Annotated in this window: 90 protein-coding genes and 2 pseudogenes (1 of these 92 running past the window's edge); 59 read left to right on the forward strand and 33 right to left on the reverse strand. The window is 53.3% G+C overall.

The features are described from left to right. Positions 1 to 292: the 3' end of a phosphodiesterase gene (locus tag INT32_RS14690; RefSeq protein WP_226817088.1), read on the forward strand. 533 nt of this gene lie to the left of the window's left edge; only the last 292 of its 825 coding nucleotides appear in the window; its start codon lies beyond the left edge, outside the window; the stop codon is at positions 290 to 292. A gap of 149 nt (positions 293 to 441) precedes the next feature. Here INT32_RS14690 and INT32_RS14695 read toward each other — a convergent pair whose 3' ends face one another. Both INT32_RS14695 and INT32_RS14700 read right to left on the reverse strand, forming a co-directional pair. Further along, positions 442 to 948 (reverse strand): ClbS/DfsB family four-helix bundle protein, encoded by a 507-nt coding sequence (locus tag INT32_RS14695; RefSeq protein WP_193089494.1) that lies wholly within the window; start codon positions 946 to 948, stop codon positions 442 to 444. 26 nt (positions 949 to 974) lie between these two features. Beyond that, positions 975 to 1151: pseudogene (locus tag INT32_RS14700) on the reverse strand (hypothetical protein); the annotation flags it as partial. A 334-nt stretch (positions 1152 to 1485) separates the two neighbouring features. On the opposite strand from INT32_RS14700, the gene INT32_RS14705 reads away from it, so the two are divergent. Next, positions 1486 to 2466 (forward strand): 5'-nucleotidase, encoded by a 981-nt coding sequence (locus INT32_RS14705; RefSeq protein ID WP_193089495.1) that lies wholly within the window; start codon positions 1486 to 1488, stop codon positions 2464 to 2466. Between the two features lie 161 nt (positions 2467 to 2627). On the opposite strand, the gene INT32_RS14710 is transcribed toward INT32_RS14705, so the two are convergent. Continuing rightward, positions 2628 to 3407 carry an IclR family transcriptional regulator gene (locus tag INT32_RS14710; protein ID WP_193089496.1) on the reverse strand — a complete coding sequence of 260 codons (780 nt, stop codon included), beginning with the start codon at positions 3405 to 3407 and terminating at the stop codon, positions 2628 to 2630. Between the two features lie 209 nt (positions 3408 to 3616). Between INT32_RS14710 and INT32_RS14715 the strand changes: the two genes are divergently transcribed. From INT32_RS14715 to INT32_RS14740, 6 genes are all read left to right on the forward strand, one after another. Next, positions 3617 to 4801 carry an ABC transporter substrate-binding protein gene (locus tag INT32_RS14715; RefSeq protein ID WP_370540240.1) on the forward strand — a complete coding sequence of 395 codons (1185 nt, stop codon included), beginning with the start codon at positions 3617 to 3619 and terminating at the stop codon, positions 4799 to 4801. 108 nt (positions 4802 to 4909) lie between these two features. Next, a complete protein-coding gene (locus INT32_RS14720) occupies positions 4910 to 5794 on the forward strand; it encodes a branched-chain amino acid ABC transporter permease (RefSeq protein WP_193089497.1) in 885 nt (294 codons plus the stop codon). Continuing rightward, positions 5791 to 6738 carry a branched-chain amino acid ABC transporter permease gene (locus INT32_RS14725; protein WP_193089498.1) on the forward strand — a complete coding sequence of 316 codons (948 nt, stop codon included), beginning with the start codon at positions 5791 to 5793 and terminating at the stop codon, positions 6736 to 6738. The genes INT32_RS14720 and INT32_RS14725 overlap by 4 nt, the downstream gene beginning before the upstream one ends. Further along, entirely contained in the window at positions 6722 to 7438 is a 717-nt protein-coding gene (locus INT32_RS14730; protein WP_193089499.1) for an ABC transporter ATP-binding protein, read from the forward strand. The genes INT32_RS14725 and INT32_RS14730 overlap by 17 nt, the downstream gene beginning before the upstream one ends. After that, positions 7438 to 8169, forward strand: a complete 732-nt coding sequence (locus tag INT32_RS14735; protein WP_193089500.1) for an ABC transporter ATP-binding protein — start codon at positions 7438 to 7440, stop codon at positions 8167 to 8169. The genes INT32_RS14730 and INT32_RS14735 overlap by 1 nt, the downstream gene beginning before the upstream one ends. A gap of 43 nt (positions 8170 to 8212) precedes the next feature. Next, a complete protein-coding gene (locus tag INT32_RS14740) occupies positions 8213 to 9598 on the forward strand; it encodes an amidase (RefSeq protein ID WP_193089501.1) in 1386 nt (461 codons plus the stop codon). Between the two features lie 285 nt (positions 9599 to 9883). On the opposite strand, the gene INT32_RS14745 is transcribed toward INT32_RS14740, so the two are convergent. Further along, positions 9884 to 11401 carry a M81 family metallopeptidase gene (locus INT32_RS14745; RefSeq protein ID WP_193089502.1) on the reverse strand — a complete coding sequence of 506 codons (1518 nt, stop codon included), beginning with the start codon at positions 11399 to 11401 and terminating at the stop codon, positions 9884 to 9886. A 25-nt stretch (positions 11402 to 11426) separates the two neighbouring features. Continuing rightward, positions 11427 to 12410, reverse strand: coding sequence for a tripartite tricarboxylate transporter substrate binding protein (locus tag INT32_RS14750; protein ID WP_193089503.1), 984 nt, complete (start codon positions 12408 to 12410; stop codon positions 11427 to 11429). 119 nt (positions 12411 to 12529) lie between these two features. On the opposite strand from INT32_RS14750, the gene INT32_RS14755 reads away from it, so the two are divergent. Next, positions 12530 to 13474, forward strand: a complete 945-nt coding sequence (locus tag INT32_RS14755; protein WP_193089504.1) for a LysR family transcriptional regulator — start codon at positions 12530 to 12532, stop codon at positions 13472 to 13474. 107 nt (positions 13475 to 13581) lie between these two features. Here INT32_RS14755 and INT32_RS14760 read toward each other — a convergent pair whose 3' ends face one another. Genes INT32_RS14760 through INT32_RS14770 form a run of 3 tightly spaced genes read right to left on the reverse strand, consistent with a single transcriptional unit; the run spans position 13582 to position 15538 of the window. Beyond that, on the reverse strand, positions 13582 to 14004 hold the full coding sequence (locus tag INT32_RS14760) for a hypothetical protein (protein WP_193089505.1): 423 nt from the start codon (positions 14002 to 14004) through the stop codon (positions 13582 to 13584). After that, positions 13988 to 14614 (reverse strand): nucleotidyltransferase domain-containing protein, encoded by a 627-nt coding sequence (locus INT32_RS14765; protein ID WP_193089506.1) that lies wholly within the window; start codon positions 14612 to 14614, stop codon positions 13988 to 13990. The genes INT32_RS14760 and INT32_RS14765 overlap by 17 nt, the downstream gene beginning before the upstream one ends. A gap of 54 nt (positions 14615 to 14668) precedes the next feature. After that, the gene (locus tag INT32_RS14770; protein ID WP_193089507.1) at positions 14669 to 15538 is read right to left on the reverse strand and encodes an aldo/keto reductase family oxidoreductase; all 870 of its coding nucleotides are present in this window, start codon (positions 15536 to 15538) and stop codon (positions 14669 to 14671) included. 128 nt (positions 15539 to 15666) lie between these two features. Between INT32_RS14770 and INT32_RS14775 the strand changes: the two genes are divergently transcribed. Beyond that, on the forward strand, positions 15667 to 16575 hold the full coding sequence (locus tag INT32_RS14775; RefSeq protein WP_193089508.1) for a LysR family transcriptional regulator: 909 nt from the start codon (positions 15667 to 15669) through the stop codon (positions 16573 to 16575). A gap of 259 nt (positions 16576 to 16834) precedes the next feature. Here INT32_RS14775 and INT32_RS14780 read toward each other — a convergent pair whose 3' ends face one another. Beyond that, positions 16835 to 17782 carry a siderophore ABC transporter substrate-binding protein gene (locus INT32_RS14780; RefSeq protein WP_193089509.1) on the reverse strand — a complete coding sequence of 316 codons (948 nt, stop codon included), beginning with the start codon at positions 17780 to 17782 and terminating at the stop codon, positions 16835 to 16837. Positions 17783 to 17838: 56 nt separating this feature from the next. Then, on the reverse strand, positions 17839 to 19833 hold the full coding sequence (locus INT32_RS14785; protein WP_193089510.1) for a ligand-gated channel protein: 1995 nt from the start codon (positions 19831 to 19833) through the stop codon (positions 17839 to 17841). Between the two features lie 199 nt (positions 19834 to 20032). Here INT32_RS14785 and INT32_RS14790 point away from each other — a divergent pair, with 199 nt between their 5' ends. The 3 genes from INT32_RS14790 (at position 20033) to INT32_RS14800 (ending at position 22146) form a co-directional block, all read left to right on the forward strand. After that, positions 20033 to 20896 carry a response regulator transcription factor gene (locus tag INT32_RS14790; protein WP_193089511.1) on the forward strand — a complete coding sequence of 288 codons (864 nt, stop codon included), beginning with the start codon at positions 20033 to 20035 and terminating at the stop codon, positions 20894 to 20896. Between the two features lie 122 nt (positions 20897 to 21018). After that, positions 21019 to 21537 carry a histidine phosphatase family protein gene (locus INT32_RS14795; protein WP_193089512.1) on the forward strand — a complete coding sequence of 173 codons (519 nt, stop codon included), beginning with the start codon at positions 21019 to 21021 and terminating at the stop codon, positions 21535 to 21537. Positions 21538 to 21675: 138 nt separating this feature from the next. Further along, entirely contained in the window at positions 21676 to 22146 is a 471-nt protein-coding gene (locus tag INT32_RS14800) for a hypothetical protein (protein WP_193089513.1), read from the forward strand. Here the strand turns inward: INT32_RS14800 and INT32_RS14805 are convergent. The 6 genes from INT32_RS14805 to INT32_RS14830 form a co-directional block, all read right to left on the reverse strand. Continuing rightward, positions 22143 to 22538, reverse strand: a complete 396-nt coding sequence (locus INT32_RS14805) for a DUF4150 domain-containing protein (RefSeq protein WP_014752147.1) — start codon at positions 22536 to 22538, stop codon at positions 22143 to 22145. The two genes, INT32_RS14800 and INT32_RS14805, sit on opposite strands and share 4 nt — an antisense overlap. A gap of 10 nt (positions 22539 to 22548) precedes the next feature. After that, entirely contained in the window at positions 22549 to 23601 is a 1053-nt protein-coding gene (locus INT32_RS14810) for a pentapeptide repeat-containing protein (protein WP_193089514.1), read from the reverse strand. Then, positions 23594 to 26224 carry a DUF2169 domain-containing protein gene (locus INT32_RS14815; protein WP_193089515.1) on the reverse strand — a complete coding sequence of 877 codons (2631 nt, stop codon included), beginning with the start codon at positions 26222 to 26224 and terminating at the stop codon, positions 23594 to 23596. The genes INT32_RS14810 and INT32_RS14815 overlap by 8 nt, the downstream gene beginning before the upstream one ends. A gap of 505 nt (positions 26225 to 26729) precedes the next feature. After that, positions 26730 to 27230, reverse strand: a complete 501-nt coding sequence (locus INT32_RS14820) for a hypothetical protein (RefSeq protein WP_193089516.1) — start codon at positions 27228 to 27230, stop codon at positions 26730 to 26732. A 12-nt stretch (positions 27231 to 27242) separates the two neighbouring features. Further along, on the reverse strand, positions 27243 to 27755 hold the full coding sequence (locus INT32_RS14825; RefSeq protein ID WP_193089517.1) for a hypothetical protein: 513 nt from the start codon (positions 27753 to 27755) through the stop codon (positions 27243 to 27245). A gap of 9 nt (positions 27756 to 27764) precedes the next feature. Continuing rightward, on the reverse strand, positions 27765 to 29756 hold the full coding sequence (locus INT32_RS14830) for a type VI secretion system tip protein TssI/VgrG (RefSeq protein WP_193089518.1): 1992 nt from the start codon (positions 29754 to 29756) through the stop codon (positions 27765 to 27767). 795 nt (positions 29757 to 30551) lie between these two features. Between INT32_RS14830 and INT32_RS14835 the strand changes: the two genes are divergently transcribed. The 6 genes from INT32_RS14835 (at position 30552) to INT32_RS14860 (ending at position 36657) form a co-directional block, all read left to right on the forward strand. Beyond that, on the forward strand, positions 30552 to 31316 hold the full coding sequence (locus tag INT32_RS14835) for an ABC transporter permease (protein WP_193089519.1): 765 nt from the start codon (positions 30552 to 30554) through the stop codon (positions 31314 to 31316). Beyond that, a complete protein-coding gene (locus tag INT32_RS14840; protein ID WP_193089520.1) occupies positions 31309 to 32037 on the forward strand; it encodes an ABC transporter ATP-binding protein in 729 nt (242 codons plus the stop codon). Before INT32_RS14835 ends, INT32_RS14840 begins: the two co-directional genes overlap by 8 nt. Before the next feature lie 9 nt (positions 32038 to 32046). Then, positions 32047 to 33009, forward strand: coding sequence for an ABC transporter substrate-binding protein (locus INT32_RS14845; RefSeq protein ID WP_193089521.1), 963 nt, complete (start codon positions 32047 to 32049; stop codon positions 33007 to 33009). A gap of 49 nt (positions 33010 to 33058) precedes the next feature. Next, on the forward strand, positions 33059 to 34060 hold the full coding sequence (locus INT32_RS14850; protein ID WP_193089522.1) for an MsnO8 family LLM class oxidoreductase: 1002 nt from the start codon (positions 33059 to 33061) through the stop codon (positions 34058 to 34060). A 266-nt stretch (positions 34061 to 34326) separates the two neighbouring features. Then, complete coding sequence (locus INT32_RS14855) at positions 34327 to 35196, forward strand: TauD/TfdA family dioxygenase (RefSeq protein WP_100699336.1); 870 nt, start codon at positions 34327 to 34329, stop codon at positions 35194 to 35196. Between the two features lie 93 nt (positions 35197 to 35289). Then, entirely contained in the window at positions 35290 to 36657 is a 1368-nt protein-coding gene (locus INT32_RS14860; RefSeq protein ID WP_100699335.1) for an Nramp family divalent metal transporter, read from the forward strand. Positions 36658 to 36704: 47 nt separating this feature from the next. Here the strand turns inward: INT32_RS14860 and INT32_RS14865 are convergent, their stop codons facing one another. The 4 genes and pseudogenes from INT32_RS14865 to INT32_RS14880 form a co-directional block, all read right to left on the reverse strand. Beyond that, positions 36705 to 37718: a LacI family DNA-binding transcriptional regulator gene (locus tag INT32_RS14865; RefSeq protein ID WP_100699334.1), complete on the reverse strand. Its 1014-nt coding sequence runs from the start codon at positions 37716 to 37718 to the stop codon at positions 36705 to 36707. Positions 37719 to 37887: 169 nt separating this feature from the next. Next, complete coding sequence (locus INT32_RS14870) at positions 37888 to 38187, reverse strand: HigA family addiction module antitoxin (RefSeq protein ID WP_100699333.1); 300 nt, start codon at positions 38185 to 38187, stop codon at positions 37888 to 37890. 54 nt (positions 38188 to 38241) lie between these two features. After that, positions 38242 to 38423: pseudogene (locus INT32_RS14875) on the reverse strand (type II toxin-antitoxin system RelE/ParE family toxin). A gap of 162 nt (positions 38424 to 38585) precedes the next feature. After that, positions 38586 to 39506, reverse strand: a complete 921-nt coding sequence (locus tag INT32_RS14880) for a LysR family transcriptional regulator (protein ID WP_100699332.1) — start codon at positions 39504 to 39506, stop codon at positions 38586 to 38588. A gap of 114 nt (positions 39507 to 39620) precedes the next feature. Here INT32_RS14880 and INT32_RS14885 point away from each other — a divergent pair, with 114 nt between their 5' ends. From INT32_RS14885 to INT32_RS14915, 7 genes are all read left to right on the forward strand, one after another. Continuing rightward, positions 39621 to 40775: an iron-containing alcohol dehydrogenase family protein gene (locus tag INT32_RS14885; protein ID WP_100699331.1), complete on the forward strand. Its 1155-nt coding sequence runs from the start codon at positions 39621 to 39623 to the stop codon at positions 40773 to 40775. Between the two features lie 21 nt (positions 40776 to 40796). Next, positions 40797 to 41672, forward strand: a complete 876-nt coding sequence (locus INT32_RS14890) for a TauD/TfdA family dioxygenase (RefSeq protein ID WP_100699330.1) — start codon at positions 40797 to 40799, stop codon at positions 41670 to 41672. Positions 41673 to 41734: 62 nt separating this feature from the next. Then, a complete protein-coding gene (locus INT32_RS14895) occupies positions 41735 to 42712 on the forward strand; it encodes a tripartite tricarboxylate transporter substrate binding protein (RefSeq protein WP_100699329.1) in 978 nt (325 codons plus the stop codon). An 11-nt stretch (positions 42713 to 42723) separates the two neighbouring features. Next, positions 42724 to 43911, forward strand: a complete 1188-nt coding sequence (locus INT32_RS14900; protein WP_193089523.1) for an alpha-hydroxy acid oxidase — start codon at positions 42724 to 42726, stop codon at positions 43909 to 43911. After that, the gene (locus INT32_RS14905; protein ID WP_100699327.1) at positions 43908 to 44327 is read left to right on the forward strand and encodes a nuclear transport factor 2 family protein; all 420 of its coding nucleotides are present in this window, start codon (positions 43908 to 43910) and stop codon (positions 44325 to 44327) included. Before INT32_RS14900 ends, INT32_RS14905 begins: the two co-directional genes overlap by 4 nt. A gap of 12 nt (positions 44328 to 44339) precedes the next feature. Then, positions 44340 to 45110: a fumarylacetoacetate hydrolase family protein gene (locus INT32_RS14910; RefSeq protein WP_193089524.1), complete on the forward strand. Its 771-nt coding sequence runs from the start codon at positions 44340 to 44342 to the stop codon at positions 45108 to 45110. Next, the gene (locus INT32_RS14915) at positions 45107 to 46099 is read left to right on the forward strand and encodes an NADPH:quinone reductase (protein ID WP_193089525.1); all 993 of its coding nucleotides are present in this window, start codon (positions 45107 to 45109) and stop codon (positions 46097 to 46099) included. The genes INT32_RS14910 and INT32_RS14915 overlap by 4 nt, the downstream gene beginning before the upstream one ends. 125 nt (positions 46100 to 46224) lie before the next feature. On the opposite strand, the gene INT32_RS14920 is transcribed toward INT32_RS14915, so the two are convergent. Continuing rightward, on the reverse strand, positions 46225 to 47190 hold the full coding sequence (locus INT32_RS14920; RefSeq protein ID WP_370540241.1) for a helix-turn-helix domain-containing protein: 966 nt from the start codon (positions 47188 to 47190) through the stop codon (positions 46225 to 46227). Positions 47191 to 47345: 155 nt separating this feature from the next. On the opposite strand from INT32_RS14920, the gene INT32_RS14925 reads away from it, so the two are divergent. The 10 genes from INT32_RS14925 to INT32_RS14970 all read left to right on the forward strand — a co-directional run bounded on the left by INT32_RS14925 (position 47346) and on the right by INT32_RS14970 (position 61461). Beyond that, on the forward strand, positions 47346 to 49817 hold the full coding sequence (locus tag INT32_RS14925; RefSeq protein ID WP_193089527.1) for a decarboxylase: 2472 nt from the start codon (positions 47346 to 47348) through the stop codon (positions 49815 to 49817). After that, complete coding sequence (locus INT32_RS14930) at positions 49814 to 52321, forward strand: aminotransferase class III-fold pyridoxal phosphate-dependent enzyme (RefSeq protein ID WP_100699520.1); 2508 nt, start codon at positions 49814 to 49816, stop codon at positions 52319 to 52321. Before INT32_RS14925 ends, INT32_RS14930 begins: the two co-directional genes overlap by 4 nt. Before the next feature lie 128 nt (positions 52322 to 52449). Further along, positions 52450 to 53619: a molybdopterin-synthase adenylyltransferase MoeB gene (gene moeB, locus INT32_RS14935; RefSeq protein ID WP_100699322.1), complete on the forward strand. Its 1170-nt coding sequence runs from the start codon at positions 52450 to 52452 to the stop codon at positions 53617 to 53619. A gap of 25 nt (positions 53620 to 53644) precedes the next feature. Next, positions 53645 to 54079, forward strand: coding sequence for a Mov34/MPN/PAD-1 family protein (locus INT32_RS14940; RefSeq protein ID WP_100699321.1), 435 nt, complete (start codon positions 53645 to 53647; stop codon positions 54077 to 54079). A 70-nt stretch (positions 54080 to 54149) separates the two neighbouring features. Continuing rightward, on the forward strand, positions 54150 to 54422 hold the full coding sequence (locus tag INT32_RS14945) for a MoaD/ThiS family protein (protein WP_100699320.1): 273 nt from the start codon (positions 54150 to 54152) through the stop codon (positions 54420 to 54422). A 67-nt stretch (positions 54423 to 54489) separates the two neighbouring features. Further along, a complete protein-coding gene (locus INT32_RS14950) occupies positions 54490 to 56313 on the forward strand; it encodes a CoA transferase (protein ID WP_193089528.1) in 1824 nt (607 codons plus the stop codon). After that, positions 56310 to 57959: a class I adenylate-forming enzyme family protein gene (locus INT32_RS14955; RefSeq protein WP_100699318.1), complete on the forward strand. Its 1650-nt coding sequence runs from the start codon at positions 56310 to 56312 to the stop codon at positions 57957 to 57959. The genes INT32_RS14950 and INT32_RS14955 overlap by 4 nt, the downstream gene beginning before the upstream one ends. Then, positions 57959 to 59185, forward strand: a complete 1227-nt coding sequence (locus tag INT32_RS14960; RefSeq protein WP_100699317.1) for an acyl-CoA dehydrogenase family protein — start codon at positions 57959 to 57961, stop codon at positions 59183 to 59185. The genes INT32_RS14955 and INT32_RS14960 overlap by 1 nt, the downstream gene beginning before the upstream one ends. Further along, positions 59178 to 60374 (forward strand): CynX/NimT family MFS transporter, encoded by a 1197-nt coding sequence (locus INT32_RS14965; protein WP_193089529.1) that lies wholly within the window; start codon positions 59178 to 59180, stop codon positions 60372 to 60374. The genes INT32_RS14960 and INT32_RS14965 overlap by 8 nt, the downstream gene beginning before the upstream one ends. Then, positions 60361 to 61461, forward strand: a complete 1101-nt coding sequence (locus tag INT32_RS14970; RefSeq protein ID WP_100699315.1) for a glucuronyl hydrolase — start codon at positions 60361 to 60363, stop codon at positions 61459 to 61461. Before INT32_RS14965 ends, INT32_RS14970 begins: the two co-directional genes overlap by 14 nt. On the opposite strand, the gene INT32_RS14975 is transcribed toward INT32_RS14970, so the two are convergent. Genes INT32_RS14975 through INT32_RS14985 form a run of 3 tightly spaced genes read right to left on the reverse strand, consistent with a single transcriptional unit; the run spans position 61419 to position 65797 of the window. Then, positions 61419 to 62711 (reverse strand): MFS transporter, encoded by a 1293-nt coding sequence (locus tag INT32_RS14975; RefSeq protein ID WP_193089530.1) that lies wholly within the window; start codon positions 62709 to 62711, stop codon positions 61419 to 61421. The two genes, INT32_RS14970 and INT32_RS14975, sit on opposite strands and share 43 nt — an antisense overlap. Continuing rightward, complete coding sequence (locus INT32_RS14980; RefSeq protein ID WP_100699313.1) at positions 62708 to 63760, reverse strand: methyltransferase; 1053 nt, start codon at positions 63758 to 63760, stop codon at positions 62708 to 62710. The genes INT32_RS14975 and INT32_RS14980 overlap by 4 nt, the downstream gene beginning before the upstream one ends. Before the next feature lie 6 nt (positions 63761 to 63766). Continuing rightward, positions 63767 to 65797 (reverse strand): TonB-dependent receptor, encoded by a 2031-nt coding sequence (locus INT32_RS14985; protein ID WP_100699312.1) that lies wholly within the window; start codon positions 65795 to 65797, stop codon positions 63767 to 63769. A 249-nt stretch (positions 65798 to 66046) separates the two neighbouring features. Between INT32_RS14985 and INT32_RS14990 the strand changes: the two genes are divergently transcribed. Beyond that, positions 66047 to 66451, forward strand: coding sequence for a YchJ family protein (locus INT32_RS14990; protein ID WP_100699519.1), 405 nt, complete (start codon positions 66047 to 66049; stop codon positions 66449 to 66451). Between the two features lie 395 nt (positions 66452 to 66846). Here the strand turns inward: INT32_RS14990 and INT32_RS14995 are convergent, their stop codons facing one another. Beyond that, entirely contained in the window at positions 66847 to 67734 is an 888-nt protein-coding gene (locus INT32_RS14995) for a LysR family transcriptional regulator (RefSeq protein ID WP_100699310.1), read from the reverse strand. Between the two features lie 142 nt (positions 67735 to 67876). Here INT32_RS14995 and INT32_RS15000 point away from each other — a divergent pair, with 142 nt between their 5' ends. The 6 genes from INT32_RS15000 to INT32_RS15025 all read left to right on the forward strand — a co-directional run bounded on the left by INT32_RS15000 (position 67877) and on the right by INT32_RS15025 (position 74215). Then, on the forward strand, positions 67877 to 69385 hold the full coding sequence (locus INT32_RS15000) for an ABC transporter substrate-binding protein (protein ID WP_100699309.1): 1509 nt from the start codon (positions 67877 to 67879) through the stop codon (positions 69383 to 69385). 113 nt (positions 69386 to 69498) lie between these two features. Beyond that, positions 69499 to 70437 (forward strand): ABC transporter permease, encoded by a 939-nt coding sequence (locus tag INT32_RS15005; RefSeq protein ID WP_193089531.1) that lies wholly within the window; start codon positions 69499 to 69501, stop codon positions 70435 to 70437. Continuing rightward, positions 70434 to 71273 (forward strand): ABC transporter permease, encoded by an 840-nt coding sequence (locus tag INT32_RS15010; RefSeq protein ID WP_100699307.1) that lies wholly within the window; start codon positions 70434 to 70436, stop codon positions 71271 to 71273. The genes INT32_RS15005 and INT32_RS15010 overlap by 4 nt, the downstream gene beginning before the upstream one ends. Further along, a complete protein-coding gene (locus tag INT32_RS15015; RefSeq protein ID WP_100699306.1) occupies positions 71270 to 72262 on the forward strand; it encodes an ABC transporter ATP-binding protein in 993 nt (330 codons plus the stop codon). Before INT32_RS15010 ends, INT32_RS15015 begins: the two co-directional genes overlap by 4 nt. After that, entirely contained in the window at positions 72256 to 73254 is a 999-nt protein-coding gene (locus tag INT32_RS15020) for an ABC transporter ATP-binding protein (protein WP_193089532.1), read from the forward strand. Before INT32_RS15015 ends, INT32_RS15020 begins: the two co-directional genes overlap by 7 nt. 10 nt (positions 73255 to 73264) lie before the next feature. Further along, complete coding sequence (locus INT32_RS15025) at positions 73265 to 74215, forward strand: serine hydrolase (protein ID WP_100699304.1); 951 nt, start codon at positions 73265 to 73267, stop codon at positions 74213 to 74215. Positions 74216 to 74330: 115 nt separating this feature from the next. Here the strand turns inward: INT32_RS15025 and INT32_RS15030 are convergent, their stop codons facing one another. Then, complete coding sequence (locus INT32_RS15030; protein ID WP_226817090.1) at positions 74331 to 75311, reverse strand: tripartite tricarboxylate transporter substrate binding protein; 981 nt, start codon at positions 75309 to 75311, stop codon at positions 74331 to 74333. Positions 75312 to 75447: 136 nt separating this feature from the next. Here INT32_RS15030 and INT32_RS15035 point away from each other — a divergent pair, with 136 nt between their 5' ends. From INT32_RS15035 to INT32_RS15065, 7 genes are all read left to right on the forward strand, one after another. Beyond that, positions 75448 to 77040, forward strand: a complete 1593-nt coding sequence (locus INT32_RS15035) for a class I adenylate-forming enzyme family protein (protein ID WP_193089534.1) — start codon at positions 75448 to 75450, stop codon at positions 77038 to 77040. 91 nt (positions 77041 to 77131) lie between these two features. Continuing rightward, positions 77132 to 77905, forward strand: a complete 774-nt coding sequence (locus tag INT32_RS15040) for a citryl-CoA lyase (RefSeq protein WP_193089535.1) — start codon at positions 77132 to 77134, stop codon at positions 77903 to 77905. Between the two features lie 279 nt (positions 77906 to 78184). Beyond that, complete coding sequence (locus INT32_RS15045; RefSeq protein ID WP_226817092.1) at positions 78185 to 79036, forward strand: NADPH-dependent oxidoreductase; 852 nt, start codon at positions 78185 to 78187, stop codon at positions 79034 to 79036. A gap of 282 nt (positions 79037 to 79318) precedes the next feature. After that, positions 79319 to 80215 carry a LysR substrate-binding domain-containing protein gene (locus tag INT32_RS15050; protein WP_193089536.1) on the forward strand — a complete coding sequence of 299 codons (897 nt, stop codon included), beginning with the start codon at positions 79319 to 79321 and terminating at the stop codon, positions 80213 to 80215. A gap of 379 nt (positions 80216 to 80594) precedes the next feature. After that, complete coding sequence (locus INT32_RS15055) at positions 80595 to 81776, forward strand: alpha-hydroxy acid oxidase (protein WP_193089537.1); 1182 nt, start codon at positions 80595 to 80597, stop codon at positions 81774 to 81776. Positions 81777 to 81847: 71 nt separating this feature from the next. Continuing rightward, positions 81848 to 82840 (forward strand): tripartite tricarboxylate transporter substrate binding protein, encoded by a 993-nt coding sequence (locus tag INT32_RS15060; RefSeq protein ID WP_100699298.1) that lies wholly within the window; start codon positions 81848 to 81850, stop codon positions 82838 to 82840. Positions 82841 to 83223: 383 nt separating this feature from the next. Continuing rightward, the gene (locus INT32_RS15065; RefSeq protein WP_192871362.1) at positions 83224 to 83898 is read left to right on the forward strand and encodes a GntR family transcriptional regulator; all 675 of its coding nucleotides are present in this window, start codon (positions 83224 to 83226) and stop codon (positions 83896 to 83898) included. A 94-nt stretch (positions 83899 to 83992) separates the two neighbouring features. Here the strand turns inward: INT32_RS15065 and INT32_RS15070 are convergent, their stop codons facing one another. The 4 genes from INT32_RS15070 to acnA are packed head-to-tail and all read right to left on the reverse strand — an operon-like array spanning position 83993 to position 89900. Further along, a complete protein-coding gene (locus tag INT32_RS15070; RefSeq protein ID WP_193089538.1) occupies positions 83993 to 84988 on the reverse strand; it encodes a GTP-binding protein in 996 nt (331 codons plus the stop codon). Positions 84989 to 85013: 25 nt separating this feature from the next. Then, positions 85014 to 85739 (reverse strand): isochorismatase family protein, encoded by a 726-nt coding sequence (locus INT32_RS15075; RefSeq protein WP_193089539.1) that lies wholly within the window; start codon positions 85737 to 85739, stop codon positions 85014 to 85016. A 29-nt stretch (positions 85740 to 85768) separates the two neighbouring features. After that, on the reverse strand, positions 85769 to 87139 hold the full coding sequence (locus INT32_RS15080) for a dihydroorotase family protein (RefSeq protein ID WP_100699295.1): 1371 nt from the start codon (positions 87137 to 87139) through the stop codon (positions 85769 to 85771). 52 nt (positions 87140 to 87191) lie between these two features. Continuing rightward, entirely contained in the window at positions 87192 to 89900 is a 2709-nt protein-coding gene (gene acnA, locus INT32_RS15085; RefSeq protein WP_226817094.1) for an aconitate hydratase AcnA, read from the reverse strand. A gap of 318 nt (positions 89901 to 90218) precedes the next feature. On the opposite strand from acnA, the gene INT32_RS15090 reads away from it, so the two are divergent. From INT32_RS15090 to INT32_RS15105, 4 genes are all read left to right on the forward strand, one after another. Next, on the forward strand, positions 90219 to 91112 hold the full coding sequence (locus INT32_RS15090) for an oxaloacetate decarboxylase (protein WP_100699294.1): 894 nt from the start codon (positions 90219 to 90221) through the stop codon (positions 91110 to 91112). A 9-nt stretch (positions 91113 to 91121) separates the two neighbouring features. Then, on the forward strand, positions 91122 to 91829 hold the full coding sequence (locus tag INT32_RS15095) for an SDR family NAD(P)-dependent oxidoreductase (RefSeq protein WP_100699293.1): 708 nt from the start codon (positions 91122 to 91124) through the stop codon (positions 91827 to 91829). Continuing rightward, positions 91826 to 92584: an SDR family NAD(P)-dependent oxidoreductase gene (locus tag INT32_RS15100; RefSeq protein ID WP_193089540.1), complete on the forward strand. Its 759-nt coding sequence runs from the start codon at positions 91826 to 91828 to the stop codon at positions 92582 to 92584. Before INT32_RS15095 ends, INT32_RS15100 begins: the two co-directional genes overlap by 4 nt. A gap of 66 nt (positions 92585 to 92650) precedes the next feature. After that, positions 92651 to 93682 (forward strand): tripartite tricarboxylate transporter substrate binding protein, encoded by a 1032-nt coding sequence (locus tag INT32_RS15105; RefSeq protein WP_100699291.1) that lies wholly within the window; start codon positions 92651 to 92653, stop codon positions 93680 to 93682. A gap of 433 nt (positions 93683 to 94115) precedes the next feature. Here the strand turns inward: INT32_RS15105 and INT32_RS15110 are convergent, their stop codons facing one another. Continuing rightward, positions 94116 to 95093 (reverse strand): tripartite tricarboxylate transporter substrate binding protein, encoded by a 978-nt coding sequence (locus INT32_RS15110; protein ID WP_193089541.1) that lies wholly within the window; start codon positions 95091 to 95093, stop codon positions 94116 to 94118. Positions 95094 to 95179: 86 nt separating this feature from the next. Continuing rightward, positions 95180 to 96106, reverse strand: coding sequence for a TauD/TfdA family dioxygenase (locus INT32_RS15115; protein ID WP_193089542.1), 927 nt, complete (start codon positions 96104 to 96106; stop codon positions 95180 to 95182). 149 nt (positions 96107 to 96255) lie between these two features. On the opposite strand from INT32_RS15115, the gene INT32_RS15120 reads away from it, so the two are divergent. The 3 genes from INT32_RS15120 to INT32_RS15130 all read left to right on the forward strand — a co-directional run bounded on the left by INT32_RS15120 (position 96256) and on the right by INT32_RS15130 (position 99103). Further along, a complete protein-coding gene (locus tag INT32_RS15120; protein ID WP_100699288.1) occupies positions 96256 to 96996 on the forward strand; it encodes a GntR family transcriptional regulator in 741 nt (246 codons plus the stop codon). 156 nt (positions 96997 to 97152) lie between these two features. Further along, complete coding sequence (locus INT32_RS15125) at positions 97153 to 98154, forward strand: tripartite tricarboxylate transporter substrate binding protein (protein ID WP_100699287.1); 1002 nt, start codon at positions 97153 to 97155, stop codon at positions 98152 to 98154. A 7-nt stretch (positions 98155 to 98161) separates the two neighbouring features. Continuing rightward, complete coding sequence (locus tag INT32_RS15130; RefSeq protein ID WP_193089543.1) at positions 98162 to 99103, forward strand: D-2-hydroxyacid dehydrogenase family protein; 942 nt, start codon at positions 98162 to 98164, stop codon at positions 99101 to 99103. Between the two features lie 556 nt (positions 99104 to 99659). Here INT32_RS15130 and INT32_RS15135 read toward each other — a convergent pair. Further along, positions 99660 to 100544 (reverse strand): LysR family transcriptional regulator, encoded by an 885-nt coding sequence (locus INT32_RS15135; protein ID WP_193089544.1) that lies wholly within the window; start codon positions 100542 to 100544, stop codon positions 99660 to 99662. 165 nt (positions 100545 to 100709) lie between these two features. Here INT32_RS15135 and INT32_RS15140 point away from each other — a divergent pair, with 165 nt between their 5' ends. Both INT32_RS15140 and INT32_RS15145 read left to right on the forward strand, forming a co-directional pair. Beyond that, positions 100710 to 101669 (forward strand): tripartite tricarboxylate transporter substrate binding protein, encoded by a 960-nt coding sequence (locus INT32_RS15140; RefSeq protein ID WP_100699284.1) that lies wholly within the window; start codon positions 100710 to 100712, stop codon positions 101667 to 101669. Positions 101670 to 101691: 22 nt separating this feature from the next. Continuing rightward, positions 101692 to 102880: acyclic terpene utilization AtuA family protein (locus INT32_RS15145; RefSeq protein WP_193089545.1), on the forward strand; the 1189-nt coding region annotated here is incomplete at its 3' end.

The raw sequence follows: 102880 nt of genomic DNA on the forward strand, positions 1-102880 counted from the left end.
GCGGGACATTATTTCCCGGCACGACAATATCGAACGTATTATTTGCGGGCACCTGCACCGGGCAATTGATGTCCGTTTTGGCGGAACCATCGCCTCTACCGCCCCGGCGCCAGCCCATCAAGTTACGCTGGATCTGGATGTTGACGCCGAATCATCATGGATGCTGGAGCCGCCAGGATTTCGGGTACATGCCTGGGACGACGTCAATAACAGGCTGGTCACTCACCTGGCCGCATCCGGGCAGTTTGAAGGGCCTTATCCGTTTCATGACAATGGGGCGTTGATTGATTGAAAGGGCGGCCGGTCGCTCAGGCGTGCTTTCAAGAGGCTTCGGGATTTTATCAAGCGAATTCTGGACGTAATGTAGGCAGGGCTAGACAAGGGCAGGTGTTGAGCAACGCGGATTTGTCTGGGCTATTATGGTGGCTCTCCCGCATGCGGCTACCCTCGTTTCCATTTGCGGATCTTGGTGCGAAACGTCGTGAATGGCGCAACCGTATTGATATGCACCCATTTGTATACGGGCCAGGCTGACTTGGTCGACGAGGCCCACTGCCTGTGACCGGATTCGAAGAACGCCTGGTCAGTGAAAGAATCCACCAAACCGATTATTGCAGTGACGCGTTGAGTGAACTCAGCCTGCAATTGCTGTATTGAACTCCCCTCCCATTGCCGATAGAACGTTTCATATAGCCGGCCAAGTTTGTTCCACTGGAAACCTGGCGCTGGTGTAGTCACCTTTATGCCGTTTTGTTCGTCTCGTTCCCAGCCAAGCAACAGGTCCATCCATCCAAGCTGATAAGCAAGCATCTGCGCCGGGCTGCGATCTACCCCGCCTTTCAATAAATTGCGCTCAGATTCCGCAATATCATCAAACTCCGAAACGAATAAGAAGGCACGCTTGATGAGCTCATTTTTAAACGCTTCTTTGGTTTCGTATGTTTTCACGACAAAGCCTTTGATGCTTTAAATATTTAACGTTGGGCACGATGCTGACGCAGTTCGTTATTTATTTTACGACGCCTGTTCAAAGGAGTGTTTGATCTGGATCTTGAATGCTTTACCGATACAACACCTGCAAAGCTGGATGCGATGACCGCTTGTAGGCCGCATTGGCTACGGCCCCGTATGGCATCTTCCCGGGTCGAACCGCAACCGACACTGGCGTTGCCACCAGAATATTTGCTTTGAGCCGCAGGGCATGCGGTTTTTAAACGGCCAAGGACAAAAAATCGTCATATCCGGCTCCTTCACTTAACCGCCTGCTCAAATACCTGGCGCGCAAAGGAGGCCGTGTAAGTCAGGCGCGTTGGCTGCCTGAGGCTCGCGACCATTTCAATACCGGGGCATAAGCAGAGAAACAAACCCAGTTATTCTATAAAATACAGGGCATTACCTTGCCTCTGGTTCTAAGATACCGACAATGACAGTACTATACAATCCAATAAATACTGCTCCCCTGGGACGTGACACGCAAAGGACGCCATGCCCTACGATCTAGAAAATCGCCTGGTGATTGGCGTGGCCTCCAGCGCCGTATTTGACCTGAGCGATTCTGATTCGGTCTTCAAACGCGAGGGCGAGGAAGCCTATCGCAAATTCCAGGAGCACAATCTTAATAATCCGCTACCCAAGGGGATTGCTTTTCCTTTTGTAAAAAGGCTGCTTTCGCTTAATCATATGCGACCCGATCCTGAAGATCCGCTGGTCGAAGTGATATTGTTGTCACGAAACGATCCGGATACGGGATTGCGAGTGATGAAGACGATCGAACACTATGGGCTTGGTATCACGCGTGCCATTTTCATGCAGGGACGCTCGCCCTATGAGTATATTCCTGCGCTGAACATATCGTTGTTTTTATCCGGCAACAAGTCTGATGTAGACGCGGCAATTCGCGCGGGATATCCTGCCGGACATGTTCTGGATTCAGAATTTGACGATGACGAACAGGATCACGCCTTGCGCATCGCATTTGACTTTGATGGCGTGTTGGCCAGCGATGAGTCTGAAAGCATAATGCAAACCTCTGGATTGAGCGATTTTCATGCCCATGAAGTGGCAAACGTCATGAATTCGCACGGCCCCGGTCCGTTACAGCAGTTTCTGATTCGGATCGCAAAGATTCAATCCATTGAAGAGCAATTCAAAAAGCAGAACCCCGACTACGAGAACCGGCTAAGAGTATCGCTGGTTACCGCCAGAAATGCGCCGTCGCACGAACGGGCGCTCAATACGCTGAAAACCTGGGGCGTGATGACCAATGATGCATTTTTTCTTGGCGGCATTGCGAAAAAACACGTGCTGGGTGTCCTTAAACCACATATCTTCTTTGATGATCAATCGGCGCATCTGGAGCTGACCAGCTCGCTTGTTCCGTCGGTGCATATTCCATTTGGCATAACCAACAAGGCCGTTGTCGGTGTACCTGAGGAAACGAGCGATAAGAATTTTCCGGGAGATTGATTTGTCGCTGTGACAGCAACAGGCAATCGGAAAAAGGCGGCCAAGCTTTGAATATGGTCAATTAACTGTTAAGTACATTGCTCCGGAAACCTCTTCGGTTTCTGGGGGACCTTCGCATGTCCTCCAAAAAAACGGTATTGAGCGAACCAATTCGGGAACGATCAGGCAAGCTGTTTCGCGATATGCAACGAAAGACCCATCAGTCGAGGAACTAATTCATCATTTAATAAATTTTTGGTAACCATAAACGACGGCCCACTGATGGAAATCACAATCAAATCTGTTCCGCCATTCCATGAAATGGAGGTCGCCGCTGCGTTGACATCGGTATTCCATTCCCCAATGGAGAGACAATAGCCTTCGTTATTGAACCGCTTGAACTCCCTGTTAAAAGAAGCAAGCTGTCTTTCGTCCATTATGGGATCATTCTTCAATTGCAGTGCCGAAAATAAATAGTTTCGCTCTTGCTCCGGTAACGCAGCCAGAAATGCTCTGCCAATTGATGTGTTGATTATTGGCATGCGTACTCCTCTTCCCATTTTTAACGTCATCGTGGTATCGCTTGAACAGGCTTCCAGATATAGCATTGAAAGACGATCCCGTGTCGCCAGTGAAATGAGCGCACCGGTGGCATCTGCCAGCGCTTGCATATGAGGGCGTGCAATATCTGCGATTCGCAAATTTGACAAGGCAGCGTAACCCAGGGCTAGCACTGATGGCCCCACGAGATACCGCCTTTTTTTTGTGTCGTGTCGCAAGTATCCAAGCTCGACTAATGTATTTGTTAATCGTGATACCGTGGATTTAGGAAACCCTGTATATGTTGCCAGTTCGCTATTGGAAAGGCTGGGCTCGCGCGCTGAAAAACATCTTAGAACCTCAAGCCCCCGGGCGAGCGCGACAACATTGGCAGATGAGAAACTGGACTCTAGTTCCGTCATTCGGAATTTGCTCCTATTTAAGTTTGGAAAACGGAATGAAATTGCAGATATACTATCTAATAACAATTCGTAATTTCATGAATCAATACAAATCATTTAATTCTCTGCGTCTTCGGGCGCCGGAACAAGAGGAGGGAATTAAATAAATAGTTCATATCGTAAATATCGTGCTGTATACATAATTTTTATATGATTATTGGGGGACAAAAGTGAAAAATCGAACGAAATACTTAAAAGCAGGTTTGCTAGCTGCGTTGTGCGCTTCAGCGTTTTCCGTGCCGGCTATTGCACAGGTTAAGGTGGGGGTAATCAATAGCTTGTCCGGTAACTTCGCGGCTTTTGGCGAACGATACAAGACAGGTATGCAGGTCGCTTTAGACGAAATTAATGCCAATGGTGGTATTAACGGCGAGAAACTCGAATTGATTGCACAGGACGATCGCTCTGATGCGCAAAGCGCTTTGGCGGCCGTGGAGTCTTTGAATAAACAAGAGGTACCGCTGATTATTGGCTCTTATGCTTCGGGCATCACAGGTCCAGTATCAAAAGTTGCCTCTCGCCAGAAAATCCCCTTGATAGTGCTGGGCAGCGCAGATGACTCAATTACAAAGCCTGGCTCTAAATGGGTCTTTCGTGCGAAACACAATTCAACAATTGTCGCGAATGTGTACTTTGATTACTTCGATAATCTTCGTAAAAACAATGCAGATCTGAAGAAAATCGCAATTATGTATGGCAATGGTGCATGGCCTACTTCAGTGAGTGAAGAGGGTGCTCGCCAGGCCGAAAAAAGAGGCTATGAAGTCATTGGTAAACAGGCCTATGATCAGGGCACGACTGATTTTCGACCAATTCTGAACAAATTCCGTGCTGCAAATCCGGATATTCTTCTGACGAGCTCTTACGCAGATGACGGCATCGCCATTGCTCGGCAAATCAAGGAAGTTGGACTCGATGCAAAGGTTGTCGCGATCGATACTGCGTCGTCAATGATCAGTTTTATCGAACAGGTAGGCAAGCAATCAGAAAACATTGTTTCGGCAGTGAGCTGGAGTCCGGATGTTAAGTACGAAGGTACTCCGGATCTATATAAGCGCTTAAAGGAAAAGGCGAAAGAAGAGCCATCTTTCTATGAGGCAGAGGGGTATCTCGCTCTGACTGTTGCCGCGGATGCGTTGCGACGTGCAAAATCGCTCGATCGCGAAACGGTTCGTGAGGCTTTGGAAAAAACGGATTTAAAAACGCCTGTTACTGATGTCACGTTTAAAAATTACGACGGTTTTCAGGGCCAAAATCCAATCAAAAGCGTCATTATTCAAATTCAAGATGGCAAACATGTAACTGTTTTTCCTGAGAATCTCGCTTCCCAGAAAGCAAAATTTTCTAACGAGTAAATAGAAAAAATAATAAACGCCACATGTCAGCCTGGCATGTGGCAATACTCGATTTTCTACTTACCGACTTTTCTTCTGCTGAATTAATCAGATCGCCAAGGGTCTTTTATGATCGACTATGTTTCGTTTTTTCAGAATCTTTCCAACGGGATTCTGATCGGAGCCGTTTATGCATTGATTGGTGTAGGTCTTACGCTGGTGTTCGGCGTAATGCGAACCATCAATTTCGCTCACGGCGACTTTGTGGTTCTAGGTATGTACTTTGCTGTTGTTTTCAATAGCATATTTGGGTGGGATCCTTATCTAACCCTGATTCTGGCCATTCCCCTAGGGTTTTTAATGGGGGCGCTAATCCAGAAGACCATACTGACGCGTGTTATAGACGCCAAACCAGAGACCATGATGCTGGCTACGTTGGGCATTTCTTTGGTGATTTCCAACCTTTTGCTGCTGATATTTGGTGGAGAGCCGAAATCAGTGAATGTTACGTACGCTTCCAGCACGATTTCTCTGGGAGAAATGAAGATTTCTGTTGTCCTTCTTTTTGCAGGACTGGCAACACTTGCAGTCATTAGCGCACTGTATTTGCTGTTGAACAAGACCGAAGTAGGAAGGGCGATCCGGGCGACTGCTGAAAATAGGCTTGGGGCGGAACTGGTGGGTGTTAATACAAAGAAAATTCAGGCCATCGTTTTCGGGCTGGGCATGGCACTCGCGGTCACCGCCGGAGTTAGCTTAATTCCATTACTTTTTGCATCTCCCGTTACTACAGGGGCGTTATTTACGCTCAAGGCTTTTGTGGTCACCGTATTAGGCGGGTTGGGAAATATTGGGGCAGCCATTATTGGCGGACTGCTTCTTGGTCTTGTTGAAGTTATGGGGGCCTCTTATCTTGATTCGGCCTATCGCGACGCATATGGACTGTTAGTATTTATCGTTGTTTTATTGATCAAGCCAGAGGGGCTCTTTGGAAAATCGGTGAAAAGAGTATGAACAAACAAATCCTGTTTCTTGTTGGCTTGATTGTGGTTGCTGCGTTATATCCAATCGCGTCGTCAGCATATATTACGGTTGGAATTTCAGTATTGTTGTTTTCCGGTTGGGCCACATCCTGGAATCTATTGGGTGGTTGGGCCGGTCAGCTTAGTCTGGGGCATGCAAGTTTTGTGGGGCTGGGAGCCTATTTTGTCGCAATTGGCGCGTCACAATTTGAATTGGCGCCCTGGTGGTCGATCTTGATCGCTATGGCCGTCGCCGTTGTGATGGCTTTTATTTGGGGAAAGCTCACATTCGGTCTGCGCGGTCCCTACTTTTCCCTATCGACCATAGCGATCGCTGAAATTCTCAGATTAGTGGCGATCAATGAAGGTTGGTTGACCGGCGGCGCATCTGGCGTATTCATAGAAACACTGCCTGAACCGTTGGGAATTGACCTGTTTGATAAAACGACACAGTACTATCTGGCGCTGATTTATGCCGCGATCACAATCGCTATTACCATATTTATTTCCACCCGAAAATTCGGATACGAATTAAAAGCAGTCAGAGACAATGAAGAAGCAGCAATGGCTGCAGGGATCAATCCCAGCGTGATCAAGTTGAAGGCCTTTGTGCTGTCTGGAGTGCTCACGGCGCTGGGCGGCGGGATCTATGGCATATTTTTATCGTTTATCGAGCCTCACATTATTTTTAATTTGCTGTTTTCCATACAAATTGCATTGACCGTGATTATTGGCGGGCGAGGCACAGTTTGGGGACCATCGGTCGGAGCGTTTCTGTTGGTTGTATCAGGCGAGGTATTCCGGACGACATTTGCACAGGCGAATATGTTGCTGTATGGCGCACTGATATTGATCGTAATTCTTATGCTGCCAAGAGGGATTGTCGGAGAGTATGTGCATAAATTAGTGAGGAGGAAATATGCAGACCGTACTTAAGGCTGACAATATCAAGGTGCAGTATGGCGGTCTTATTGCTGTGAATAATGTGTCGCTATCACTGACAAAAGGACAGGTGCTGGGTTTAATCGGACCCAACGGTGCCGGAAAATCGACGTTGTTCAATGCGATCACCGGGTTTACTCCTGTTGCTTCGGGGAAAGTTACTTTTCTCGATAAGGATGTGACCAGACTGCCTCCATACGTAAGAACACGAAATGGGATGGGACGTACTTTCCAGACAGAGCGGCCTTATGAAGATTTGACGGTATTGGAAAATGTGCTGGTTGCAGCATTTCTAAAAAACCCAAAACGTAAGGATGCAGAAAGGGTTGCCTTGTCTTCCCTGGAAAAGGTCGGTTTGCTGGATCGAGCAAACCAATTGTCATCAGATTTGAATTTAGCCAGATTACGACGGCTGGAGTTGGCCAAAGCTTTGGCGCTTGAGCCTCAAGTTCTGTTTTTGGACGAAATTATGGCGGGATTGAATCCGCCAGCACTAAAAGAGATGATTACGTTTGTTCGTACGCTTACCGCAACGGGTATGTCGATCGTCATGGTCGAACATATTATGGAGGCGATCATTCAACTTGCGGATCATGTCGTCGTTCTTGCCAGCGGGAACAAGATAGCGGAAGGATCTGCTCGTGATGTAATTAATGATGAGAAAGTTATCGAGGCTTATCTGGGGACGGACTGATGCAGAAGAATGATGTTGACAAATGTGTGTTGAAAGCTCAAGGCGTGGATCTCGGCTATAGCACACTTCAGGTTGTCTTTGATGTTTCCCTGGAGGTAAAAAAAGGCGAGCTTGTAGGACTGGTTGGAGGAAATGGTAGCGGTAAATCAACCATACTTCGAGCAGTCTCCGGCATGATCAAGCCCTGGAAGGGAAGTATTTCGTTCAAAGGTGAAGAGATATCTGGACTCGAGCCTCATCAAATGGCAGAGCGGGGGCTGGCGCATGTGCCAATGGGGCGTCAGCTTTTTCCAAATCTGACTGTCAAAGACAATATTTTGCTGGGTAGTTATCTACCCCGTCTTCGGGAAAATAGGGAAAAGAATCTTGAAAAAGTCTTTTCATTGTTCCCTGACGTAAAGAATTTCGCCAATGTAGCAGCAGGCTCATTGTCGGGCGGGCAACAACAAATGGTCGCTATTGGTCGCGCGTTAATGCTGGAGCCGGATTTGCTAATCATGGATGAGCCAAGCCTTGGCTTGTCGCCGTTATACGTGAAACAGGTTATGCAGGCAATTCGTCAAATTGCCGATCTGGGGTTCCCGGTTTTATTGGTAGAGCAGAATATTAAACAGGTATTGCAGTTTAGTCATCGTACGTATGTTCTGGAAAATGGGCGCTTGGTTCTGGAGGGACAATCTTCAGAATTATCGGGACACCCCTTGATAAGAAAAGCATATCTAGGCTTGTAGATCTCTACTCGCATGATTTGATCGTTTTTTGGAGGAAGAAGTAATGAACGATTTGCCGTTGGACCCATTCAGTGAAAGTGGGTTAGAAGGTTTTGCAAAAAATTTCCGCGCCGGAAAGGTTACATCGGAGGCGGTCACGCAAGCTTATATAGAACGCATTAAAAAACTTGATCCCAAACTGGGCGCCTACGAAACGGTGGCGTTTGATGACGCGCTTGCAACAGCAAGAGCGATGGATATCCTGATTCAGTCTGGGACAGACCTGGGCCCTTTGATGGGGGTGCCGATTGCAATCAAGGATGTCTTTGTTATTGCAAAAATGCCTGGGCCAAAAGTGGGGACACGGATGAAAATGCCGGACATCCTGGGTTCTGACGAGGGAACATTTATTCAAGCATTACGTAAGGCAGGTTGTGTGTTTTTGGGGCAAGCAAAGGCAGTAGAGCTTTGTTTGGGGATTACGGGTCATTCGGCACCGCTAGGTACGCCATGGAATCCATCTGACATGGAAAATCATCGTGCACCAGGTGGCTCCAGTTCAGGATCCGGCGTGGCAATGTCTGCCGGCCTGTGTGCATTTGCCATCGGGACTGACTCTGGTGGATCAGTTCGGGTGCCGGCAGCTTTCAATGGTGTCTTTGGTCTGAAGACGACGGCCGGTTTATGGCCGGTGGATGGTGCATTTCCACTGGAGCCCCGCGTTGACTCTATTGGATTGCTGACCAGATCGGCAAAGGATGCGTTACTGGCTTTTAATACGATTTCATCCATTTTATTTGGATATACGTTTAAACCGGGTCGCTCCGGTGCCAGATTGAACCGTTTATGTCTTGGTGTACCCGAAAATCATTTCAGTGATAATGTTAATCCGGAAATCGATTTGGCCTTCCGGAGAGCAAATCAGCATTTAGCGTCCGAAGGTTGCTTGTTGGAAAGCGTTACCGTACCTGAGGCACCTGAACGTGCCGGTTATTTCCCTATTTCCATGCCGGCCGCTTTGCTATCGGTGTTGGGTAAGGATAATTTTCTGGCGCAGAAACAGCTGATGGATCCGGTGATCGCGCAACGAGTAGAGTCGGGGTTGGAGTCCAGAGCGTATGAGTTTCTTGCTTTAGAGGATAAAAGAACCAAAAGCAGGGAGTCAGTTGCTGAACAGTTTAGCGGCTTTGATGCCTGGGTCAGCCCAACGACAACAGATTTTCCTCCGTTGGTGTCGGATCTTGATGATCCACAACAAGGATTGCGGCTGGCGCTAGGTATGACTCAGAATACCCAGCCAGCAAATTACCTGGGATTGTGTGCAATATCTATGCCATTGCCGGTTGAGGGCTTGCCCATAGGTTATCAATTGATGGGCTCACCCAATTCTGATCAAAAACTATTGGAAATTGCAGTTGAAATTGAGGCATCGCTTAAACAGCTCGTATGAGCATCATTGTGCGCTGGTTTTGATCTGACAGTCACCGATCCCGGGTCAAGTAACTGTCAGGTTTGGTCTGAATAAGTGTGAATGACTTATGATATTAAAGTCACCCGGGCGCGCTTTGATGATCTATCGGCGCATATTCCGTCTGGCATAACCAAAGCCCTATAACTAAACCCCTCAAACAAAGCCCCATCGTCGCGGCCCATAGGCCAGAAAGGACAATTGCCGTTCCTGGACCGATCACCGATTTTACGGCCTGATATGCGTAATCAAACCGCCGGTATACGACTACGGTATGCCTTCGGCATGCGCCAAGGTGGCCCCGCTGTCCAGGGGGTAAATGGGGCGGGACAGATGCCGGAACGGGAAAATGTCATAGTCTGAGCTGCAAACGCCCGGGCCGGCAATCAGGACGATATGTTTGGCGTCTTGTTCAAATCCAGCTCTGAAATGCTGGCGCGATTTAATCAGCACATATTTCTTGCTGAAAGGGTCAATGCCGGCGTGGGTAAATACGCCCACATCATAGGGTTCCTGGGGCTTTTCCGATACAAATATGGTCACGCCGTTGCTCTCCAGAACCACGGTGCGGCCCAGGCTGAGCCACATCCCGGTAAACATGGGGCCGGTAATCTGAAAATTGCCATCTGTAATATTGACGATTTTGCCGGTAATTCGAAGTGGCTGACCTTTGAGTTCGAGTTCGGGCATATCCGTTTTTCCGCCCAGATCGATCGTTACTGTTTCCCCAATTCCCGACTTAATGAGCGTATCCACTGCCTGTGGATCCCAGATCGGTCCGGCAACCACATCTGTCAGTTCCTGTTTCATGACTTCTTCCAGAACGGCCATGACATCTGTGACACCGCCCGCACCACAGTTGTCGCCATGATCGACAAGAATGACCGGGCCTTCTTCGAGCTGCTTTGCCTTGGCAATGGATGTTGACAGGGGCTCTACGTCATAGACAAAATCCTGTTTCCTGGACCATGCCATATTGCACAATTCATTGAGCAATAGCTGCGCCTGAGCAGTTTTGTTTTTTTCGGCAACGATCACCACTGATAGGCCCACATGGGGGATATCGGCCAGCGGGAATCCACCGAAAACAGACGCATTCAGCACCACGCCATCAGCCTCGGCCTGCATGGCCCGGTCCATGATGTCTTTCATGGGTTGACCCGACGGCGTTTGTTTGAGCATGTGTGTCAGCATTGGCAGACGGCGCCAGAGAATGGTAGTTTCCAATTGCTCAGACAGGATTCTTTTGAGCGTGCGCCCGGCTCTTTCCCCAGTCTCATAGATGTCTACATGAGGATAGGTGCAATAACCCGTAATCACAGTTGCATTACGAATGAGCGCCTCACTGAAGTTGGCATGAAAGTCCAGGGCAACAACGACCGGTACCTGTTCCGGCACCACCTGCCTGATACGGCGCAGCAATTCACCTTCGGCATCGGGGTACCCTTCGGCCACCATGGCGCCGTGCAGATCCAGCAATACTGCATCACAACCTTGTTTTACAGTAGCGATGACGGTATCGGCAATATGTTCAAACGCGGCTTTCTGTACGGTGCCACTGGGTACTGAGTTGGCAAGGATGGAGAAGGCCACTTCGGCGTCGAGTGAGGCGGCCAGATCCATATAGGCGGCGGCCGCGCTATTGGTGTTCTCACACAATTGTATTGCCTGTTGGCCATAGGCCGGGCCATCTGTTTTGGTTCCGCGACAGAACGAGTGCAGTTGCGTCTGGATCGGCGAAAAAGTATTTGTCTCGTGTCGGACCAATGCTACGACCACTTTCATGCTGTTACCCTGTTACGTGAGGTTGTTACTGTTTTTCCAGGCCGGAGGCTTCGACCAGTTTTTTGTACCGCTGGGTTTCTTCGAGAATGAACTTGCGGCTTTCGGCCGGCGGCGTCAATACGGGTTCATAGGCAAACAGATTCAATGCATCTGTAAAGTCCTTGTCGTGCTCGCCTTTTTTTATTGCCTGATACAGCTTTTCGATAATCTGGGGCGGCGTGCCGTTTTTTACTACTACCGAAAGATTCGATTTGACGGTCAGCGCTTTGGGATCGTCATAGGATTGTGTCTTAATGGAGGGGATTTTCTTCAACGGCTGCGACTGCAGCACTGCCAGCGGCTTGACTTTGCCACCCTCGTAATAGGACATGGAAGAGCCTGCGACATCGATATGAGCCGTAGTGACACCGCCGATCAGATCGGAGACAGCCGGTGGCGAGCCGCGGTATGGAATAATTTCAAAATCAAGCTTGTTTTCTTTTTTCCATTTATCCAGCGCCAGATAAGCCGAGCCGCCAATGGTGTTCACGCTGATGGAAGCCTTGTTCGGATTGTCAATCATGAACTTTTTCAGATCTTGCATTGAATTGAACGGGCTGTCTTTGTTTACGATAAGCCAGTGAGCGTAGGTATTGAGCACGGTAACGCTGGTGAAGTCCTTGTCGCCGTCATAGCGTGGCTCCTTCAATAGAAAGTTATTGATATTCAATGTGTTGTCGCTGGCCACGAACAAGGTGTAACCGTCGGCCTTATCCTTCATGACTGACAGCGCGGCCGGAATCGTGCCACCACCTGCAATATTTTCCACGACAGCGTTGTTGCCCAGGTTTTCAGACAGTTTCTTGGCAACCAGGCGCCCAAGAATGTCGGCCGAGCCGCCGGCCGGATAAGGAACAACGACGCGAAATGGTTTGGCATTTGGCCAGTCTGAATCGGCCGCGTGGGCCGGTACGCTGGTTAGCGCGACGAGGGTCACCGATGCGCAAAGCAATGATTTCATAATTTTCATTTTGTCTCCATTTGTGGAACGAATTATTTAATAAACTGGAATTTGTAGTTTAAATTCACCATTTAGATATGTCTAATATATAATTTATCTAATATCCATTTATTTTAAATATGGTAATCATGGACGAGCATCAGTTGCGCTGCTTTGTGACGGTGGTAGAAACCGGCAACCTGTCTAAGGCCGCCAGGCTTTTGAACATGACTCAACCGCCGCTGAGCATATTGATCCAGAAGCTAGAGCAGTCTCTGGACGTCGCGCTGTTTAACCGGCAGAAGAACCGGCTCGTATTGAGTGAGCCAGGCAGGCTTTTTTATATCAGGGCCAAAGACATTCTGGCCTCCTTCAAAACATTGCGGCATGACGTAAAGAATAATGCCGCGGGTACAGAAGGCAACGTATCCATCGGCTGCTCAACGGCGGCAAGTCTTTTCATCCTGCCACTTGTGATGCAGCGCATCCAACAGGAACGGCTCAATATCACGGTGAATGTTCGGGAAGGTGAAAGCTCCTATATTTTGAATGGCATACGCCGCAATGAGCTTGATGTAGGAATTATCAGGACCCGTTTTCAGTCAGAGGATCTGGTGGTGCGTACCCTGATTACAGAACCGCTGATGCTCACGGTTGCACAAGATCATCCCTTAGCAGCCCGGCAGGACGTGACGCTCGTGGATCTGGCGCAGGAGAACTTCCTTTTGCACTCGAGCACCGATAGCAATGGCATACGCGAGCATATTCTTGAAGCTTGCAGCACAGTGGGTTTCAATCCAAAGATTGTGTATTCTGGAAATGAGACCTTGCCCATGTTGATGATGATTGAGCGCGGCATTGGCATTGGTTTTGCGCCAAAAATGTTTGAAAAAGTCTTTACCGGCCACCGTGTGAAATTCATTGAATTGCTGCAGCCGAAACTGACCAGCCAATTGAATCTGGTGACAGTGAAGTCGCGTGCGGAGTCTGCTGTTACGACTCGGTTTTTGAAGATTGTGGCAGAGGTATTGGATGAGAAGTCAGCACGCTTGGGCAGCGTACCTGAAATGCCGCTACGAGCCATCCGCGAATAATGATGAAAGAGCTTTGCTGATATGTGTCGCGGCAGTGGGCAGGCTGCGGCGCGGTTCCTGCATGTGTGAATGGCAGATAATTCTGGACGGATCCGGGCGCGCTTTCGCTATTCGATCGCTGCTAGTCCGTCCACTTTTTCTGCTACCGCGTGAGCCGACACAATGAGATCGGTGACAATCCGGTCGTCTATGTTCAAATCACCTTCATATTCACCCAGGTTACGAATGCCATGACACTTGTCCAGTACCCGCCAGACTTCGGGCCCCAAGCCCAATGTGTGCGGTAGTAGCTGGAATACGATATATCGGTGCTCCGGTCTGTAGCCATGCCAGCGTAAAGCTGCCAGGCACAGGGAGTGTGCGGCGTTGTAGGCCAGGTCAAAGCGGCTTTCTATCGACAAAGATGTATTTTGGGCGTCGCGCAGGCGTGCGTGGCCCGAGCGCTTAAGGCCTTCGAATTCCCGACGGTCTGGCGGTTCAGCCTTGAGTACCTTGCCCGGACCGGTAAGTTTGTTAAACGGGGAGAGCATCATCGGCTCCGATAATCCAGATTTTGGGCTGAGCCAGGACGCGGGTCAGAAAGGACTCTTTTGCGGCCATTCTTTTTGCAAATTCAGCCTGCGTCAGAATCGTTGGATTGACGGGGCGGCCGATTGCGTGGCTGGCCTCTTCAAGTGCGGCGTAGGCCTCGCCATAGCTGATTGAATCGGAAAGCAGCATGAGATCGACATCGCTGGTCGCCGTGTCGGTTTTCTTGGCTATTGAGCCATATATAAATGCTGCCGCAATGTGTGGCGCCAGCGGAGCGAGTGCGTTGCGGATGGGTTCGGCCACCCCGATGGTTTTTTGTACGATGGCGCGCAGTTCGCCAAAAATGGGCGAATGCTGGTTTGCCTGATAGTGTTTCTGATTGCCTCTGCGTGTGGCCGTGACCAGCCCGCTGTCAGCCAGTGTGGCCAATTCGCGCTGTACGGCACCGGAGCCGCTGCTGGCCAGGTTGATGATTTCATTGGCATAAAAGCTACGGTCCGGCTGGCCAAACAGGATTCGCAGCACCTGTTGCTTGGTGCTGGAAAACAATGCATTCGCCAGACTGACTGACGGTCGAGACGATGATGTTGGAATACCCATATTGGGCATTATTATACCCAATATGGGTATTTTTGAAAAGCACTCATTGCCGACATACAGTTATCAGTCGCCCGCTATTTTGTCCAGTTCCCTGATTGCCTCTTCCGGAAGAGCAAGCTGGCCGGCGGTGAGATTTTCCTGTAAATGCGCGATCGATGAGGTGCCAGGAATAAGCAGGATATTGGGCGATCGTTGCAGCAACCAGGCGAGCGCCACCTGCATGGGGGTCGCGTTCAGGCGCGCCGCGACCTCAGAAAGCGTTGCAGACTGCAAAGGGGAGAAACCGCCCAGCGGGAAATAGGGGACGTAGGCAATATTGGCCTGAGCCAGATCGTCAATGAGTGCGTCGTCGTCACGATGCGCCAGGTTGTAGTGATTCTGCACGCACACAATGTCGCACATCTTGCGTCCTTCGGCGATCTGCGTTGGTGTCACGTTACTCAGGCCGATGTGGCGCACCAGACCTTGTTGCTGCAGCTCGGCCAGGGCCGCCAACGGCGCCTCAATTGACCCTTCGGCCAGGCCGTGGGGTGAGATCATGCAACGAAAGTTGACTACATCTAGCACATCCAGGCCGAGATTACGTAAATTATCATGAACGGCCTGTGTGAGGGCTTCGCGCGATAGGGCAGGATTCCATGAGGCATCGTCGCCGCGAACGGCGCCGATTTTGGTCACAATGACCAGATCGTCCAGATAGGGATACAAAGCTTCGCGAATAAGCTGATTGGTGATGTGCGGCCCATAGAAGTCACTGGTGTCTATATGGTTGACACCGCTTGCCACGGCGTGTTGCAACACGGCGATGGCTGCCTGGTGATCTTTGGGCGGGCCGAATACGCCGGGCCCGGCCAGTTGCATGGCGCCGTAACCAAGCCGCCTTACCTTGAGCTCGCCCAGCGTGTATGTGTTTGATTGTTCAGGAGAAGCCATGGTGGTTCCTTTAATGACAGTTAGCATAATTGATGCGGATATGTCACATATTAAGCTTTTAATATTGTTATGATAATCGGGTACAATCCATACAGTGTGTGCGGATTTACGCACAATGCGGAGGCGTGATGAAGGTTGATCCTGGGGATTTGAATGCATTTGTAGCGGTGGCGCGGGCAAAAGGGTTTCGCAGTGGCGCACGCAAGAGTGGCAGCAGCGCCTCGGCCTACAGCGAAGCGGTGCGTCGCCTGGAGGCGCAGCTTGGGGTCAGGTTGCTTAATCGAACGACGCGCAGTGTGGTGCCAACCGAGGCAGGGCAGAGTCTGCTCGCCCGACTTGGCCCGGTCCTGGCTGAAATGGAAGCGGCGCTCGATGTCGTTAATGTATTTCGGGAGCGACCTGCCGGTACGCTTAGACTCAATGTGCCGGTAAGTGCTTCGCGGCTGGTATTGGCTGATATCGTGCCGGGGTTTCTGGCGGCTTATCCAGATATTCAATTGGAAATATTTTCAGAGGAAAGCTTTGTCGATGTGATTGCAGCCGGATGCGATGCGGGCATCCGCTATGAAGAGCGCTTGGAGCAGGATATGATTGCGGTGCCTATCGGCCCACGAACTCAGCGTTTTGCTGCCGCCGCCGCACCCGCTTATCTTGAACGCTGCGGTCGCCCGAAGCATCCTCGTGATTTGCTTAACCACGCTTGTTTGCGCATGCGGTTTTCCAGCGGTTCAATGCCGCCATGGGAATTCGAACGTGAGGGTGAGAAGTTGCGGGTGGATCCAACCGGACCGCTCATCGTACAGGCAGGTGGCGGCACGGATCTGGCCGTGGATGCCGCGATCGCCGGTAGCGGGATTGTTTTTCTTTTCGAAGACTGGTTGCGACCACATCTGCAAAGTGGTGCGCTGGTGCCGGTACTCAAGTCGTGGTGGGTGAGCTTTTCGGGGCCATTTCTGTACTATCCGGGACGCAGGCTGGTGCCCGCTCCGCTTCGCGCATTCATTGATTTTGTTAAAACCGATAGTGAGCAACGGTGACTGCCCCAAGCACTGGAGGGGTGCCTGCCCACACGAGATGATCAGGAGGCGCTTCGTAGAAGGCTTTGCCGCGGAGCGGGGGACTGGCGCTTTATTTGCACAGGCCGCAGAGCAACAGTGCAGATGACGGCGTATGCAAATTAGCCGACTAGCCAGTTGCAGAACACTTCTGTAATAACGGTAAAAAATTCGGGAAGAGATGCCAGTGCATCGTCTTCCCGAATGGATATCACGATTCGAATATTGCTTATTCTATAAATTATTTTGCATTCAATGCTGCAGCAATCTGATCAATATTCTGTTGCATGGATGTCAGGCCGGCGCTGCCCATGATGTACCAGTTGTATGGATCCAGATAGACGATGCGGTTGTTTTTCGCGGCTGCGGTGTCACGGATGACGGAATTTTCCAGCACCTCGCGGGCTGGCTTACTCTGCTTGCCGGTGGCCGCATTGCGATCAATCACGAATAGCCAGTCTGGATTAGCATTGGCAATGTCGTCCAGTTTGACCGGGTGGCGATCTTTTGCCGAGAGGTTCTTCACTGCGTCGTTGGGAGCAAAACCGAAAACATCATAGATCATGCCAAAGCGAGAGCCTGGGCCAAATGCGCTTGTTTTTTCGCCAACCGCAAGAATGAGCATGGCGTTACCCGCTGTCGCCGCCTTGCCTTGCAGGCCCGCAACAGCCTCATTGAGTTTTTTCAAGGCAGCCTGGGCTTCGGGTTCTTTTTTGTAAATGGCAGCCAGCGTCTGTGTATTGCGTTCGATGCTCTTGAGAGGCGCCTGCGTATCCACGCTCAAGTCCAGCGTTGGTGCAAGTTTGGACATATCATCAAATTTGGCACGCGAGCGACCACCGACGATGATCAGATCCGGCGATACCTTGTTAACGGCGTCCTGGTCGGGTTCAAACAGCGTACCCACCTTGGGCATGCTGTCAGCGTTATATGTAGAAAGTGAATCCGGGAAGCGGGATTTGGGAACGCCTGCCGCCTGCACGCCCAATATCTGCATGATGTCCAGCGTAGGCAGATCGAATACGACTGTTTTTGCCGGTTGCAATTTGACTGTGGCCTGTCCTTTTGCATGTTGTACCGTCACCTCGTCAGTCTGAGCCATGGCCTGGCCTGCCAGTGATGCCATACCAATGGCCAGTGCTGTTTGCACCCTGCTCAGCCATTTTTTTGTTTGTCGCGTAGTTTTCATCTGTGATGCCTTTGTTATGATGAACCGCAACGGCGCCGCTGCGATTGTGATTTCAATCAGAATTTGACGTTCATGCCTAGCCAGTAGCGGCGGCCATCTTCCACGTAACCATAATCGTCATAGCGGACCTGCTTGTCGAAGATGTTGTAGATGCCTGCATACACGGTGACGTTTTTATTGACGTCATAAGAGCCCCCGAGGTCCACGTAAGTCGCGGACGGCGCCATGGTGGTACTGGCCGAGATGCCCTGGGTCGGATCACTTTCCTTGCCCCGGTAAGTCACTTTCATCCAGCCATTGAGTTGTTCTGTCGGTTTCCAGTCCAGCCCGAGATTGAACATATGTTCGGGCATTTGATTCAGCGGTTTGCCGGCATACTGGCCGCTTTTCTGCTTGGAATAGGTATAGGTGTAGCTGGATGTCAGCGACAGCTTCTCGCTCAGCGGTGCTGTCAGGGTTGCCTCCACTCCACGGGTGATGGCATCGTCCACGTTCACATAGGTGGTGGCCGAGCGTCCCTGTGCATTTACCGGTCCGCACTCCGGGCAGGGCACGCGGGTGATTTTGTCGGTGAACTCGTTGTCGAACAGGGTGATGCCCGCCATCAGGCCGCTATCATCGTTATAGATCAGCCCAATCTCTTTGGTCAGGGTTTTTTCCGGTTTCAGGTCAGGATTACCATACATATTGCCGCCACGGCTGGAAGCGCCCCAGTCTGGCAATGTTTGTCGTAGAGATGGCGCACGAAAGCCTGTGGAAACGCCGCCCTTGACCGTCCAGTTGTCGTTCAGATGCCAAACGCCATACAGCCTGGGGCTCCAGTGGATTCCGGAAGTTTTCTCGTTGTCCATACGCAGCCCGCCAGTCAGGGCAAACGAGTCGGTGATCTGCCATTCATCTTCCACAAAAAAGGCATATTGCCAGCGGTCTACGGTAGACCGGTCGGACATTTTGTTGGTGGTCGTGTCTTTGAGATCTTCCAGGCTATAGAAGGCGCCGACCGTGGCGATGTGACGCTCAAACAGCGGCATGCTCCATTTGGTGCTGGCTGTTGTGTTGCGGATGGTCATCTCCCGAGCCAGATTCTCGGTTTCTTCGCGCTGAATATAGGTATTCGAGGTGCCAAAAGACCAGCGTCCGTCATGGGTTAAAGAAAAATGCTTGCGGTCGAATCGGCGGCGGCTTTCCTCTTCGGTACGCGCCAGGGTTTTGCCCGGCGTTGAACGATAATCCTGCCTGGAGGCACCCGCTTCGAGCACAATATCGTGATCGCGATTGGGCGTCAGGGCCAGTTTGGCTGTCACACCGTGATTGGTGTGGCGGTTATAGCCCTCTTCGATGTCGTCCTCGCTGCGATGCGAGTAGATGCCATAAAGACTGAAGCCGAGCAGGTCCTCTTTGATAGGGCCGGCAATATAAAAATTACCCTGGAAATTGTTGCCAGAGGCCGAATGCTGCTGCAGGATTGAATCGAGCCGGATCGAGCCTCCCCATTTTTTTGGGATCTTGCGCGTAATTACGTTCACCACACCGCCCATCGCGTCCGAGCCATAAAGCGAGGACATGGGGCCGCGCACCACTTCGATGCGCTCGATGGCCTCCAGCGGCGGAACCCAGCTCTGGTCGGTACCGGTGCTGCCATTGGTCTGGGTTTCGCGCGTGCTCATGCGCTTGCCATCTACCAGAAGCAAGGTGTAATTGGCGCTCATGCCGCGCAGGGTTATGTCAGATGTGTTGTTGTCCGAGGGCGTCATGATGACACCAGGAACGTCGCGCAGCGCATCGGTCAGGTCGCGATAGGCGCCTTTTTCCAGCTTTTCGCGTGGAATTACGCTGATTGAGGCCGGGGCATCAATGATGTCCTGTTCAAAACCACTGGCTGTAACCACAATGGGATTCAGTGACGCAACGCCTGTGTCGTCGCTCGTCGCCTGTGCGTAGGCCACTTGAAACAGGGTAGCGCCCAGATTAAGTGCACATAATGCAGCAATCTGGCGAGCAGGGGTATTACGAGCCGGTTCTCGTTTTGATACCGGAGTAACAGGCAACATCAGAAAATTTCCTCTCTGGAATGATAGAATGAGACGTATTCTCTATATGAAGTTCTAAATGAGAATTATTAGCTATTAGATATTGTCAGCTGTTCTTCAGCAATGTTCTTTCCATAACTTTTGATATCTTTGCACTTCTTGACATACACTTCGCCCGCCAGGCATGACATATGTGATGAGAGGGGCAACCACACCAAACATGCGCACTGAAAAGCCGAATGCGCTGCGGGTTCTCTTGATTGAAAACGACGTGGCGCTGTCCAAAATGCTTTGTGAATATCTGGAATCCCAGGGATATTGCGTTCTACTGGCGCATTCGGCCTACCAGGCCGACAGGTTGATGCGGCGGCGGCGCCATCACCTTGCTGTGCTGGACGCAGATATACAGGATGTTGCCAGTCTGGAGTGGCTCAAGGGATATCGCCAGCAATCGAACAATCCCCTGATTTTGCTGACCGGCCCGGATACTGATTGCGTGATCGGCCTGGAATCGGGTGCCGATGATTGTCTTGCCAAACCGCTGTGCATGGCCGAATTGAAGGCGCGCATGCATGCCCTGTTAAGACGCCACGGAACCGATGAGGTACGGCCGCCGTCATCACCTCCATTGCGTCACTTCCAGCATAGCGGTTCATATCGCGCTGCATCTTATCGTAGCGTTTCGTATCGTGGCTCACGGTTGGATGAACCCGTCACGTTCGGGTCTGCCGATGCAAACGTCGGCGGGGTACTTGTCGCCGGCCCGCTTTCGCTGAATCCGGCCACCGGTGTGACCACGCTGCATGGCAGCACGATTGTCCTGACCGGCGCGGAACAACGTATTCTTGAAGTGCTGATGCGTTCTGCCGGTCGCGTGGTTCAGCGGCACAATATCGGTGCGTTCGCACTGGGCCGCGTCCCTTCATCTTATGATCGCAGCATAGACACGCATATCAGCAGCCTGCGCAGAAAGTTGGGGGCTAGCGCACAAAGCTCCACGCTTCTTATTCGAAATCTGCGGGGGCAGGGTTACCTGCTGACCATCGAAGAAGCAGGGGCCGATATAGGCGGCTCCGCCGCCTGATTAACGCAACGATCTTGTAGTGATTTTGTCATACCGCCGCGCACGGCGGTATCATATGATAGATTCTTCACTGGACAGGAAAAAGTGTGCCAGCCGGGGCACCAGCCATACAAAGGTCGTTTATGCTCAGACTCATGTTGCTTCGCCACGCAAAATCCAACTCGATTCCTGGTGTTGCAGACTTGCAGCGCCCCCTTGCCGAACGTGGATACCGTGAAGCCGAACTTGTCGGACAGTATCTGGTGGCGCAGCAGCTAAAGCCTGAACTGGCCATCGTATCGAGCGCCACGCGTACGCAACAAACCTGGACCCATCTATCGGCCGCATTCGATACGCCGGTAAAGAAAATAACAGAAGAGCGTATTTACGAAGCGTCGGTAGACAATATTGTTCATGTCATACGTAATATTGAGCCAGGGCCGCGCGTGGTGCTGGTGATTGGACATAATCCCGGACTGTACCTTACGACACAATATTTGTCGGGCGAGGGAGATGGGGATGCCCTGGAGCGATTGGAAATGGGGTTTCCGCCGGCATCGTTGACGGTGATGGATTTTGACGTGGAAGCGTGGGAATTGGTTGGGGAGCGTGGTGGGAGGCTGCTGCGGTTTGAAACGCCGGGGACGATGGTGGTGGGGTAGCGACCACACGCTAAATTATCACGATAGTGTCAGGTTCAACGCTTGGTTGTTATTCGTTGAACAGAATCAGGGCGATCGGTATACTAAACGTGGCTTTACCGGTAAAGAGCCGATTCATTAATTTTGAGATCAACACTCATGCAGGGTAATCCATTTTCTTCTGTATCTATGCTCATTGCTGTTTGTATTGCGCTGCTCGCACAAATTGCAACATTAGTGTTGGCAGCCTATATCTACTTCAAGCCTCTGTCCTACGAATATTTTGATTATCTTCCCTGGTTGCAATTATCACTCATTCCGTGTGGCGTACTATGCATACGAATGTCAAGAGAACAGAATCGCCAATTAGAGCGCATAATACAGTACGGTGTTGATGGGAGGGCAAAAGTGCTGACCATCGAACCACTTGGGGCCGGAGATGAAGTAATGCAATATTATACCTTCACGGTAAAAGCTGATTTTCAAAGTGAAAAAATTGAAATCGTGGATGCTATTACGATTGAAACCTATAAGGATATATCAGCAATGGATGTGGTGCCTATCCGATATATCCCCAACACCTGCGAAGTAATCATTCTCTTCGATCATTTAAACCAGCAAAAAAATTAAGCGGCTAGACACAAATTCTTAAATTGGATGCTGGGAATCGCGTCAAAAACAATGACATTTCTTCTGTTACTTTTCTCAATTCCAGACAGACGGACTGATGGCTTGTTTTTAAGTTTATAGGTGTTTGAGTAGTTGGCCAAATGTCCCGTTTTACTCATAAAAATTTGTGATGCGATGCCACCTGCAACGCCAGGTTGATCACCAAAAGAAATGGCTTTTTTCGTACCTTTATTATGCACCGGAGCGCAGCAAAATAGGATTCGGAAGCATGGGTTGGGTGCCAGCAGATGGGTGCCAAAATTCGGGTATGGAATAGGTAGCATGGTGGGCGGTGTCTTGCAGAAGTCCGGAAAACCAATAAATCCGCCACCGAGTGATGTAATGTTATACATAAATTATCCTTTAAAAATACGGGTTCGTGTGTCTTACACTGTGTAACTCGGCGCGTCTTAGTGCAACATCGTCTGTATTTCCTGGAAAGCCTATTGCACGACCGGTAGCTCCATGCGCTCGAATATGAGTTCGATTGGCATCTTGAAAGTTAGCATTTTCTATAATGGCGTAATCAAAATTGGCATACGCCAAATTACAACTTGTGAAGACGGTGCCTTCACAGCGAGAGCGTTCGAATATGGAATATTCCAAGTTGGATCGACTGAAATCAGTATTGGTAAGTATCGCCTCAGACCAGACCGTCTTATTCAGCTGAGCGCCCTGACAGGACGCGTTGGTGAGCGTCGCCTGAGTAAATACGGTCTCTTCTGCATATAGGCCGTCCATTTGTGCGTCTGAAAGCACGCATTGGGCAAACACCGAGCCTTTAACGTTTGCACCGGTAAAGTTGGCTCCTTGGAGTTGGCCTTCTGAAAACTGGCAAGCAACAAGTCGTTTGTTTGAGAAGTCCATCTCCCGCATGTCGCAGTCAATCAACATAACCTGATTAAACAATTCACTCTCTAGGTTTGTCTGTCTTAGATCTATTTCATAAAAAATAATCTTGTCGAGATCTGCTCCGATGAATGAAAAACCAGAGAGATCTGCTTCATGAAAAACACATCTGACGGCTTCACTCTTGCTCAGAAGTCCATTGCAAAAAATTACCTTTTGGAAGACAGTGTCTTCGATTTTGCAGTTCTCTAACTTTGCCTGTGTCATGTCGGATTCATTGAATATACTGTCTATGAGGGTACATGATGAGAGCAGTGTTCCTGAGAGCGTGGACGTCAGGAATGAGCCGTCACTCAGATCGCTCGAAGTAAATTTGGCGCCTGTAAAATTGCAATTTGAAAATGTCACCTCTCTCATATCGCAATTGATAAAGTGGCAGCCCGAGAAATCCACCTTGTCAAATGTCATACCGGACAGGTCAACGCCGTCTATTTTCAAGCCCGCAAAAACTTCGTCGGAACATGGAGAGCTATCTTTGATATACCGCTGAAATATGTCCTCATTCATTTGCAAATAACCTGAATAGGTGTTGTTCGTTCTCTCTATAAACAGGATACAACTCCAGTTGATCCTTATATGCGCCGCTTAGTCTAGTGTCACCATCAATGTGTACTTTAGAAACATTGGTGCGAAACAGGGTCGCCCCTTCAAAATTAACCCCTGATAAATTGGCTTTTTCCAGAGATGCTTCGATCAAGTTTGCATTTTTGAACGAGCTTCCGGTTAAGTCTGTTTTGTGAAATATGGCGTCTCGTGCGATTACATGATCAAAGTTACTATAGGTTACTCGGGATTTTGAAAAATCTGATTCGGATATATCACTATAGGTAAACGTATTTTCTATTATTGTCATGTTTATGAAAGTACATTCTTTCAAACGACTGCCGACAAATTTACACCTGATGAGCTGTGTATCATCTTCTATCAAGAGGTTGTCCAGGTGGCTTTTGAGAAATTCACAACTCTTCATATCACTTGTGGTAATTGAAGCGTCCTTTAGAGTCGAGGACTCGAAAATAGTATTCTCCAAATGGCAGTCTAATAAGGCCCATTTTTCGATCTGGCATAGATAGAATAAAACATTTTTTAGCAAGAAATTAGAGGACATACATGTTTCAAAGCGACATTCCCTATATGTTGAATCAGCAGAATCAAGATAATCACTCAGTATGTTCACGAATTTTGAACGCGTCACACTAGAGTTGGAAATGGATACTTTCATTAGTTCAGTGCTGTCGAAATTACAGTCTTCCAATTTGGAGTGGGTTATGACGGATTCGGCAAGATTGGCGCGTGTGAAATTTACAGATTTCATTGTCACACGATTGAATCTGGATCGCACCAGGACAGCCTCGCTAAAATCTGCATCCGTAATGTTCGCATTCTCAAAATTAGCACTTTCTAAAAAGGATCCGGAGAAATCAGCGCCTTGTAAATCAAGATGACTTAAATCGGCCCCTGTAAAATCAAGACATGCTAAGGGTTCATTTTGCTGATAACGTCTTATGATCTCTGCGCGCAACATCAAGCTTTTTTGAGGTTTCAGCGGTGCGACGGTTTGCTGATAGTGTGCTGAATAGAGATATGATTTTCTGAGAGACTCTTTGATCTCTTCGGAATCATTCTTCTTGGGCGAAGTCGTTTGCGTGTCAGGCCACCACATATTGCTTGAATGCTCTATTTGGTCAACAAAATCCAAATCAGGCGGGCCCGAGCGAGCTACTTTCCACGTTTTCAGATCTACATTTTCCAGATTTTGCAGTTCTGCAATATAGCGATCGATTTCAGGTTCCTCTCTTTCCCGCATTAGCGCTATAGTCTGCAACTTCGCGTCTTCGGCGATTTTTTCCCAACGATCAGGATTGTCATCTATGTCCATTGGGTTTTCTGGAGGTCCCACAAACTCTGGGATGAGAGCCTGATAGTCAAGGCCATTTTGGTCGAACCAGGCCTTGGTCTGAGCATGTTGCTGCTGCATATACATATCTAGTCGACGGCCCAATCTATTTTTATCGACTGCTGGGTCCGTATGCTCAAGTGAGCGCATCAAGGATGCAGGGATCAGCTCTTCGTCTTTGTCCAGATGATACATTGCCTCTTTAGGGTCAATCCTCCATCTGAGCACCTGTTCGTAATAATCTACGCTTCTTGGCTCGTCTGTGGTTTCAATGGCAGCCATGGCCATTTCAACATCATCCGCTTCAGAGTCCAAAATGTCCATGGAACCATGAAACATCATGATATAAGATTTGGTATCCGGTAGAAGCCAAAGCGTCGATGCCTGCATGTTTTCAACATCTCTGATATATTGCTGATTTTTTTCATTTCGGGCCAGTACCGTAACTCTAGCCTGTAGATTTGCGATCGAGTCTTCCCAGCATGGCGTATCTGTATTCATGTTCCAGATTCGAAACGCGTCACCCAGTGGTAACTGCTCTAGATGTGTCCACTGTTGGTCATCGGCAGCCATGTTGAATATCGTTGGATCCATGTCTGGAAGAAAGCCGGGGAAATCATATTTATACCAAGTGTCGCTGTAGGTGCCTTGTTTATTTATCCTTTGTGGATGAGTCAAGCCGATAGGTCCAAAGGAAGCAGGGGGCGGGCGATCAGATTTGCTCTGGATTGGGTGTAATGGATCTTCAATGTTTGGCAGGGAAATTGTTTTAATGCCGTTGATGACTTGCTCATCTATGCCTTTTCCTTCAGGATTATCGGCAAACTGCTGCCCTCCGAATGCATGGCTCCAATCGAGGGGCATGCCAGTGAACGTTTTTGGTGCGGTAGGGGAATTGTTGATCCAGAATCTGTCTCCGGTGACTTTTAGTGTTTTTTCAAGAGTTCCAACTTGTACCTTTACCATGCATTGTGTTTTATTGTCCTGATGATCTGTATAGGCGGTGCCACTGATCAGATACTCTGGATGGGCCTTTGGCATAACCTGATCCAATACGCCTCCGCTGTCGAGTATGGGTAATATATCTGACCATATTTTCTGATCCCAACCAAGAAACTGGCCGTGACGGTCACGACAAACATAAACATATACGCCGAACGCCAGTTTGGTTTGCCCACGCCACTGGAATGGCCTTGTTAAGAGGCCAGCACGAAATGGTTTAATAATTTTCATGAATTTAGGTTTCTGTTCTCTGGCCTTTGATACATTTTACATATAACGCCTGTAATTTTTTGTACCCTTCTCCTTTGTGAAATCCATTCTTTCGTGTTTTTTTCGCGACACTACCGATTTGAACTTGAAATACACCTAAATGAAGTCTTGTTTTCGAAGGGAGCAGGAAATGGCGCCCTCTATTATAGGTTGACGACGAGAAATTCAGATAGACCGCCGATACGTTCATACTGTATCCATACAGAGCAAAATTGAACGGTGAATGTGCTGTTTTGCTGAAATAAAGATAGATATCAAGTCCTACAATTTTCACGATATTCGTATATTTTTCAAATATCTCAGGTGCGTTGCATGTAATCTGGCTGTCAGTGAGCCAGCTCAATGTATTGTGATGAGTATGAGTAGACGCTGAGTTGACCGTCTTTTCCAGGTCGTTTTTGTAATTAAACGTTGCGTCCTTGACGTACACATCTGTCGTGTCTTTTATAAAAAGCGCCATGGTTGCTTACCATAAAACGGTTAAGCCGGAATAGCTATAACCCTTATTGTTTTCATTGCGTTCACGCGTTTCGCATTTTTCTTTATTTAAAACATAAACATCAACAGCCCAAAGGAAGTAAGGGTAAGTAGCTTTGCCGTTGGTGGCTTTAAAAGGTGAAGGATTAACAAATAATCCATATGCTAGCGTATAGAGGCCGGCTACCTCAGTTTTCCTCGTTCGAGCATGTGTCGCGGTGATATTGGCACTCGAAATATTGCTTGCTGCTGCGCCAAAGTTGGCGACACCAAGTGAAAATGAGTGGTTGCATTGTCTCGTGAGGGTATCGCCGTTACGAGTGAAAGTTTGGTCGTCTATTGTGAAAGTTTGTCCGCTAGCATCGATCAGTAGGCCATTTTTATAAGTCAAGGTAGACGTGCCATTTACCGTCACGTTTTCTTTTTGTTCAAAAGTGGTAGTGACGTCAGCTTCGTATTTGTTTTCAAATGTCCCCTTATAGAATGCCATTATTCTTCCCCTTCAAGAAACGTTTGATTTGTTAGATTTAACATGTTCCGATTTGACAGTGACCATACGGATACCGCTCGACCTGGTTTTTTTTCCAGTTTTGGTTTTTTCTACCTCAGTAAACCCAGATAGCGATCCAACTGTATACAAGACCTGGATTGGGTTCGCGTTAATCCAAAGGGCGACACCGTTACTGGTTACTATCGAGCCTGATGCCCAAGCCATCCAAAGGGCTTTCACCATGAAAAAACCGAATACATTTACATTTGAGCCATAAATGGACATACTTAAATGATCGGCTTTCGAGTCATGAGAGTTGTCGAAATCCCAGCTCGCTACTTTTGCTGTGTCGAGTAAGGTTTTAGCGCGTATTTCGAGCTTGCCTGAGTTAATGTTCAGAGTCATTCCGCTTTTGTAATTCTGTGTGGACTCTCCGATGACAGTTTTAGTTTCTTTCCCGTTAATAACGTTGTATGTTGCTTTTAATTTGTAAATATCGGTGTAGGTGCCTTGATAACGAGCCATATCACGCCTTTATTTCGGACAGCATAATGTAAGGGGCGTTGGCAAAGTGGGTCCGCACGGTCCTTCAGGGGCTTCCGGCGAGTTTGCTGGGCAGGCATCTGCCGTCCATTCTCCGTGCACCACGAGGTTTACGTTTCCTTTGATTTCTATGTTAGCGTTGCCGTCAATGAAATATGACATTGCCTTCATTTTTACAAATGTGTCGTCTGTGCGCTCCAGGTGGTAGGCCGCCTGTTTCTCTCTCACGGTATCCGATGTGATGTGTCGGTCTTTATACTTCTCTTTCGTTACCTCATTAACGGTCTGCTGTAGTCCTTTCTCATAAAGGATTTTCGTATTACCGTCTACCTGGTCATGGCGGTCTTGATCCACTTTTTTGTGTTCGCTCCCTTTAATATGGGTATGTGAGCTCCCGCCAATACATGCTCGCAGATCAGCGCCGATATCCATATCCAACTGTGCCAGACATTTGGTGATCATGTTCATTTGCGATCTCAGCGCGACAAGTTCAGCGCCCAACGTGTCGTCGAAATACATTAAGTTAGTGGTACTGGTATCGCCAAATACCGACTGGCTCCTGAAGCCGCTAATAGAGGCGCTCCCCGGCAATTCCACCGGCGGCATATTATTGGCGTTATAAACCCGTCCCAATACAATAGGCCTGTCCGGGCACCCGCCGATAAAGTCGACGACAACTTCATCCTTGATCCGGGGCAGTTGCAGACCGCCAAAGCCGCCGCCGGCCCATGGGCTGGATACGCGAACCCAGCAGGAGCTATTTTCATTTTTCTTGCCGTAGCGATCCCAATGGAACTGCACTTTGATACGACCGTACTTGTCTGTCCAGATTTCCTCTCCTTCAGGACCCACTACGCGCGCAGTTTGCGGTCCGTGAGTGCGAGGAATCTGCGTGATGCGGGGCGCACGATACTGGATAGAGGCGGGCAGGGCGATAAAGGATTCTTCATAGAAATCCTCTGAATTGGTGCCGGTGGCATAGCCTGCAACGCTCATCCGGTAATTGACCGAGACCACCAGGTATTCCTTGTTCTCTGTAGATCTGGGGTGGTTCCTCAGGTTGAAGGTAAAGCCGGCAGCAATGCCGCGGGCATTGGCAATGCCCCGTACCTGTTCCTGAATGCTTTGCAGTTCCTGCAGCCGTACGCGAGAATATTGCTCGCCATGATCGGGCTCTTGAAAGCCTCCCTGCCATTCAAACATTTCCAGATTGCCGTTTTGCGATCCGCCGGCACGCTTCGATACGGAATCCAGGCTTGCGCCAGGTTTGGTGAAATCATAATCAGTGGTTGCGTAACCGTCTGGTGTGATCTGGGCGACCACTTCCCACATGGAAACGTATTCTTCCTGGGGCTTGCCCAGGCGATCCGGACCGTAATAGGGGATAGAGTCGTATCCCGGCGTGGCCTTGTGCGACGAAATGTCGTCTGTCATCACCAGGGTGTGCTGGCCGTTTTCATGCTTGAAGTAATAGTAAATACCTTCATGTTCCATGAGACGACTGATAAACGCAAAATCCGTCTCCTGGTACTGAACGCAATATTCCCAGTTGCGGTAGGAGCCGCTAAGTTTCATTTCAAATGGGTATCCGTATTCGCCCAGGACTTCCTTGATGACATCCGGCACGCTTTTTTGCTGGAAGATCTTATTGTCGGAGGTCTGGGTCAGGTACCAAAGCCAGGGTCGTACGGTCGCCTTATAGATGTAATAGCGGGAGGTGGCGTTTTCGCGGCCTATCAGCTCAAATCGCGTGACCTGGCCATTCAGAAATCGGGATCCCGCCAGTGTTTCAATTTCAAGCGTGAGCGGTTTGCCAAGCAGGGTCTTGAGGTCCAGACTGTAATTGTCGGCAACCAGTTCGACGTCGAAATCAAATAGTTGCGAGAGGCCTTCGGAGCCGTTCATCTGGCGAAAGCCCAGGCTGCCTCCGAGTGGCGTGTGTGCAACAATGGAGCGAAACTGGATCGAATTTGGAATATCCACGAATATGTCCTTAGGTAAAAGGATGCGTGCGTTGCCGGAAAAATATTGGAATGTTGTTTATTTACAGATGGTTAATGGTATTTTTGAGTATTGTTTCATTAACATTACTTCTCAATCGAATGTACGCAATCCGGATATAAATTACAACTGGCGTATCTACCATATACGTAACAAAACATTATTATTTCCGTAGCATTAATGTAATTTGTTTCATTTGCTAATTATAAAATTGGCACCATGTTTTGCTCAGGCTGCCCACCTATATCGCCCGGTAAGTCTGGGGGCGAACAAAGGTCGAGTCGTTCCTGGCTAGTGAGCGAAACTGATTTTACTGATTGACCCGATGGGGTGTATCCGGCAATTCAAGGCTTGTGAGTCACATAACAAAATGGTGATATTTCACTGTGGTGGAGTTGACATCCGTGCTCCACAAATGCAATTGTGCACTCCATCATGCTGTGGGCAGCCTTGTATGTTCTTTTAGACATGTCCGGATGCGCGCAAGTCGTCCAGGGCTGGAGCAACGGTTGTCATGTGCATCACACATTGCCGGCTGCTGTTGCTGCAGGTCCTTATTGGTTCGGCCGCTGACCTGGCCGTACGCTCACTTGTTCGTCGGCTCTGCGGCATCAAACAGCGCTGTGGCTGTTGTGATAAACTGGCAGGCTACTGAATGTGCCCTGCCTGCTCGCTTTCTTGCGCTCAAGCATGCGGCCGTTGCATCGTCCACGCGAATGAAATCGGCTGTTACTGTGTGAGCCAATCGCAGATAATGCGTGGCCAAAACAATACATAATGCGTCTCTTTTATTCTTCTCTCGTATTCATATCCGTTCTGATCGCCTGGTTTGCCGTCTCCAATCTTGGGTTGGTTAGCACATTTCTGCTACCTTCTCCCCAACGGGTCTGGTCTACTTTTATCACGCTCTTTTCCAATGGCAAGCTCGCCCAGCATATTGGCGTGTCGCTGGGACGGGTTGGCGCAGGGTATGCGATCGCCGTATTGCTGGCTTTGGTGATCAGTCTGGCGATGATCAACTGGAAGACGCTGGCTCGCGTGCTGGATCCGCCGATGGAGTTCGTGCGTCAGATTCCGCCTCTGGCACTGATGCCGCTTTTAATGCTCTGGCTGGGTATCGGTGAAACGCAAAAAATCGGTATTATTATTCTGGCGTGCTTTTTCCCCATCTTCCTCAGTTTCCGTGGCGGCTTTGCGCAAGTTGACCCCAAACTGCTTGATGTCGGCCGCGCCGCCGGTTTCAGCCGCCTGCAGTTGATGTGCCGAATCGCCATCCCGGCCGCGTTGCCGGCGATGTTTGTTGGTTTGCGTGTAGGCCTGGGCTACGGCTGGCGGGCAGTGGTCGGCGCGGAGCTGATTGCTTCAGCTGCTGGCCTGGGCTATATGATTCTTGACGCCCAGGACCTGGCGCGGACCGATATTGTGCTGGTGGGCGTTCTGGTCATTGGCATTATCGGACTGTTGGCCGATCACGGGCTCAAGGCGCTGGTGCGGTGGCGTTTTCCATGGCTGCGCCAGGAAATGGAGCTGCCTCATGCCTGAGCTGCGCAATATTCGTCATGGCTATCGTTTGCCCGACGGTACGCGCCGGGAAGTTTTACAGGGCATTGATCTGAAGCTGACTAAAGGCGGGTTTTATGTTCTGCTAGGCCGCTCCGGCTGCGGCAAATCAACGCTGTTGCGCCTGATGGCAGGGTTGGAAACGCCCAATTCCGGTCAGTTCGAACATACCGGCGAATCGGTGGGTGTGGTTTTTCAGGAACCGCGGCTGATGCCCTGGCTTACGGTGGCGCAAAACGCCGGTTTTCTCCTGCAATCGAAGCTGGCGCGTGCCGAAATAGACTTGCGGGTCAACCGGGCATTGAAAATGGTCGGTCTTCTTGATGTTCGTGATGCCTGGCCGAACCAGTTGTCGGGCGGGATGGCGCAGCGCGTGGCCATCGCCCGGGCGCTGGTGGTGCAGCCCGCGCTTTTGCTGATGGACGAGCCCTTTGGTGCGCTGGACGCATTTACGCGCAAGCAGATGCAGGATGACCTGATCAGGATCTGGCGCGAACTGGGGCAAACCATTGTGTTCGTCACGCATGATCTGGAGGAGGCCGTTCGCCTGGGTCAGACCATTCTGGTGATTGATCAGGGCCGCTTCACCCTGCGCCTGGATCTGGATACCGCATACCCTCGCACCGGGGCTGAGCCCGCGATCAATACCGCCCGTCAACATCTGCTTGACCGGCTGTTCGCCTGTCCCAATTCAAACTCTTAAGGAATTCTTATGAATAAACGCACTTTTGTGCTGGCTACCGCACTGGCCGCGAGCATGCTTGCTTCTGGCGTTAGCTTTGCAGAAACGACAAAAGCCGCTGTCTCCTACGTGACGGCGCCTTTTAACGTTCCGTCAATTGTCATGCGCGAAAAAGGCTATCTGGACGAGGCCTTTGCCGCCCATGGTGTGAAACTGAGCCATCCGGAGATTACTTCTGGTGCGGCGCAGACTCAGGCGCTTGCCGCCGGCGAGCTGCAGATAGCCTCGGTACTGGGTGGAACCTCTGCGATTCTGGCCAACGCCAATGGCGCGGATGTTGTGGTCATGGGCGCTTATGCCCGTGCGCCCAAAGCGTACTTCGTCATGGCGGCGGCCAATGGCCCGGCCGATATCAAGTCGCTTAAGGGTAAAAAGGTGGCCGGGCCCAAGGGAACGGTGCTCAATCAATTGTTGGTGGCAGCACTGGCGGCCGAAAAAATGACCCTGGATGATATCGAATATATCAATATGGATCTGCCAACCGCACGTGCGGCTCTGCTTGCTGGTCGTGTTGATGCAGTTACGCTGGCGGGCGCCAATGCCACGCAGGTCGAGGCCGCCGGCGGTCATATCATTGTCAATGGCCAAGGGCTGATCGCACCGACGACGGTCATTGGCGCCAGTCGCGACTTTGCCAAGGCCAATCCGCAATTGCTCAAGGCCTATTTCCAGGCTCATCTGAAAGCGCTCGATTTTATGCGTGAGCAACCGGAAGAGGCACTGGCCATTGCTGCCAAAGACCAGGACATCAGTCTTGACGAAGCGCGCAAGCAATATGCGCTTTATGATTTTGATCCCAAAATGACCGAGGCGGATGTTGCCAATCTTGAGGCCGACCAGGCATTCATGATTTCTGCGGGTATGTTGGAAGCGTCCAGCAAGATTGATATTCGCAAGGATCTGATCCTGCCATCAGCGTTTGACATCAAATAAAAAATGAGGCGGGTGGCAGACGCTACCCGTTTCGCTTGCGGGTAAAGATATGAAACTTTCGCTTCTTGACCAGGTCCAGATCGGCACGGGGCGCGATAGCGCAACGGCGATTGCCGATACGATCACACTCTCGCGTCATCTTGACGCGCTGGGATTTGCACGGCACTGGATCGTCGAGCATCATGCCGTCCCATACGAGGCTTGCGTTGATCCGATGGTGCTGGCACCGGTCCTGGCGGCAGCAACCTCTCGCATCCGGATTGGTATTGGCGGCGTGTTGCTGAACAATTACAGCCCCTATAAAGTTGCAGAAAGTGTCCAGACCCTTGCTGCGCTGTATCCGGGGCGATTCGATCTGGGTATGGGCCAGTCTGTGTCGGGACCCTTGCCCGATCTGGCGCTGCAACCGGATCGCAGTCGTCCGCTATTGCACGACCAGGGCGACAAGATCCATGAACTGCTGGGACATCTTTTTGCAGATTTGCCAGCGGATCATGCTTTTGCAAGTCTTAAGGTCATGCCCGATGTCGCACCTGTTCTGCCCTGGATCATGGCCGTTAGTCCAAACTCGGCGGCGCGCGCGGGGGCGCTGGGTTTGCCGCTTGCGCTCTCGGCCTTTCATAAACCGGAATTCGCAGTTGAGTCTGCAGCCAGTTATCGCCGCGCCTTTCGGGCGTCTGATCGCCTGGGCTTGCCACGATCGCCACAAATTTTTCTGGCGATCAGGCTGAGTACGGGTGTTGACCAGGATGAGGCCGAACGGCTGGCCATGCCCATGCGCTGGTGTTTTGATCAGCGTCGTCGACTGGAAACCATGCCCGACCGCTTGCCTACAGTGGATGAAGCGGTAGCGCTGGCCGGCGGCGTCTGGCCTGCAGAAACGGCCCAATGGCCGATGTATACGATCTGCCCCTTGGAGCATTTGCGTGATCGGTTGCTCATGATGGCGCAAGCCGTTGGCTGCGACGAGATCATGCTGCAAGATGTATTGCCTGACCCAGCCATGAGGCTCGCGCATTACACCGCAATCGCACAGGTGATGGCCGATTGAGTTCGCCTTTTTTGCGCAGAAGCGATAGCAGTTTAACTACGCTAAGACGCGTCTAAATACAAGGACGTAACAAACAGTATCAATTCCGGATTGCTGGTTAAGGGTTTTTGTCGCAGAATATGATTACGTAGTCATTTTTTGACAAAAGTGCTATCGCATGCCGTGTTGCTTCGGCGTTCGGCCGTCACCTTCGGAAATTGACCTGCCTGTCTGTAAGAACTAACAATAATTCACGAGCCTATTGCTGCTTTAGAGGAGGATTCATCATGAGTTTATCAATTGCACCCGTTCACCCCCATTTTGTTGGTGAAGTGAGTCACGTCGATCTTCGGAGTGCTGACAATCAAGCGTTGCAGGCGATCCGGGATGGAATGGACAAGTACGCAGTACTCGTTTTTCATGGTCAGCCGATGACGAACGATGAACAATTAACATTTGCTCAGCGTCTGGATGGCGAGCTGCACACTAAAACGTCGCTATCCGTGTTGGAGAAAAGCCGTTTCGGAACCAATGCCATTACGGATATTTCAAATGTAAATGACAAAGGCGAGGTGCTCAAAGCCGATGACCGCCGTCGTGTCAGTTCATTAAGCAATCGGCTTTGGCATACGGACGCGTCTTTTAATGACCCAGCCGGGCGTTATTCTATGTTGTCGGCCAAGGTAGTGCCTCCGGTCAGTGCGGATACGGAATTTGCGGATATGCGTGCTGCCTATGATTGTTTGGATGAAGAAACCAAAGAGAAAATCGAAGGTCTGGCTGTATTTCATTCCATCGTTTATTCGCGTCATGTGCTGGGCTTCGAGTTTGCAGAAGAAGAAAAGGCCAAGTTGCCCGGTGCCGTTCATCCTCTGGTTCGCGTCATTCCCCGTTCTGAAAGAAAATCGTTGTATTTGGCCTCACATGCCTCGCATATTGTTGACTGGCCTGTGCCCGAAGGTCGCGCCTTGCTGCGCGAGCTAACCGAACATGCAACCGCCCGTGAGTTTGTCTATCGGCATGCCTGGAAAGAAAATGATTTTGTAATATGGGACAACCGGGCGACGATGCATCGGGGTTTGCCCTTTGATGACAAAAAATACCCCAGAGAGTTACGCCGGACGACCACGCTGGACCTTGAAATGGTAACCGCCTGAACCACAGTGGCGATGCAGCAATAAGATACTTCGAAAACTAGTTGGCTGCATCACAGGCGAAATAATGACTTATAACAAGGAAGAGACAAAGCTATGACTGTAAATGCAACTGACATAAAAGCGTCAGGGAAGTCGGGTGTGCCGCCGTTTGCTGAAAATACGGCCTCCAATGCCGATCCGGCATCCGTGGGCGCGCCCATACCTTCAACATTCTGGGGCTATGTGAAGTCCTTTGGACCTGGTATTGTCCTTGTCCTTACCTGGTTAGGGGCGGGAGACCTGGTCGACAATGCGGTGGCAGGAGCCCATTATGGGTACACTCTGATGTGGGGGCTTGCGCTGGCATTGGTTGTGCGATATCTGCTTGTCAGCATTATCGCCAACTATCAACTGATGAATATACAGGGACATACCATCTTTGAAGGGTATACCAAGGTATGGAAGTATTATCCAATATTGCTGGCAATTGGCGGCGTCGTTCTTGGCCACTTTTATGAGTCTTATACCATCAAAGGGTCAGGAGAGGCCCTGTATTATCTGACCGGCCAATCGGGTTCCGTCATGCTCTGGAGTATTGTCGCTGTGATCGCGGCGGTGCTGATTACTGGTAAGGCGGTATACCGCTATCTGGAAAATGTAGAAAAAATTATTCTGGTGGTTCTGGCCGCGAGCCTCATAGGCGGTGCCATTGTGGCAAAACCAGATGTTAGCGCGATTGTCGCTGGTACTTTGGCGTTTGAGGTTCCTCAGACAGTGGGCTCTTATGGCGCTTTACTGATTGTTATATCCCTCATTGGTGCGGTAGGCGGTTCGCTGGCCAATTTGCTATATCCCACATTCATGAAAGAAAAAGGATATATCCGACCGGAGCATCGCAAAGTGCAACGGTATGATTTGCTATTCGGAATTTTTGTCATTATTGTGCTGGATCTTGCCGTCTGGGTAATGGGGGCAGAAGTATTGCACCCGCGCGGTATAACAATATCCAATTTCAATGACTTGGCGCATCTGCTCGGTCAGGTGGCTGGACGCCTTGGCGAATTAATTATTTATTTGGGGGTGTTGTGCGCCTGTTTCAGTTCGGTCATTGGCTATGCGCACGGGTTTCCGAAAATGGCAATGGAATGTGTGTATTGTGTTGCCCCTGAGCGCAAGGAAAAGTACAAGGCTGCACCCAGCAAAGATCCCCTGTTTCGCCTGACTTACTTTCTTGTTGCCATTTTGCCTTTGATGTGGGCAATTCCCGGTATGCCGGGTTTTATTCTGTTGACGATTTTTGTGAATGCAGCACAGGTTGTGCTGATGCCTCTCGTTTCCATTGGTTTGATAGTGTTGATCAACCGTAAAGATCTCATGGGTGATTTGGCGGGCAATAAATTCCATACCATCATGCTTGTATTTCTCACCGCACTGGCAATTTGGGGGTCGTACGTTACTTTCGCTTCAATGCTGGAAGCTTGAGTGCAGATGCGTATAGGGGTATTGCAGGATGAGGGCGGTGCGGCAGGCTATTGGCCGTTTTTGCTGGTGGTCTCTCGAATGACGAGTTCGTTGGAAAGCCTCACTGTCTCTGGCTTAAGTTCAGGGTTTTCGATCCGCAGCAGCAGACGGTCGACAACCAGAGCAGCCATGCTTGGCAGTGGCTGCCGGATCGTTGTGAGACCGATCGCTTCCCAGCCAGCCATTGGGATATCATCGTATCCCATCACCCAGAGATCTTCGGGAACGCGCTTGCCACACGCCCGGGCGCCATCGAGCGCACCGATTGCGATGATATCATTGGTACAAAAAACGGCGTCAACATCGGGCGCTAAACCCAACAGGGCTTGCATCGCCTGATAGCCATTTTCGTAGGTAAAAACAGTGAATTGAGAAGGAGGGTGAATAAGTCGAATGGGCCTGGTGGCATGCTTCAATTTCTCCATAAACCCTTTTTCTCGATCCAAAATTGTGCTGGCTTCGGAAAATCCGGTAAGCAGGCCGATATGCCGGCGCTTGCCTTTGACAAAATATTCCGCCGCTATCTGGCCGCCGTTGTAATTATCGCTGATCACGGCATCATAGGGCCGACCAGACAGGTTACGGTTCAGAAATACAACCGGCTTGCGATGGGCAATTATCTGGTGTTGTAGCCGGGAAGAGGCAACAGCTGTCGCGAAGATAACGCCGTCAACATCACTTTCAGCAATTGCGCTCGCCGTCGCATCGTCCAGCTCAGTGCTTGTTTCCCATATCGTGGTTTTTAAGCCATGACTCGCTAGCTGGTTGACGAGCAGATGCAAAAGAGACGGGTATAGCGGATTCGTCAGGTTGGCCACGACCACTGCGATGGTGCCACTGCGATTGGTCTTCATCTGACGTGCTGCAGCATTTGGCATATAGCCATGTTCCCGGATTACTTGCAGCACATGTTCGCGTGTTTTGGTCTTGATACTGGGGTGATTTCTGATCACACGTGATACTGTGCTTTGCGATACGCCTGCTAGAAGGGCGATATCCTGGCTGGTCAGGTTTTTTTTCATTTGGCGAAATAATATTGTTATGTCATGATAAGCGAATATTTGATTGACCCGTCATCTAGCGGCTCGCTTTGTGTAGTTCATATGAAATAACGTAGCAATGGCGCGTCATATGATATCTATCCATTGAGTAATATAGCAGACGAAAAACTACGACGAGAAATTGCAATTGCTATATTTGAGCGTGCTCCAGGGGTTTGATGTTAGCCAGTACTTCGGCTAGTGCGTCTTTTGTTCGTGCCTGATCGTAGTTCAATTGCAGGCCAGTCCAAAACTCATCAGACGTGCCAAAATAGCGTGACAAACGCAGGCCGGTGTCCACAGTCACAGCTCGATTGCCCGCGATAATCTCACCGATGCGCCTTTGTGATACGCCAATCTCTTTTGCCAGCCGATATTGGCTGATGTTCATCGGTCTCAAAAATTCTTCCAGCAAGATCTCGCCAGGCGTTGGGTATCGTACGGTACGCATAGTCACCTCCTGGTGCTAGTCCACAATTTCAACGTGCTCGATGTCATGCTCAGTTCAGACAAAGCAGATGCGCCATTGATCATTGATACGGATGCTGTATTGTCCTTGCCGACTCCCTTTTAGTCGTTCTTGCCGATTATTCGGTGGGTGCGCCGGTCTGGAATGTTAGCGGCCTTTTCAAGCACGGGCACCGTTTCAATATTGACGAAACGTGCAACTCGGATGCGGTCAAGCATGGTTCTGGTGTTCTTACAGGCAAAGGACTTGATCGTATAGTAACGTAAGGCGTTAGTAACGTAAACAGATAGTATCAAGATCGTGGATAAAGTCGATTCGCCGCTTCCAAGCATTGAAGTCAGCTGAGCGAAGAACAGACGCCACGACCCACGGATGTTCTCTCACATTCTTCCCGACGTGCTCGACCAGTTAACGTCCTGGAAATGTTTGCGTAAATGGTCGATAAATAGTCGCACCTTGTAGGGCAGGTAGCGCTTGCTTTGGATGACCGCATAAATATCCAGTCCTTCGCATTTATAGTCGGGGAGCACCACCTGGAGTCGGCCCTGGGAGATCAATTCTTCGACCATATAGCGCGGATGCATGGAGATGCCGTAGTGGCGCAGCGCCAGATGCAGTAAGGATTCGCCCAGATTCGAGTTGAAAGATCCGCCGACCTGCACTTTATGCAGCTTGCCCTGGGCATCGGTCAATTGCCAGGTGGAGGTGGGGTTTTTCAATGTATGAACCAGGCAGTTGTGGTTTTTTAAATCGGCCGGATGTTTGGGGTTTTTTGCCCGTTCAAGAAAATCGCTAGTGGCAACCAGCACTTGCGGCACCACGGCAATCTTGTAAGCGATCTGGCTGGTGTCACGCAAATGAGGAGCAATTCTGACAGACAGATCCATATTTTCTGCAATCAGGTCGCTTCTGCCGTCATCAAGCTGCATGGTGATTTGTACTTCCGTATAGGCTTCCAGGAACGCCTGGACGGCGGGCGCCAGGTGAACGGCACCGAATGAAGGCGGCGAACCCACGCGAATTCTCCCGGTCGGCAGTTGCACTGAGCTGCGTACCAGATCTTTGAGTTCGGTGAGTGCCCGCGACACGCTATCGGCATTGCGCAATAGAATTTCACCGCTTTCTGTCAGACTCACGCGTTTGGTGTTGCGCTGGAGCAATTGCGTTTCGAAGGATTGCTCCAGCCAGGCGATTTTCTTGGAAATAACCGAGCGGCTGGTGCCCAGCCTTTCGGCCGCTTTGGTAAAGCTCAGGCCTTTTGCTACTTCCACAAAGACCCCAATACATTCGACAGTGTTCATGGTCGATCACAACCTTTGTTCGTGATATGGAAACAGTCATTTTGCCATCTGTTCCTATGCACAGGCAATCGTGCTGCATAGAATGGCCATAATTCTTGACTACCGTTACGCATCATGAGTATCCCACAGATTGATTATCACCTGTTCGGCACGCACGTAAAGTTCGGCCCCGGCTGCGCCCGGGATTTGCGTAGTGAACTGGATGCGCTGGGCAGCAGGCGTGTGCTAGTGTTAATGCAACAGCGCATGGCGCACTCTGATAGCTGGGCTGCCTTGCGGCAAACGCTGGATGGTCTGCAAATGCAGATGCACAGTTCGGTGCCGAACCACAGCAGCGTTGCCTGGGTCGAGCAACTGGCTAGCGAGATGGCTCAATTTCAGCCGGACAGTATTGTCGCGCTGGGCGGCGGCAGTGTGTCAGATTCGGCCAAAGCGCTGGCCATGTTGCATGCCGAAGGAGGTCCGCTGGCCGACCATGTGACGCGCTTTACGCCGCCGGCCCGTGTCCACGTGCCGCTGCGCACGAAACCCAAGCTGCCGATTATTTCACTGCCCACCACCGCATCCGGCGCTGAGTTGACACCATCGTTCGGCGTAAGGCAAGACGAGCACAAGCTGCTTTTCTGGAACCGCCAGCTGGCCAGCCGTACGGTGCTGCTGGATCCGGATTTAAGCGGCGATATGCCTTTGACGCTATTGCGCTATACCGCCATGAATGGGTTGGCACACTGTTTTGAAGGCATGTATTCGCGCAGCCGATCTCTGATTTCCGATGGCATTGCACTGCAATCGATCGAATTGTTTGCCCAGGCGCTCACCGACAATACGCTCGATGAGAAGGAGCAACGCTGGCGTCTTCTGCTTGGCGGACATCTATCCGGCATCGTGCTATCGATGGCCAAAACTTGTCTTCATCATGCCATTTGTCATGTCATTGGCGCCCGGCATAACGCAGGACATGGGCAGATCAACACCATTATCCTGCCTCACGCGCTTCGGTTCAATGACAGCGTTGCCGGTACCAGCCTTGCTCCCGCACTGGTCATGCTGAATCGAGTATCGGGCACAAGCCATGCAAGTGTTTCCGACTGGATTTCAGCTGTGATTGAGCAACTGGGGTTGAGTGCATCCCTGGCAGATATTGGCCTTACCAACAATGACTTTTTGCCGATTGCGCAGCAAACCATGACAGAGCGCGGACTTGCGGTCAACCCCCGTCCCGTCAGCCACGCTGATGAGATCTTATCCATTCTAAGGCAAGCCGCCTGATACTTTGTAGAGGACTAATTTATGAGAATCGAACCAAAAGACGCCAGCCTGGGTGCGACGATTTACGGAATTGATTTATCAATGCCGCTAAGCGCCGATAATTACAAGGCAATTGAACAGGCGCTGGGGCGGTATGGTGTTATCAGTTTTCCCGAGCAGGAACTGACTGCCGGCCAATTGCGGGATTTTTCGGAGAACTTCGGCAAGCTGGAGGTCAATGTGGCCAATCTGTTCCATGACGAGCAGTATCCGGAAGTGATGATTCTGTCGAACATGAAAGAAAATGGCAAGCCGATCGGGCTAAGCGATGCCGGACAGGACTGGCATACCGATATGTCCTATAGCAAAACTATCGCGTTTAGCAATGTATTGTATGGCATCCGTATCCCCTTTCGTGACGGAAAATCGCTCGGTAACACGGCCTTTTGCAATATGCACGCGGCGTATGACGGTCTGACTGAAGAACTGAAAGAAGAGCTCGACGGCATGACCATTACACATGACTTTAATAAATTCTGGGACATGATGCGCCGGGAGAAGGGCAGTACACGCCCACCACTGACCGAGGAGCAGCGTAAGCGCAAGCCTCCCGTATCGCATCCTGTTTTTCTTACGCACCCGATTACCGGTCGCAAGGTGTTGTATGCCAACCCGGGTTATTCCATGCGTATCAATGAGTTATCCGAAGCACGCAGTGACGAGGTTCTGCAATTTCTATTCGAACACCAGGTACAGGAAAAATACTGCTACCGCCATCAATGGGCCCAGGGCGATGTGCTGATGTGGGACAACATGGGCACGATCCATAACGCGGTCGCAGACTATGGGCCGGATGAGCATCGTTTGATCAAGCGCTGTCAGGTTATGGCCGATAAATATTTTCCAGAGCAGTACTGACACTGAGCCGATTCGCGCAGGTGTCACTGCGCAAATAACACAAATCCAATTGGAGACTAACTATGAAGCTGATCAAAAATCTGGCCATCGCCGCTGCAGCGATGGCATGTTTTGTGACGGGCGCAGCTGCGGCTGCAGACTATCCTGACCGGCCGATCCGCATGGTGCTCGGATACTCTGCGGGCGGCCCGACCGATGTCGTTGCCCGTGTGGTTGCCAAGCACATGAGTGAAACGCTGGGCCAGCCTGTGGTCGTGGAAAACAAGCCCGGCGCCAGCGCACATATCGCAGCCAATGATATTATCAATTCAGCCCCTGACGGCTACAAGGTGCTGGTGACCTCGCTGACCTTGAATGTGAATCCGCTGCTGTATCCGGATCGTTACAACTATGAGCCGACCGAGGTTTTTGAGCCCGTTAGCAACTTTGTGACGCTTCCCATGGTTGTCGTCACGAATTATAAATCGCCGTATAAGGATATGCAGAGCCTGATTGCGGATGCCAAAGCGAACCCGGGCAAGCTGACTTTCGGGTCATCGGGCTTCGGCGGATCGGCCCATCTGACGGCTGAAATGCTTGCGGCGCAGGCGGGCCTGGACATGGTTCATGTACCCTTCAAAGGGAACGGCCCGGCGTTGCAGGAGATGATTGCCGGTCGTATTTCCTTTATGTTTTACCCAAGCGTTGGCATTGCCGATTATGTTGCGGACAAACGTCTGCGCATTCTCGCTGTGGGGACAAGGCAGGCGCATCCGGACTTTCCTGGCGTGCCGACCCTGGAAAGCATGGGACTGACCGGTTTTGAAGAAGCCGCTTCCTTTATTGGCATGTTGGCGCCGGCAGGCACGCCCAAGCCGATTGTGGCCAAGCTGAATCAGGCTGCCGTAGCGGCTCTCGACAAGCCGGAGGTGCAGGCACAGCTCAAGCAACTGGGTGCGCAAATCGTCGGCGATTCGCCCGAGGAATTTCGTCAGTTCCTGATTACTGACAAGGCACGCTGGCAGTCGGTGATCAAGAACGGCAATGTAAAGCCCGAATGAGGATAGAGACAATGAGCCGGTCCACCGTGAACGACTGTTATTGCATCGCGCGTCTGCGGGACATGGCCCGGGCCAGGCTGCCGCGCGGGGTGTTTGATTTTTATGACGGCGGCGCCGAGGACGAAATCACCCTCAATGACAATTGTGCTGCCTTTAGCCGGGTGCGATTGTTGCCTCGGGTGTTGCGCAACGTCTCCCAGGTGGATCTGGCAGCACAGTTATTCGGACGTCGCATGGGGTTACCCATGGCCATCGCGCCGACAGGCGCCGTGGGGTTTGGCTGGCGTGGCGGCGATATTGCCTTGGCACAGGCCGCAGCCAAGCACGACATACCGTATACGCTTTCAACGTCGGCCACGGCGTCGATCGAGCAAATTGCCGACCAGGCGCCAGGCCGGTTATGGTTCCAGGCTTATATCCTTCAAGACAAGGAGCGTCTGAATGCCTTAATCGGTCGCGCCGCTGCAGCTGGCTATGAGGCGCTGGTCATCACGGTAGATCTGCCGGTGGGCGGCAAGCGGGAAAGAGACTTGCTCAACGGGCTGAGTTTTCCCATGAAGCTGGGGTACCGCAACATCGGACAATTTGTCAGAAAACCGTGGTGGTCGCTTAATATGTTGCTGCAAAAGCCGCCCGTGATGCCAAGCCTGCAGGGATTGGCATCACGGCAGGCGGACCGAACCAGGATGCAGGGCGTCGCCGGTATGAACTATGATCCGGCGTTTGATCTGGCAGCGTTACGTGCCCTGCGCGATCGCTGGCCTGGCAAGCTGATCGTCAAAGGGGTGGTCAATCCGCTGGATGTCTCGTCAATACTTGATGTCGGCGTGGATGCGCTGGTCGTTTCCAACCATGGCGGGCGGCAACTGGACACGGGCCTGGCCACGCTGGATGCCTTGCCCGGCATTGTGCAGGCCGTAAATCGTCGTGTGCCCGTGTTGCTCGACGGCGGTATCCGCCGGGGCAGTGATGTATTCAAGGCATTGGCCCTGGGCGCATCCGGTGTGCTGTCTGGTCGTGCGACTCTGTTTGGCGTACTGGGTGGGGGGTACGATGGAGTAGACCGCGCCTTAACGATACTGACTGATGAATTGAGACGAACGATGCAGCTTTGCGGCACGCCCAGCCTGGCTGATATCGACGCTTCGGTATTGGCGCAATCGTCTTTAAACCACGGCAACGGAGATCTGCTGATATGAATGTCGCGATGAAGCAGTGTGAGAACCAGGTGTTGCTTTTTTTCCGCCATCTGGATGAGCGCCGGTACGATGCGTTGGCGGCGCTGCTTGCGCCCGATGCAATATGGCGCCGTCAGGGCAAAGTATTGAAAGGGCCGCAGCAAGTGCAGCAGGCATTGCAGCAGCGGTCTGCGACCATGAGAATCGCCCATATTATTACGAATCTGGTATTCGATGAATGCGAAACGCAAAATTGCACCATCCGGGCCTATATGCTGGTTGTCCGGCATGAACCGGGCGAGCACGGGGCGGGGCCTTGTCCCTTGCGCGGGATTGAGTCCATCCGTAACGTTCTTGTTCAAATGAAACGAATCGACAATAGCTGGCTGATTGCGGAATTGACCGCCGAAGACACACTTTTTGCGGCGAACGCGTAAGGGGAAAAAACGATGAGATGGCTTAGATATAGTCTTGAGGGCAAATCCGGCTACGGGATATTGAGCGATGAGGACATCGTCACGGCGGTCAGGGGAGACCCGCTGAGCAATTATGAAACCACCGCTACAAGACTGAAACTGCAGGACGTGAGCATTGAAGTGCCTATTGTCCCGCCCACGTTCTACTGCGTGGGGCTCAATTACGTCAAGCATATCAGCACGGAAGGATTAACGATTCCAAAAAAACCGGATGTGGGCTACCGGGCAAACAACGCCCTGGTTGCGCACGGTCAGGATGTGATCATGCCGGCAGACGCCACGCGCGTCCATTACGAAGGCGAACTGGTGGTTGTGATTGGCAGCAAAGTGCGCAACATCGCCGTGGACGAAGTAAAAAGATGCATTCTGGGCTATACCATTGGCAATGACGTGAGCGAACGCAATTGGCAGGCGTCGGATCGCACTTTCTGGCGTGCAAAAAATTCGGACACTTTCAAGCCGATGGGGCCGTGGATCAGTACCGAGGCCGATCTGGCAGCCATGCAAACGGTCGTATCGGTCAACGGCGTGGAAAGCACCCGCTTTGACACAGCGGACATGCTTTTTGGCATTGAAGAATTTATCAGCACAATGAGCCGGTATCTGACGCTGTATCCTGGCGATATGGTGTGGATGGGCACCGACGGTCACTCTCCGAACCTGCAGCCCGGCGACCGTGTGGATGTGAGTCTGACCGGGCTGGGCACGCTGAGCAATCGGTTCGTGAAAGCGGCGCTGACATGATGCTGGCGGCGTGGTATACGGCAAACGGCCCTGCCGAGCAGGTGCTGCAGGTGGGCCAACAGCCTGTTCCAGAGGCAGGTACCGTCCAGGTACGGGTGCGGCTTGCCTGTTCGGGCGTCAATCCATCAGATGTCAAGTCCAGGTCTGGTGCACGTGCGGTGCGCTGGAACTTGATTATTCCGCACAGTGATGGCGCGGGCACGATCGACCAGACCGGCGAGGGCGTGCAGGCCGGTAGAGTCGGCGAACGGGTCTGGCTATGGAACGCACAATACAACCGCCCGCATGGAACTGCTGCCCAGTATATAGTTCTGCCTGCGCAGCAGGCGGTCGTATTGCCCGACAATGTGTCGTTTGAAGCCGGGGCCTGCCTAGGCATTCCGGCATTGACCGCTTATCGTGCTGTGGAGCTTGCCCAGCTGGAAGCCGGGCAGACGGTATTGATTATTGGCGGTGCCTCTGGTGTAGGTTACTATGCTGCGCAAATAGCCCGGGCCCGGGGCGCTCGCGTGCTCACTACCGTTGGCTCGCAGACCAAGGCGGCATTTTTGCGGGAAAGGGGAATCGACGAGTCGATCCTGTATAAAGAAGAACCGGTTGCTGAACGCGTGCTGGCAATGACAGGCGAAAAGGGCGTCAATGCCATTATTGACATGGATTTGTCGACAACCATCGCGTTGGTGGAGCAGGGGGCGCTGGCGCCACATGGCAGGTTTGTCTGCTATGGTTCCAACGAGCGCGGCACAGTACCGCTCAATTATGGTGCGTGGCTGCCGCGATCATTGTCGCTGCACTTTTTTCTGGTGTATGAGTTGACGCAAGCGCAGCGAACGCGGGCAATCGATGGCATCCAGGCTCTGTTGCGTGATGGCCAGCTGCAACACAATATTGGTCCGGTCTATGATTTGACTAAGATTGTATCGGCTCACCAGACAGTAGAGGGCGGTACGTCGTTCGGGAATGTGATAGTGAATTGTGCCGGCAGATAGCCCGCAGGCTCAACTGACGTGTTAGACAAAGCCCAGGACGCCAACCCGCCAAGTCATTGACCGGCCGGGCCCGGCGCAAGCTGATACGGGCTTCAGAAGGGAGCCGGGAAACCCGTCGCAGCGAATCAAGCCCTTTTCTGAAAGACGGTTTTCGGGCTTTTGCCGTAGTAGCGCATAAAGGCAACTGAAAAATTGTTCGGATATTTGTAGCCTACTTGCCACGCCGTCTGCGCCACTTGCTGACCCGATTCGAGCAGCGTGTAGGCCTTGCGCATGCGCAATTCCAGCACGACACCCGACGGTGTATTGTTATATAGGTAACGGAAGCCTTCTTTGAGCTTGTTCTCGTTCATGCCGACCTGCGCTGCCAGGTATTGATTAGTCAATGGCAAGTGTAATTGGTGCGCAATCATGTCCCGGGCCCTTTCCAGACGTTGTACTTCCTCAGACGAAAAGGCGCTGTAGCCTTCTGTCTGTATGGGCGCCAATGCCTTAAACTGTTCTGACAGTAAGCTAAGCGCGTGAATATGGAGCTCCAGCTGGTGCGGGTTGGGTTGCTCGCCGGTAGCTGCCTTCATATACCGATTGATGGCAGCTGCGTGCGCCAGGGTTGCGCTGCTGCTGCCGTAAAAGGCCAGTCGCTGGAACGTGCTGTCACCGAGTATTTTGTCGGCTCGCTCATCTCCCACGTATTTGCGCAGCGTGCTTGCACTGATAACGACCCTCAATTGGGATACCGGTTTGCTGCCTTCGTAACTGCGTTCGCCTCGTAATGCCTGAAAGGATGTGACGGTTGTATGGCCGGCTTTGAACAATACCTCAGGGGTATTGTCGCCGCGATAGACAGACTGTCCCTGCAGGCCCACCGTGACAACAATAACCCGGCCCTGATGCGGCCCCAGCGTTTCCTCCACGATCGGCCTGTCCGGATGATAATGCAGACGTCCGACCAGAATGCCCGATTCAAGCATGATGGACTCTGTATAGCAATTGCCCAATTCCTGGGGCAATTGCTGCCGGACATGGCTTTCATGTCGTTGCTGTGGTGCATGCAGCTCATTGGCCGTCAATCTGCACGTATATTTTTCCACACGATTCTCCATCTATCTTTTTTCATACGAATTGCTCCCGATTTCATAGCAATTAATGAAAATGATTCTCATTCCGGATGATACCATTTTTCCTCAGGATTGACGACGCGAAGCTGGATTTTTCAGATTGGCAAGGATCACAGGAGAGAGACGTTATGGGAAAGAAGCCAGTCGGCACGGTGCAAATCTGCCTGATCAGTCAGGACAGGCAGTTGCAGGAAGATGTCAGGCAGGTAGTGCATGAGATCAATAGTTGGCTGAACGAGAGTCCGAATGTTGCTGCGTCAGAGCTGCAGGGTGACTGCCGGCCGCTTCAGTGCCAGGCGCAACGCTACTTGCGACAGCAGCAAGGCAAGGGGGGGCCAAAACAACTGGTTTTGCACTGCTTTGCATCTTTGGAGGCGGCATCGATCGCGCAGAACGACGATACGATTGCGGGCGAATGCGTTTATCTGGATTCGCGCGGGCTTGGGTTGGCCGCTAACGAAGATCCGTTTGCGCAATTGTTGTCGGTACGGCCCGGCCTCAGGTTTTCTCCATCTTCTGCGGTGTTGTTCTGCGCCGAGTCGTGTCTGGCCAAATGGATGCTATTGCTGGGCGGGAACCGCTTGATACGCACTCCGCTTGGGCAGCGGGATCAGCGCTGCGCAGATCTGTTGCGTCTACTGCTGGATCATCTGGAGCACGCCTATTTCAACCGGCTTTTGGTACGCACCACGCAGCCACAAACGGAACCTGTGGCAGCGGCCAGAGCAGTCTTTGACTTGATGAGAGCGCGCTGGGGACAGGGCTGGGATTTTCATTTTTTTACCGGCTCCATGGTTGCCGGATTTATTGATTCCATGCATGATCTGGCCGAAGGCACGGACATCGGTTTATATAGCGGATGTAATGAACATGCGCTGGCCGTGGGCGCAATGGCCGGCTGGCAATTGTACGGACGGGCCTATGTGATTGCCGTCACATCGGGGATGCTGGATGAAGCCCGGGGGACACTGGACAACCTGCGGCGGACCGGCGCGCCGGGTATCGTTATCTGCGCCGAATCGCCCGAAACGGTATGGTATGCGTTCCAGGGCACACTGAACGCGGACAGCAACGGTCATGCCGTCATTGCGGCCAGAGGGTTGTGGTCTGACTTCCTGCGTGAGCCCGGCGATCTTCAAAGCGGTCTGGCAAATGCCTTTGACGCGCTGGACAATCGCCCCGGGCCCACTTTCGTTTTTGCTTCCCAGTCTGCGCTGGAATCGCGCACGCCGGTGGTCGTGCCGTTAAAACAGAGGACGCCCGCCCCGTCTGCGATCTCGTCGATAACTGAAGTCAGGCTTCGGGAACGATTGAACCACGCCGTTGCAGTTCTTAACCACGATCCGGCTCCCATCCTGTGGCAATGCGGAAGACTTAGTCCGACCCAGCGTCAGCGCGTACTATCTATTGCCAGGAAAACCGGCGTGGCACTGGCCGATAGCATTGTTGCACCGGGTTCTGTTCCAGCGTGGCAGGACGGTATGCCGGTTGCCAATTACCTTGGTCCGCTTTCTATGTATGGCTTTAGCCGGCGCATCTACGAATTTCTGGAACATCGCCGTTGTGTGCCATTTGAGGCGCAGACGCAATCGATTGCGTCCAACGGTGATGTCTCGGGCCTCGCGCACTGCGCGAATGCTCGATCGGCCCGTGAGACGACCGAGACGACGCCGTGGCTGTTTTTCCTTAAGGGCAAGGCCGACCAGTCTGCGACACCTTATTCCGAGGGTAAATTGCGGCGCAGCTTCAGGATCGCCCAGGTAAACCGCAATCCGGCCCATATTGCGCCCTTTGCCGATCTGGGGCTCCAAATGTGCCTGGATGATTTCCTGGACTACCTGGAACCGCGCATCGCGCCTGACCCCCTGATTCTTCGGCACCGTCAGTCGCATCTGCAACGGTTGCAGTGCGCAGCAGAAATCATGCCTAGCGACTGCATTGAAACACTGCCCATGACACCGAATTACTTCTTTCAGCGCCTGGGCCAATTGGTCACGGAACTGATTCGTGACGAAGGCTACCGCTACACCGGCGTTTATGACGTGGGGCGCTGCAGCCTGTCGGCGCTGCGCAATATTCCTCGCACCGATCCCGGATTCTCGGGCTGGTACGGACGCGCGCTGATGGGCGATGGCCTGATGGCGCTGCCCTATCTTGCTGTGCGGAACCAGCGCAATGTGCTTGCGTTTATTGGCGACGGCGCGCGGGCGCTGGTGCCCGATATTGAACAGCGCCTGGCCATGTGCGCAGCATCGTCGCCGCATGCCGCCGGACGCAACATCAGCCTGTTTTACTTGAACAATGGAGTTCTTTCGATGATTCAGACCTACCTGGACAAGCGCTATGCCCTTAACGGCAACCGCCAGGTCAATGTTCCGCAGCCAGGCGCCAGAGCGGGGCTGCATGAGGTGGCCGCGCAGCATTACGTGAGCTACCACAGCATCAAATCGTTTTGCCCGGAAACTCTGCGCACGGCGTTGATGGCGCGCGGACAGATCAATTTTTTCGACGTTATGTTGAGCCACAATTCGGACGGCGACGGACTTAGTCTGGTGTCAGAGGAAACCTGGAGCCGTCAGCCGGTGGAGCAATGGACATGAAGTTTGGATTCATTGCCCATCCCACATCGCCGGCTTTATTGAACCAGGTCAAGCTTATTGATCTGGCAGGCCGGATGCTCAAAGAACAAAGCCACGGCTACCATTCGCAGTTCTGGTCCCGGCACAATCTGGTTCCCTTTGCAGACTTTACTCGTATCACAAGTGCTTGCGGACAGCAATGCGACGGAACGATTCAGTTCATGCCCCTGACGGCAGAGCAAATGATGGCCCAGCCACGCAGGATCGCAGAGCGTGTGTTGGACGGGGTCAATGCCTTGCACCACGGTGGCGCTGAACTGGTCGGCCTGGGCGGGTTCACGGCCATTGTCGGCAACCGTGGTCTACAGACGCTCGAGCGCGCGCTTGTACCGGTGACTACCGGAAATTCCTTGACCGCCTTTGCCGCGTACCGCAATGTTGTTGATTGTATGGAGCGGCTGGGCGTATCTGCAGAAAGTGCACAAGTGGTCGTGGCCGGCTATCCGGGATCGATTGCCCAGGCGGTGGCGCGCTTATTGCTGGCCCATGGGTGTCGATTACACCTGGTGCATCGCGGTCCAACGTCGAACCTGCCCAGCGACCTGCCGCTGCAGAGTCCGGATCAGGTCCAGTACCATTCCCGGATGGACGTATGCTACGGCATTGCCCGATTTTTCGTGACCGCCACATCAAGTGGCGGGGTTATTGATCCGGCCCGATTGCAGCCGGGGTCAGTGGTCGTGGATACCGCCCTGCCCAAGGATGTCTTGCCCGGGGCTGGGCAGCGGGACGATATTCTGGTCATTGATGGCGGCCTGGTTTCGGCCACCTCCGACGTCAGTTTCGGAGCCATGGCGCTGGGCCTGGACCCCATGCGAAATTTAAACGGCTGTATGGCAGAAACCATCATTCTGGCCCTGGAGGGCAGGGCGCAGCCATTTTCCATCGGACGGGAATTGCCCGTTGAGCGGGTGCTAGAAATTGGCGAGGTGGCAAAGCGACACGGTTTTGTTCCCAACCCCATGGCAAGCGATTCGGAACCGGTGGCCGGGGCGCGCTTTGACGGTTTGCGCCAATATCATCACAATCCCGAAATCGGCCAGCCTGATCACCCTTTGCCAGCGCATGCTCTGCGCCAACAGGTATTGGACGATTTCGGCAAACACATCAATCCGGTGCTGCGCGAGTTTTACCAATTCAATCATGTGGAGCGCGTTTTCGTTAAGGGAGAGGGGTGCTGGCTGACAGACCTGGACGGTCGTCGCTATCTGGATTTTGTGGCCGGCTACGGTTGCCTCAATACCGGGCACAATCATCCCAAAGTGAGTGCGGCCCTGACCGAATACCTGCAACAGCAGTATCCGACGTTTGTTCAGTATGTGTCCGCGCCCCTGCACACCAGCCAGTTGGCCCGGCGCCTGACACAAATGGCGCCCGGCAAGATGCAGCATGTTTTTTTCAGCAATTCCGGGACCGAAGCCGTGGAAGCGGCAATGAAAATGGCACTGGCCGCCAGCGATCGCAAGGTGATTCTTTATTGCGGCAATGGCTACCACGGCAAGACCCTGGGCGCACTATCGATTACCGGGCGAAGCAAACATCGTAAGCCGTTTGAACCGCTACTGACCCATTGCGAGCAACTGCCTTTCGGTGATGCCCAGGCGCTGCGCGCCAGGCTGGCGCAAGGCGATGTTGCCGCTTTTGTCATGGAGCCGATACAGGGCGAGGGCGGCGTCATTATTCCGCCGGACGGCTATCTTGCGCAGGTCAGGGCCGCTTGCGACCAATACGATTGCCTCTGGGTGCTGGACGAAATACAGACCGGTCTGGGCCGTACCGGCAAGTTGTTCGCCTGCGATTGGGAAGGGGTGGCGCCGGACATCATGGCGTTATCCAAATCGCTTTCGGGGGGCGCCGTACCGATAGGGGCGACGCTGGCCACAGGCGATGTCTGGCGCAAGGCCTATGGCACGATGGATACGTTTGCCTTGCATACCTCTACTTTCGGGGGCGGCAATTTTGCCGCTGCCAGTGCGATGGCGGCACTGGATGTGCTGGAACAGGAACAGCTGACACAGAACGCTGCTCACGTTGGTCCTTATCTGCAACAACAATTGCAGGATATCGCCGATCAATACGGGTTCATCCGACAGGTTCGCGGCCGGGGCATGATGATTGCCATTGAGTTCTCTTATGACATGACTGGCGGCGCTCGCGCCTTGCTGCGGGAGATGGCTGCCCGGATCCCGGCACAGGCATTCATGACGTATCGGATGATGTCCGATAGCCTGCACATGCATCTGAGCCAGGCAATGAAAGAGCTGGAAGGCAGTATGGAAGATCTGTTTGTCTTGCGTTTCATGACACGCCTGTCGCAAGAGCACGGTGTGCTCACCTTCGTGACGGCAAATAATAATAGGGTCATGCGCATACAGCCTCCGCTGATATTGACCATGGAGGAAGCAGATCGCTTTGTTTGCGCGTTTGCTGCGGTGTGTGCGGATATGTCCACAGTTCAACATTGAGCGCCGATCTTACAAATGAATAGATTTTTCTCCTTTATGCATATGAATGGGCGGTATTAGGGCCTTGTTTTGCCGTCTGCAAAAGGTGAGAATAATAATTATTCGTATTTAAATAAAAGGAACGCGATATGAACATACCGGCCATTGTTGAGCCCGGCGAGCCGTTGAGTCGAGAGGAAATCGGTCGCTATAGTCGTCATCTTCTGATTCCGGATGTGGGCATGACGGGTCAGCGCCGGCTGAAAAACGCCCGGGTGCTGGTGATTGGCGCTGGTGGATTGGGCGCGCCCACGCTACTGTATCTTGCCGCCGCCGGTGTAGGCACTATCGGTATTATTGATTTTGACCGAGTTGATGTGTCCAACCTGCAGCGCCAGGTGATTCATTCTGTCGACACGGTGGGAGAGCTCAAGGTAGAGAGCGCGCGACAGGCCATTGCCCGGCTAAATCCCCTGGTGCATGTGGAAACCTATACCGATAGGCTGGAGCCCGACATGGCCGTAGCCCTTTTTTCCAGGTACGACCTGATTCTCGATGGCACCGATAATTTTGCCACACGCTACCTGGTCAATGATGCATGCATTCTGGCCGACCGGCCTTATGTTTGGGGGTCCATTTTCCGCTTTGAAGGACAGGCTTCGGTTTTCTGGGAGAACGCGCCAGGCGATGCGGGCCTGAACTATCGCGATTTGTACCCCGAGCCACCGCCGCCCGAGCTGGCCCCATCATGCGCAGAGGGCGGTGTGCTGGGGATTTTGTGCGCCGCCATTGCTTCCATTATGAGCACTGAAGCCGTAAAACTAATTACGGGCATCGGCGATCCGCTGCTGGGGCGTTTGCTGGCCTACGATGCACTTGCAATGACTTACCGTGAACTGCCGATCCGACGCCTGCCCGAGCGCAAGCCCATTACTGAGCTGGCCGATTATGAATTTTTTTGCGGCCTGACCCAAACCGCGACACCCGACCGAACCACTGACCAGATGACGGTCAAGGAATTGAAGGCACTGCGCGATGCGGGCAAGGCGCCAATTCTGATTGACGTGCGCGAACCGCATGAACGGGACATTGTCAGTATTCCCGATGCTGTGCCGCTGAGCAAGTCGCCGACCGTGGCGCAGGAAATTGTCGAGCGCTACGGGCAAGAGCAGCCGCTGGTCATTTCCTGCCGCTCGGGCGCCCGTTCCCAGGCGGTGCTGGAAGAGCTGTTGAAGATCGATCGCCGCAATGTCCGGAATCTGGAAGGCGGCGTACTGGCATGGGTGCGGGATATTGACCCATCGCTGCCAACGTATTGAATCGAAGACAGGTATTGAAAACACCATGGCCCTTATTATGAACAAGGCGGTTTACGCCCAAATCATGAAGCAGGCGCAGCAGGCGCATCCTGTCGAATGTTGCGGCATGCTGGTGGCGCCGGCTGGCCGCAGCCACGTTGCCAGGTGCATTCCGATGCGCAATGTGGCGGCATCGGAAGTGTACTTTTCCTTCGATTCGACGGAGCAGCTGCGGGTTCTGCGCGATCTTGACGAGCGTGGCGAACAATGTATCGGTATCTATCATTCTCATACGGCAACCCACGCCACGCCCAGTCGTGAAGATATCGAATTTGCCAACGACCCCGATATGCATTATCTGATCGTTTCGACCTGGCACGCAAGCACGGTGCCGTTTCGAAGTTTCCGCATCATCGCCGGCAGCGTATTTGAAGAATCGATCCACCTTGTTGCCGCGACACAGGCACAGGCCGTGGCATGAGCGCAACGCGCCTTCCCGCTTGCGCTCAGACACTTACTCATTAACTCATTAACTTGAACAAGGAATCACTATGTCGATATCTATTGCCGTTCCCACCATTTTGCGCCCATTGACCAACGGAGAGAAAAAAGTCCAGGCCCAGGGCGAGACGGTCGCGGACATCATCAAGCACCTGGATACGCAATTTCCAGGTGTTGGCGAGCGGCTGGTCAAGGATGGTCAGGTTCATCGCTTCGTGAATATTTATGTGAATGACAATGACATCCGTTTTTGCGAGGGGCTGGACACGAAGACAAAGCCGGGCGACAGCCTGACCGTATTGCCCGCCGTGGCCGGTGGCTGAACCGGGCTTGTTCCGCGTGTCGCATCCATTCATTGAAACCTATTTTTTGTAGATAGCAACAACCATCATGGCAGAAACAATTTTAGAAAACCTGGGCGTCAACTGGCGGCCGGGGACGGTCCCGCAGGATTGGACGGAACTGGGGGCCAGCGTGTCCCGGCAAGCGGCATTGCTTGGCATGCAAGAGGCCAACCTCGTCGATAATCCGGCAGATGCGTTGTGTAGTCTGCACCATCCCAAGGCAGGTGCGGTACATGTCGGCCTGGGAGACGATATTGGCTCGGGCAGCCCACATATCACCGAATCTACCCTGCAGGCAGTTTGTGGTCTCATGTCTGTCCATGGCAGGGCAAGCGGAGGCCCGCAGCCGCTGGGCTTGCCTTATCTGTCTGTGCTGACGGGCGCCGTGACCCTGCAAAGCGGTCTGGCAGGTTTGCTCGGGCAAATGAATGGAGGTGCATTCGAAAAAGTCGAGGTCTCTGCGCTCGCTTGCGGCCTGCTCAGTGTCAGCCAGTACCTGGCCGGTGCTAGCGCCCAGGAAGATCCGGAACAGATTGCGCCGGGCAGCACCGACCCGGTATTGCGTCCACCTTTTACGTCTGCCGATGGCGTTGTCTTTGAAATCGAGACATTGGACAGTGCGCCGTGGCGACGCTTCTGGGAAATACTGGGACTGGATCCCGAAACGGCAGGGCGCGCCTGGACCGCATTTTTGCTGCGCTATGCCAAGGCGATTGCCCCCATTCCTGGCGTGTGCCTGCAACTGTTGTCCGAAGTGCCTTATAGCCGTATCAGCGAGGCTGCCGGCAAGGCGGGGCTTGCCCTGGTTCCGGTTCGCACACTTGACCAAAGACGCAAAGACCCCGACTACGCGCGTGATGCGGTATCGCCCTGGAAAATATCGTGCGATAGTGGTTTGCCATATCTGCGGCATGGGGTGCGGCCCAATGAGTTGCCCTTGCAGGGAATTCGGGTGATCGAATCGTGCCGACGTATCCAGGGGCCTCTGGCTGGGCATATGCTGGCCATGCTTGGCGCCGAAGTGATTCGTCTGGAACCGCCAGGCGGGGATCCCTTGCGGGCGATGCCGCCGGTAGCCAATGGCTGCTCGGTCCGGTTCGACGCCCTGAACCATTTGAAACAGGTGCGGCAAGTGGATATCAAAAGCGAAGCCGGCCGCCGGCAAGTTTATGAATATGTCCGTGAGTCGGACGTGTTTCTGCACAACTGGGCGCCCGGCAAAGCGGCCCAGTTGCGACTGGATGCCGAAGATATGCATGCGATCAGACCTGATTTGGTTTACTCCTATGCGGGTGGCTGGGGCGATGCCAATATCGCAGCGCCGGGCACTGATTTCACGGTCCAGGCATGGTCGGGGGTGGCTTCGGCAATTGCTGCAAGCAATGGTATTCGGGGCGGATCGCTCTTTACCGTGCTCGACGTGCTGGGCGGGGTAGTCGCCTCTCTGGGCACGACAGCCGCATTACTGAGACGCGCCAGTACGGGCCTGGGCTGCAGCGTGGAAAGTTCCTTGCTGGGCGCGGCAGACTTGCTGATGCAATCGGCATCGCTGAGTCAGGCAAAGGGCGGGTTTTCCAAAGTGTTGCCAACGCGGGACGGCATGCTGGCGATTGAATGCACAACCGAGGGGCATAGACAGGCGCTGGACAGGATTCTTGGCATGACGTGTTCAGGGCAGGCCACTCAGGCGCAGCAAATCAGTCTGGCCAGCGATCCCAGTGATATCTGGGTCTCGCGGCTGCGGCTTGAGGGTATCCCATGCAGCCCCGTTGTGAGCAATCTGGCCGATATGGCCACCCATGGTCAACTGGCCAGACATCTTAACCATAAGTCCTATTCTTCCGTAAATTGTCCTTGGAGCTTTTCATGAATTCAGCCGGTATCATCGATCTTGTTCCCCATTCACTGCGTCGGCGCTGGGCGCAAGAGTCCCTTTATCCGGACAAACCGGTATTTGAGCTGTTTCGGGAAAAAGCACAGAACGCCCCCGATAAGCCGGCCGTCTTGTCCGAGGAGAGCACCGTCAGTTATGGTCAGTTGTACGAGCATGCATTGCGCCTGGCTACAGGGTTGCGCGGCGCCGGCGTCATGCCTGGCGACGTTGTGGCCTATCAACTGAGCAATCATTGGGTGTGTTGCGCCATTGATCTGGCGGCTGCCGCGCTGGGAGCCATTGTCGCACCGTTTCCGCCAGGGCGCGGGAAGCTGGATATCCAGTCTTTGCTGCGTCGCTGCGATGCCCGTGTGGTCATTGTGCCGGAAGTTTTTGCCGACACGGCGCTGTGCGAAATCATCGAGTCGCTGCGACCAACGCTATTGTCGTTGCGGGCGTTAGTGGTGCAGGGCAATGCCCGCGATGGCTGGGTCACGCTCGATTCATTACTGGCCAGTGCTCCGGCGGATCCTGCGCAGTTGCCCCAGGTTGATCCCGACTCTCCGGTGCGATTGCTGGTGTCTTCCGGTACGGAATCCGAACCCAAGCTGGTCGCCTATTCGCATAACGCGCTGGTGGGCGGGCGTGGCCGTTTTCTTGAGCGAATCAACCCGAAGAACAGTGAGTTCCGAGGCTTGTATCTGGTTCCGCTGGGCTCCTCGTTTGGCTCGACGGCGACCTTCGGGGTGTTGTGCTGCCTTGGCGGTTCTCTTGTTGTATTGCCTCGCTTCGATGTGCATAGCGCCATTGATGCCATTCGAAAATTTAAACCGACTTTCATTCTTGGTGTTCCTACCATGCTGCAGCGTATTGCAGCGGAGCCGGCGCTTGCAGCAGTGGACAAAAGCAGCCTCAAGGGGCTGATCGTGGGCGGCTCCGTGATTGACGAGACGACCGTCAGACGTTGCAGCAAAGCCTTTGACTGCGGTTTTATCAGTCTCTACGGATCGGCCGATGGCGTCAATTGCCATAATACGCTGAGCGATTCGATAGAAGTGGCGTTCAATAGTGTTGGAACCCCCAACCCTTCCGTTTGCGAAATACGGATCGTTGATGATAACGGTGTCGAACTTGCCCGCGGCCAGATTGGTGAAATTTACGCCCGGGGGCCCGTCAGCCCCATGCAATATGTCAATGCACCAGAGCTGGATCAGACATATCGCGACCAGGAAGGTTGGGTCAAAACAGGTGACCTGGGCTATATCAACCCGCAGGGGCATCTGGTGCTGGCCGGCCGCAAGAAGGACATCATTATCCGTGGCGGCGCCAATATCAGTCCGGTCCAGATAGAGGGGCTGGTGACTCGCCATCCGGATGTCGTAACGGTCGCTTGCGTGCCGGTTCCCGATTTCGATTTGGGCCAGCGGGTATGTCTATGCGTGACGCTGCGGCCCCAGGCTGATCGTTTCTCGCTTACCGAGATCACCAATTACTTGCGCGAACAGGGCCTGGAAATCAATAAACTACCCGAATATCTCAGGTTCTATCGAAGCCTGCCGCTGACGCCTGCCGGAAAAATCGATAAGCGTGCCTTGGCCGAGGATGCTGCGGCCATGGTCAATCCTCAAAGGCTGTCTGCATAATGAATGCCGTTACCGAACCCCTGGATAATCCGGTGACTTACCTTTGTCAGCGTGTAAAGCAATTTGTTGATACGCAAATCATTCCCAAAGAAACCGCCTTGCTTGCCGGCGACGACAATGCCAGGCAAATCGCTGCCGCGTTGTCTGCACAGGCACGCCAGGCAGGGCTGTTTGGCAGTTTTTACCCGAAGGGACATGGCGGTATTGTCAACCGATTGAGCGATTATCTGCCTATCGCCGAGCAGGAGGGCCGCTCCGAATTCGGGCCGGCCATTATGGGCGCGGATGCCACGCTTGATGCTCACATGCTGTTCTGGCATGGCAGCCCGGTCGTACGCGCGCGCTACTTTGATCCGTTGGTAAAGGGGCGTGCCGTCTGCAGTTACGCCATGAGCGAGCCGGACAGTATCGGCTCAATACCCGATACTATGCAGACGCGTGCAAGGTGGCAGGATAGCCACTGGGTGTTGACTGGCAAAAAATGGTTTGTGTGCCGCTCCCTGCACGCCGATTTCATTACCGTAGTGGCGCGTACGTCAGACAAACCGGTGGAACAGGGGCTCTCGATGCTGATTGTGCCTGCCGACGCACCCGGTTTCGAGGTGCTGCGCGAACTTCCTGTGCTGGGACGCATGCAGGGGCAGGGCGAGTTGTCCTTTACCAATGTTGTTGTCCCGTCGGATCATGTGCTGGGCGTGCCCGGGCAAGGCATCAAGCTGATGCAGCAAAGGCTCGGACTGGGCAGGATACTGCGAGCCAGTCAGTGGCTGGGTATGGCGCAGCGCAGTTTTGAGCTGATGTGCGAACGTATCCATTCGGAACGGGGCGTTCAGGCCCGATTAGTGGAAAAACAACTGGTTCGGGCCCGAGTATGCAATGTGTATCGGCATATTGCCACGGCCCGTGCGTTACTGCGAGACGCAGCCCGCAAATTCGATGACCGGCAGGCCAATTCCATAGAAGTCAATATTGCCAAACTGGCCGCTTCCGATGCCTTGAGCGTGGCGACCGATAATGCCATCCAGATCATGGGGGCAGAGGGATTGAGCGACGGGACACCCTTGTCCAGCCTGTATCGCAATGCCAGGACGACCCACATTCTAGACGGAACAGACGATGCGCTGGTCAGCTCCGTGGGGCGCGCGCTTCTTGCCAACAGTCGCAACCCTGAGCTATTTGACAGTGATTATCCCTCAGTCGTAAACAGAGCAAGCAATCATGGATGAAGCCCGATATCCCGTTCAGTCTGCGCTGGCGGTCGGCAGCCTGCTGACCCTGGCAATGGGGATGCCGATGATGATATTTTACGGTATCGGTGTGCTCGGCCCGCAATTGATCCAGGAACTGGGCATATCGCGCGGACAGCTTGCCTGGCTGACCACCGCTTCCTTCGGTGTGGCGGCCGTTGTTTCTCCGTGGTCAGGCCAGGCAGTACAGCGACTTGGCATGAGATCGGGACTGATGGGGTTGTTCGGGCTGGTCGCGCTGTCTTTTTTTCTCATGGCTGTGTTGCCTGGATTCGTCGGATTGATCCTGGCCATGTTGCTGTGTGGCGCCGCGCAATCTCTGGCGAATCCGGCAACCAATATGGCGATCGCAAAACTGGTGCCTGCCCCGAAAAAGCCAGCCATGGTTGGAATCAAACAGTCGGGCGTGCAAATTTCTGCGCTTGTGGCCGGTATCTTGCTGCCGTTTTTCGCGCAATGGTTAGGCTGGCGAGGGGCGCTGGCGTTATGGGTCCCACTGGCGCTGGTCATGTTTTTCCTGGTAAGTCGACGGTTGCCAGCGGGAATGGCCAGCGCTCAACCGCTTGCTGGCGGCCGGGCCCTTGCGCTGCCGCGTCCCAATGTGTTGCTGGGATTGCTGATGCTCGTGCAGTTATGCGCCGGCCTGACGTTATCGTCCTTCATCACTTTTTTTGGCGTCTATGCATCACAGCTGGGTATGTCGGCCCAAATGACAGGTGCTATGATCAGCGTCTTCGGCGTTATGGGCATCGTGTCGCGGATCGCGCTAACTCCCCTGGGCAGCCGACTGCGCGACGAGACGCAGTTGATGGTCATGCTTTTTATTCTTGCCTGCTTGGCCGTCTATGTCACGACACTAGCTACCCCAACCCGACACTTTCCTTTATGGATCGGCATAACCGGCATGGGGTTGACAGTGGCGGCCACCAATGCGATTGCCATGAGCATGCTGTTGCGCGACGAGCGGTTCGGCAAGACGGCTACCGCTGCCGGTATGTTGTCTGTGGGATTTTTCGGCGGGTTTGCGGTGGGACCTCCATTATTTGGCGTTTTATTATCCCAGCCCCAGGGGTTTGGAATCGCCTGGTTCTTACTGATAGGCACGACCCTGGCTGGCGCCGCCTTTTCCTTGATGCTTTACCGGATCCGATCCCATGGCAGCACATGACGTACATGATGCACATGACGCGCGGGTCGGCGAGGCGCCGCAAAACCCGTTAGTGCATGATATTTTCCGGCATATGGACCGTATTGCCCAGGCGTGTGATTCGCAGTTTCCGCTATACCGCAAGGCACGTGACCAGCCTTGGAAGTTATCTAGACGAGGGTCCTGGCTGGGCGGATTCTGGGCGGCGCTCTGGTGGAAACGGGCGGCCGTTGAGAGAACGGCAACGTCCATTGATACGGCCCGCCAATGGAGCCGCCGGCTTGAACCGGTTCTGCCGCAAGCCAGCATAAATAGAAGCTTTGTCTTTTGGTATGGGGCGGGCGTGGCCAATCAGTATGATAGCGATTCGGCGTGGCACGCGCTGTCCAGTGCGGCATGCGCGCGATTGCGTAATAGTTATGATCATCAGCAGAAAATGTATCCGCTCGGACAAGACATGGGAGGTGGCCCTGAAGGCGATCGTATTTTGAATGTCGATTCGCTCGCCTCCTTGCTGTTGCTGACCCATCTTCACGGAGATCCGCTAGACATGACCCTGGGCAGACAGCACTTGGATACGTGTGTGGCACAATTGGCTGACGCCGATGGCCGATGGGCCACTCAAGTGATGCCCGGTGTTGCGCACGAGAATCGTCATGCATCATTGATATGGTCAGCCCGCGGACAGGCGTGGGCCATGCTTGGCTTGGCGCAAGCCGTCAGGTGCTATGGAGACGATTATCAGGCTGCGGCCCTGCTTGCCTGCCAGTGGTGGAGGCAGGTCCGCAGCCAGCAGAATCAGCCGGCAGAGAGTAGCCGGCCTTGGCCTTTGCCGTCGGCCGCGGCCGGCGCCAGCGAGTTTGATCCTTGCGCATCGGCGATTGCCTGCGTTGCGCTGGAACAGATGTCCCGGCAGATGTCCGGGCAGCCGTGGCTGCGCGAAGCGGCGCAGCAAGAACGGGCCAACCTGGTGAGCTGCATGGTTGGAGAAAATGGCATTTTTGCCGGTCACCTGTATAAAGTCGATGCGCAAGCAGCCTCAATCGTAGAGACGCCTTGCGCCCTTTATTTCCTGCTTGAAGCGGTCATGGCGGCCGTCAGCGATTGATGCCATGATATCGTGGCCCAGGCGATGATCAGCGCGCCGGAAACCAGAAAGCCCATCATGCCGGCATAACCGGTACGATCCATCAGCACGCCGGCTACTGCAGGCATGAGCGTGCGGGTCAGGATAAACAGGCTTGACTGTATTCCATAATCGAGCGCCACCAGCGCTGGACGAACGAAATACATCATGACGCCAAACACCAGGCCCGATGCTGCTCCAACGGCAATAGCAAGCAGGATCGCCATGGCAATCAGTATGGTAGCGGATGCCCCGGCCAGAACAAACATCAGTAACATGGCCAGGGCCAGCACGTTCAGCCAGGCAACACCGGATAACATCTGGCCAATACCGTAGTGCTTTGTCATGCGCGCCACCACCAGGCTGGCCAGCGCCGCGAGTACGCCACCCAGAATGCCAACGATCATGGCAATCCTCTCGGTGGACAGTCCGCTATCCAGCAGTAGCGGTTTCATATAGACCCAGGCGCTGCCCACAAAGGGAAAATAAAACAGCATGAGTATTGCCCATTTGCCGTGTCCGGCTATCGTAAAGTACGCTTTCCACAGACGCCAGTTGATGCCGGTCTGCACTGGCTCACTGGAGACGCCGGGCAAGGGCTTGCGCTGCATGAACGCCAGCAGAACGCAGCCCGATAGCAAGGCCAGGGCCATGACCTGAAACGGTGCGGCCCAGCCAAAGCGGGTGTATAACAGCAGCATTAATCCGCCGCCGACAATAGCGCCCAGCGATGTTGCTGCGGACCGGATTGCGCCTGCCCGCATGCGTTGCGATTCGGGCAAATAGCGAATCGCCAGGGCGTTGATCGGGACATCCGTCCAGGTTCCCAATAAATTAATGCTGAGCGCCAGTGTGAAGAGAAAAGACCAGGGCGACTCCTGCAGGCTGGTGCGCGAAAAGAACAGAAGCAATGCTGCGTAAACGACTGACAACACGATACTCCAGTTTCTGTAACCGGCGCGCCCCAGGGGGTAGCGGTCAACGGGAGCGGCCAGAAGGAACTTGAGAATCGCCGGCAGGCCGGCCAATTGCAATAGGCCGATGTCTGTTCCGGACCAGCCATGTTGGCGTAGCACCAACGGAAGGCCGATATACAGATAGACTACCGGTGCAGTCAGGGTCAGGTTAATCCAGCCGAGCAACAATTGAAGCGGCCAATATCCGGATTCGGCCCGGATCACTGCCGGTTCGTTTGGTTGATGCTGGTTAGGCGTGCTTGCCGTGGTATTCATGGTTTGATTCCTGTGTAAAGCCAGACCGGCGTCATGGGGAACGCGATCGGTCCGAGTGACCGGATCTGTGAAAAGCCGGTGGCGACCAGCATGTCGTGCATCTGGCCGGTGGCAGGAACAAAGCGACCGCGCAACATCATTGACGCATAAAAGGGCAGTATTCGAGATGCGTCGCGCGCCTGCGAGGGCACTTCGGCATGCGCAATGTAGAGCACGCCGCCGCGACGCAGCCCCTGGCATATTTTGCTAAGCGCGGCCTTAGGGTCCTGCAGAAAGTGCAGGACGCAGGAACACCAAATCAGATCGTAGCCGGTCCCGATGTCGTCATGTTCCAGATCTGCTGACCGCACATTGATGCGGTCGGCCAGGCCGGCGTTGTCAATCGAACCCTGAGCGACGGTAGCCGTGGCCGGCAGATCACAGACGGTTCCCGTCCATTGTGGCAGGTGGTGGGCCAGCGCAATTGCAATATGGCCGGGGCCGCCGCCCAGGTCCAGAAACCTGCCCTGCTGGACAAGTGAAGACGCCGGTGGCAGACGGTCAAGAATCGAGGGCACGCTGACGGCCCGCTGTTCCTGGCTGATTTGTTGTTCCGCCGCTTTTGCCCAGTTGGTGTGAGTTGCCTCGCCGCCCGGTATGGTACGTTCGCTGCGCCCCGAACGAACGAAGTCCTCAAATTGCGTACCCGCGTGGCGCAAGATGCGTAGGCGATAACTCAAGGCGGCAGCGCAGTTCTCGGGCGAGGACGAAACCAGGTAGCGCTTTGCCAGACTGGTGCATTGATAGTGCGTAGCCGCGCCTGAGTCGCCTGGCGAGCCCGGGGGCAAGTTGCGAGCCAGTAGTTCCATACTCCATAGCAGGTCAAGCCAGACGGAAACAGGGCCGGGCTGCATGGCCAGTTTGCTGGCCACCTGCTTTGCAGTGGCGTCCTGCACAAGGTAATCGAACAGCTTGTTGTCCAAAGCCAGTTCCAGCGCGCTAACCTGTACGGGTGCGGCGGCCATGCTCCAGAAAGGCTGGAGCGCGTGTGTATTTACCAAATCCATCATTGTTCCTTAAAGACGCCACGTCAGGCGCATGCCCACTTCGCGCGGCGGACTGTATACGGTCACAAAGCCATTCTGATAACCAACGGCGTCATACTTTTTATTGGCGGCATTGTTGACGTAGGCTGCCACTTCCCAATTCTTGCCGGCATAGCCGGCCGTCAGATTGATCAGTCCGTAGCCATTGCGCTTGTATTTATTGGCTGCATCCAAATACACTTTGCCGGTGCCCACAACTTGCGCCTGCGCGTACCAGCCTTTTGAAGAGGTATAGCGTACGCCGGCATGGCCGCTCAGGTCAGGTGCAAAGGGATTACGTTTGCCCGAATAATCGGCCATGCCATCCTGAAAGCGTTCAAAGCGGGTGTGATTCCAGGCCAGGCCCGCATTGACGCGCCAACCCGGTGCCAGCATGTAGTCAAAATCCAGCTCAATCCCTTTGGCGTTTGCAGCGGCAGCGCTGGTGATATACATCATGCCGGCAGTGGGCATTTGCATCACCTGCATGTCACGCACGGTCATGTAATAGGCTGCGATTGAATAGCGTCCGCGGCGGTTATCGAACGAACCCTTGAGCCCGGTCTCGTACGAGAGGGTTTTCTCCGGACTGTACGGCATAAAGTTGGCCGCAGGAGACACCACATTAAAGCCGCCGGTACGTATCCCCTTGGCAACGCTGATATACCATTGGTGGTCTGGCGTCATCTGATACTGCAATGCCAGCTTGGGAGAGAAATGTGTCCAGCCCTCGCTCATTTTCTGCTTGTCGTCAGGGGCAATTGAAACGTTGTTGCGCTCAATGCGCCCTCCCAGCGATACGGTCCACGCATCCGAAAGCGGGACGTTCCAATGCGTAAACAAGGCCAGCGAGCTGCCTTTTTGACCGACTTGCAGATGGCTGCTGCCCATCATCGTTTTTGAAATATTGACCAGGTCATTGTCCTGCTTGTCCGCATACACGCCGACCAGCCAGTCTGCCTTGCCCGCCTTGCCTTCGATCCGCAGTTCCTGCGACAGATTGCGAAAGTGATGATCACGCCCAACATGAAGAACGTCCATGGGCATGAAGTCTGTGTCCTGCTGGACGCGATCCCGATAGTCGTTATAGGCGGTGATGGAGCGCAGCGTAAGCCCAGAGGCAAATTGATGCGAGGCGCTCAGCGAGAAAGTCTGGCCGACAGATTTGTTCCATCCCGCTGTTCCAGATGCCACTTCGTTGCGTTCGGCGCTGGGGCTGCCCCATAGGGCCGAACCATCATGAAACTCTTGCCGGGCATAACGCAAGACCACGTCGGTGGCCGGTGTCGGCGTCCAGCGCAGGCCGATGTTCAGGTTGCCGCGTTCGCGCCTGTCGTCTTTTTTTCCCGTATGGGAATTATTAATAAAGCCGTGCTGGCTGGACCAGCTACCGGAAATGGAACCATACAGGGTATCTTGTGTAATCGGCTGGCTTAGCGAAAAACTGCCCGCACGCTTGGCGCGGCTTCCAAATTCACCGGATATCGCAGCTCTTGGAGTATTGTCCATGGGCTGGGTGTGAATGGATACCACACCGGCCTCGGCATTGCGTCCATACAAGGTCGATTGCGGGCCTCGCAGCACCTCAATGCGATCCAGGTCCAAAAAACTGTTTTCGAATCCCTGGGCCGTCAACGTGGGCACGCCATCGACCAGCATCAATACCGACGTAGACGAAGTATTAAAGTTTGCGGTTACGCCGCGCATGACCGGCGAGTTCAGGCCCGACTGACCGAAGGGCTGAAAGGAAAGACCGGGCATGCGGCCCTCTAGCTGCTCCATGCGCTGGATGCCTGTCTGCTCGATGTCCAGGCCGTCGATGACCGCAATACTTGCGGGCACCTGTTCCAGCAGACGGCTGGTTTTTTCTGCCGTTACCGTAATGGGGGCCAATTCCGTGGTCTGTTGCTGATGGGAGGGTGGCACACTCTGCGCCAGCGCCGGCACCGGTAATGTCCAAGCCGCGCAAATCGCTAACGCCGGCCAGGCGGCTTCACAATAGGAAGATCGGATTTTTCTCATCAATGACACCTACAAATCTATACGCATTGCCGACGCGGCAAGAATATAAGATTGTAGATTTCAAGTGATAATGAGTCTTATTTAAAGCGTATGAATTCTGGAGTAATTTATATGAAAGTCGTCATACCGGTAAAAGCGGGAACATAATCTGCTGGATTGGGTTGCTGCTGGATATCAAGCCGGGTCAACGGAAAAGGTAGCATGCCGCGTTTATACTCCAGTATTCAATTTGCAAACCGGTATTTCGTCGTGAAGAAACATCAATCGTTTTCAGCACAGTCGCCTTGTCCTTGCGGCAGTTCAGCAAGCTATGAAAGCTGCTGCCAGCGCTGGCACCACGGCGCGCTTCGCCTTCTGGCGCCCGATGCGCAAACCCTTATGCGCAGTCGATACAGCGCCTTTGTGCTGGACGAGCTCGATTATCTGCTCGATACCTGGCACAGCAGCACCCGGCCAGCCTCGCTGGAACCGAATGCGCCGGGGACAAAATGGCTGGGACTGGATGTACGGCGCCATATGCTGCAGGACAATGATCATGCCACGGTAGAGTTTGTCGCCCGATTCCGCCAGAACGGGCGCGCAAGCCGACAACATGAGATCAGCCGGTTTGTGCGGGAAGACGGACGGTGGTTTTATGTAGACGGGCAGGTCTAATCACCGGCTAACATATTGCGAAGATCAATATCCTTTGCCGCCAGACATTGACCTGCGACATGCCAGCTTGTCGACTTCGACTTTGGGCAAAGCAGAATGTGCGAATTCTGGGTATGTTTGCCACCCTGGAAAATATTCACAACGGGATACTCTTTAAGCCCCGCGATATGCCTGGCTACAGTTGGCGCGATAGCGCCCGTCGCCGACCAGTATAAATGAAGGGTTACCCGATTGCCATTCATGCAAAATGCGTGAGTCAACCCGCCAAAACACATGCAGATTTACCTGGGTCTGTTGGAAAATGGCGCTATAGCAAATCATTTGCCAAAAAGCGTTGCCCGGCGTGCCGGAACTTTTCTTGTTATTGCATTTTCTTGTTATTGGGTTCTGTTTTATTAACGCGTTTGCTGCCCGTATGCGTGCTCGTGCCTGACCAGACGACGCACGCCGCCGATAAACTGTTTTTCCAGAGTGCTAGGCGGCCCCTGTTCGCGGTAGATGGCGACCAGCTCGAGCGTGATGGGCGGGTCAAAATGAATGTATCGGGATTGATCCTCCAGGACGAACTTTGCCGTAAATTCATCGACAATCGCAAGCCGATCTTCATACTCAGCGATGGCGGCAGCTACGTAATACGTTTCGACCTTGACTTGATTGGTAAATTGATTGGGGACAGCCATGGATTCTATGATGCGCGTCACCGGATCACCCTCAGAGTAGGTGATCAATTTGCTGAAATCGACCTGGCGCGGGTCTTTTATGTGCCCGCTCTGCGGACCGGCAAGCACCATGTTCACTTTCGCAATGGTGGAGACCATGCAGTCCGGATAGTCGTTCGGCTTGAAAGTGAACGCGATATTGATTTCGCGTGAACGCAACTTGCGGATCAGCTCCGATTCATGTCCCGTGGTTATTTCAATGTTGATATCCGGATATCTTTGCCGAATAAGCGACACGGCTCGCGGCATCAGGTGCAGGCCAAGGCTGGGCAGGCAGCCCAGTTTGAGCGAGCCTGCCGGATGCTGGTGAATATTGGTCGCCAATGACCGGATATGCTCCAGCAGATGCATCATTTTTTCAATATCGGGGGCGAGCGACTGCGCCTCTGGCGTCAGTTTGAGCCGACCCTTTACCCGTTCAAAAAGCTGGAAACCCAGCTGTAGCTCAGCATGCCCCAGGGTTTTGCTGACTGCGGATTGTGAAATATTCAACAGGCGAGCCGCCCGGCTGACCGAGCCAGTGGTGCGTATGGCATGAAAAATTTCGATATGTCTGAGTTTCACCTGCGCTCCAGGGTATGAGTTTTATTCATGGATGATATAACTTTTTTCCTTTGCATGCTATTGCTATTGCCTGCACAATAGCCTGCAAAGAGCAGCATCTTCCCTATTTGCCATTTTTAGGTGTGTCACCCGGAGAGCCGTTATGATCAGATTTCGTTCCCTATTGAAAATGGGCATTGTCTTTGCCTGTGCGATGAATGTCGCCCACGCTGCGGCGGACCAGTTCCGCCTGGGCCTGTCAAAGGATCTGCTCACGCTCGATCCGATTGCCTCTAGCGACAACCCGTCTATCTGGACGCAATTGCTGATTTACGATCAACTGGTGCGGCCCTCTGCCGATGGTACAGAAATAGTGGCCGGTCTGGCCGACCAGTGGGAAATCAGTCCGGATGGCAAAACCTACACATTTCATTTGCGGGAAAACGCCAAATTCAGTGATGGCCAGGCGGTAACGGCCGACGATGTGATTTTTTCCCTGAAGCGGGCTGCCGGAGAAACATCCGGCTGGGCCCGATTTTTCAAGCCCATTACCGGCTATGAAAAAGTTGACGACAGAACAGTAAAATTGAGTCTGGATGCGCCTTTTACGCCGATGCTAAATAACCTGGCGTTGTTTTCCGCATCCATATTGCCCGCAGCGCTACTGCAGAGCAAGGGCGAGGATTTTTTCAAGGCCCCCGTCGGCAGCGGGCCTTTCTCGCTCAAGGCCTGGGACAAGGGGCAACGCGTTTCCCTGGATAAAAACCCGAACTACTGGCAAGAGGGCAAGCCCGCTGTGGAGCACGCCACCCTGGAAATTATCGGCGACGATAATGCGCGCATTCTGAAACTGAAAGCCAACGAGCTGGATGCAGCCATGGATATTCCCTTTAACCAGGTGGCCATGCTGCAGAACGACCCCAATATCAAGACAGCCGTGGCCAAGGTGTTTCGCACCGACCTGGTGCAGCTCAATACCAGCAAAAAGCCATTTGATGACATTCGTGTTCGCCAGGCCTTGAACTACGCGGTCAATAAGCAAACGATTATTCAGGGGGTATTGAAGGGAAATGGCGAGCCGGCTTCGTCCTCTTTGCCCATCATGGCGCATCACAATACTGATATCCAGCCGTACCCCTATGATGTGGCCAAAGCTAAGCAATTGCTTGCTGAAGCCGGGCTGGCTGATGGTTTCAAGGCGACGCTGCTTGTACCATCGGGCAACGTTACTTCGCGGCAGGTGGGACAGGTGATCCAGAATGCCCTGAGCAAGATCGGCGTGACGATTCAGCTGCAAACCATCGAGAGCGGTTCTCAGTTTACGACGACCAAAGCCGGCAATTATGAAATGTCGCTTGCCTATACGACCAGCGATACGATTGACCCTGACCAATTGATCGGCTTTACCGCCGTCAATCCCGAGCGGGCCAATGCCATGCATACGAACTGGAAAAGCGATCGGGTCAACGAATTATATGCGCAAGAGCGCCAGACCCCTGAAGGCGCCGAACGCGGACGCATGTTCCAGGAGATCGAGGCGATCATTAATAAAGAAGTGCCGTTCATTTTCCTGTACCACCAGGGTGTGCCTTACGCCTACCGTTCTAATGTCGAAGGGTTCCAGGTGCTTCCCACATCAAACTACCGGCTTGAAGAGGTCCGGGTGAAGTAAGCGAAACAAATCTAGGGTGAGCAGATCCCGGTAGAGTAAGCAATACGAACCCAGGGCTGAACAGGTCCGGGTAGAGTAAGCAAAACGATTCCAAGATTGAACAGGAGTGGCTTGTGATTTTGCGTTTTATTGTCTTGCGGTTGGTGCAGTTAATCCCGGTGTTGCTGGGCATCACCATCCTGGCTTTTCTGCTTTTGCGGGTGATGCCCGGAGACCCGGCAACGCTGTTGCTGGGTAGCCGTGGCACCGCCGAAGATATAGCGCAATTGCAACGGCAGCTCGGTCTGGATAAGCCGTTGATAATCCAGTATTTTCAGTTTTTGGTCAATTGCCTGAAGGGCGATTTTGGCACGTCTATCGCTTTCAAGTCATCTGTGGGACCATTGATTTTTGAGCGTCTGTGGGTCACGCTCGCGCTGGTCGGCTATAGCACCGTTATTGCGATTGTGTTGACCATACCACTGGCTTTCCTGGCTGCGCTGCGCAAGAACTCGCCGACCGACAACCTGATCAAGTTTTTGTTCATTTGCTTTATGTCTATGCCGGCCTTCTGGCTTGGCATTTTGCTTGTGCTGGTATTCTCGGTCTATATCCCGATCTTTCCGGTGTCGGGCTTAAATAGTGGATTTTCTGGTCTTTTGCACTCGCTGTTTCTCCCTGCCTTGGTGATTGCATTGAGTACGGCGGCGCTAACGGTTCGCTCCCTCAGAAGTTCGATTATTGCGGTTCTCAATGCCGACTACATTGATACTGCCTACGCCAAAGGCATGAGCCGCATGCAGATTTTGCGGCGTCATGTCTTTCGCAACTCGCTGCTCTCGACAATCTCGGTGCTCGGAGTGCATACCAGTTGGGTGATCGGCGGCACAGTTGTGATTGAAGCCGTGTTTGCGCTGCCGGGCCTGGGCGGGCTGATGGTTTCGTCCATTGCTGCACGGGATTATCCCATGGTGCAGGGGCTGACGGTGACCTTTGCAGTACTGGTAGTTCTGATCAACCTGGCGGCAGATCTGGCTTATGTCGCGGCCGACCCAAGGGTGGAACTATCATGAACGCAATATTGAGTGGCTGGCGCAGTAGCAGGCTGGCGCAGAATTATTCTTTGTGGGCCGGTCTTGCCCTGTTCATTTTCCTGATCCTGGTCACTTACGTGGTTCCAGCGGTATTCAAGATTGACACGTCTGAAATCAATTTTGATAGCAGCCTGCAGGGCCCGACATTGCAATATCTGTTCGGCACCGACGACTTGGGTCGGCCGGTGTTTTGGCGGGCAATTGAAGCGCTCAAGACAGATCTTGAGATTGTTGCGGTTTGCGTGTTAATTCCATTTGTGACTGGCTCGCTGATCGGGCTGGTTTCAGGCTATGTTGGCGGCTGGTTTGATACGCTGATCATGCGCATTGTAGATATTGTGTGGGCTTTCCCGTTTTATGTGCTGGTTATCGCGATTGTCGGCTCGCTTGGCCCTAGTACTCAGAACATGTACCTGGCCTTTACGCTGGTAGTCTGGATTTCTTTTGCGCGGATTGTGCGCGGCGAAGTGCTGCTGGTCAAGACCACAGAATATGTTCAGTCGGCCAGGGTAATGGGATACAGCCACTTGCGAATACTGTTCCTGCACATTCTTCCCAATGTTATTACGCCTGCTATTGTGTTCATGATGGCCGATGTTGTCCTGACGATTCTGGCGGTAACCTCCCTGGGGTTTCTGGGCCTGGGGATCCAGCCGCCCACACCGGAGCTGGGCGTCATGATTGCCGAAGGCCGCAACTACATATTCGATGCGTGGTGGATTTCTGTGTTTCCCGGCATCATGATCATTTATATCGGCGTGACGTTTTCCCTGCTGGGCGACGGCATCGATAATCAGCTCAGGGTGAAATTATGAATGCGGCAGCAGAGCAGGTGCTGCAGGTGGAGAACCTGCATGCGGGCTTTGGCCAGCGTGGCCGAGCACAAATGGCTATTGAAGGAGTGACATTCCAGGTAAAAAAGGGCCGGGTGTTCGGGCTGGTCGGAGAGTCCGGATGCGGCAAAAGTACCACCTGTCGTTCGATTATTCGCTTGTTCGGCGGCTCGCCGTTTGTGATTGAACAAGGGCGTATTCTCTTTGACGGCAAAGATCTGGCAGCCATGGACGACCAGCAATTGGCAGGCATTCGGGGTCGAAAGATCTCCATGATTTTCCAGGATCCCATGACAGCGCTGAACCCGACAATGCGGGTGGGCGATCAGGTGGCCGAAATTGTACGGCGCAATCATGTCGGCCTGTCATCGACCCAGGTCCGCGAAAAAGTGGTGGGGCTGTTGCGGGAAGTGGGCATTACCTCGCCCGAGCGTCGTTTCAGTGCCTGGCCGCATGAGTTAAGCGGTGGCCTGCGCCAGCGGGTGCTGATTGCCATGGCCCTGTCCTGTGCGCCACAGTTGCTTATTGCCGATGAGCCCACGACGGCGCTGGATGTGACGATTCAGGCGCAGGTCCTGCGGCTGCTGCACGATCTGCGTGAACGCATAGGCATGTCGGTCCTGTTGGTCACGCATGATCTGGGCGTTGTGGCCCAGCATTGTGACGATATGGCGGTAATGTACGCAGGGAAGATTGTGGAAAGCGGTAGTGTGGCCGAGATTTTCGCCAATCCACGCCATCCCTATACCCGTGCGCTTCTTAATGCGCTGCCGGCGCATGTTGATCCCGAGCATAAGCTGGAGCCCATTCCGGGCGAACCTCCGGCCGCCGGACAGTATCCGGCGGGATGCCGTTTCCATCCCCGTTGCAGGTTTGCGATTGACCGATGTCATAACGAGATTCCTGATAATGAACAACTGACCCGCGAGCATGCGTGCGCCTGTCATCGCAAGGAGGAAATATTGTGGTAACTCAATCACAGTCTCCGATTCTGCTGACCGTGGACAAGCTGGAAAAGCGTTACGGCGGCAATCGCCGGCTTGGCGATTGGCTTGGCGGCAAATCGACAACAGCGCTGCAGGCCCTCAAGGGCGTATCGCTACAGGTGAGTCAGGGCGAGATCGTCGGCGTGGTCGGAGAGTCCGGTTGTGGCAAAAGTACATTGGGAAAATGCATCGTCGGCTTGCAACCGCCATCGGGCGGGACGGTAACCTGGTCTGATGGCAGGCCAATGCACGCGTTTTCGCGATTCGAGCGCAGCACCAAAATCCAGATGGTGTTCCAGGATCCCTACTCGTCGCTCAATCCCCGGTTTACGATCGGGCGTCTGCTTAAAGAGGCGCTGGCCACGCATAAAGCGGCGCACGATAAAAGCCCATTGAACACCGAGGTTGATCGCCTGCTGGGCATTGTCGGCTTGCCGCAGTCGCTGAAGCAGAAATTTCCACACGCTCTCAGTGGCGGTCAGCGCCAGCGCGTGTCTATTGCGCGGGCGCTCGCGGTCAGGCCGCAACTGGTGATTGCGGACGAACCGGTTTCTGCGCTGGATGCTTCTGTACAGGCGCAGATTATCAATTTGTTCGAGGATATCAGGCAACAATTGGGGGTGGCTTTCCTGTTTGTGGCCCATGATCTGAACGTGGTCAAACGCGTGAGCGACCGTGTCCTGGTCATGTACCTGGGCCAGATCGTAGAGGAAGGGACAAAAGAGGATATCTTTTCCACGCCCCGGCATCCGTATACGCGGGCGTTGCTTTCCGCCATTCCGGTTGCCGACCCGTCAATCAAGACCCCGTCCTCCATCCTGGAGGGTGAATTGCCCGATCCGCATGAGACTATTGCTGGCTGCGCGTTTTCCAGTCGTTGTCCTTATGTAATACCGGCTTGCGGGCAAAGCCATCCGGACTTGACGCCCGTCTCGGGCACGCACCGCGCCAGATGCATAAGATTGGCGCAAATCTAGGAAATTCTTTATGTATTACCATCAGACAGAACGATCAATGCAAATCGGACAACAACTGCTGTCGTCTGCCCGGCAGATCTTTGTGCCGCTTGGCCATGATGTGGCCGATTCGGGCCTGACGTTGCATTTGTTTCCGCGGTCGGATCCGGGCCAGCAGGCCAGCGGAAGTCTGGAAGGGTTTTCATGGCAGGGGCAACGGCATTTTTACCCGGCCAGCGTTGTCAAGGTGGCGTACCTGGCGGCAGCGCAGGCGGCGTTGCGTGACGGTAAAATAACGCCGCATCCTGAATTGAATCGCGCTATCACGGACATGATTATGTGGTCTAGCAATAATGCGACCAATTATGTGATTGACTTGTTGACCGGAACTACCGGAGACACGCTATTGCCGGATGCGGAGATGGCGCAATGGATAGCGCAGCGCCAGGGCGTGAATCGGTTTTTTGCAGAATTGGGCTGGCCCGAGGCCCGGGAAATGAATATCTGCCAGAAGTTGATGGATGATGATCGCTACGGCAGGGAAAAACGGTTTGTCACACTGGATGGAAAGAATAATCACAACTGCCTTAGTAGCGATTTTGTGGCACGCCTGCTTAGTGAAATTTGTACCGGCAGGTTCCTGGATTCCGCGACAAGCCTGGCGGCAGCGCAGTTCCTGAAACGATCTCTGGCAGAGAACTTCAAAAGCCTTCCGCATTCTCAGGTAAACGGTTTTCTGGGAGAGCGTTTGCCTGAGAATCTGCAATACTATTCCAAGGCGGGGTGGAACGGCTGGACCGGCGATGCGCTCTCCAGTTACAACCGGCACGACAGTGCCCACTTTCTGTTGTCGCAAGCTCAATGCAATGCCTACGGCGCCATCACGATTGTGGTTTTTTCCCATGGCAAGGCGGTGTCGGAAGACATCTTGTTTCTGCCGCAGATCGGCCAGGCGCTAATGCAGATACTTGCGCAGTATTGACAGATTAATCAGGATGCCCGGCTTGTCAAGCACCATTGGGCGGCGGCCTGCGGCGTCCGTGTTCTAGGACGCTTCCACTGCGATGGCTTTTGCGCCGTTATGCGCGCTGGTTGAGTCAGCGCTCTGCGGTGTTTTTCGCATCAGGTTTCAAAATCGCTCTCCAGCGGGCAATTTCACTATTGATCAGGTCGCGAAACGCTTCGGGTGACGAAACTTGGACTTCGCCGTCAATAACGGCCAGTCGTCTGCCGACTTCGGGATCGGCAAGGCTTTTTTTGAGCGCGCTGTTTATTTTCACAACAATGTCCGACGGTGTGCCTGCAGGCGCAAGAATCCCCCACCATACCAGAGCCTCGAAGTCTTTCAGACCCTGCTCTGCGATTGTTGGTGTATCGGGCGCCGACTGCAGCCGCTGGCTCCCGGAAGTTCCCAGTAGTTTGACGCGCTTGTTATCCAGTTGTCCCTTGATTTGGGACAGTCCGGTGAATGTCATATCGACATGTCCGCTTGCGACGTCCAACAAGGCCGGCCCGGCTCCGCGATAGGGCACTTTCAGCAAATTCAGTTGTGTGGCCACACGGAACAGCTCAGCAGCCAGATCGCTGGCTGAGCCAGCGCCCGACGTGGCAATTGTCAATTGCCTGGGATCCTTTTTGGCGTTGGAAAGCAGCGTCTGAATATCGTCGGCTTCCAGGCTCGAGCGCGCCGCCAGCCCCATGGCATAGGTAATAACCAGTCCGACGGGCATGAAATCCTCCGGCGTTCTATAGGGCAGTGAGGGCAGCAGCGTGGGATTGGTCGCAAAGCTGGGACTGACGATAAGCAAGGTATAGCCATCAGGTGCCGCTTTGGCCACAGCTTCAGTGCCGATCACGGTGTTGCCGCCGCCGCGGTTATCAACAATCACGGGCTGCCTGACCTCGGCGGAAAACTTGTCCGCCCAGGCACGCACAATAAAGTCGCCGCCCCCGCCGGCAGCAAAGGGCACGATGATACGTATTGGTTTATTGGGGTAGTCGCTCGCGCTTGCGGCATAACCGGCCGTGGTCAGGAGCGAAGTTGCCAGTAGTACTGCCTTTAATAGGTGTTTCATCATGTCTCTCCATTGCATAGTTTGCATTTGTCATTTTTTGTAGAGTGATCAAACCTCAAGGATCCAGCTGTATACTATTGTGCACTAAGGTGTATTTAAAGTAAACTACATATACTCTCCCACGTTCGGGGTACTGGTAATGAAAAGTCCGATTGACGTTCTGCGCAGCTTTCCCCCTCACGGCGGGACGCTACACGAGGCATTTTCAAGTCGTTGCCAAAACAGGCAAGACGACACTTTTATTATCCAGTCGGAAGTATCGCTTACCTGGAGACAATTTCGCGAGCGTTATGACAGGCTTGCGCGCGTGCTAAAAGGGCGGGGCATTGGCCCAGGCGACCGCGTGGCTGTCGTGGGGCGCAATGACATATCCCATCTACTGGCGTTGTTTGCGCTGGCTCGCCTTGGCGCGACCATGGTGCCGGTCAACCCGGATTACAGCATCCGCGAATTAACTTATGCCTTGAACCATGCCGACGTTAAAGCCATCATCGCGCAGGCCGAACTGCTTAAACCTATTGAGCAGGCTACGCAAGCCATGGCGCAAAAGCCATGGGCCTTGCTGTGGGGTCAAAAATTGCCTGACGATGCCTCTCTTGAGCAAGCCATCGATAATGCACCTGACATTGTGCTTGGAGAAAATGGTAGCGCCTCTGATACCTGCGTCATCATTTATACCTCGGGCACGACGGGGTATCCGAAGGGCGTGATGCACAGTCAGCGAAATTTCCTGCTGGCCGGCGAGGCGAATGTGGCGCGTCTGCATATGCAGACGGACGACCGGGTGATGATCATTCTTCCTTTTTTCCACATCAATGCGCTGTTCTATTCTGTAGGCGGTGTGCTGGCTGCGGGGGCCAGCATGATTATCGAGCCGCGGTTCTCGGCGACGCGCTTCTGGGATACGGCTGCTGAACACGGAGCTACCATTGTCAATATTATCGAAGCGATTGGCACCATTCTGTGTGCGCGTTCTCGGTCTGAGTTCCGCTCCGATCACCAGCTTCGCGTTGTATATGGCGTACGCAAGAAGGCCGCTGACGTGTTCCGGGAGCAATTTGGTATTGACGATTTATTCTCGGGCTTTGGCATGACGGAGATCCCGGGCGTGACCTGCAACCCTTACGGGCAGCCGAACAAGCCCGGCAGCATGGGCATCATTGGCACCCATCCGGATCCGGCCATGCAATGGGCACAATGCAGGGTCGTGAATGATGACGGTTGTGATGTCGAGACGAATCAGGTTGGCGAGCTATGGGTGAAGTCGCCCATTGTGATGCAAGGCTATTTCCGAGACCCCGATCAGACGCAGCAAGCCTTTCATGACGGTTGGCTCAAGACCGGCGATCTGGTGCGGCGAGATGCCGACGGGTTTTATTTTCACGTTTCCCGCAAGAAAGACATTATCCGGCGGCGCGGTGAAAATATCGCGGCGGCTGAACTTGAAATGGTGATTGGCGAACATCCGAAAGTTTTTCAGGTTGCCGCCCTGGGCGTGCCTTCCGACATGGGCGAGGACGATATCTTTGTGGCCGTTGTTGCCAGGCCGGGCGAGGTGCTGAGCGAATCTGACGTGGCGGCATGGTGTGCGGATCGACTGGCCGCCATCAAAATGCCGCGTTATGTGGCTTTGCTGGATGCATTGCCCCTGACTCCGACTCATAAAATTGCCAAAGCCGTTTTGCGCGATGATGCCCAAATACGCGCCAGGGCAGTGGATTTGCAAGGGTAAAGCGGTGTGCGCGACACGCTTTTGTTTGAATGGAATTGCCAGCAGGGCATAGTACGCCTGACTAATCTATTAGCGCAAAGGACGACGAGGTATGGCTAAACGTAAACAACTTAGAACCGATATCAGTTGGAGCACCGAAGACACTATCACCATCAAGGGCCTGGACCTGTGCAGGGACATCATGGGCAAGGTTTCGTTGGGCGATATGGCTTTTCTGGAGTTAACCGATCGCCTGCCCAACGAACGCGAATCCAGGGTATTTAACGCTCTGGCTGTCATTTTGGTGGAGCACGGCATGACGCCCAGCGCCATCGTGACCCGCATGACCATTTGCGGTGCCCCCGAAGCGATGCAGGCTGCAGTCGCTGCTGGCCTGAACGGGCTTGGCAGTGTTTTTGTGGGCAGCATGGAAAATGCGGCCTGTCTTTTGCAAACCGCATTGCCGGATCCTAGTGCAACGGTGGATACTTCTGCACTTGCCCGGCAAATTGTTGCGCAACAAATGCGTGATGGAAAATCCATTCCGGGGATTGGTCATCATATTCATAAACCGGTGGATCCACGTGCGCCGCGCCTGTTTGAAATTGCCGAAGACAACGGCTTTTCAGGCCCGTATGTGGCGCTAATGAATGCGGTAGCCGATGAAGCCGGCAGGCAACGGGGCAAGAGCCTGCCAGTGAATGCCACCGGCGCGATCGCGGCAGTCGCCAGTGAGCTGAAAATCCCGTGGGACATTGTCCGGGGGATCGGCGTGATGGCACGTGCGATCGGCCTGGTGGCGCATGTCCTGGAAGAATTGCGCGATCCCATGGCGCGGGAAATCAAGGCCATGGTCGAAGAGCAGGCGACTGCACATCATCGATGACCCATGACTGGATTGCATACCTGTCCGCCATGGGCCGCCATGTAGATTTTTCACGGAAGCGCTTATCGGGCCGACGATAGAAGATACCGCGCTCGCGACAAAGCCGGGTTTTGGGATGTTTCCCCGAGGACGCGCGCCTGCAATCGAAGGGGAATAAACACCGGTTGCACCATTAACAGTGATGATACGTATATCATTATGCGAATATTGATATTGATGACGGACGATAAGGCGGTGGCCATTTCGTCGCCTGTCCCTATTTGGAGTTGTTTTTAAATCATGAGTCAAGATTCTTCTACCCATGCCAAAACTAGCGGCGCAGCGCAAGACCTTCTGCACGCACGTTACCAGCAGGCTGCATTCATTCCGGATGAACTGAACGCAACCATCGAGACGCTGTTCAATCATCGCTCAGTGCGCGCCTATACCGACGAGGCACTCAAGCCCGGCACGCTGCAACTGCTGGTTGCTGCCGCGCAATCGGCCTCTACGTCGTCCAACCTGCAGACCTGGAGCGTGGTCGCGGTCCAGGATCCGGCGCGCAAGGACCGGTTGGCACAACTGGCGGGCAATCAGGAACATATACGGCGCTGTCCGCTGTATCTGGTCTGGGTGGCTGATCTGGCGCGCTTGAAGACGCTGGGCGTCAAGCGAGGCGTCGCGCATGATGGCCTGACATATATGGAGGCTTTTCTGGTGGCCGCCATTGATTCTGCACTGGCGGCGCAGAATGCGGCAGTTGCTGCCGAATCCATGGGATTGGGCGTTGTTTACATCGGCGGAATGCGCAACCAACCCGAGGAAGTGGCCAAAGAGCTTGGACTGCCCGACTATGCATTTGCGACCTTCGGCATGTGTATCGGTTATCCAGACCCGGCCAAGCCCGCTTCAATCAAACCACGCCTTCCGCAATCGGCGGTTCTGCATAAAGAAACGTACGATGCATCAGCGCTTGATGACGCCACCCAAAGCTATAACGCCACCATGGCAGAGTTCTATAAGGCGCAGGGAATGAAGAACGACGCGGCGTGGGACATGCATTCGCTGAACCGGCTTCGCGGACCGCAAGCCCTCACTGGCCGGCACCGGCTGGTTGAAGCGCTCAATAATCTGGGGTTTGAGCTGCGATAGCCAATTTGGCGTTTGAGCAGCGAGAGCAGGGCGTGTTCAGTTCCTCAAGCCGAAGGATGAGTGTGCACGAAAAGCTATTTCAAATGTAATCATTCTGACTCGGCCCTTCGTTTTAAAAGGCCGCTGCCTGCAAGCCGCTCTGCCGAGCATGGCACGGTACGAGGCAGTCCAGCGTGACACGGCCTGCCCCGTACCGGACAACCGGCAGAGAACGGGCCACAAGCCGCCGCACAGCGCAGAAAAGCGCGAACAATGATATCCAGAAACGCGAATGACTGACTTATGCAAAAACGTTTGACGCCTTCCATTACTTCCCTTCAGTGTTTTGAGGCCGTAGCGCGACACATGAGTTTTACGCGTGCCGCTGAAGAAATGCATTTGACGCAAAGTGCCGTCAGCAAACAGATTGCACAGCTGGAGTCAATCCTGAAGCACCCGCTATTTCGCCGGGTCAGGCAGCGGTTGCAGTTGACGCCGGCAGGATTACTGTATCAGTCTGAAGTCAAGGAGATCCTGACGCGAATCGATATGTCGTCGCGGTATATCCTCTCTTATGGCAGCGAGACCCAGGTGTTGACTATCGGCACCCAGCCAACCTTCGGCGCCCGCTGGCTTATTCCCCGCATCAACCGCTTCATGAAGGAAAATCCGAGTATCCACATCAAGGTGCAGAGCGAGCTAAAGCCGTTTGATCTGGTGCAGGCCAAGATCGATATCGCTTTTTTTTACGGACGAGGCACGCTGCCGGGGGCCGAATGCAGGGAAATGTTTGAGGCAGGGATGATACCTGTGTGTCATCCCGACCTGATACCACCAGAAGGAATACACGAGCTGGCGTGTCTGGCCGATATGATTCTGATTCAATGCGCATCGCGTCCTGAGGCATGGCATGATTGGTTCTATCACCAGCATTTTCATACTGATAGCAGCTATAACGGCCCCAGGTTCGATACGTTCTATATGTGCATGCGGGCCGCACAGGCCGGTTGTGGCATTGCTATCGTGCCGCGCCTGCTGGTTCAGGAAGAACTGCGCGACGGCAAATTGATTATTCCATGGCATTATGAACAGCCAAGCGATGGATCCTACTTCGTCGCGTATTCAGAACACTCTGCAGAAGTACCCAAGATCAAGGCTTTTGTGGCCTTCGTTCAATCAGAGGTCGCCACCGGGCTATAACGGGTAGTGGAGAGTTCATGGAAACGATCTGGTGGCTAGATCCATGAAAAGCCGATAGTGCATGGATTCATGAAAAAGTGATAGTGGACAGGTTCATGAAAAGGCATGATGAATGAGTTCATGAAAAAAAGGAATGATGAGCCCATATTTTTTCATTTGGCTGACGCGATCGAACGTGCTTTAATTGCAGTCTTTGTTGCTTGCGTTCGAGATTAATCCGGTGAACCGGCAACCGGTCAGTACGGGTCACGGCGACTAAAGCTTCCCATAGAGCCCCTAGGATTTTCGCCTGCTGTTCCGGATATTCTCGCCTTGGCATCCCTGGCGTCATGCATCGCGTGCAGGCAGGGTGTCGGTAGTCATAACAGCAGAGAAGTGCATGAAGAACCTTGATCGCTACTATTCCATATCCGACTTTGAAAAGAAAGCCAGAAAGCTCATGCCGCGTTGCGTGGCGGGTTACGTTTGTGGCGGCACAGAGGACGAAGCCTCATTGTCGGAGAGCCTGGCGGTTATGAAGCGTATCGGGTTCCGACATCGGGGTCTGCGGCCGGTCGAGCAGCGTACGAGCGCGGTATCCCTTTTTGGACAGACCTACGCGATGCCACTGGGATTTGCACCCACGGGGTTTTCCGCTATCGTGATGCATGAATGTGATTTGACGCTTGCTACAGTGGCAACAGAGACCCGCATTCCGTTTGTGATCAGCGGAGCGTCGAACGTGCCGCTAGAGCATTTGCAGCAGGCCACAGGGAATCGATGCTGGTATCAGGCCTATTTGCCGGGGGATATTGCACGCATAGACAAGCTGCTGACGCGGTTGAAGCGGGCGCAAATTCCGGTGCTGGTTGTGACTATTGACACATGCGTAGCCGGCAACCGTGAGAACATCAAGCGGCTGGATTTTACCGTGCCCTTCAAAATAAGTCCGAGACTGATCCTGGACGGAATATTGCATCCGCAATGGAGTTTGAACGTTTTCATGCGAACGTTGATTAAAGGCGGTGTTCCCAGATTCTCCAATCTTTACGAGCAAATTGGCCCGCCCATCACGCAAGATCCGCCTAACGGATTTCGTGGCGGTCGCGACCGGTTATCGTGGGAGCATATGCGGTGGATACGCGATAACTGGGAAGGCAAACTCGTGCTCAAAGGAGTCATGCATCCGGAAGACGCCCGGGCAGCAGTCGTGGCAGGGGTTGATGGCCTGATCGTATCGAACCACGGCGGCAGGCAACTGGATGGCTCCATCTCACCGCTGCAAGCGCTGCCCGATATCGTTGACGCGGTTTCTGGCGCCATGCCGGTCATGATCGACGGCGGTTTCAGGCGCGGCGCCGACGTACTCAAGGCGGTTGCGCTGGGCGCCAGTATGGTGTTCACCGGCAGGCCACAATTATATGGAGCGGCAGTAGCGGGTAGCGCAGGCATTCAAAAAGTCGTCGATATTTTTCATTCCGAAATCGATACGAACATGGCCTTGCTCGGCAGCAGCTGTTTGCAAGAGCTGACAGTCGATTGTCTGCAAACGGTCGACGCTCCGCGACTCGCGCGATTGTGATCAAACGCTCAACAGAGCAAGAAAACGATGCGCCCGGCGCTGCCGGGCGATGATACTTTATTGGAGGAACCATGAAACACATAAAACACCAACTGACTAACCTGGCTGCCGTATTAGGGCTGCTGGCCGCACCGCTGACTTATGCGGCCGATGCCGCGACGGACTACCCAGCCAAACCCGTCAAGCTGGTTGTTGGCTACGCGCCAGGTGGCACAACGGACATCAGTGCGCGTTTGATGGCCGATATGCTTTCCAAGGAACTGGGTCAGCCATTCATCGTGGAAAACAAACCTGGCGCAAATAGCAATATTGGCGCCGAATATGTTGCCAAATCCAAGGCTGACGGCTATACGCTGCTGGTCGGATCAATTTCAACTGCAATTAATCCCTCTCTGTATTCGAAACTGGGATATGACCCTATGAAGGATTTTGCGGCAGTCGGCCTCTTGAATATTGTGCCCAATATTATGGCCGTCAATCCCAAGGTGCCGGTCAAGACTGTCAAGGAATATATTGAGTATGCAAAGAAGAACCCGGATGCGCTGACGTGCGCCTCGCCAGGCAGCGGTTCCTCGGCGCATCTTGGTTGTGAGCTGTTCAAAATGAAAGCCGGTATTTCAATTTTGCACGTGCCTTATCGTGGCAGCGGCCCGGCAGTAGCCGATTTGCTGGGCGGACAGGTTTCTTCGATTTTTGATAACCTGCCCCCATTGCTGCCTCATGTGCGCTCAGGCAAACTTACCGGACTGGCTGTGACCACCGCAGAACGTGTACCGTTCGCTCCGGAAATTCCGACGATTGCCGAGTCCGGGGTAGCAGACTTTAACGTGGCCGCCTGGTTCGGTATATTGGCCCCCGCGGAAACGCCGCCGGCGATTATCGAGAAAGTCAATGTGGCGCTTAACAAGGCACTTGCAGATCCCGCATTGATCGAAAAGTACAGCAATAATGGCTTCTTGATGCCCACTGCACCCAACACACCGGCTTCATTCAAGGCATTCGTCCAGAGCGAAGTGAACAAATGGGGTGAGGTTGTGAAGGCAACAAACCTGAAAATAGACTAACGCCGGATCGTGCAGGCCGTGCTCATTGCGGCCTGCCGTTTCGGTGCGGTGGGGCCGGATTCTGTGAGATGCCACCTGATCAAAGGTGAGGCCCCTGCCGACCAACACAGCAGGGCCTCGGAATTCGGTTCATCGATACACGCTCTTCGACCTGCCGATGGCCTTGCGGCAGACCAAACAAGGTCGCAAAGAAATCCATGTTCTGCCGTGGACGTAATCACATATGGCGTGCAGTCTTGTCTTTCGAACGGAATGCTGACACATCAATAGAAAGCGGTTGTGGCGGGATGAAACAGTGGCTGGGCGCTTTGTTCGCTTGGGTTGTTTGATGATGTAAAAAGAGTTGACACTTTTACATCGTATTTGATAGGCTACGGCTCACTATGAACATGAGCACGACCGAAAACACAATCAATAAACAAGAGACTCAAATTCCCTTGGCGGACACCGTGTTCCAACGCATTCTGGATGCCATATATGACGGCAGATTAGCTCCGGACAGTGTCATTAATGAAGCATCAATGGCGCAAGAGTTCGGCGTAAGCCGAGGCCCCGTGCGCGAAGCCATCCGGCGGTTGCAGGGCATTCAGCTTGTTACTCGTGAACCATACATCAAGGCGCGGGTTATGTCACTCTCGGCTGAATCCGCACTGGAACTGTTCCAGATGCGTATGGCCCTGGAGGGCATGGCATGCAATCTTGCGACACAACGCATGTCGGATCAGGAGATAGCCGCACTGCTCAATGAGATGGAGCAAGACCGCCAACTGCGCGCCACCGGAGCCGAGCCGCCCCGGATATTTGATTTTCACGAGCGTATTGTCCGCGCTTGCGGCAACCAGCGAATTATCGCGGCGCTCTGCAGCGATCTGTATCATCTGCTTCGCATTTATCGTCGGCACTCGGGCACCGTGCTTGAGCGTAAGGATGACGCATACGCCGAACATTGGCAGATTGTGCGGGCCATAAAAAGCCGTGATGGAGATCTGGCTGAGTCCCTGATGCGCTCACATATTGAACGTGCGGCAGCGCACCTTGTTCATCATTTGCCGGTTTAGGCGATTGATGAGTCTGCGACGATTTGATGACGCGGCTGCGGGGGCGGTTTTACCACGGTAAGCGGAGCCCGATGGGGTCTGCTCGTCTCTGTTTCTACAGAAGCGCGATGGCCGCTTCCAACTCTTCTCGACTGAGCTTTTCAGTAATCAGCACCAGAGCACCTTGCTGCTGCTCTTCAACGGCACGGCGCAGTTGTCGGGGCGCGCTAAAAAGGTGGTGCACGCCATGAACGGCGTAGTAGTCGCCATCCTCCATGCGCAGGATGCCCTTGGCGCGCAGCAATGCTTCGCCGTGCTGTCGTTGCATGACATGGACCCAGTTGGCATAATCTTCCCAGCATACTGGCTTATTGATGTGAAAGGTGTGCGCCGTAATCCCATATCTGAAAACGTGTCCCAGCAAAGAAGTTCGGTCACTTATGGCCGGCAACTGCTGAGGCCGGTCATCTGTATTCGCGAGTAGCCGGCCTATTCCCGCTGCGTCCAGCGTCGGTCCGATTTGTATTTCGGCATGAGGGTTGCGAAGGCTCAGGTCCTGTTGCAGATTCCCGATTGCTGAAGGATTTTCCAGCAGATCGGTCTTGGTGAGAATGAGATGATCTGCTACGGCAAGCTGGGTCGCCGCCTCGCGATAGGAACTGATGGCTTCCAGCCCATGAATGGCGTCGATCGTGGTAATGATGCCCGCCAGGCGGAATCGGCGTGCAATAGCGGGATCGCCGCCAATCGCGTTGATAATGGCGCCCGGGTCGGCGAGCCCGGAGGTTTCGATGACAATCCGGTCAAAGTGAGGTATCTCTTGTCTGAGCCGGCGGTAATAAAGCGACTCCAGGCTTTCCTGCAAGGAGCCGCTCATGGCGCAGCACAGGCATCCGGAATCCAGCAAAACAATGTCGGTATCGCTGGACTGATCCACCAGCAGATGGTCCAGTCCAACTTTACCGAACTCGTTAATAATGACGGCGGTATCGGAGAACTCGGGACGATGTATTAAGCGGCTCAACAGGCTTGTCTTCCCGCTGCCGAGAAACCCCGTTAGCAGAAAGACAGGCGTCGGTTGCGAAGTGATCGAGCCTGTTCGGTCGGACATTAGACGAAACCTTTCGCGTTAATAGTCATGCTGCGCCACGTTCTGAACCCGGCAGCTCGCGCAAATAATCAGCAACTTCTGCAGTTGGGATCACATCTGCGTACTTGCAATTCATATCGAACAAGTTGACCGCGTGGCTTGCCTGGAACCGGTCGAAGGTCGCCTCTTCTGGAATGATTACCTTGAAATTATATGAATATGCATCGACCGTTGTCGCGCGCAGGCAGCCAGAGGTGGCGCAGCCTACTAATATCAGCGTATCGACATCGAAAAAATTCAGATGGCTCATGAAGATGGTGCCGAAAAAGCATGAGGGTTTCTGTTTGGTAATTCGGATATCCTGCGGGCGTGGCGCCAGCGGGGCAACGGTTTCGGTGGCGTGGGTATTGGCCACAACGGTTTTTTCACCGCCACGATGGTTTTTTCCAACCTGAACGCCGCTATCCAGAAGGTCAGGCCGACGGCCACTTTCTGTATAAAAAACTGGAATGTTCTTTTCGCGGGCCAGTTCAAGCAAAGGCACCATGTGCGCGACAGCGTCCCAGGCCTCTTTGCCGCAATGCGTGCGGTATTGCTTGAGGCCTTCCAAAATGTCTTGTGGCGTATCGCCGCAAAAATTGTATTGCACATCGATGATAAACAGAGCAGGGCGTTTGCCGAAGCCGCCACGTTTGCCGTAGCCGGCGGCCTGGAAAACCTGTTTGTCGCGCTCGGTGAGGAAATCTTCCCAAATCCGCTTGGTTTCACTCATGTTTGTTCCTATAAATCAAAGTTGGGTTATTAAGGATTCAGGCGACGCAGGAAGCGCCCGCCTGGGAGATTGCTAGCGTCTTGCGTGATCTTCCCATCCACGGCAACGGTCCGGCCCCGCACCAGTGTTCTGACCGGCCAGCCTTTGAGTGTCATTCCTTCGTAGGGTGAGTAGTCAGAGTTGGACTCCAGCGTGTCAGGATCGACCGTTTTCTCAAGATTTGGATCGACAATCAACAGGTCTGCGTCTTTGCCGATTTCTATGCTGCCTTTGTCCGGCATGCCGTAAATCTTCGCGGCATTTTCACTTGCGACTTTGATCAAGGTTTCAAGCGGAACCTTGCGCTTGTGATAGCCCTCGTGCAGCAGGATGGGCAAAATCATGCCGGTACCCGGAAAACCATTGCTGGCTGCCCAGATGTCCTTGTCTTTTGTTTCACGCTTGCGAGGCACATGATCCGAGCCAATGGTCGTTACCGAGCCGTCCAGCACGCCTTCCCACATTGCTTCGACGTCGTCCTGCCCGCGAACGGGCGGATTGACTTTGGCATAGGTGCCGGCAGAGGATTCGTCGTTCAGAAAAAGATAGTGCGGACATGTTTCGACGTACATGGGCGGCGCGTTCGGGGTAAGCCGGTGGCGGCGTACTTCGTTCAGCGCTTCGCGGCTGCTCAGATGCACAATGTTGACGGGGGTGCCGGTCTTTGTGGCGAAGTAGCACACGCGATGCACGTTTTCCGCTTCCAAGAAATCGGGACTTTGTTCGTTCCATGCTTTCAAGTCGTCACGTCCGGCGGCCCGCAAGGGATCGCGCAGCAAGGGGATCACTTCCACGTTCTCGCAGTGCACGCCGAGCACCGCGCCAGGAATCTTGGCTGTTTCGCGCAGCGCGGCGAACAACAGGCCGTCGTCGATGTCAGTGAAACCTTTGGACAAGCCCGATGCGCCTTTGTACATCATGTAGAGCTTATAGGAAGGGACGCCAAACTGATGGGAGATCTCGCTCAACGTTTCAACATGCAAATGACTGGTAATGCCAAAATGAAAGCCGAAATCAATACAGCTTTGATTCTGTGCGCGCTCGCGGACGGCATCAAATGAGTCGCGTATGTCTGCTGAACGATGGAATGATAATACGGTTGTCGTGCCGCCCAGCGCAGCAAAGCGAGACTCAGTCTCGAAATCTGTCTCAGGAGAGCCGAAACCGAAATGCACATGCGGGTCAATAACGCCGGGCAATGTCCAGAGCCCCTCACAGTCTATCGTTTCCGCTGCCTGGAGGCGGGCGTTGGGCTCGACAATGAGTGCAATGCGGCCATTGCGTATTCCGATCTGGCCTGGTGTCAGGCCCTTGCCAGGCAGCATGATTTGGGTATTGGTCAGTACGAGGTCCAGTTCCATAGTGTCGTCTTCAGTATTGTTAAGTGTTGAGCCGGGGGTGTGCAGTATCGGGTTAATCGTTTGCTTGCAGGAAGCCGCGAAGCACGCTGCGGGGAATGCCGCCTTCCATGATCAGGTGTCGCTCTGCGGCCGTCAACACTTGCGGGCGTACCTGGAAGCGGATTTCGCGACCATCCTGTCGGGCGCTGACGTTGATGAGTTCGCTGTTCGTAATTCCTGCTTCAACGTTTTCGAAATGGAAAGATTCGCTGCCGGTCAGACCCAGTTGTCGCCAACCTTCTCCTTCCTGGAACGCCAAAGGCAGAACTCCCATGCCGACCAGGTTGGCGCGGTGGATGCGTTCATAGGACTCGGCAATTACCGCCTGTATTCCCAGCAGGGCGGTGCCCTTTGCTGCCCAGTCGCGGCTGCTGCCGGTGCCGTATTCTTTGCCGGCCAGGATAATTGTTGCATGGCCTTCCTGTTGATAGCGCGTTGCCGCCTCAAATATCGTCATTTCTATGTCGTCCGGAAAATACCGGGTAAAGCCGCCTTCAACTTCCGGCACCAATTGGTTTTTAGTGCGGATATTGGCGAATGTCGCGCGTGTCATGATTTGATAATTGCAGCGACGCGCAACGTAGCTGTTGAAATCGCGTGGCGTGATACCGGCCTCCAGCAGGTACTGGCCTGCGGGAGTATCGCTGGGTATCTCGCCCCCGGGAGAAATATGGTCTGTTGTCAAGGAATCGCCGAAGGCGGCCAGAACGCGGGTGGCATCCAGTGATTGCGCCAGCCTGGCCAGTCCGTCGCCATCTGACGGATGCTTGAAAAAGGGGGGCTCAATGAGGTAATGCGAGTCGGGATTCCAAGGGAACAGCACTCCCTCGGGGGCATGCATATCGCGCCACATTTGAGTATCGATCACTGCACTGTGATATGTCTCGGAAAAAGTCTCTGGCTTGCCGGCCAGCGGCAACAAGGCGGCTATGTCATCCGGCGTTGGCCAAACGTCCTGCAGATAAATGGCTTTGCCGTTGCTGTCGTGGCCCACGGGGTCACGCTCAAAATCGATGTCGATTCTTCCGGCAAGTGCATAGGCCACGACAAGCGGCGGTGCACCGATATAATTGGCGCGGATCAGTTTGTGTATACGACCTTCAAAGTTTCGATTGCCTGACAGCGCGGCTGCGACGACAAGCCCTTTCTTTTCGATCTGCGCTATGACCGCGTCATCCAGTGGCCCGGACTTGCCGCCGCAAGTCGTGCAGCCATATCCGATCAGATGGAATCCAAGCGTTGCCAACGGTTGAAGCAGGCCGGCATCTTCCAGATATCGTGTGACAGTGCGTGAGCCCGGTGCGAGCGACGTTTTGACCCATGCCGGGACAGTCAGCCCGAGCGCTACGGCTTTACGGGCGATCAACCCTGCGGCGAGCATAACGCTTGGGTTAGAGGTATTGGTGCACGAGGTAATGGCAGCCAGTACGACAGCGCCGTGATCGAGCTCGTCGATGCTGGAAATATACGAGCGCGGCGGGCGGGTGGCGTTGTTGTGCGCGCCGAATCCGTCTTCGGACAGGGGCTTATCCAGCCGGCGCCTGAAGTCAGCAGCGACGGCATGGATTGGCAGCCGATCCTGCGGCCGACGTGGCCCGGCAACCGAGGGTTGTGCGCGCGACAGGTCGATTTCCAGCACGCGACTGTACCGGGGTTCCTGTTCAGGCGAAGACCGGAAAAGCCCATTGGCTTTGCAGTAGGCTTCAATCAGATGCACGTGCGCCGGGTCGCGGCCCGAACTGAGCAGATACTCAAGTGTTCGAACATCGACAGGAAAGAAACCACAAGTGGCACCATACTCGGGAGCCATGTTTGCGATGGTGGCGCGTTCCTGGACTGACAGGGCCGGCAGCGCGGGGCCGAAGAATTCAATCATGGTTCCCGTAACCCCTTCCATGCGCAGCGCCTCAGTAATAAGCAAAGCGGCATCTGTTGTCATGGCAGGGGGCGCGATGCTGCCGACCAGCCTGACGCCGACTACCTCTGGAATAGGGAAGGTATAGGCATGTCCCAGCAAAGCCGCTTCCGCGTCGATACCACCCACGCCCCATCCCAGCACGCCAAGCGCATTGATCATTGGCGTATGCGAGTCGCCGCCGATGACAAAGTCCGGATACAGCCAGGCGCCGTCTTTTCGCTCGTCTTTCATGACTACAGAGGCAATGTACTCCAGATTGACCTGGTGGATGATACCTGTGCCGGGGGGAAATACACGCAAGCCGCGGAACGCTTGTTGTGCCCATTTCAGAAACTCATAACGTTCGTTGTTGCGCTCAAATTCACGACGCAAATTAAGCGACATCGCGTCTGCATTCTTCCAGTTGTCCACCTGCAGCGAATGATCCACTATCAGGTCAACGGGAACTTGAGTGTCGACGGTGGCGGGGTCCCCGTTATTGCGCGCCACGGCATCGCGCAGTGCTGCCAGATCCTGAAGCACCGGCAGGCCACTGGAGTCAGGCAGAATAACCCTGGCCACGTGTAACGCAAGTTCGGCGCCGACGTTTTCATTCCACTTGAGCAGGGCAGCGACTTCGTTTTCGGTAATGTTGGCGCCCCAGCTCTTATGGCGACAGACGTTCTCCAGAAGCACGCGTATGACGTACGGAAAGGCGGATAGGTCCTGTCCGGATGCCGCTGTAATGTCGTGTATGTTGGTATAGCGCAGGGACTGCTGTTGGATCTGTATTTGTTTTGTCATGGCATAGACTTGTTGGCGCATGAAGGATTTCATAAGGTTAAATTTAACGCCTGAAATTGTCAACAGTTTTCCCGGTGAAGGCAGATTTTGTCATCTATCAGTCAATCTAAATATATTCAATAAAAATTTAATATTGTTAATTATCAATCGATTATATACATAAAGTGCCTGGAGATGTATCGAGCATGCAGTGGTTTGAAAATTAAATTGATCAAAAGAGTTGACAGTTTAGTGAATGGATTGATATTCTGTTGGGCATTCGGGGGCGATAAGTGTTTAACGCCTCTCACGATTCGTGAAGACAGTCTTTATGTTTACTTTTGTGGGAATGGACAAAGAATGAATAGTGCCAGCAAGTTTCGGGCGTTACTGAAAAGTGAAGCCTTTATCGTTTCACCCGGAGTCTACGATGGCTATAGCATACGTCTGGTCGAAGCCGCCGGCTTTAAGACGGCATGCACCAGCGGGGCTGCGATCTCCAATTCACTGCTCGGCGTGGCTGACATCGGCGTTATGGGACTGGCAGAGAATGTCAACCATTGCCGCAATCTGGCGCGTTCGGTCTCTATCCCCCTGACGGCGGATGCAGATACCGGTTACGGCAACCCGGTAAACGTATTTCACACCGTCCGGTTGTTTGAAGAGGCCGGTGTGGCGGGAGTCAATCTTGAAGATCAGGTCAGCCCCAAGCGTTGCGGGCACATGCCCGGCAAAGATGTCATCAGCGAAGCCGAGATGGTCAAGAAAATCGAGGCGGCATGTCTGGCGCGTCACAATGACGACTTCGTGATCGTGGCTCGTACGGATTCCCTGGCAGTAGAAGGAATCGAAGGCACGATCCGACGAGCCAAGGCTTACGCAGCGGCGGGTGCCGATATGCTGTTTCCGGATGCTGTGCGCACCGAGGACGACATCCAGCGAATTGTCGATGCGGCGGGCATCCCGGTGAGCGTCAATATGGGCTTCGGCATTCGCGCGCGCCCCACCACGCCCCTCATTCCACTGCCCCGATTAAAGGAAATGGGTGTCAAGCGCATCAGCCTTCCGCGCATGTTGCCGGCCGCAGCAATTCACGCAATGCAGCAGGCCTTGGGCGTGATGCAGGAAGTGATTGCCACGGGCGAGCCGGCAGATCGACCGGATTTGCTTGTGGGCATTGAAGACATTATGAAGCTCATGGATTATGAAAACATGCGCGCCCTGGAAAAACGCCTGACGACTCTGGATCAGTGAGGAGCGCGGATGTGTGCTGAACGTGTCGCCGTCATTACCGGTTCGGCTTCGGGTATAGGGCTGGCGCTCGCTCAGCGCTTGCTAGGCGCAGGCTGGACGGTATGCGGGATCGACTGTCAGCCCTGGCCGATGTCGGCTTGCCCAGCCTATACGCATTATTCGTGCGATCTGACGGACCACGCTAGCATCGACGCAATGGTGACACAGCTGCCGGGGCAACTGCACGCTTTTGTGCATTGTGCCGGAGTCATGCGTAGCGGCGGGGCTTTTGATTCGCAGCCACAAGAAACGGAGTTGCTGTGGCGCCTGCATGGTGCCGCGCCATTGGCTCTGGTCGGCCATCTTGGCCCGCGTCTGGTCGAGAGGCTGGGACGAATTGTGCTGGTCTCAAGTCGTGCCATGCTGGGTCGTGCACGCCGAGCAGCATATGCAGCTACCAAGGCTGCACAGGTCGGTATGGCGCGTAGTCTTGCGGCCGAACTCATCGGGCGCGGCATCACGGTAAATGTGGTGGCGCCTGGGGTGGTCGATACGCCGATGCTGAACGATTCGGCGCGCGGCGCAGCCCCCGTGCTTGATCTGCCGTTAGGTCGCCTGATTCGCCCCGACGAAGTGGCCGCGACCATCGCCTTTTTTCTTTCGCCCGAGGCTGGTGCGATCACAGGGCAAACGCTATACGTGTGCGGTGGCGCATCCATAGGAGCAGCATCGGTATGACAGTCAACGCTGACCTTTCCGGGCATGTCGTTGTCATCACTGGTGCAGCCGGTGACCTGGGCTGGGGAATCGCCCAAGCATGCCTGGGCGCTGGAGCGCGGGTCGCGTTGGTTGACCTGGATGCTGAAGGACTTGCCCAGCGCAGCGGCCAGGACGATGAGCGCCTGTTGCGTTTGCCCTGCGATGTGGCAGATTCCGAACAGGTACGTCGTGTGATCGATGCTGTACTGGCGCGCTGGGGACGCCTTGACGTGTTGGTAAATAATGCCGCGGTCGTGACGCCCGGCGAGAAGTTGGGCGACCTGTCCCTTGAGCACTGGCAGCAGGCGTTGGACATCAACCTGACCGGGGCGTGGCTGATGTGCAAGTTTGCACTGGGGCCCATGCGACGTGCCGGTCGGGGCTTAGTGCTCAACATTGCGTCGCAGTTGGGCAGTGTTGCCGCGCCGGGACGAGGCGCTTACGGCACCAGCAAGGCAGGGTTGATCGCGCTGGCACGGGCTATTGCAGTGGATCACGCTGACGAAGGCGTTCGGTCCGTGAGTTTGTCGCCCGGCGCGGTATTGAGCAGTCGAGTGTTGCGCCGTTATGGCGATGCCGAGACGGCGCGTCATATGCTGGCCTCACGCTATCCAGTCGGACGCCTGGGGGAAGTAGAAGACATCGCCCAAATGGCCTTGTTCCTCATGAGTAAAAGCGCTTCGTTCATGACGGGCGTAGATGTACGTGTAGATGGGGGATATACCGCAATATAGCGGCGATCCGTTCTGTTTTACATTTTTATTAACTACATTGATTCACGCACAGAGAGACACACGAATATGAGAAAGTTCTTCACTGCCGGCGCCAGCTTGCGTCGTACTCTGCTCAAAAGCACCGCGCTGGGTTTACTGGCCGGGCCGCTGGGTATATTTGCAATGACCGGCGCGGCGGCTGATGATGGCGTGGCGGGCTATCCCTCGCGTCCCGTTACAATCGTTGTTCCGTTTCCCGCCGGTGGCGCCACGGACATTACCGCGCGCCTGGTTGCCGATGGGCTTGCCAAAAAGTGGGATCAATCGGTTATTGTTGAAAACCGTCCGGGTGCCGGTGGTAATCTCGGTTCGGAATACGTGGCTCGCTCAAAGCCGGATGGTTATACACTGGTTCTGGGCGTGACAGGATCCCATGGGATCAACGTCTCGCTTTATAAAAATATGCGCTACGATCCGATCAAGGATTTTGAGCCCATTACCCAGGCCACGCTGTATCCCAATGCCATCGTGGTCAATAACAAGGTCCCTGCTGACAATCTGACCGAGTTGATCGAACTCCTGAAGACAGAGGACGAGGGAAAGTATTCCTACGGCTCGGATGGCAATGGTACAGCGTCGCACTTGGGCATGGAGTTGCTCAAGAACCGCAGCGGATTTGAGCTATTGCACATTCCCTATCGCGGTAGCACTCCAATGGTGACCGATTTGCTGGGTGGTCAGATTCAAGTCGGTATTACCGGCCTGCCGGCAGTACAGGCTTATGCCAAAAGCGGCAAACTGAAAATTGTTGCGCTCACGACCGCCGATCGCTTTGACAGTGCACCCGACTACCCTACGGTAGCGGAACAAGGATTTCCTGGCTTTGCCGCACCTCCATGGTCAGGCTTTTTTGCGCCCAAGGGTACGCCCAAGGCACTGATCGAAAAAATCGCTGCCGACATGCGTGAAGTCATGGCCGACCCACAAGCCAAGGCGAAGATGATCGGAGCGGGCAGCGAATTCAAACCTTCCTCGCCCGATCAGTTTGGCACGTTTGTCGACGAGGAAATTACCAAGTGGGCCGAGGCGGTGAAAATTTCCGGTGCTCGCGTGGAGTGAAATCGATTTTTTCACAATGGCACGCTACAAGTAATAAGTAAGTTGATCTGTTCACTTGCTCTGCCGAGATATTCGGGAAGAGCGACAAAAGACGCAGTCGCAAGGTTATTCGCCCGGCTTTTGCGTCTTTTGTTTTTGACGGGGTAACTATGTGGTCTTTTTTCCGCAAGAAAGCCGGATTTCACGATTGGTTTCGGACGAGTAGATGCATTGACCTTTTGCGAGAGTCTACAAGAACTGACTTTGTATATCGGTAAATTTATGCTTTCCTCTATGTCTCCGGCGAGCAGTACATGAACGGGCTTAACATAGACAGCTCAATGGCTCATCTTGGATACGGTGAGTAGCACATACGGTATTCGCGGTGAAAAAAGCGCTGACCGCCCGGGCAGCAGTTTGCCTGACCAGATATCTGGTTCGACAGATGACACTATTAGTTGATTTTCAATCCCAGGTCATTAATTACTTTGTGCCAGCGTGTGATCTCGGTATCAATGAAAGCATTTGATTGCTCCCTGGTCGATGACTTGGGGGTTGCGCCAAACTCAGCCAGTTGTTTGATAAACGATTCGCTCTTGAGTACTTCATTGACCTTGATGTTTAATTCGTCGAGATATTGAACGGGCGTCTTTGCGGGCGCTAGTAAGGCGAACCAGCTAACAACATTAAAATCGGCATAGCCTTCTTCAGCCATCGTGGGCACGTCAGGAAATTCCTTGAAACGCTGCTGAGACGTTACCGCCAACGGACGCAGTGCACCGCTTTTTATATGCGGCATCATCACGGCCACATTATCGAACATCATTTCCACTCTTCCTGCAATTAAATCCGAAAGTGCGGCTGAGCTTCCTTTGTAGGGCACATGAAGAATATTCACCCCAGCATCTTTCTTATAGACTTCGCCTGCCAAGTGCTGACCGGTTCCAGCACTTGCAGAAGCAAAATTAATTTCACCAGGGTGCTGCTTTAGATAGGCAGTCAGCTCATCCACCGATTTAACCGTCAACTTGGGATTGACGACCAGAACATAGGGTGAAGTGGCGACCATACCAATTGTGGCGAAGTCATTCTTTGCGTCAAAGCTCAAGTTGGAATACAAGGATGGGTTAGTCGCGTGAGTACTGGCTACGAACAGCAAAGATTCGCCGTTAGGCGTTGCGCGTGCTACTGCAGATGCCGCTATATTTCCGCTTGCCCCGGGTCTGTTTTCAACAACAAACTCCCGATGCATCTGTTTTGACAGTTCATTTGCTAACGCGCGCGCCATCACGTCCGTGGCGCCTCCTGGCGGAAACCCGACCATGACACGGATGGGATTCTGGGCGAAAACTGAGGTCGGGGATAATACCGTGGAAATTACAGACGCGCTAATTGCCATTGTCTTCAGTATGGCGTTGATACAGGTTTTCATAAGCGTTCCCTATTAATTTATTATGCAGGCTGCCATAGGTAGATGTTCTCTGCCGGCGTTACTCGTCCAACGCCGACACTATTGCATCAATCATGTAACAACGATAGCGCCTTGGCCAAGTCCTTGTTGCCCTTGGTTTTTATCGCTTCCGCTCCTGTAGCTTCATCTTCGTAGCGTCCATAGTAGTCGCCCATCGTTGATGTTCTCAGCATATGGCGGATTTCCGAACGATCGAAATCTCCTACCGCCAAATGAGTCAAGCATCGGTTATCCCACATCACAAGATCTCGGACAGACCAACGATGACGGTAGACAAACTTGGGAGAAACAGCGTGCTCGGACAGGTATTTAATCAGGGGGGCGCTTTCGGCTTCTGTCATGCCCACGAATCTGCGAGTCCGGGGGTTCACGTATAGCGCTTTGCGCTCGGACTCCGGATGGGTACGAATGGCGGGATGGATGACCGGCGGGTTCAGTCGGGCAAACTCTGCGACGATCTCCGGCGGTCGTTTTGCGGTAATTAGATTGACGTCATGGACGGCTTCCAGGCCATCCAGGAATTGTTGCAGCACAGGGGACAGTGTTTCGTAGGCATCGTACATATTAGCGAACATCGTATCGCCACCCACGGAAGGTTTTTCTATGCAATAAACAAGCGTCGCTTTGGCTGGCCTGATTGTATAGGACAGGTCCGTATGCCAGTTTTGTCCTCCGGTAGAGCCGGGAGGCACCTTGCCATTAATCGGTTTGTTCGAAAGCATGAATATCTCATCATAATCAGGATGCCGGTTAAATGGCTGGCTGGAAAAATTGTCCAGCTCCCCAAAATTACGGCTGAATGCAAGTAGCGATTCGGGGTTCAGGTCCTGATCGGGGAAGACCAGTACTTGGTGCCGAGTCCACGCATCTTTGATGTCAAGGATCTGCTGTTCGGTCAGTGGCTTGGAGATATCTACGCCGGTTATTTGAGCGCCTAGTGAATAACCCACGGGTTTGATCTGAATTTGCGCCATTGTCGTCTCCATAAGAATTTGCATAAATACATCTATTTAATACTAACCTTGTTTTATGTATTTTGTCGACATTAAATGTTAGGCGAAATTTATGGCCGCAGCCAGATAATTGTCGCTAAAATAGAACAAACTGCATAAAAAGGAATCGCATGAAACATCAAGATGCCTACTTTCAGAATGAAGCTATCCAGATCGGCCGTCATGCAAAAACATTGCCGGAACAGGTCGCAGAACAGCTTTTGAAAGCCATCCAGGAAGGTGTCATCGAGCCAGGCGAACGCATGAAGGAAGAGACCTATGCGGAACGTTTTGCTGTCAGCCGCAGCACCATACGGGAAGCCATGTCGATTCTTGAGCGACACGGTGTGGCCGAAAGGATCCCGCGATATGGCGTTCGGGTGACTGCCTTCGACCCGCTTGAAATTGAGCAAATCTTTATTATTCGTGCTCAATTGCTCGGATTGGCTGCGCGTCTTGTGGCGGAGAAGCATTCGCCAGATACCCTGGAGCAGTTACAGGCTGGTGTTGCTCAATTGAAAAAGTTAGCCAATGACCCGAAAACCCAGCCGGTGGATTACATGGAAATATCTGTCCACATGCAGCGGATTCTAATGTCGGCAAGCGGTATAAAACGTCTTCATACGATGTATGAGGCGCTGAGCGATCAGGCGCTATGGCGCTTTGCAATTAGAGAAAAGGCGGTTAGCTTCCGTACACAAAAGCGCAGAAAACAGTCAGCTTCCGATTGGGCAGCGGTGGTTGCAGAAGTTTCCAATGGCAACGGTGCAACTGCGGAGAACGCCGCCAAATCGTTGTTACACAGTTCCTATCTTGCTGTGAAGGAAACGCTCTCCTTCAAAGACATAAATAAAGAGCAGGACCCGGCTTAAAAATTGCGCTATTGGTTGCGGCTACCGAACGTATCAATAGCCCGGTTCATTTGAATTTTCTCAGCAATTCCATCCAGTGGAATTGCGCTTGTGATTGTCAGTCAGGCGGAAGGTAGAATTCTTGAATAATAAAACGACAATGACAAGGAGATAACAATGAAGATGAATGACAAGCGTAGAGCGATTCTGATCCAGGGCGCGGCGGCTATGGTTGGCCTGCCTTTCGCTGCTCGGGTATTTGCCGCAACAGCAGAAGCAGTTGGCTATCCTGAAAAGCCGATAAAGATTGTGGTGCCATTTGCACCTGGCGGCCCGACCGATCTGATGGCTCGGGCGATCTCGAGGCCCATGAGCGAGAACCTGGGGCGGACCATTGTGGTCATCAATAAGCCAGGCGGCACAGGTGTCATTGCGCTCAGTGAAGTGCGCAACGCACCTGCCGATGGTTACACCCTGGCTTTTCCTTCTATCCAGGCCGTTACGACTCCGGCGCTGCGTTCTGATTTTCCATTTGATATGACCACTGACTTTACCGGCGTTTCTGTGGTGGGCTATATCTCGCATCTGCTCGTGGTCAATGTAAAAACGCCCGTAAACACTTTGAGCGAATTCATTGACATGGTCAAAGCCAAGCCCTCCGCCTATTTCTATGGCTCTTCGGGCAATGGATCGTCCGGGCACTTGGCGATGGAGATGTTCAAAGACCGGGCGGGCATCGCACTGGAGCACACGCCGTATAAAGGTGCTGCGCCCGCTATTCAGGACCTTTTGTCGGGCAGGATTCACGCCATTTTTCTGGATACTACGGTTGCCTTGCCCTTGTTGAAAGACAATAAAATCAAGGCGTTGGCCGTGCCCACGGCAAAGCGTTCACCGCTGGTGCCAGATGTGCCTACGATCGCTGAACAAGGTTTTCCGGGATTTGAGATTCATCCCTGGTATGGCCTGCTCGCCCGGGCGGGAACTGATCCGGCCATCATCAGCAAGCTAAATGAACATGTAAAAAAAGCACTGGCCGACCCTCGAGTGGCAGAGACATTTAAATCGATGGGTATCGAACCGGGTGGCAATAGCGTGGAAGCGTTCAATCAAGTCATTAGGGAAGATCTGAAAACCTGGCATGGGATTGCCAAAAAGCTTAATCTGAAAATTCAATAGACCTACTATGCACATCATCATTCCTGAAGATTATCAAGATTGCGTTCGTGATCTGGACTGTTTCAAAAAACTGCGATCGCATGAAGTGACTGTCTACAATGACAGTTGTAAAGATCCGGATGAACTGGTGCGACGCTTTGCACACGCCGATGCGTTGGTGCTGACCCGGGAAAGAACGGTGTTGACAGAAGACATGCTCAGACAATTGCCCCGGTTAAAGCTCATCAGTCAAATAGGCAAGGTGGCAGGGCACATTGATCTTGAGGCCTGCCGTCGCCTGGACATTGCCGTGGCGCAGGGAGCCGGATCGGGCACCGCGACGGCAGAGCTTACCTGGGCGTTGATCCTGGCCAGCCGCCGGCATATCGTGGCCGAGGCCAATCGTCTTAAGCAGGGCTTGTGGCAGGGAAGCCTTGGTCAGAAACTACACGGCCACAGGTTGGGCATATGGAGCTATGGCAGAATTGGCGAGCAGGTTGCGCGATATGGTCGAGCCTTCGGCATGAACGTTTGGGTCTGGGGCAGATCAGGATCGACAGATAAAGCCCGATCCGACGGCTTTGAAGTGGCGCCTTCCCGGGAACATTTTTTTGCACAAAGCGACATCGTTTCCCTGCATATCCGTCTTAATGATGAGACGCAGGGTATCGTAAAAGAAACCGATCTAGCCAGAATGGGCACCCACGCGTTGATCGTCAATACCAGCAGGGCAGAGCTGATTCAAACCGGCGCGCTGCAGAATGCGCTGGTTAATGGCGCTCCCGGCTTTGCTGCCGTTGACGTCTATGAGGAGGAACCGGTCACCGCCTCGCCGCTGCTTAATATGCCAAATGTATTGTGTACCCCGCACTTGGGGTATGTAGAGCGAGACAATTATGAAAGTTATTTCGCAACTGCGTTTGATAATATCAACCACTTTTTTGCTGGCGAGCCAACAAACCTGGTGTGAGCGCACACTCAAAATGAGCAGCACAAGGCACCGTGCTGCTGGAGCATTCCTGGAAACATGGATGTTCAGAAGAGGCAGAACGGCAAATAGGGCTGATTTTAGGATATTCGGAAGAGGATATTCGCTTTTATATGAGAATACAAAGCGCCGCCGCTTTATTGAATATCGAGAGCTGGTTGACCTTGGAAAATAGATCCCAGAGCAGGGGGTTGTTGAGGCAAACAAATTAAGAAATGAGATATTGGAATTGACGCGAAGGGGCAGCAGTCGCATCGCGAAAAGTATGCGAAGGCATTGAAACCCGCTGGGTGATTATGGCCTTATATGAAAGCCTACAAGGCAGGCAGTTTATTCAATTGCACGTTTGATCAACTGAATGCTTCTGAAAAAAATCAGTTTATAAAGCAATTATTGACTCCAGCGGTAAGTCGGACGAGTACTCGACACGGATTACTTCTGTATTGGGCAAATATGACAGAGGCCTATTTGTCGTTTCAATTGTCATTGTCGCATGACGGGGTCGCATAGCCGGACGCTGGTCATGAACCTGCCCCCTTTACTGCATCCTCAATGTATCCAGAAACTTGGTAGCTGCGGCCGATAGCGAGCGCCCGCTACGCGTCAATATCCCAATGTCCCGATACACTACTGGCCGACCCAGCTTGAGTACCGCCAGCCCCGTACTATCCATCAGCCGCAAAGCCAAACGGGGAATAGGCGCGATACCGAGCCCGGCCGACACCATTGCACCAACCACCGAAATATTTGTTGCCTCGTACTTGGGCTGGATAGACAAGCCAAGATCTGCATACACCTGATCTACGATGGGGCGAATGCTGCTTGCCGAGCCACTGGCGACGATTGGGCGCTCGGCCAGTACGTTCCAATCGACCTGCCGGCGCTTTGCCAGGGGATCTTTGCGGCTGCAGATCAGTACGAAATCGTCTCGTGTAAAGGGTTCGAATACGACTTGTCCCTGTGGGCCTGGGGCAACCGATATGCCAAAGTCTGCCCGCCCGTCAAAGACCATCTCCCGCACGAATTCGTTCGATAGAGGTACCAATGAAATGGTTACTCGCGGATATGACTGTTCGAACTTGAACATGGTTTCTGGCAGTAGCGCAGCGGCCGATGGCAGGCAGGCGATCGTGATCAGACCCTTTCGCCCGGCTACAAATTCAGACAGATCGCTCAATGAATCGTAGAACTCGGCAACAATGCGGCGAGCGATTGGCAATAGCTCTTCCCCAGCGCGCGTCAACCCTACTTGGCGGGTATTGCGGTCGAACAGCCGCGTTACCAATTTCTGTTCGGCAGATTGGATGGTACGGCTGAATGCTGGTTGTGATACATGGAACCGTTCAGCCGCGCGATGGAAATTACAGGTTTCTGCGAGCAACAAAAATGCTTCCAATTCGTGGACAGTCAATGTTGAGCGCATCGGGTACTCCGGCTTATTGATAATTTATTAACATCAAATTGATAAGATAAATTCACTTCCGATATCAGTGTGCCCTATCTACACTGTCCGCACAAGTAATGACAACGAAGGCAAGCCCGGCGAGTTATCGCATTTGCTTATTTGCCACTAATCCAAGGAGACCTGATGAAATCGATTTTCTACTTGTGCGCTGCGCTGTCCATCGCCATGGCTCAATCGGCCGTAGCCCAGCCTTATCCTTCCAAGCCCATTAGAATGGTTGTGCCGTTCGGCGCTGGCAGCGGCACCGATCAGGTTGCGCGAGCACTGGCCCATGCGATGGGGCAAGCGGATAAAATCACGGTTGTGGTTGAAAACCGGCCGGGCGGCAACGGTTTTATTGCTGCACAAGATGTCGCAAATGCAAAGCCTGACGGATATACGATGCTATTGACAACCAATAGCACTCATGCCGCCGCCGAACATTTATACAAGAACGTGCCGTACGATCCGGTTAAGGACTTCACGCCAGTCGCCTTGCTGCGCAAAGGATATCTGGTGATGGTCACAAAGCCGGACTTTCCGGCTACCACGGTCGCCGATTTTACTATTCAGGCAAAGAAAGAACCCGGCAGGCTTAATTTTGGTAGCGGTAGTTCTTCGTCACGTGTTTCTTCCGAGTTATACAAGCAGATCGCTGGCGTGGATCTGGTCCACGTTCCCTACAAAAGCAATCCAAACGCGCTCAATGATTTGATGGGCGGTTTGCTTCAGGTGATGTTTGTCGATACCTCTTCTGCAGTCAACCTTATCAAAAGCGGAAAGTTGCGTGGCCTCGCTGTCAGCAGCCAGCGGCGACTGGAAATCCTGCCCATGCTGCCGACGATGGAGGAGGCCGGCGTCAAAGGGTACGAAATGTCTTACTGGACTGCCGTCTATCTGCCGGGCAATGCCTCGCCTGAAGTCACGGCGCAGTTAAGCCAATTGCTCAAGAAGGCGATGAATTCACCAGAATTGAAGCAATTGACGGAGAAAACCGGCACCGAAGTGGCCTTTGGTGATGGCGAGGTCCTTAAGCGGTTCCAGGCCTCTGAAACCGAGAAATGGGCCAGGATCATCAAGGCCGCAGGCATCCAACCGGAGTAAGCGGATTAATTGGAGTAATTGCATGACAAAAAAAAGCATACGTGTCGCAGCCGGTTCGGGCTTTTCCGATGACCGTCTTGAGCCGGCACTGGAATTGGCCCGACATGGTGATATCGATTATCTGGTATTCGAATGCCTGGCTGAACGGACGATTGCCCGTGAAACACTGACCCGTCTTAAAAATCCCGAAGCGGGGTACTCACCCTATCTCGTCGATCGCATGCGCATGGTCTTGCCAGACTGCATGCAGCGCGGGATACGGATTGTGACCAATATGGGCGCCGCCAACCCGCTATATGCAGCCCGGATTGTTCGTGAACAAGCGCAGCAATTGGGGCTGGAAGCGCCAAATGTTGCTTCTATTGTCGGCGATGATGTGACCGAGGTTATCCGCGCCAATCCACAACTGCCTTTGCTGGAAAGCGGTGAGCCGGTGGAGTCACTGCTGCCTCACCTGGCGGCGGCGAACGCCTATTTGGGGGCAGATATTGTCAGTGATGCGCTCAGGCAGAACGCGCAGATTGTCGTGACTGGTCGTGTGGCCGACCCGTCACTTTTCCTTGCCTGCATGTTGCATGGTCTGGGCTGGTCTTACGACGATTACACGCGACTTGCAGCCGGTACGTTTGCAGGTCATCTGATGGAATGCGCCGCTCAACTGACCGGTGGTTGTTTCGCCGACTTGCCTCGTAAATTCGTACCGGATATGGCCCGTATTGGATTTCCTTTTGCGGATATCGATGTCGACGGCAACGTCCGGTTCGGCAAAGTGAATGGCTCCGGCGGACGACTGGATATAGCCACCTGCACGGAGCAGGCCCTATACGAAATGCACGATCCGGCAAGTTACATCACGCCCGATTGCGTTCTTGATATTACCCAGGCGGAATTTGCACAGCTGGCCGAAAATCGTGTGCAGATGATGGGTGCACGCGGGCGCCCACGCACCCCCAGCTATAAAGTCGTGGTTGGCTACCACGATGGCTGGATCGGCGAGGGTGAGGTTGGCTATGCCGGCCCGCATGCATTGGCTCGGGCGCGCATGTCCGAACAAATCGTACGTGAACGTCTGACTTTGCGAGGATTCACATATCCCGAAATCCGAGTCGATTACATTGGGGTTTCCAGCCTGCACGGCGAGCTGCCCGACCGGCCAGAACCGTATGAGGTCCGCTTGCGCGTCGCGGCACGCAGCCACGATCGCAAGGCAG

This window comes from Advenella sp. FME57 (genome assembly GCF_014897675.1).
GTDB lineage: Bacteria > Pseudomonadota > Gammaproteobacteria > Burkholderiales > Burkholderiaceae_B > Advenella.

Bases quoted from the DNA above. Each gene is read 5' to 3' on its own strand.
- INT32_RS14760 (WP_193089505.1), bottom strand. From the start codon at position 14,004: ATGCTCTCCCCGTTTAACAAACTTACCGGTCCGGGCAAGGTACTCAAG.
- INT32_RS15090 (WP_100699294.1), top strand. From the start codon at position 90,219: ATGAATAGTGCCAGCAAGTTTCGGGCGTTACTGAAAAGTGAAGCCTTT.
- INT32_RS15135 (WP_193089544.1), bottom strand. From the start codon at position 100,544: ATGCGCTCAACATTGACTGTCCACGAATTGGAAGCATTTTTGTTGCTC.
- INT32_RS14725 (WP_193089498.1), top strand. From the start codon at position 5,791: ATGAACAAACAAATCCTGTTTCTTGTTGGCTTGATTGTGGTTGCTGCG.
- INT32_RS15060 (WP_100699298.1), top strand. From the start codon at position 81,848: ATGAAACACATAAAACACCAACTGACTAACCTGGCTGCCGTATTAGGG.
- INT32_RS15130 (WP_193089543.1), top strand. From the start codon at position 98,162: ATGCACATCATCATTCCTGAAGATTATCAAGATTGCGTTCGTGATCTG.
- INT32_RS15055 (WP_193089537.1), top strand. From the start codon at position 80,595: ATGAAGAACCTTGATCGCTACTATTCCATATCCGACTTTGAAAAGAAA.
- INT32_RS14795 (WP_193089512.1), top strand. From the start codon at position 21,019: ATGCTCAGACTCATGTTGCTTCGCCACGCAAAATCCAACTCGATTCCT.
- INT32_RS15065 (WP_192871362.1), top strand. From the start codon at position 83,224: ATGAACATGAGCACGACCGAAAACACAATCAATAAACAAGAGACTCAA.
- INT32_RS14850 (WP_193089522.1), top strand. From the start codon at position 33,059: ATGAAACTTTCGCTTCTTGACCAGGTCCAGATCGGCACGGGGCGCGAT.
- INT32_RS14750 (WP_193089503.1), bottom strand. From the start codon at position 12,410: ATGAAAATTATGAAATCATTGCTTTGCGCATCGGTGACCCTCGTCGCG.
- INT32_RS14890 (WP_100699330.1), top strand. From the start codon at position 40,797: ATGAGAATCGAACCAAAAGACGCCAGCCTGGGTGCGACGATTTACGGA.
- INT32_RS14905 (WP_100699327.1), top strand. From the start codon at position 43,908: ATGAATGTCGCGATGAAGCAGTGTGAGAACCAGGTGTTGCTTTTTTTC.
- INT32_RS15140 (WP_100699284.1), top strand. From the start codon at position 100,710: ATGAAATCGATTTTCTACTTGTGCGCTGCGCTGTCCATCGCCATGGCT.
- INT32_RS14985 (WP_100699312.1), bottom strand. From the start codon at position 65,797: ATGAGAAAAATCCGATCTTCCTATTGTGAAGCCGCCTGGCCGGCGTTA.
- INT32_RS14730 (WP_193089499.1), top strand. From the start codon at position 6,722: ATGCAGACCGTACTTAAGGCTGACAATATCAAGGTGCAGTATGGCGGT.
- INT32_RS15080 (WP_100699295.1), bottom strand. From the start codon at position 87,139: ATGGAACTGGACCTCGTACTGACCAATACCCAAATCATGCTGCCTGGC.
- INT32_RS15100 (WP_193089540.1), top strand. From the start codon at position 91,826: ATGACAGTCAACGCTGACCTTTCCGGGCATGTCGTTGTCATCACTGGT.
- INT32_RS14770 (WP_193089507.1), bottom strand. From the start codon at position 15,538: ATGGCTTCTCCTGAACAATCAAACACATACACGCTGGGCGAGCTCAAG.
- INT32_RS14815 (WP_193089515.1), bottom strand. From the start codon at position 26,224: ATGAAAATTATTAAACCATTTCGTGCTGGCCTCTTAACAAGGCCATTC.
- INT32_RS15035 (WP_193089534.1), top strand. From the start codon at position 75,448: ATGAAAAGTCCGATTGACGTTCTGCGCAGCTTTCCCCCTCACGGCGGG.
- INT32_RS14965 (WP_193089529.1), top strand. From the start codon at position 59,178: ATGGATGAAGCCCGATATCCCGTTCAGTCTGCGCTGGCGGTCGGCAGC.
- INT32_RS14745 (WP_193089502.1), bottom strand. From the start codon at position 11,401: ATGAAAGTGGTCGTAGCATTGGTCCGACACGAGACAAATACTTTTTCG.
- INT32_RS15115 (WP_193089542.1), bottom strand. From the start codon at position 96,106: ATGGCGCAAATTCAGATCAAACCCGTGGGTTATTCACTAGGCGCTCAA.
- INT32_RS14880 (WP_100699332.1), bottom strand. From the start codon at position 39,506: ATGAACACTGTCGAATGTATTGGGGTCTTTGTGGAAGTAGCAAAAGGC.
- INT32_RS15105 (WP_100699291.1), top strand. From the start codon at position 92,651: ATGAGAAAGTTCTTCACTGCCGGCGCCAGCTTGCGTCGTACTCTGCTC.
- INT32_RS15000 (WP_100699309.1), top strand. From the start codon at position 67,877: ATGATCAGATTTCGTTCCCTATTGAAAATGGGCATTGTCTTTGCCTGT.
- INT32_RS14845 (WP_193089521.1), top strand. From the start codon at position 32,047: ATGAATAAACGCACTTTTGTGCTGGCTACCGCACTGGCCGCGAGCATG.
- INT32_RS14910 (WP_193089524.1), top strand. From the start codon at position 44,340: ATGAGATGGCTTAGATATAGTCTTGAGGGCAAATCCGGCTACGGGATA.
- INT32_RS14835 (WP_193089519.1), top strand. From the start codon at position 30,552: ATGCGTCTCTTTTATTCTTCTCTCGTATTCATATCCGTTCTGATCGCC.
- INT32_RS15075 (WP_193089539.1), bottom strand. From the start codon at position 85,739: ATGAGTGAAACCAAGCGGATTTGGGAAGATTTCCTCACCGAGCGCGAC.
- INT32_RS15095 (WP_100699293.1), top strand. From the start codon at position 91,122: ATGTGTGCTGAACGTGTCGCCGTCATTACCGGTTCGGCTTCGGGTATA.
- INT32_RS14970 (WP_100699315.1), top strand. From the start codon at position 60,361: ATGGCAGCACATGACGTACATGATGCACATGACGCGCGGGTCGGCGAG.
- INT32_RS14840 (WP_193089520.1), top strand. From the start codon at position 31,309: ATGCCTGAGCTGCGCAATATTCGTCATGGCTATCGTTTGCCCGACGGT.
- INT32_RS14710 (WP_193089496.1), bottom strand. From the start codon at position 3,407: ATGACGGAACTAGAGTCCAGTTTCTCATCTGCCAATGTTGTCGCGCTC.
- INT32_RS14960 (WP_100699317.1), top strand. From the start codon at position 57,959: ATGAATGCCGTTACCGAACCCCTGGATAATCCGGTGACTTACCTTTGT.
- INT32_RS14735 (WP_193089500.1), top strand. From the start codon at position 7,438: ATGCAGAAGAATGATGTTGACAAATGTGTGTTGAAAGCTCAAGGCGTG.
- INT32_RS15010 (WP_100699307.1), top strand. From the start codon at position 70,434: ATGAACGCAATATTGAGTGGCTGGCGCAGTAGCAGGCTGGCGCAGAAT.
- INT32_RS15120 (WP_100699288.1), top strand. From the start codon at position 96,256: ATGAAACATCAAGATGCCTACTTTCAGAATGAAGCTATCCAGATCGGC.
- INT32_RS15125 (WP_100699287.1), top strand. From the start codon at position 97,153: ATGAAGATGAATGACAAGCGTAGAGCGATTCTGATCCAGGGCGCGGCG.
- INT32_RS14720 (WP_193089497.1), top strand. From the start codon at position 4,910: ATGATCGACTATGTTTCGTTTTTTCAGAATCTTTCCAACGGGATTCTG.
- INT32_RS15045 (WP_226817092.1), top strand. From the start codon at position 78,185: ATGAGTCAAGATTCTTCTACCCATGCCAAAACTAGCGGCGCAGCGCAA.
- INT32_RS14820 (WP_193089516.1), bottom strand. From the start codon at position 27,230: ATGGCATTCTATAAGGGGACATTTGAAAACAAATACGAAGCTGACGTC.
- INT32_RS14775 (WP_193089508.1), top strand. From the start codon at position 15,667: ATGAAGGTTGATCCTGGGGATTTGAATGCATTTGTAGCGGTGGCGCGG.
- INT32_RS14895 (WP_100699329.1), top strand. From the start codon at position 41,735: ATGAAGCTGATCAAAAATCTGGCCATCGCCGCTGCAGCGATGGCATGT.
- INT32_RS14805 (WP_014752147.1), bottom strand. From the start codon at position 22,538: ATGTATAACATTACATCACTCGGTGGCGGATTTATTGGTTTTCCGGAC.
- INT32_RS14740 (WP_193089501.1), top strand. From the start codon at position 8,213: ATGAACGATTTGCCGTTGGACCCATTCAGTGAAAGTGGGTTAGAAGGT.
- INT32_RS14950 (WP_193089528.1), top strand. From the start codon at position 54,490: ATGGCAGAAACAATTTTAGAAAACCTGGGCGTCAACTGGCGGCCGGGG.
- INT32_RS14945 (WP_100699320.1), top strand. From the start codon at position 54,150: ATGTCGATATCTATTGCCGTTCCCACCATTTTGCGCCCATTGACCAAC.
- INT32_RS14855 (WP_100699336.1), top strand. From the start codon at position 34,327: ATGAGTTTATCAATTGCACCCGTTCACCCCCATTTTGTTGGTGAAGTG.
- INT32_RS14900 (WP_193089523.1), top strand. From the start codon at position 42,724: ATGAGCCGGTCCACCGTGAACGACTGTTATTGCATCGCGCGTCTGCGG.
- INT32_RS14765 (WP_193089506.1), bottom strand. From the start codon at position 14,614: ATGCCCAATATGGGTATTCCAACATCATCGTCTCGACCGTCAGTCAGT.
- INT32_RS15015 (WP_100699306.1), top strand. From the start codon at position 71,270: ATGAATGCGGCAGCAGAGCAGGTGCTGCAGGTGGAGAACCTGCATGCG.
- INT32_RS14800 (WP_193089513.1), top strand. From the start codon at position 21,676: ATGCAGGGTAATCCATTTTCTTCTGTATCTATGCTCATTGCTGTTTGT.
- INT32_RS14755 (WP_193089504.1), top strand. From the start codon at position 12,530: ATGGACGAGCATCAGTTGCGCTGCTTTGTGACGGTGGTAGAAACCGGC.
- INT32_RS15040 (WP_193089535.1), top strand. From the start codon at position 77,132: ATGGCTAAACGTAAACAACTTAGAACCGATATCAGTTGGAGCACCGAA.
- INT32_RS15025 (WP_100699304.1), top strand. From the start codon at position 73,265: ATGTATTACCATCAGACAGAACGATCAATGCAAATCGGACAACAACTG.
- moeB (WP_100699322.1), top strand. From the start codon at position 52,450: ATGAACATACCGGCCATTGTTGAGCCCGGCGAGCCGTTGAGTCGAGAG.
- INT32_RS14915 (WP_193089525.1), top strand. From the start codon at position 45,107: ATGATGCTGGCGGCGTGGTATACGGCAAACGGCCCTGCCGAGCAGGTG.
- INT32_RS14925 (WP_193089527.1), top strand. From the start codon at position 47,346: ATGGGAAAGAAGCCAGTCGGCACGGTGCAAATCTGCCTGATCAGTCAG.
- INT32_RS14885 (WP_100699331.1), top strand. From the start codon at position 39,621: ATGAGTATCCCACAGATTGATTATCACCTGTTCGGCACGCACGTAAAG.
- INT32_RS14785 (WP_193089510.1), bottom strand. From the start codon at position 19,833: ATGTTGCCTGTTACTCCGGTATCAAAACGAGAACCGGCTCGTAATACC.
- INT32_RS14955 (WP_100699318.1), top strand. From the start codon at position 56,310: ATGAATTCAGCCGGTATCATCGATCTTGTTCCCCATTCACTGCGTCGG.
- INT32_RS14930 (WP_100699520.1), top strand. From the start codon at position 49,814: ATGAAGTTTGGATTCATTGCCCATCCCACATCGCCGGCTTTATTGAAC.
- INT32_RS14790 (WP_193089511.1), top strand. From the start codon at position 20,033: ATGCGCACTGAAAAGCCGAATGCGCTGCGGGTTCTCTTGATTGAAAAC.
- INT32_RS14860 (WP_100699335.1), top strand. From the start codon at position 35,290: ATGACTGTAAATGCAACTGACATAAAAGCGTCAGGGAAGTCGGGTGTG.
- INT32_RS14810 (WP_193089514.1), bottom strand. From the start codon at position 23,601: ATGAATGAGGACATATTTCAGCGGTATATCAAAGATAGCTCTCCATGT.
- acnA (WP_226817094.1), bottom strand. From the start codon at position 89,900: ATGCGCCAACAAGTCTATGCCATGACAAAACAAATACAGATCCAACAG.
- INT32_RS14870 (WP_100699333.1), bottom strand. From the start codon at position 38,187: ATGCGTACCGTACGATACCCAACGCCTGGCGAGATCTTGCTGGAAGAA.
- INT32_RS14980 (WP_100699313.1), bottom strand. From the start codon at position 63,760: ATGATGGATTTGGTAAATACACACGCGCTCCAGCCTTTCTGGAGCATG.
- INT32_RS15070 (WP_193089538.1), bottom strand. From the start codon at position 84,988: ATGTCCGACCGAACAGGCTCGATCACTTCGCAACCGACGCCTGTCTTT.
- INT32_RS14780 (WP_193089509.1), bottom strand. From the start codon at position 17,782: ATGAAAACTACGCGACAAACAAAAAAATGGCTGAGCAGGGTGCAAACA.
- INT32_RS14940 (WP_100699321.1), top strand. From the start codon at position 53,645: ATGGCCCTTATTATGAACAAGGCGGTTTACGCCCAAATCATGAAGCAG.
- INT32_RS14865 (WP_100699334.1), bottom strand. From the start codon at position 37,718: ATGAAAAAAAACCTGACCAGCCAGGATATCGCCCTTCTAGCAGGCGTA.
- INT32_RS15050 (WP_193089536.1), top strand. From the start codon at position 79,319: ATGCAAAAACGTTTGACGCCTTCCATTACTTCCCTTCAGTGTTTTGAG.
- INT32_RS14975 (WP_193089530.1), bottom strand. From the start codon at position 62,711: ATGAATACCACGGCAAGCACGCCTAACCAGCATCAACCAAACGAACCG.
- INT32_RS14705 (WP_193089495.1), top strand. From the start codon at position 1,486: ATGCCCTACGATCTAGAAAATCGCCTGGTGATTGGCGTGGCCTCCAGC.
- INT32_RS15110 (WP_193089541.1), bottom strand. From the start codon at position 95,093: ATGAAAACCTGTATCAACGCCATACTGAAGACAATGGCAATTAGCGCG.
- INT32_RS15030 (WP_226817090.1), bottom strand. From the start codon at position 75,311: ATGATGAAACACCTATTAAAGGCAGTACTACTGGCAACTTCGCTCCTG.
- INT32_RS14825 (WP_193089517.1), bottom strand. From the start codon at position 27,755: ATGGCTCGTTATCAAGGCACCTACACCGATATTTACAAATTAAAAGCA.